This is a genomic window from Pseudovibrio sp. FO-BEG1 (genome assembly GCF_000236645.1).
GTDB lineage: Bacteria > Pseudomonadota > Alphaproteobacteria > Rhizobiales > Stappiaceae > Pseudovibrio.
Genome location: NC_016646.1, coordinates 229,534 through 344,876, shown reverse-complemented (window position 1 = coordinate 344,876; position 115,343 = coordinate 229,534). Strand labels below are relative to the sequence as shown.

The 115,343-nt window shown below is 51.3% G+C and carries 92 protein-coding genes (2 of these 92 only partly in view); 40 read left to right on the top strand and 52 right to left on the bottom strand.

Annotation, left to right across the window (positions count from 1 at the left end):
• The 3 genes from PSE_RS26140 to PSE_RS26130 all read right to left on the bottom strand — a co-directional run.
• On the bottom strand, nucleotides 1–285 hold the 5' portion of the coding sequence (locus PSE_RS26140) for a pentapeptide repeat-containing protein (RefSeq protein WP_014290413.1). 504 nt of this gene lie to the left of the window's left edge; the window shows 285 of its 789 coding nt (coding positions 1–285); the start codon lies at nucleotides 283–285; its stop codon lies beyond the left edge, outside the window.
• 483 nt (nucleotides 286–768) lie between these two features.
• Complete coding sequence (locus PSE_RS26135; protein ID WP_014290412.1) at nucleotides 769–1,914, bottom strand: helix-turn-helix transcriptional regulator; 1,146 nt, start codon at nucleotides 1,912–1,914, stop codon at nucleotides 769–771.
• A 251-nt stretch (nucleotides 1,915–2,165) separates the two neighbouring features.
• Nucleotides 2,166–3,413, bottom strand: coding sequence for an NnrS family protein (locus PSE_RS26130; RefSeq protein ID WP_014290411.1), 1,248 nt, complete (start codon nucleotides 3,411–3,413; stop codon nucleotides 2,166–2,168).
• 296 nt (nucleotides 3,414–3,709) lie between these two features.
• On the opposite strand from PSE_RS26130, the gene PSE_RS26125 reads away from it, so the two are divergent.
• On the top strand, nucleotides 3,710–4,417 hold the full coding sequence (locus PSE_RS26125) for a DUF930 domain-containing protein (protein ID WP_014290410.1): 708 nt from the start codon (nucleotides 3,710–3,712) through the stop codon (nucleotides 4,415–4,417).
• 2 nt (nucleotides 4,418–4,419) lie between these two features.
• On the opposite strand, the gene PSE_RS26120 is transcribed toward PSE_RS26125, so the two are convergent.
• Nucleotides 4,420–4,947: a DUF1566 domain-containing protein gene (locus PSE_RS26120; RefSeq protein ID WP_014290409.1), complete on the bottom strand. Its 528-nt coding sequence runs from the start codon at nucleotides 4,945–4,947 to the stop codon at nucleotides 4,420–4,422.
• Between the two features lie 491 nt (nucleotides 4,948–5,438).
• Nucleotides 5,439–5,963 carry a DUF1566 domain-containing protein gene (locus PSE_RS26115; protein WP_014290408.1) on the bottom strand — a complete coding sequence of 175 codons (525 nt, stop codon included), beginning with the start codon at nucleotides 5,961–5,963 and terminating at the stop codon, nucleotides 5,439–5,441.
• Between the two features lie 292 nt (nucleotides 5,964–6,255).
• Here PSE_RS26115 and PSE_RS26110 point away from each other — a divergent pair, with 292 nt between their 5' ends.
• The gene (locus PSE_RS26110) at nucleotides 6,256–6,984 is read left to right on the top strand and encodes a bifunctional 2-polyprenyl-6-hydroxyphenol methylase/3-demethylubiquinol 3-O-methyltransferase UbiG (RefSeq protein WP_041769247.1); all 729 of its coding nucleotides are present in this window, start codon (nucleotides 6,256–6,258) and stop codon (nucleotides 6,982–6,984) included.
• A gap of 53 nt (nucleotides 6,985–7,037) precedes the next feature.
• On the opposite strand, the gene PSE_RS26105 is transcribed toward PSE_RS26110, so the two are convergent.
• From PSE_RS26105 to PSE_RS26085, 5 genes are all read right to left on the bottom strand, one after another.
• A complete protein-coding gene (locus PSE_RS26105) occupies nucleotides 7,038–7,739 on the bottom strand; it encodes a glutathione S-transferase family protein (RefSeq protein WP_014290406.1) in 702 nt (233 codons plus the stop codon).
• Between the two features lie 63 nt (nucleotides 7,740–7,802).
• Complete coding sequence (sigZ, locus tag PSE_RS26100; protein WP_014290405.1) at nucleotides 7,803–8,351, bottom strand: RNA polymerase sigma factor SigZ; 549 nt, start codon at nucleotides 8,349–8,351, stop codon at nucleotides 7,803–7,805.
• A 306-nt stretch (nucleotides 8,352–8,657) separates the two neighbouring features.
• Nucleotides 8,658–9,122 (bottom strand): hypothetical protein, encoded by a 465-nt coding sequence (locus tag PSE_RS26095; protein WP_148266301.1) that lies wholly within the window; start codon nucleotides 9,120–9,122, stop codon nucleotides 8,658–8,660.
• A gap of 300 nt (nucleotides 9,123–9,422) precedes the next feature.
• Nucleotides 9,423–10,451, bottom strand: a complete 1,029-nt coding sequence (locus PSE_RS26090; protein WP_014290402.1) for a 2-oxoacid:ferredoxin oxidoreductase subunit beta — start codon at nucleotides 10,449–10,451, stop codon at nucleotides 9,423–9,425.
• A 2-nt stretch (nucleotides 10,452–10,453) separates the two neighbouring features.
• Nucleotides 10,454–12,343 carry a 2-oxoacid:acceptor oxidoreductase subunit alpha gene (locus PSE_RS26085; RefSeq protein ID WP_041769245.1) on the bottom strand — a complete coding sequence of 630 codons (1,890 nt, stop codon included), beginning with the start codon at nucleotides 12,341–12,343 and terminating at the stop codon, nucleotides 10,454–10,456.
• Between the two features lie 359 nt (nucleotides 12,344–12,702).
• On the opposite strand from PSE_RS26085, the gene PSE_RS26080 reads away from it, so the two are divergent.
• The gene (locus PSE_RS26080) at nucleotides 12,703–13,515 is read left to right on the top strand and encodes an SDR family oxidoreductase (RefSeq protein ID WP_014290399.1); all 813 of its coding nucleotides are present in this window, start codon (nucleotides 12,703–12,705) and stop codon (nucleotides 13,513–13,515) included.
• 186 nt (nucleotides 13,516–13,701) lie between these two features.
• Nucleotides 13,702–16,602 carry a DUF2339 domain-containing protein gene (locus PSE_RS26075; RefSeq protein ID WP_041769243.1) on the top strand — a complete coding sequence of 967 codons (2,901 nt, stop codon included), beginning with the start codon at nucleotides 13,702–13,704 and terminating at the stop codon, nucleotides 16,600–16,602.
• A gap of 45 nt (nucleotides 16,603–16,647) precedes the next feature.
• Here the strand turns inward: PSE_RS26075 and PSE_RS26070 are convergent, their stop codons facing one another.
• Complete coding sequence (locus PSE_RS26070; RefSeq protein ID WP_014290397.1) at nucleotides 16,648–17,640, bottom strand: threonine dehydratase; 993 nt, start codon at nucleotides 17,638–17,640, stop codon at nucleotides 16,648–16,650.
• A gap of 190 nt (nucleotides 17,641–17,830) precedes the next feature.
• On the opposite strand from PSE_RS26070, the gene PSE_RS26065 reads away from it, so the two are divergent.
• On the top strand, nucleotides 17,831–18,613 hold the full coding sequence (locus PSE_RS26065; protein ID WP_014290396.1) for a helix-turn-helix domain-containing protein: 783 nt from the start codon (nucleotides 17,831–17,833) through the stop codon (nucleotides 18,611–18,613).
• Here the strand turns inward: PSE_RS26065 and PSE_RS26060 are convergent.
• The 3 genes from PSE_RS26060 to PSE_RS26050 form a co-directional block, all read right to left on the bottom strand.
• Nucleotides 18,606–19,082 (bottom strand): GNAT family N-acetyltransferase, encoded by a 477-nt coding sequence (locus tag PSE_RS26060; protein ID WP_014290395.1) that lies wholly within the window; start codon nucleotides 19,080–19,082, stop codon nucleotides 18,606–18,608. The two genes, PSE_RS26065 and PSE_RS26060, sit on opposite strands and share 8 nt — an antisense overlap.
• Before the next feature lie 20 nt (nucleotides 19,083–19,102).
• Nucleotides 19,103–19,879, bottom strand: a complete 777-nt coding sequence (locus tag PSE_RS26055) for an SDR family NAD(P)-dependent oxidoreductase (RefSeq protein WP_014290394.1) — start codon at nucleotides 19,877–19,879, stop codon at nucleotides 19,103–19,105.
• Between the two features lie 181 nt (nucleotides 19,880–20,060).
• On the bottom strand, nucleotides 20,061–21,401 hold the full coding sequence (locus PSE_RS26050) for a YheC/YheD family protein (RefSeq protein WP_014290393.1): 1,341 nt from the start codon (nucleotides 21,399–21,401) through the stop codon (nucleotides 20,061–20,063).
• 533 nt (nucleotides 21,402–21,934) lie between these two features.
• Here PSE_RS26050 and repA point away from each other — a divergent pair.
• The 6 genes from repA to PSE_RS26020 all read left to right on the top strand — a co-directional run bounded on the left by repA (nucleotide 21,935) and on the right by PSE_RS26020 (nucleotide 28,413).
• On the top strand, nucleotides 21,935–23,143 hold the full coding sequence (repA, locus tag PSE_RS26045; protein WP_008550990.1) for a plasmid partitioning protein RepA: 1,209 nt from the start codon (nucleotides 21,935–21,937) through the stop codon (nucleotides 23,141–23,143).
• Nucleotides 23,140–24,186 (top strand): plasmid partitioning protein RepB, encoded by a 1,047-nt coding sequence (gene repB / locus PSE_RS26040; RefSeq protein ID WP_014290392.1) that lies wholly within the window; start codon nucleotides 23,140–23,142, stop codon nucleotides 24,184–24,186. Before repA ends, repB begins: the two co-directional genes overlap by 4 nt.
• 282 nt (nucleotides 24,187–24,468) lie before the next feature.
• Entirely contained in the window at nucleotides 24,469–25,836 is a 1,368-nt protein-coding gene (repC, locus tag PSE_RS26035) for a plasmid replication protein RepC (RefSeq protein WP_041769239.1), read from the top strand.
• A gap of 58 nt (nucleotides 25,837–25,894) precedes the next feature.
• Complete coding sequence (locus PSE_RS26030; RefSeq protein WP_148266300.1) at nucleotides 25,895–26,422, top strand: GNAT family N-acetyltransferase; 528 nt, start codon at nucleotides 25,895–25,897, stop codon at nucleotides 26,420–26,422.
• 163 nt (nucleotides 26,423–26,585) lie between these two features.
• Entirely contained in the window at nucleotides 26,586–27,665 is a 1,080-nt protein-coding gene (locus tag PSE_RS26025; RefSeq protein ID WP_014290389.1) for a bifunctional transcriptional activator/DNA repair enzyme AdaA, read from the top strand.
• Nucleotides 27,652–28,413 (top strand): isocitrate lyase/phosphoenolpyruvate mutase family protein, encoded by a 762-nt coding sequence (locus tag PSE_RS26020; RefSeq protein ID WP_014290388.1) that lies wholly within the window; start codon nucleotides 27,652–27,654, stop codon nucleotides 28,411–28,413. Before PSE_RS26025 ends, PSE_RS26020 begins: the two co-directional genes overlap by 14 nt.
• A 48-nt stretch (nucleotides 28,414–28,461) precedes the next feature.
• Here the strand turns inward: PSE_RS26020 and PSE_RS26015 are convergent, their stop codons facing one another.
• The 7 genes from PSE_RS26015 to PSE_RS25985 form a co-directional block, all read right to left on the bottom strand.
• Nucleotides 28,462–28,845 (bottom strand): hypothetical protein, encoded by a 384-nt coding sequence (locus tag PSE_RS26015; protein ID WP_014290387.1) that lies wholly within the window; start codon nucleotides 28,843–28,845, stop codon nucleotides 28,462–28,464.
• Between the two features lie 253 nt (nucleotides 28,846–29,098).
• Nucleotides 29,099–29,464, bottom strand: coding sequence for a hypothetical protein (locus PSE_RS26010; RefSeq protein WP_008550851.1), 366 nt, complete (start codon nucleotides 29,462–29,464; stop codon nucleotides 29,099–29,101).
• Nucleotides 29,465–29,798: 334 nt separating this feature from the next.
• Entirely contained in the window at nucleotides 29,799–30,812 is a 1,014-nt protein-coding gene (locus tag PSE_RS26005; RefSeq protein ID WP_041769236.1) for a glutathione S-transferase N-terminal domain-containing protein, read from the bottom strand.
• A 61-nt stretch (nucleotides 30,813–30,873) separates the two neighbouring features.
• A complete protein-coding gene (locus PSE_RS26000) occupies nucleotides 30,874–31,788 on the bottom strand; it encodes an alpha/beta fold hydrolase (protein ID WP_014290385.1) in 915 nt (304 codons plus the stop codon).
• Nucleotides 31,789–31,920: 132 nt separating this feature from the next.
• A complete protein-coding gene (locus PSE_RS25995) occupies nucleotides 31,921–36,444 on the bottom strand; it encodes a DUF5801 repeats-in-toxin domain-containing protein (protein ID WP_244421404.1) in 4,524 nt (1,507 codons plus the stop codon).
• Nucleotides 36,445–36,692: 248 nt separating this feature from the next.
• A complete protein-coding gene (locus tag PSE_RS25990) occupies nucleotides 36,693–37,538 on the bottom strand; it encodes a hypothetical protein (RefSeq protein WP_014290383.1) in 846 nt (281 codons plus the stop codon).
• Nucleotides 37,539–37,831: 293 nt separating this feature from the next.
• Nucleotides 37,832–39,088: an Hsp70 family protein gene (locus PSE_RS25985; RefSeq protein WP_014290382.1), complete on the bottom strand. Its 1,257-nt coding sequence runs from the start codon at nucleotides 39,086–39,088 to the stop codon at nucleotides 37,832–37,834.
• 319 nt (nucleotides 39,089–39,407) lie between these two features.
• On the opposite strand from PSE_RS25985, the gene gmd reads away from it, so the two are divergent.
• The 3 genes from gmd to PSE_RS25970 all read left to right on the top strand — a co-directional run bounded on the left by gmd (nucleotide 39,408) and on the right by PSE_RS25970 (nucleotide 41,921).
• Nucleotides 39,408–40,469 (top strand): GDP-mannose 4,6-dehydratase, encoded by a 1,062-nt coding sequence (gene gmd, locus PSE_RS25980; RefSeq protein WP_041769285.1) that lies wholly within the window; start codon nucleotides 39,408–39,410, stop codon nucleotides 40,467–40,469.
• Nucleotides 40,462–41,430 (top strand): GDP-L-fucose synthase, encoded by a 969-nt coding sequence (locus PSE_RS25975; RefSeq protein ID WP_014290380.1) that lies wholly within the window; start codon nucleotides 40,462–40,464, stop codon nucleotides 41,428–41,430. Before gmd ends, PSE_RS25975 begins: the two co-directional genes overlap by 8 nt.
• A 146-nt stretch (nucleotides 41,431–41,576) precedes the next feature.
• The gene (locus PSE_RS25970; RefSeq protein ID WP_014290379.1) at nucleotides 41,577–41,921 is read left to right on the top strand and encodes a RidA family protein; all 345 of its coding nucleotides are present in this window, start codon (nucleotides 41,577–41,579) and stop codon (nucleotides 41,919–41,921) included.
• Nucleotides 41,922–42,020: 99 nt separating this feature from the next.
• On the opposite strand, the gene PSE_RS25965 is transcribed toward PSE_RS25970, so the two are convergent.
• Entirely contained in the window at nucleotides 42,021–43,544 is a 1,524-nt protein-coding gene (locus PSE_RS25965) for an acyl CoA:acetate/3-ketoacid CoA transferase (protein ID WP_014290378.1), read from the bottom strand.
• Between the two features lie 209 nt (nucleotides 43,545–43,753).
• Between PSE_RS25965 and PSE_RS25960 the strand changes: the two genes are divergently transcribed.
• The 8 genes from PSE_RS25960 (at nucleotide 43,754) to PSE_RS25925 (ending at nucleotide 53,613) form a co-directional block, all read left to right on the top strand.
• A complete protein-coding gene (locus tag PSE_RS25960) occupies nucleotides 43,754–44,434 on the top strand; it encodes a YrbL family protein (protein ID WP_014290377.1) in 681 nt (226 codons plus the stop codon).
• Nucleotides 44,435–44,631: 197 nt separating this feature from the next.
• Nucleotides 44,632–45,918: an MFS transporter gene (locus PSE_RS25955; RefSeq protein WP_014290376.1), complete on the top strand. Its 1,287-nt coding sequence runs from the start codon at nucleotides 44,632–44,634 to the stop codon at nucleotides 45,916–45,918.
• Nucleotides 45,919–46,030: 112 nt separating this feature from the next.
• Nucleotides 46,031–47,188 carry an iron-containing alcohol dehydrogenase gene (locus tag PSE_RS25950; RefSeq protein ID WP_014290375.1) on the top strand — a complete coding sequence of 386 codons (1,158 nt, stop codon included), beginning with the start codon at nucleotides 46,031–46,033 and terminating at the stop codon, nucleotides 47,186–47,188.
• A gap of 18 nt (nucleotides 47,189–47,206) precedes the next feature.
• A complete protein-coding gene (locus PSE_RS25945; protein WP_014290374.1) occupies nucleotides 47,207–47,665 on the top strand; it encodes a thioesterase family protein in 459 nt (152 codons plus the stop codon).
• A 186-nt stretch (nucleotides 47,666–47,851) separates the two neighbouring features.
• On the top strand, nucleotides 47,852–50,290 hold the full coding sequence (locus PSE_RS25940) for a methyl-accepting chemotaxis protein (RefSeq protein WP_244421403.1): 2,439 nt from the start codon (nucleotides 47,852–47,854) through the stop codon (nucleotides 50,288–50,290).
• A 366-nt stretch (nucleotides 50,291–50,656) separates the two neighbouring features.
• Nucleotides 50,657–51,181, top strand: a complete 525-nt coding sequence (locus PSE_RS25935) for a PAS domain-containing protein (protein WP_014290372.1) — start codon at nucleotides 50,657–50,659, stop codon at nucleotides 51,179–51,181.
• On the top strand, nucleotides 51,156–52,484 hold the full coding sequence (locus PSE_RS25930) for a methyl-accepting chemotaxis protein (protein ID WP_244421402.1): 1,329 nt from the start codon (nucleotides 51,156–51,158) through the stop codon (nucleotides 52,482–52,484). The genes PSE_RS25935 and PSE_RS25930 overlap by 26 nt, the downstream gene beginning before the upstream one ends.
• 109 nt (nucleotides 52,485–52,593) lie before the next feature.
• Nucleotides 52,594–53,613: an alpha/beta fold hydrolase gene (locus PSE_RS25925; RefSeq protein ID WP_041769235.1), complete on the top strand. Its 1,020-nt coding sequence runs from the start codon at nucleotides 52,594–52,596 to the stop codon at nucleotides 53,611–53,613.
• Nucleotides 53,614–53,646: 33 nt separating this feature from the next.
• Here PSE_RS25925 and PSE_RS25920 read toward each other — a convergent pair whose 3' ends face one another.
• Nucleotides 53,647–55,266 (bottom strand): alkaline phosphatase family protein, encoded by a 1,620-nt coding sequence (locus tag PSE_RS25920; protein WP_041769233.1) that lies wholly within the window; start codon nucleotides 55,264–55,266, stop codon nucleotides 53,647–53,649.
• A 302-nt stretch (nucleotides 55,267–55,568) separates the two neighbouring features.
• Between PSE_RS25920 and PSE_RS25915 the strand changes: the two genes are divergently transcribed.
• Both PSE_RS25915 and PSE_RS25910 read left to right on the top strand, forming a co-directional pair.
• Nucleotides 55,569–56,345, top strand: a complete 777-nt coding sequence (locus PSE_RS25915) for a S9 family peptidase (RefSeq protein WP_244421401.1) — start codon at nucleotides 55,569–55,571, stop codon at nucleotides 56,343–56,345.
• Between the two features lie 123 nt (nucleotides 56,346–56,468).
• Complete coding sequence (locus tag PSE_RS25910; RefSeq protein ID WP_014290367.1) at nucleotides 56,469–57,302, top strand: alpha/beta hydrolase; 834 nt, start codon at nucleotides 56,469–56,471, stop codon at nucleotides 57,300–57,302.
• A 16-nt stretch (nucleotides 57,303–57,318) separates the two neighbouring features.
• Here PSE_RS25910 and PSE_RS25905 read toward each other — a convergent pair whose 3' ends face one another.
• The 8 genes from PSE_RS25905 to PSE_RS25875 form a co-directional block, all read right to left on the bottom strand.
• Complete coding sequence (locus PSE_RS25905) at nucleotides 57,319–57,930, bottom strand: glycosyltransferase family 29 protein (protein ID WP_041769230.1); 612 nt, start codon at nucleotides 57,928–57,930, stop codon at nucleotides 57,319–57,321.
• Nucleotides 57,927–58,619, bottom strand: a complete 693-nt coding sequence (locus PSE_RS25900) for a hypothetical protein (protein ID WP_014290365.1) — start codon at nucleotides 58,617–58,619, stop codon at nucleotides 57,927–57,929. The genes PSE_RS25905 and PSE_RS25900 overlap by 4 nt, the downstream gene beginning before the upstream one ends.
• A gap of 81 nt (nucleotides 58,620–58,700) precedes the next feature.
• Nucleotides 58,701–59,519, bottom strand: a complete 819-nt coding sequence (locus tag PSE_RS27140) for a polysaccharide pyruvyl transferase family protein (protein WP_244421400.1) — start codon at nucleotides 59,517–59,519, stop codon at nucleotides 58,701–58,703.
• Nucleotides 59,520–59,668: 149 nt separating this feature from the next.
• Nucleotides 59,669–60,697, bottom strand: coding sequence for an ELM1/GtrOC1 family putative glycosyltransferase (locus tag PSE_RS25895; RefSeq protein WP_014290363.1), 1,029 nt, complete (start codon nucleotides 60,695–60,697; stop codon nucleotides 59,669–59,671).
• Between the two features lie 36 nt (nucleotides 60,698–60,733).
• Nucleotides 60,734–61,660 carry a glycosyltransferase family 2 protein gene (locus tag PSE_RS25890; protein WP_014290362.1) on the bottom strand — a complete coding sequence of 309 codons (927 nt, stop codon included), beginning with the start codon at nucleotides 61,658–61,660 and terminating at the stop codon, nucleotides 60,734–60,736.
• A gap of 35 nt (nucleotides 61,661–61,695) precedes the next feature.
• Nucleotides 61,696–62,484, bottom strand: a complete 789-nt coding sequence (locus tag PSE_RS25885) for a glycosyltransferase family 2 protein (RefSeq protein ID WP_014290361.1) — start codon at nucleotides 62,482–62,484, stop codon at nucleotides 61,696–61,698.
• A 465-nt stretch (nucleotides 62,485–62,949) separates the two neighbouring features.
• Nucleotides 62,950–63,411, bottom strand: a complete 462-nt coding sequence (locus PSE_RS25880) for an SRPBCC domain-containing protein (RefSeq protein ID WP_244421399.1) — start codon at nucleotides 63,409–63,411, stop codon at nucleotides 62,950–62,952.
• Nucleotides 63,395–63,745 carry a helix-turn-helix transcriptional regulator gene (locus PSE_RS25875; protein WP_014290357.1) on the bottom strand — a complete coding sequence of 117 codons (351 nt, stop codon included), beginning with the start codon at nucleotides 63,743–63,745 and terminating at the stop codon, nucleotides 63,395–63,397. The genes PSE_RS25880 and PSE_RS25875 overlap by 17 nt, the downstream gene beginning before the upstream one ends.
• A gap of 416 nt (nucleotides 63,746–64,161) precedes the next feature.
• Here PSE_RS25875 and PSE_RS25870 point away from each other — a divergent pair, with 416 nt between their 5' ends.
• Entirely contained in the window at nucleotides 64,162–65,052 is an 891-nt protein-coding gene (locus PSE_RS25870) for a DMT family transporter (RefSeq protein ID WP_014290356.1), read from the top strand.
• Nucleotides 65,053–65,135: 83 nt separating this feature from the next.
• Entirely contained in the window at nucleotides 65,136–65,870 is a 735-nt protein-coding gene (locus tag PSE_RS25865; RefSeq protein WP_014290355.1) for an MBL fold metallo-hydrolase, read from the top strand.
• Here the strand turns inward: PSE_RS25865 and PSE_RS25860 are convergent.
• From PSE_RS25860 to PSE_RS25840, 5 genes are all read right to left on the bottom strand, one after another.
• Complete coding sequence (locus PSE_RS25860; protein ID WP_014290354.1) at nucleotides 65,867–67,555, bottom strand: bifunctional diguanylate cyclase/phosphodiesterase; 1,689 nt, start codon at nucleotides 67,553–67,555, stop codon at nucleotides 65,867–65,869. The two genes, PSE_RS25865 and PSE_RS25860, sit on opposite strands and share 4 nt — an antisense overlap.
• A gap of 433 nt (nucleotides 67,556–67,988) precedes the next feature.
• Nucleotides 67,989–69,059: a Gfo/Idh/MocA family protein gene (locus tag PSE_RS25855; protein WP_014290353.1), complete on the bottom strand. Its 1,071-nt coding sequence runs from the start codon at nucleotides 69,057–69,059 to the stop codon at nucleotides 67,989–67,991.
• The gene (locus PSE_RS25850) at nucleotides 69,059–69,841 is read right to left on the bottom strand and encodes a ThuA domain-containing protein (RefSeq protein ID WP_014290352.1); all 783 of its coding nucleotides are present in this window, start codon (nucleotides 69,839–69,841) and stop codon (nucleotides 69,059–69,061) included. The genes PSE_RS25855 and PSE_RS25850 overlap by 1 nt, the downstream gene beginning before the upstream one ends.
• Before the next feature lie 327 nt (nucleotides 69,842–70,168).
• Entirely contained in the window at nucleotides 70,169–72,676 is a 2,508-nt protein-coding gene (locus PSE_RS25845; protein ID WP_041769227.1) for a glycoside hydrolase N-terminal domain-containing protein, read from the bottom strand.
• A gap of 10 nt (nucleotides 72,677–72,686) precedes the next feature.
• On the bottom strand, nucleotides 72,687–73,715 hold the full coding sequence (locus PSE_RS25840) for a LacI family DNA-binding transcriptional regulator (protein WP_083841649.1): 1,029 nt from the start codon (nucleotides 73,713–73,715) through the stop codon (nucleotides 72,687–72,689).
• Nucleotides 73,716–74,108: 393 nt separating this feature from the next.
• On the opposite strand from PSE_RS25840, the gene PSE_RS25835 reads away from it, so the two are divergent.
• From PSE_RS25835 to PSE_RS25810, 6 genes are all read left to right on the top strand, one after another.
• Nucleotides 74,109–76,064, top strand: a complete 1,956-nt coding sequence (locus PSE_RS25835) for an ABC transporter substrate-binding protein (RefSeq protein WP_014290349.1) — start codon at nucleotides 74,109–74,111, stop codon at nucleotides 76,062–76,064.
• A gap of 72 nt (nucleotides 76,065–76,136) precedes the next feature.
• Nucleotides 76,137–77,141 carry an ABC transporter permease gene (locus PSE_RS25830; RefSeq protein WP_041769226.1) on the top strand — a complete coding sequence of 335 codons (1,005 nt, stop codon included), beginning with the start codon at nucleotides 76,137–76,139 and terminating at the stop codon, nucleotides 77,139–77,141.
• Entirely contained in the window at nucleotides 77,141–78,265 is a 1,125-nt protein-coding gene (locus PSE_RS25825; protein WP_008550797.1) for an ABC transporter permease, read from the top strand. The genes PSE_RS25830 and PSE_RS25825 overlap by 1 nt, the downstream gene beginning before the upstream one ends.
• 11 nt (nucleotides 78,266–78,276) lie before the next feature.
• Entirely contained in the window at nucleotides 78,277–80,379 is a 2,103-nt protein-coding gene (locus PSE_RS25820) for an ABC transporter ATP-binding protein (RefSeq protein ID WP_014290347.1), read from the top strand.
• 5 nt (nucleotides 80,380–80,384) lie between these two features.
• Nucleotides 80,385–81,446, top strand: a complete 1,062-nt coding sequence (locus PSE_RS25815; protein WP_014290346.1) for a LacI family DNA-binding transcriptional regulator — start codon at nucleotides 80,385–80,387, stop codon at nucleotides 81,444–81,446.
• Between the two features lie 43 nt (nucleotides 81,447–81,489).
• Nucleotides 81,490–82,719, top strand: coding sequence for an HAD family hydrolase (locus PSE_RS25810; RefSeq protein ID WP_014290345.1), 1,230 nt, complete (start codon nucleotides 81,490–81,492; stop codon nucleotides 82,717–82,719).
• 85 nt (nucleotides 82,720–82,804) lie between these two features.
• Here the strand turns inward: PSE_RS25810 and PSE_RS25805 are convergent, their stop codons facing one another.
• Nucleotides 82,805–84,187 carry an FAD-dependent oxidoreductase gene (locus PSE_RS25805; RefSeq protein WP_041769284.1) on the bottom strand — a complete coding sequence of 461 codons (1,383 nt, stop codon included), beginning with the start codon at nucleotides 84,185–84,187 and terminating at the stop codon, nucleotides 82,805–82,807.
• A gap of 312 nt (nucleotides 84,188–84,499) precedes the next feature.
• Here PSE_RS25805 and PSE_RS25800 point away from each other — a divergent pair, with 312 nt between their 5' ends.
• A complete protein-coding gene (locus tag PSE_RS25800; protein ID WP_014290343.1) occupies nucleotides 84,500–85,117 on the top strand; it encodes a GNAT family N-acetyltransferase in 618 nt (205 codons plus the stop codon).
• A 26-nt stretch (nucleotides 85,118–85,143) separates the two neighbouring features.
• On the opposite strand, the gene PSE_RS25795 is transcribed toward PSE_RS25800, so the two are convergent.
• The 3 genes from PSE_RS25795 to PSE_RS25785 all read right to left on the bottom strand — a co-directional run bounded on the left by PSE_RS25795 (nucleotide 85,144) and on the right by PSE_RS25785 (nucleotide 88,160).
• Entirely contained in the window at nucleotides 85,144–86,103 is a 960-nt protein-coding gene (locus PSE_RS25795; protein ID WP_014290342.1) for an ADP-ribosylglycohydrolase family protein, read from the bottom strand.
• 104 nt (nucleotides 86,104–86,207) lie between these two features.
• Entirely contained in the window at nucleotides 86,208–86,720 is a 513-nt protein-coding gene (locus tag PSE_RS25790) for a GNAT family N-acetyltransferase (protein WP_014290341.1), read from the bottom strand.
• Between the two features lie 75 nt (nucleotides 86,721–86,795).
• Entirely contained in the window at nucleotides 86,796–88,160 is a 1,365-nt protein-coding gene (locus tag PSE_RS25785; protein ID WP_014290340.1) for a cytochrome P450, read from the bottom strand.
• Nucleotides 88,161–88,418: 258 nt separating this feature from the next.
• Here PSE_RS25785 and PSE_RS25780 point away from each other — a divergent pair, with 258 nt between their 5' ends.
• Nucleotides 88,419–88,688, top strand: a complete 270-nt coding sequence (locus tag PSE_RS25780) for a DUF2798 domain-containing protein (protein WP_014290339.1) — start codon at nucleotides 88,419–88,421, stop codon at nucleotides 88,686–88,688.
• 11 nt (nucleotides 88,689–88,699) lie between these two features.
• On the opposite strand, the gene PSE_RS25775 is transcribed toward PSE_RS25780, so the two are convergent.
• Entirely contained in the window at nucleotides 88,700–89,128 is a 429-nt protein-coding gene (locus PSE_RS25775; RefSeq protein ID WP_083841648.1) for a hypothetical protein, read from the bottom strand.
• A 281-nt stretch (nucleotides 89,129–89,409) separates the two neighbouring features.
• Here PSE_RS25775 and PSE_RS25770 point away from each other — a divergent pair, with 281 nt between their 5' ends.
• Complete coding sequence (locus PSE_RS25770) at nucleotides 89,410–90,342, top strand: DMT family transporter (RefSeq protein ID WP_014290336.1); 933 nt, start codon at nucleotides 89,410–89,412, stop codon at nucleotides 90,340–90,342.
• Nucleotides 90,343–90,383: 41 nt separating this feature from the next.
• On the opposite strand, the gene PSE_RS25765 is transcribed toward PSE_RS25770, so the two are convergent.
• From PSE_RS25765 to PSE_RS25735, 7 genes are all read right to left on the bottom strand, one after another.
• Nucleotides 90,384–91,130 (bottom strand): formyltransferase family protein, encoded by a 747-nt coding sequence (locus PSE_RS25765; protein ID WP_014290335.1) that lies wholly within the window; start codon nucleotides 91,128–91,130, stop codon nucleotides 90,384–90,386.
• A gap of 14 nt (nucleotides 91,131–91,144) precedes the next feature.
• A complete protein-coding gene (locus PSE_RS25760) occupies nucleotides 91,145–92,443 on the bottom strand; it encodes a capsular biosynthesis protein (protein ID WP_014290334.1) in 1,299 nt (432 codons plus the stop codon).
• Nucleotides 92,440–93,744, bottom strand: a complete 1,305-nt coding sequence (locus PSE_RS25755) for a capsule biosynthesis protein (RefSeq protein ID WP_244421398.1) — start codon at nucleotides 93,742–93,744, stop codon at nucleotides 92,440–92,442. The genes PSE_RS25760 and PSE_RS25755 overlap by 4 nt, the downstream gene beginning before the upstream one ends.
• Before the next feature lie 14 nt (nucleotides 93,745–93,758).
• Nucleotides 93,759–94,415 (bottom strand): ABC transporter ATP-binding protein, encoded by a 657-nt coding sequence (locus tag PSE_RS25750; protein ID WP_041769223.1) that lies wholly within the window; start codon nucleotides 94,413–94,415, stop codon nucleotides 93,759–93,761.
• On the bottom strand, nucleotides 94,415–95,182 hold the full coding sequence (locus tag PSE_RS25745) for an ABC transporter permease (RefSeq protein ID WP_041769221.1): 768 nt from the start codon (nucleotides 95,180–95,182) through the stop codon (nucleotides 94,415–94,417). Before PSE_RS25745 ends, PSE_RS25750 begins: the two co-directional genes overlap by 1 nt.
• Nucleotides 95,183–95,192: 10 nt before the next feature.
• Nucleotides 95,193–96,572 (bottom strand): LPS biosynthesis protein, encoded by a 1,380-nt coding sequence (locus PSE_RS25740; RefSeq protein ID WP_014290331.1) that lies wholly within the window; start codon nucleotides 96,570–96,572, stop codon nucleotides 95,193–95,195.
• A gap of 164 nt (nucleotides 96,573–96,736) precedes the next feature.
• A complete protein-coding gene (locus tag PSE_RS25735; RefSeq protein WP_014290330.1) occupies nucleotides 96,737–97,918 on the bottom strand; it encodes a polysaccharide biosynthesis/export family protein in 1,182 nt (393 codons plus the stop codon).
• A 245-nt stretch (nucleotides 97,919–98,163) separates the two neighbouring features.
• On the opposite strand from PSE_RS25735, the gene PSE_RS25730 reads away from it, so the two are divergent.
• Nucleotides 98,164–98,931 carry an SDR family oxidoreductase gene (locus PSE_RS25730; RefSeq protein ID WP_014290329.1) on the top strand — a complete coding sequence of 256 codons (768 nt, stop codon included), beginning with the start codon at nucleotides 98,164–98,166 and terminating at the stop codon, nucleotides 98,929–98,931.
• 19 nt (nucleotides 98,932–98,950) lie between these two features.
• Here the strand turns inward: PSE_RS25730 and PSE_RS25725 are convergent, their stop codons facing one another.
• The 4 genes from PSE_RS25725 to hmgA form a co-directional block, all read right to left on the bottom strand.
• Nucleotides 98,951–100,312 (bottom strand): aminotransferase class I/II-fold pyridoxal phosphate-dependent enzyme, encoded by a 1,362-nt coding sequence (locus PSE_RS25725; RefSeq protein ID WP_014290328.1) that lies wholly within the window; start codon nucleotides 100,310–100,312, stop codon nucleotides 98,951–98,953.
• Entirely contained in the window at nucleotides 100,312–107,907 is a 7,596-nt protein-coding gene (locus PSE_RS25720) for a type I polyketide synthase (RefSeq protein ID WP_244421412.1), read from the bottom strand. Before PSE_RS25720 ends, PSE_RS25725 begins: the two co-directional genes overlap by 1 nt.
• A 312-nt stretch (nucleotides 107,908–108,219) precedes the next feature.
• Complete coding sequence (locus PSE_RS25715) at nucleotides 108,220–109,746, bottom strand: Fic family protein (RefSeq protein ID WP_014290326.1); 1,527 nt, start codon at nucleotides 109,744–109,746, stop codon at nucleotides 108,220–108,222.
• 113 nt (nucleotides 109,747–109,859) lie between these two features.
• Nucleotides 109,860–111,224, bottom strand: a complete 1,365-nt coding sequence (gene hmgA, locus PSE_RS25710; RefSeq protein WP_014290325.1) for a homogentisate 1,2-dioxygenase — start codon at nucleotides 111,222–111,224, stop codon at nucleotides 109,860–109,862.
• 940 nt (nucleotides 111,225–112,164) lie between these two features.
• On the opposite strand from hmgA, the gene PSE_RS25705 reads away from it, so the two are divergent.
• The 4 genes in view from PSE_RS25705 to PSE_RS25690 are tightly spaced (at most 3 nt apart) and all read left to right on the top strand, a layout consistent with a single transcriptional unit that may run on beyond the window.
• Complete coding sequence (locus tag PSE_RS25705; RefSeq protein WP_014290323.1) at nucleotides 112,165–113,436, top strand: ABC transporter substrate-binding protein; 1,272 nt, start codon at nucleotides 112,165–112,167, stop codon at nucleotides 113,434–113,436.
• Nucleotides 113,433–114,386 carry a carbohydrate ABC transporter permease gene (locus PSE_RS25700; RefSeq protein WP_008550843.1) on the top strand — a complete coding sequence of 318 codons (954 nt, stop codon included), beginning with the start codon at nucleotides 113,433–113,435 and terminating at the stop codon, nucleotides 114,384–114,386. The genes PSE_RS25705 and PSE_RS25700 overlap by 4 nt, the downstream gene beginning before the upstream one ends.
• On the top strand, nucleotides 114,383–115,204 hold the full coding sequence (locus PSE_RS25695) for a carbohydrate ABC transporter permease (RefSeq protein ID WP_008551094.1): 822 nt from the start codon (nucleotides 114,383–114,385) through the stop codon (nucleotides 115,202–115,204). The genes PSE_RS25700 and PSE_RS25695 overlap by 4 nt, the downstream gene beginning before the upstream one ends.
• A 3-nt stretch (nucleotides 115,205–115,207) precedes the next feature.
• Nucleotides 115,208–115,343: the beginning of an alpha-amylase family protein gene (locus PSE_RS25690; protein ID WP_014290322.1), read on the top strand. It continues 1,961 nt past the right edge of the window; 136 of the gene's 2,097 nt are visible here — the first part of the coding sequence; the start codon lies at nucleotides 115,208–115,210; the stop codon falls past the right edge of the window.

Below are 115,343 nucleotides of genomic sequence, written 5' to 3'. Positions count from 1 at the left end.
GTCGGCGTAGTAAAAGCCGCAGTTCTCAAACTTGGCTTCCCGCAGATCGCAGCTTTTGAAGGTGCCTGCCGGAAACTGCGTGTCCTTCCAGATGCTCTCGCGCATGTCGATGCCGTTGAACTCACTGCCCGGCTCAAAACTGCAGTTGCGAAACACCACTTCACGCAGGTCCTTCCCCTCCAGCCATGAGGCTTCCAGCTCTGCATTTTCAATTGGTTTACCAGACTGCAAAAGCGCAGAGAATGTTTTGAACGTCAGAGCGTCGGAAATATCTGAGGAGGTCATAGGAGCACCGTGATGAACGAGGAGAAGATCACTCTGCCATGGGCGATGACAGCGTTCAATCCAGCGACTTCAATTTAGCAAGAAAAGACCGGCGTCGCCTTTTGAAATATGGAAGGCTAAGCCGGTTAGGCAATAATTTGTAACAATATGAGTGGTTCATTTCCCAAGCAAACAAACCACCAAGCAGCAAACTTAAGGACCGAATTGCGGCTGAAGGTGTGCCTTCTGTGCCAAGGCTGCCCCCGAAAACCTGTGCTCCCGACGCCTCTTGTTTGCTGAGTTAAATTTACTCAGAATTTTCCGAGGCGACTTGATGCAATTGCACTAATTTTCTGCAGAAAAACATAAAACTCTAAAATTCAAGGGTAACGCTCTGATATATCTAAAGAAAATATCAGATTATTTTTCTCTTCAATATGTCAGATGCATGAAAATGAGAGAGTGCGTTTAAGGCACTGAGGGAAATCCCTGAATGAGAATGGATCAGGCCTGCCAGGGGTAGCGGGAGAGCGTCGTCATCACCAGCCGGACGATCTCTGTTTGTGAGCCAACATCCAGTCGTCTTGAAACGTTTGCAATATGGTTCCGTGCCGTATTGTAAGAAATGCCGAGCAGATCAGCAGCGTCTCTCGTGGACGCGCCGTTGGTCAGCGCCTTCACAACCTCGGTTTCTTTTGGCGTCAGATTCAGCAGATGGCTGATCATCTTATCGGGCACATCGGCAAAATCGGTCGGATCAAATACCATGAGAAGACAGAATTTTGGTCTAGCCAAAAACTGCGAAAGATAGTCAGGCGCGTCCTTCTGGGTCTCGATGGGCTGAATAAACACCAGCGTGTTCGGACCAAACTCATTGCGGATGATCACCGGTGACGGCAGCGTGTTGGTGTAGATGCTCTGCTTGATGGCACTTTCCAGCGCCGTTGCTTCATCCAGCGCCTTGGCGGAAACGCGCATATAGCGGCCAAGCTGCAGGTTGGTGTGCTTGCCCAGCAGCCGTTCTGCCCGTCCGTTCATCACCTGCACGCAGCAGTGTTCATCCACCACCAGCGCGCTGAATGGCATCTGCTCCAGCCAGAACTTGCCCAGATCCTTGGTCGGCGCCACCGCTTCGCGCATGCGGCGCTGCAGGGCCAGTTGAAAAGCGTTGCGGAAGTAAGGCTGCAGGAACTTCACTTCCTCATAGAGTTGATCTTCGTCCTTCTCACTCACCCCATCCGGAAGGCAAATGTTAACATAAGAACACAGGCCATCCTGCCGATCGATCATCAGCGTGATGGCGCGGTCGATGTTGTTATTGGCTTCAATGAAGGTACCAACGTAATCCGGATGCACATCTTCCTTGCGGAAATGACGGTGCGGGCGCACCGGGCCCTCAATATCCACACTGCGGAACACGGCTGGTAGCGGATTGAAGTGCGCCACCGGGTCAAACGTGGAATGGAACGTGTGGTCCACATTGAGCACCTTGCGGTAGTCGTAGTGACTGTCCACCAGGCTCTGCACGTTGATGGCAAAGGGAAATTCTGAGTACTTTGTCTGCAGTTGCTTCAACGCGTTTTCAAGCGGCTCTTCATTCATGAAGGTCCGGAAAATATCGCTGATAATCTGATCCAGAAGCGGTGTCATATCTGGTTGTCTGCAATTGGGCTCGATGTGAAAGGGTCAAATCGGCAATCAAAGATCTCTAATAAAGAAACCGCTTAAGTATTGAGCTGGCTGATTGGTTAAATCAAGTAAGTTGACTGTTTGATCAAAAAAGAAATTGACGTTGCGATATATCAGCAACAGTGCATAAGTATATATTAGGGGATGCTGATAGTCTGATTGCATATGAAATGAAAAAGGCCCGGACAATGCCGGGCCTTCGTGAGAAGCGATTAAAAGCGGGGACGCGTGACAATGCCCCAATACCTGCCGGTGAACAGGCCAAAGGCACCTACCCAGCACAGGGCGGAAACACCAAGCACCACGAAATACCCTTCCGGATAAAGCAGGATGCCGAACACCCGCACCGCAGCGCTGGCCACGATGAGATAGTAGATGGTGATCTCCACCCATGTTGGTACCAGAGGCCGACCGGAGTGACCCAGCGCACTACGGGTCATCATGGCCAGCATCATGCCAGCCATGGAGCCAACGGTGATCGCGTGCACGGCCAGCACCTGATCCCACGGCATATCCAGCAGAGCCCCTGCCCGCAGAAGCAAAGCGATTGGTAACCAAGCGTAAGACACAGGCAGGATCCAGAGGATCGGCTTGCCCCAGGTGATCTGCGGCTGCCACAGTCCCATCTTGAAGAAGTGCAGACCGGCGAGAACCAGAAGGCCAACAGCCCGAATAGTCGCCGCTTCATAGGTCAGGCCGTAATAGATATCGCTGACCAGCAGCAGCACCATGCCAAGGCCGATGACATCTTCCAGACGCTGACTGCGCACAGCACGTCTAACGCCCAGAGCGTTGTTGGTGAACAGCGGAATGATGCGGCCACCGATCACCGTGATGAAGATCGCAAAGACATCCACGGCCCACAGGAACACATCCGCCCCGTCATAGCTGACCATATCCAACGCAATGGCGTGAAATAGCCCGTTGCCGACAGCGAGCACCAGCAGCAGGGCGACGGTAAAGTAGTTGCGCGTGTTTTTCGCCTGGTACAGCGGAATGGCTATGCCGAGCGCGGCAAGCGGCAGGAAGAGAAGGTCGATGATCTGACCGAGAGAGCCGAGCGGGCCACTGCCGACAAACAGCAAAATACGTGCTGCCAGCCACATCCCAAGCAATCCACCCAGCACAAGGCCGTTGGGCGTTTTTCGCCCCGTCCAGTTTTGCACGGCGGTGTAAAGGAAGCCGATGAGAATGGCGACTGCAAAGCCGAAGATCAGCTCGTGGGAATGCCAAAGCACACCGTCCAGCGGGCCGTTGATGTCTACAAAACCGATAATGGAGGCCACCCACAGCGGAACGCTGATGGCTGCATAGGCCGCACCGGCAATATAAAACGGACGAAAGCCGAGGGATAAAAAGGCTTCCCAGGAAAAGGCCGTTTTGGCGCCGGGAAGGTTCGGCATGGTATGAGTTTGCTGCATGTCTTCGGTCTCGGTCGGCGAAGGCTTGGCCCCGCTCATTTTTATCTTCGTACAGAAGGCACATTCGACCGCTGTGATGGAGTGAGGTCGAACTTCCCCAATTAACACCCCTTATAAACATGAATGTAATATTCATATTTGTGCAATGTCAAATAATTCTAAAATAGCTTGTCAGAGGCGCGATACCTGCCATGCGCTGTACGCAGATTTCATACACTGGCAACAATCTCTAATCAGTTGCGGGTAAAGTGAAATGTGAGGGATGACTGCCGGATTTTCGCCGTGTTCTGCCACAACTCTGGGTGCAATCAGGGGTAGGATGCAGGTGTGATTCCGTGCAGGTGCTGCAAGCAGAACGAACAGACTATGTATTTGTAGGATCTAACAAGGCCTACACGATGCTTTTCACCTTCTCGCTGCTGGCGCATCTGTTTGCCTTCTGGCTGCTCGCCATGTCCAACCTGCCCCGTGGGTTTCGTGCCCGGCCCGTCAAAAGCATTGGTGTTGAACTCATCGGCACGGCCCAGTTTGAAAAGCTGTTCGCCCCGCCCGTTGTTGAGGAACCGCCCACGGCCTCCCTCTCCCCTGCCCCAATCGTAGAGGACAAACCGCAGGAGCTGCCGCCCCCAGTGGTGCGGGAGGAGCCAGTTAAAGGCCCTCAGCCGGTGATTGCAGACAACTTCCAGCTTGGCCGCCTGTTGGAAGCACCGGAGAACAAGGAGCTGAAAGAGTCTCTGGTTTTGTTTGACCCATCAGATCAGCGTGAACAACTGTGTAATCTGGAAGTGATGGAGCAGATCCATCTCTGGAATGAGAGCTTCAACCCGGAACGCGTGGTCGCCTTCGCCTACAAAGACCCGGTGGTCTTCGGCGACACCGTCACCGCAGAAGGTGCCGCCTTTCGCAGCAAGGGCGAGTGGTACCACCTCACCTATAAATGCACCTGGAACCCCACCACAAACCTCGTCACCGCCCTGGAATTCCTAAGGGGCGACCTGATCCCCCACAGCGAATGGGAAGACCACTTCCTGTTTGCTCAGTAGGATTAGTTGGTGTCGCGGACGGCGCGGACGGCGAGGGAGTAGCCCTGGCTGTGGAAGTCGAGGGCGTAGCTTTTGAAGTCCAGATAGTAGTACATGCGCGTCAGGTCTTCATCTTGCGTTGTTGACCAGAAGTGCGCGGATTCCCTGAAGATTGGTAATCTTAGATCTGGGAACAGTGTGCGCAGTTCTTTTTTGTTGGCGCAAGTTGAGTAGAGCAGGCTGAAGAGTTCCTGAATGGTTGGCAGGCGCCAGCCGTTTTTGTTGTCCTCAAAGCGCAGCACCGCTTGATCCTGTGAGATCAGCAGCGGCTCGCCATAACAGCGGCGCTTCTTTGAATCCCAGCGGGTGCCCTCTGCACAACGCTTCCATTCCAATGGTTGGTCCAGCTGCGTCACAAAAGGGCCACTTACAGAGAACCTGTCTCGGATATGAGGTTTGTTGCTGCAATCGACTTCGGCAAGTGTTGGGGCTGGCAAACTAAGAGCAAAAAGGGTGGCAAACCCGGCCAGTGAAAATGGTCGTTTCGTCATTATTATTGGTCGCAAAGTGCTTTAAAGAAATCCGCCTAATATTTCTCAGAATGGGTCCTGAGTGTTAAGCGTTTAATCTACAAGAATCCTGCGCGCTATTAGTCTTGTTTTTCTTTGATCTTCAACCCCCTTGCTTACACTTTTCTGTGTATGTGACGGGGATGAAAGAAGCCTTTGAGCCACTTGTTTTTTACTGAAGCTGCAAGTGTTTGTTTTGTATGACTATTACATCTTTAAATTGCAAATCTTGATGCTGCAAAATTTATTAGATTGAGAAAGAAAAATCGGAAAAACACCTATCCGAAAGATTTCGAAAGCCGTTTTTAGCCGAGTCAAAATCCCAAAAATGACAGTACTACCCCTCAATGCGAGGGAATCCCTTGGTAAGGTCATCAGGGAAATGAAGGTCTCGCAGACCTAAAAGTGCGCTGTGAAGCTCTGAGCGAAACCTGCGGGCAGAACACTACACAGTGCGCCTTTAGGGAGAGGGCTTATTTGCTATCGCGCACGGCGCGGACGGCGAGTGAGTAGCCCTGGCTGTGAAAGTCGAGGGCGTAAGTGATGAAGTCCAGATAGTAGTACATGCCGTCCAGCTTTCGATCACCCGTGGCGGACCAGAAGTCGGCATAGTCGATGAAAGCTGGTGTTGCGAGATCTGGAAAGATGGCGTGAAGCTCTTCTTTTTCAGCGCATGTGGAATCCAGAAGACCGTAAAGTTCGCGGATAGTCGGGAGGCGCCAACCCTCCTTGTTCTTCGCAAAGTGGGAAGCGGCCACATCCTGAGTGAGTTCCAGTGGCTCGCCGCTACAGGTTTGCGTCTCGCTTTCCCATGCCATGCCCTCAGCACATCGCTTCCATTCCAGAGCGTATCCGGTCTGCTTGACCAAAGCGCTGTTGACGGTGAAGCGCTCTTGCAACGGTGGTTTGTTGGCGCAGTCCAGTTGGGCATGGGCTGGAAGAGCTGTGAGGCTGCCGAGTAAAGTGGCGGCGATGAGAGAAAGGCCTGTCTTTTTCATTCTGTAATGTCGCAAAGTGTTTTCTGAAAAAATGGAATCGTTGTTTGAATGACGAAGTAGGCTTCTCTGACGAGAAATAATGTTGTGTTTGTGGCGTGGCAGGATCTTTGATGATTAAACTGTGCATGCTGCAAGGAATGGACGGCCGTCTTTCTCTGGTTGGAGAAATGGATTGGGCTCACACCACATCTGAAGCCTGCCGAATTCTGTTTTATGGATTTACATGCCGGGATGACCAATCCATGCCTCTATGGCACAGGTCATCGGCGCAAGAGATTGTGTGAGATTGTTTATGAGCTACGAAGATCACTATGAGACCCTGTTGGCTGAACATTATACATGGATGTTCCGCATGCCTTTTGACGAGAAGGTTGCCGAGCAGCGGGCGCTGCTGGAACGGGCTGGTCTCAGCCAAGGGCAAACCGCGGTTGATCTTGGTGCTGGCTCTGGCTTTCAATCCATGGCGCTGGTGCAAATGGGGTTTGAGCAGGTGACCGCTGTTGATACCTCACCTCACCTGCTGAAGGAGCTGCAACAGCGGGACCATGGGGGCCGGATCACCTGTCTGCGTGAAGATATCCGCGATGCTTCAGCGATCATCTCAACGCCTGTCGATGCGGCGCTTTGTATGGGGGACACGCTCACCCATTTGGGCAGTCTGAAGGAAGTGGAAGAGCTGATTGCTGTTTTGGCCGGTGGCCTGAAACCCGGTGGCAAGCTGGTGTTCTCCTGGCGTGATCTGAGCAATGTGCCAAAAGGTGTAGATCGGTTCATTCCGGTCAACAGTGATGAAGACCGCATCATGATGTGCTTTCTGGAGGATCAGGAGCAGCACGTGATGGTGCATGATCTCATCCATGTGCGGACCAACGACGGCTGGCAGCTGAAACGCAGCGCCTATCCGAAGATCAAACTCTCTGCGGAAGATGTGCGGCGAACCTTCGCGGCGCACGGGCTTGAGGTGGTCAGCGAGTTTGTGGAGCGAGGTATGATCGTGATGACGGCGCAAAAAGCGCTGTAACAACCACACTGCCAAGAAGAGCGGATTGGGGCCGCTCTTCTTGTTTCTCCGTCTTAACAGCAAGCGCCTGTTTTACAGACATCTTCCTTTGGAGAGGCGCAGCACTTTCCGGAACCCAGATAAGTCTGGTCGGAGAGGTAGAAGTTGACGAACAGCTCTTCAAAGTCTTCTGAAACGGACTTTTCTGCCAGACCTGTTGCCAGCAGACGTTTTTGCCAAGCTTTCACAGAGGGGAAGTTCTTCACGAAATCATAGCCTGCATGGCGCTGGATGATGTCCGCTCGGTGAAGCAACGGCAGCCATGCCATATCCACGTTGCCGGGCTGAGGGCCGAAGAAGAACCCCTCCCCTGAGATCTGCTTTTCGGCTTTGGCAAACAGGGCATTCAGCTTTTCAGCGCGTTCTTCCAGTGTAGCCCTGTCATGACTGCGGATGGTGCTGCACTGAACCAGATAGTTCTTGGCGGCTTGATAGCTCCACGCCCGCTCAATCGCCTTTTGCTCTGGTGAAAGCGCAGGATGCAGCGGCGGTGCGATTTCGTCGATGTACTCGACAATGGCATCTGACTCAAAGAGCGCTGTACCGTTTTCGGTGATCAGCACAGGCACTTGTCCATTGGGGGAGATTTCCAGGAACCAGTCGGGCTTGTCTTTCAGGCTGATGTAGTCGATTTGATAGGGCATCTGCTTGGCTTCCAGCATGGCAGTGACGCGCTGGACAAACGGGCAGATTTTATAGCTGATGATCTTGAGCATCTTTGTATCCTCGTTGTGTTTCGCCTGTTAGACGGACGAGGACGAGAAAAGACGAAAGAAAATCTAGCAATTCTTACAGCTATCTGATTTTTCTTGATAATCTGCGACGCGGCCTTCGGTGTCCAACGTCATCTTGCAGCAATCCTCATAGAGTTTACGCATCTGACCGCGGCTCTTTTGCACCCGGGACTTCAGCGTGGAGTAGCTGATGCCCATCTCTGCGGCCAGATCCTTCTGCGAGATTCCCTCCAGATCAATACGGGTCAGCAGCTCGGCACTGTCATAAGGCAATGAGGCGATGAACGGGCGGATGCACACAGCCAGATCCTGCTCGATGCTGGCCGCGTCCTGCTTGTGCCAATCCTCAGCGGCGGAGGTGTCACTGCGGGTGGCGTTCTTGCGGTAGTGGTCGATGATGGCATTGTTGGCCACCTGAAACAGCCAGGACTTGAGCGCGGTCTGGTCTTTCAGTTCACCACGCTTCTCGAATGTCTTGATGAGAATGTCCTGCAAAAGATCGTCAACATCCGCCGGGTTGCTCAGCTTGGAATGCAAAAACGCTTTGAGCGCCGCGCGATACTCTTGCCAGATCTGTTCAAGCGTCATGTCCATTCCCCGCATCTGTTCTGGTCGCAGACGTGGGAGGTGAAACACACTCTGTCAAGACAAGAGGCCGCAAGTGGTTGTGTTTGCAGGCCTTTTCCGGTTTTGAATGTGAAAGACGCGTTAAGCAGCAGGTTCCCAAAGCTCAATGGGATTGCCTTCCGGATCATGGATTCTGGCAAAAGTTGTCAGTACGGTGTTTCTCGACCAGTTTGACTATGAAATTGAGGGTGGCTTCTAGGTATTTCCGCGTGGGGATTAGAGGGGCTACAAGCAACTCTTAATTCATTGGATGCACCACACCATCACAATCTGTTAAAGGGAGACCTTCTGCCGAATAGCTAAGCTGCCAACACCACATAGTTTCACATAAGCAAACTCGTGTTGGCTCAAGATATGGTTGGCCAAGGGACCGTGGCGCTCAGGGCCTGACGTCTTAACGCGGAATGGAGTAGACCAAAACCCGGTTCCCAAAATCACTTCAAAAGTTACAGCAGTTTTTTTCGATCCAGTTGGGTACTTGTAACTAGCGGTTATGATGTCGTCTTCATCATTAAAAGAAAGTTGTGAGAGTTGCAGCTTGTTAGTATTTGCCGGACTTCTCTCCCAGCATCTAAAAGCAGTTTTATACGCGCCTACAACCTCAGGTACTTTTTTGTTAAGTACACCACCCGAGTAATGAATCATTGTCTGCCGATAGTCACCAATATCTTTTGTATTAGATACACAGCCAGCGATTGAAAGTGTCGCTGCACATATTACTAAGCTACGCCTTAACATACTTATTCCCTATTTTTGTTTTTAATTATAGGAGTTTGTTAAAAAATCAACGTATCTAAAGAGTATAGTATTGTTACTCTTTCTACCTGTAGTTTACTTCATAATTAAAACAGTTGTTCTTGTAATTTGCTATCTGCACTCCCCTCAATTGAAGTCATTGAGCCCATACTTATCAATTGCCTTGAGCTTCGCAAAGCATATGCGTTCTGAGCTGTTGGGGGAATTGAGATCTGTGTTGGTTTCAGCGGAGCCAGAAGGAAAAACCATCAGGCTCCGCTGAGTTCATTAGGTGCTTTAAGCCTAAGCTGCGTCTTCTCCCACATCCCACGTTTCTGCAGCGCGTAGGGTTGCGGAGAGGTGGGTGAGTTTCTCATTCATGCTCAGCGGCTTTTCTGGCAGGCCAACGCGGCTGGCCGCGCCAAACTCGGTGGCAGGCTCGCGGAACAGGATGCCAAGAACGGTTGGTTCACCGTCCTTTTCTCCCAGCTCTGCCAGAGCAACAGCCAGCGCGTGGTTGGTCTCATCATGCACCAGCAGGTCAGCTTCAGTACAGCCGCCCTCTTCCAGTGAAACGACGTCCAGTCCAAAACCACCTGCTTTTGCGCGGATGCCTTTGTCTTTATTGACGCCAAACACCATGGGCTGACCATGTTCCACCACGATGGTGTGGTCTGGCCCCTGCTTCTTGTCCTTCAGGTGATCAAACACACCGTCGTTGAAGATCACGCAGTTCTGCAGCACTTCCACAAAGGCGGTGCCGTCAAAAGCTCGGGCCGCTTCCAGAATAGGGCCAAGCACTTTGGCCTGCGTATCAATGCTGCGGGCGATGAACTTGGACCCTGCCCCAATGGCAAAACGGGCCGGATTGAGCGGCATTTCCACCGTGCCGCCCGGAGAACTCGGCGTGCGCACGCCCTTTTGCGAGGTTGGCGAATACTGGCCCTTGGTCAGCCCGTAGATCTGGTTGTTGAACAGAACGATCTGCATATCCAGATTCCGACGCAGAGCATGGAGCAGATGGTTGCCGCCGATAGATAGGCCGTCTCCGTCACCGGTAAACACCCAAACATCCAGTTCCGGATTGGCCAGCTTTGCGCCTGAAGCGATGGCAGGCGCGCGGCCATGGATCGTATGGAAGCCATAGGTTGCCATGTAATACGGCAAGCGGGAGGAACAGCCGATGCCGGAGACACACAGTGTGTCCTCCAGCTTTGCGCCTGTATCTGCCAGCATCTTGTGCAGGCTTTTCAAAACAGCGTAGTCACCGCAGCCGGGGCACCAGCGAACATCGAGGGAGCTGGCGAAATCTTTTGGTTTCAGATCAGTCATGATTAAGCTCCCAGCGCGTCGTCGATGATTTTTGCAATTTCGCGAACGAGGAACGGACGTCCCTTCACGCAGGAAACGCTTTCAACCGGAATATCCATCTGGCTGCGCAGCACCGTTGCCAGCTGCCCATTGTTCATTTCCGGAATGATCACCCGATCAAAGCCGGAAAGCAGCTCTTCCAGATTAGGCGGAAGCGGCCAGAGATGGCGCAGGTGAATATGGGAAACAGATTTGCCTTCCAGCTCTGCACGGCGGGCCGCCACGCGGATTGGACCCCAGCTGGAGCCCCACCCCAGCAAAGCCAGCTTGCCGGTGGTCTTACCGGATTCCACATGCTGCGGCGGAATACTCTTGGCAATCGCATCCAGCTTCTGCGCGCGGATCTGGGTCATGAGCTGGTGGTTCTCACCGTCATAAGAGATGTTACCACTGCCTGCCTGCTTCTCCAGCCCGCCAATGCGGTGCATCAGCTCAGCCGTGCCAGGCACCGCCCATGGGCGGGCCATGGTTTCTGGGTCATGGTCATACGGCAGGAACCCGTTCGGGTCCTTAACCTGCTCAACGGGGAACGGTTCATAGGCCGGATCGCTGAAGTCCGGCAGTTTCCACGGGGCACTGGCGTTGGCGATGTAGCCATCAGTCAGCACCATAAGTGGGGTCATATGTTTGGTGGCAAGCTTGGCTGCTTCCACGCCCATGTCAAAACACTCCCCCGGATGGGCGGGCGCAATAACGGGCAGCGGTGCATCACCGTTGCGGCCCCAGATGGCCTGAAACAGATCGGATTGTTCCGTCTTGGTTGGCAGACCGGTGGAAGGCCCGCCGCGTTGCACATTCACGATCACCAATGGCAGCTCAGTCATAATGGCAAGACCGATCGCCTCGGTTTTCAGCGCGATGCCGGGACCGGAAGATCCGGTCACACCCAGATGACCGGCATAAGACGCACCGATAGCGGCGCAGATGGCGGCAATCTCGTCTTCTGCCTGAAACGAGATCGCACCCAGCTCTTTCAGTTTTGCCACGGTGTGCAGCAATGGGGACGCTGGGGTGATTGGATAGGAGCCATAAAACAGCTCAAGATTGGCTAGGGTGGCACCGGCATAAAGACCATAGGCCATGCCCTCGTTGCCATTGATGGAGCGGTACTCCCCTTCCATCAGCGGTGCTGGCTGAATGCGGTAGCGAGAGACATCCGGCGGCAGATCAGCAACCTCGCCGTAAAGGTGGCCCGCCTGCAGCGCCATGATGTTCGCTTTGGCCACCTCAGGCTTTTTGTGGAACTTCTGCTCAATCCAATGCTCAACGTCTGCCGTGGAGCGTTCAAACAGCCAAAGCACGAGACCAAGGGTCCACATGTTCTTACAGCGGCGGGCGTCCTTGGCAGAAAGCCCGGTTTCCTTCAGGGCCTTTTCTGTATTGCTGGTAATCTCCAGCGGCAGTACGCGGAAGCTGGTGAGAGAGCCATCTTCTAGCGGGTTGCCGGAAAAACCAGCCTTGGCAATGGCCCGCTCGGTGAACGCATCCATATCGATGATGAGCAGGCCGTTCTGCTTCACGCCTTCCAGATATTTGCGCAGGGCAGCCGGGTTCAGCGCCACAAGGGCATCGGTCTCATCGCCGAAGGTATCAACTTCCGTGTGGCCGATGTTGAGGGAGTAAGCTGAAACGCCATAGATCGTGCCGCTTGGGGCGCGGATGTCTGCTGGAAAATCAGGAAAGGTTGCAATGTCATTGCCAAATCTGGCAGCGCTTTCGGCCAGCCGCGTGCCCGTCATCTGAATGCCGTCGCCCGAGTCTCCTGCAAAGCGGACGCGCACATAGTCGACCTCCGGCTGCTGGGAGACGGGAAGCTCGTGCATTGCAGTGCTGTGTTCCAGTCCGTTTTGCATAATCAGCTCCAAAATACTGGCAGCTGCGGCGGCAGGAATCTTTATTGTTCTTGTTGTCCTTCGGGACTTTGCCAATCAGCTGAGCCAGAATACCCACTTCTCTGTGGCTTTTTGTAGCCTGTAATAGCAGGAATGCAGTTGCGACCCGTTAACGCAGCCCGCCAGTAATTGGTCGAACAGCCCTCTGTAACTGTACCAAGTGCAGCAAGGAGGAAGACTAAAAATTGGCGCCATTTGCGAGTCATTTGGCGCGATATGGCTTTGTGTAACTCCTGGCCGGTCCCTAATTTGAAAGGGACCAAGAACAACAAATGAAGTCTTAGGCAAAGAGGCTTCACACAGGGTTTCAGGAGTTTCTCATGTCCAACACAATCCTTATCACTGGCGCATCCTCCGGTATCGGCAAATCCACGGCAAAGTACTTCCACGACAAAGGCTGGAACATCATAGCCACAATGCGCCAGCCGGAAAAAGAAGAAGAGCTGACCAAACTCGACAACACTCTCGTCACCCGTCTGGATGTGACCGATGAAGCGTCCATTGAAGCTGCTGTTGCAGAGGGTATCGCGCGCTTCGGCAAGATTGACGTGCTGCTCAACAATGCCGGGTATGGTGCCTATGGCCCACTGGAAGCGTTTTCCATGGACAAGATCCGCCGTCAGTTTGAAACCAACGTGATTGGCCTGATCGCAGTGACCAAAGGCGTTCTGCCACACCTGCGCGCCAATAAGTCCGGCACCATCGTCAACATCTCGTCCATCGGCGGTCAGATGACCTTCCCACTCGGCGCGCTCTACCACGGCACCAAGTTCGCTGTTGAAGGGATCTCTGAAGCGCTGCACTACGAGCTGGAAGCTGCTGGTATCAAAATGAAGATCGTAGAGCCGGGCATGATCCGGACCGACTTCGCGGGCCGTTCCTTCGACTTCACTAATGATGAAAGCCTGACGGAATACCAGGGCGTAGTGCAGGCCTTTTTCGGTGCAATGAGCGGCGACATGCCGTCCTCTGACCCGATCGTGGTCGCAGAAGTCATCTACACCGCCGTCACCGATGGCACCGACACCCTGCGCTACCGCGCCGGCCCCGACGCCGTCCAGTTCCTCGATAACCGCAAAGCCCTAGACGACGCCACCTTCATAAACGGCTTGAAGGAGCAGCTGGGGCTGTAGGCACAACAAAGTTCTAAGTTCAATGAGATCGGAAGGCAGGAGATGGAGATACATCTTCTGCTTTTTTTGATGAAGTTCTTGAGGATCAGCAGGTCAGCCACGCGAAAGATAGTCGTGGCTCTTAACGGGCAATGGGTGTAGGTTTGCTTCACTGCTTTTCTTTATTACTTGCTTCCTCAGGTTTCCATGGAACTCATTGTTATTGTCGTTACTGGCATTTTTCTGGCCGTCGCCTTTGCGTTTTATAACCGCCTGTCAGATATCACGGTCAAGCTCACCTTTCTGAACACGCAGATGAAAGAGCTCCACAAAAGCATGGAGCAGCTGCAGGCACAAACCAGCGCTAAGCCGGAATACCCGCCCCAACCTGCAATGCAGGAGAATGCGGCAAGTACGCAAGCCCCTTCAACGGAGGCAGCGCCGCAGAGCAAACCTCAGGAAACGCCAAAACCAGAAGCCAAGCCTGTTAGGTCGATTACTCCAGATACGATTGCCTTCAAAAAAGAAGCAACAGATGATGATAAGCTTGATGCTGAAAAGCGGGCCGAATTAGCTAGTGAATGGGCGGCAGCGGCCCCTAATGAAGAACCTGAAGAGAAAGCCCAGCCTGCAGAAACCGGTCAACTCGCGAAGAAAAATGTTGAGCTGGAAACGCGAGAAAGTAAGCCGAAAACATCCTCTGAAAAGCCTAGTTTCTCACCAAGGCCACCGGAACCTACTCCAATTGAAGAGTGGGTTTCGGGCATTGCTCGCAGTGTCTATGACAATTTCCGTAAGAACTGGGTTGTCTGGTTAGGCGCCCTGTCTCTGGCGTTCGGTGGCATTTTCTTTGTTCAGTATGGGATTGAAAATGGGGTTCTATCACCTGCTATGCGTATCAGTTGTGCGCTGGCGTTTGGTGTGTTGCTCATTGCAGGTGCAGAGTTTTTCCGTCTTCGCCAGAAAGATAAAAGCGTTGATCCGTTTGGGCCGCTTGTTGCGGCTGCCAGTGGTGGCCTTGCATCCTTGTTTGGGGCGACGATTGGCGCTTACTCACTGTATGGACTGATTGGACCAACCACGACCTTCATCGGTTTGGCAATTGTATCCTGGATCGCCATTGGTGGCGGCCTGCTTTATGGGCCTGTTCTAGCAACCATCGGCATTCTGGGGGCTTACTATTCGCCTCTTCTGGTTGGCGGGACTGACCCATCGCCGCTGCTTTATCTCTATTTCGCCATGGTACTCGGGGTGAGTTATACGGTTGAGCGTTTGCAGCGTTGGATCTGGCTGTCGTCTCTTAGCGTCCTCTCTGCCTTCTTCTGGGTTTTTGTCCTGCAAGTCTCTATGGGCGAGCATTTGCTATCTCCTGTTATGCTGGCCACCATCCTTGCTCTGACCGTAACAGTGCCTGCCTTCGGCTTCCCGCCAAAGTCTTCCCTTGCTTGCTGGCCGTTGGATAAGGAATTCTTGGACTACAAGAAAACCTATCCAGCTCTTCTCAGCTACGTAGTGACTGGCCTTGTAATCCTCTTCGGGCTCTTCTTTGCCGGTGAAGATTTGGCTCTGGTTGAGCCGACATTGTTGATGTTTGCCGGGCTTCTTGTGGCGCATGTATTCTTCTTGAGCAAAGCTGAAGTGCTGGATCTGGTTGGACCTGCGCTTTTGGCGGCATTCGCACTGGTCATGTGGCTGCCGGACACGCCGCATTGGGTGAGCGAACCGGGCAATGTTTCCTATCATCTGGCAGTGTTGGTGGTGACTATTAGTACGGTAACAGGCGGAAGTTTGTTGCGCAGCCAAGCGTCAACGCGGGCATGGTTCTGGAATTGGGGAGCTGTCGCCCTGCCGGGTGTTGGTGCGCTAATCTACTTTGTCTATACGGTTCTTAGTGCGCCAGAGCTACAAAGCACAACAGGTGCCTTTGGGTATTTGCTGGCATTAGTCCTGTCGGTCTGTGTGACTGTTTACTTCCGGAAATCTGCGTGGAAGTTCGAGTTGGGAACTGAGGGAAGTGCAGGTGTCGCCTTCCTCTTGTTCTTGCCATTTGCCTACTTCTTCTTTGGAGACGTCACTCTTCCAATTGCTTTGATGGTAGGCGCAGTCGCGGTGCTTGAGTTAGCAGACCTCTTCTCGCTCAAGCTGGCGCGCAAAGCCTTCTATGTGTACCTGAGCGGTGTCATCTACTTTACAACGAAGCGTTACATCGATGGGTTCGTTGATGCCGGGTATGGAGAAATTGCAGTGCTGTTCCTACCTGTTCTTGTACTGGCAGGTATTGGCTGGTGGCGCGGAAAACAACGCGGTGATGCAAGTGAAGCGGTTGTCTTTGAGACGACCGTTTGGGCTGCATTATCCCTAGCGTTTTGCGCGTTGTTGCAGGTGTTCTATCGTGATCAGGGTGATATGCCGGCCTATGTGATGCACGGCTCCTACGCGCTCGTGTTTGCAATACAATTCTCCGTTCAACTCAAGCGCATGAGTGTGGCAAACAGCTTTGCGAACCTCAGAGCAGGTTTGTTTCAGGGGTACTGGGCGCTGGCTGTTCTCAACTGCATCGTTGTTATCATCTCAAATCCTTTGAGGCAGGACTATGTCTTTGGCTATTTCCCGATTGATAGCCTTTCCATCGCCTATCTCTACCCAGCCCTTGCATTGCTGCTTGCCACAGAACGCTTTTGGATATCTGAGCCGAAGCTACATAACGTGACCCGAAGCTTGGCTGGGATTCTGCTGATCATGTACGTGGGACTGGAAATCCGTGCCTTCTGGCAAGGCCCGGTTCTGACTGGGTCAGGGGTCGTTCTTGAAGAGCTTTACAGCTACACCGTTGCGATGCTGATCTTCTCGGTCGGGCTGATTGCGTTTGCCTCTGTTAAACAGCGCAAACGTGTCGGTCAACTTGGGCTCGCCTTTATTATCATTACGTGCCTCAAGGTGTTCTTCATCGATATGTCAGGCCTTTATGGTCTCGCTCGAGCAACCTCATTCATCGGCCTTGGATTGACGCTGGTTGGCATTGCTTGGGCGAACAAGCGGTTCTTATCGTTTGATACGTCTGACACAAGGGAAGAACCTGAGCTCAAGCCTCAACAGGATCAGGCTTAAACTCAGCAATGTTGGAGAGGGTTGTCCCCTCTCCTTGTTGTCTTATCAGGCTGATGCCAGTTCGCCGGTTTCCTGCGTGTGAGTGTTCATCACACTCAGGAAGGTGGTAAGGTCGATGTTGCCGCCGGTGAGGATGGTGGCGACGCGTTTGCCTTGCAGGTTGGTGCGGTTGGCCATCAGGGCTGCCAGTGGTGCAGCGCCCGCCCCTTCAGCGAGGTTATGGGTGTCTTTGTAATAGGCCATCATCGCTTCTGCGATCTGGGCTTCACTGACGCTAACCACATCCTCTGCCCCCTTCAAGATAATCTCTAGCGGCTGTGCTTGCGGATCACGGCAGGCCATGCCGTCGGCGAAGGTGTTGGCTGTTTCTGTCGGCACTGCCTTTCCTGCGGCAAAAGACAAAGCAAAGGCATTGGCGTTTTGAGCGGTCACGCCGATAATCTTCGTCTTCAGTCCCAGCAAATCGCGAACTGTGATCAGACTGCAAATGCCGGAGCCCATGCCGATAGGAACGTAAACCACATCCAGATCCGCAATGGCGCGATAGAGCTCCAGCGCATAGGTGGAAACGCCTTTGACCAGGTTCTCATGGAATGGCGGTACCATGTGATAGCCATGCTCATCCTTCAGCTGCTGAGCAACCACGCGGCTCTCGTCAAAATCCTTGCCTGCGATGATCACGTTGGCTCCAAAGGCACGCATGGCCGCGTTCTTTTCCTGCGAGTTGCCTTCAGGCACGACGATGTATGAGGGAATGCCATTGCGGGTGGCTCCAAGCGCAACGGACTGGCCGTGGTTGCCGCGGGTGGCTGTGACCAAGCCATTCGGCTTTTCGCCAGACTTCATCAGCGCATCAACATAGGTGAACCCACCACGCGCTTTGAACGAGCCGGTCGGCGTATGGTTCTCATGCTTCACATAGATATCAACGCCGGTCCGCTCCTTGAGCAGAGGCCAGGCGTAAACAGGTGTTTCGGGGACAAACTGACGAACGGTGGTGCGAGCAGCTTCCAGATCTTGCAAAGAAAACAACGGCATTCAAAATCCTCATGACAAACCAAAATGCTTTGCCGTGATGGTAGAGCCAGCCAGATCCGCTGGCTTTCAAAATACTGACCTAAACATCCTTCTACGGATGTCACCTTGTCATACTTCTACAGTTCAGCTTATAGATAAGGGCGTCTGCGTGTGAGGCAGATGGTGAGAACCTATTGAAATACATGAGACTATGAGTTTAAGGCGGGACATTATCAGCAAGTGGAAGGTGCAGCTGTTGCCGAGCAATGCCTATGCTGTGTCTTATACTGCCGCTCAGGCCTCTGTCGGGTTTGCGTTTGAAAGCCAGCGCGGGGTTCATTCGTTCAACAGCGACCGCCGGGTTGATTTCTGGACCCGTCCCAACAGCCTCGCCTTTGTACCTGAGGGCTGTGCGGTGACCTCGGAAAGCGAACGGGGTGGTGAGTATCTGACATTCACGGTTCCTGAAGAGCATCTTCGCACGGATGAAAATGCCTTACGATTCAATCACGCCATCTCAAGAGAAGCAATCGCAGCAGCCTATGAGTTGCGCAAGGCGTTGCTGGCTGGTGAGCATTCTGACGCGCTGGAACTTGAAACGCAGCTTTTTGCTCTGCTGGATGTGGTGGATCAAGTGCAAGCAGGCTCGTTGTATGAGCCTCTCGTTTCCGCCTCTATGACTGAAGCGCGCCTTAAACGCGTTGAAGAGCTGGTTGAAGCCCAGCTTTCTGAGCAGATTTCCATTTCAGATCTGGCAAGCTGCGTAGATCTATCATCTGGCTTCTTCAATCGCGCTTTCAAAGCGGCAACGGGCAAAACGCCCCATGACTATGTAGTGGAGCGGCGCGTGGCGCGGGCGCGCAGGCTTCTGGCCAAGTCGCAGAAAAATCTCAGCGATGTGGCTTATGCCTGCGGGTTTTCCTCCCACGCGCATATGAGCTCTACTTTCAAGAAACGTCTTGGGGTAACACCCAGCCAGCTGATGATCAGTTAGGTTTGTCCAGTGCCAGCACGTTCAACTGCTTGACGTGGTACTCCAGAACTTTCCATCCCATCTTCTCGTAAAAGGGCGTGTTATCGTCTGACGCGCACAGATAGGCCCGTGAGAACCCGCTCTCGAACGCCAGTTGTGCCATGCGTTTGACCAGAGCAGTACCAATGCCTTCACGGCGGTGAACTTCTTCGGTCCAGACGGCAGCGACCCAAGGGGTGAGATGCGGGCGCGCGGCAAAATCGCTTTCGATCAGGAGTGCACTGCCCAGATAGGTGTCGCCGCGATGGGCCACGTAGGCGGTGGGCACAGCTTCAGGACAAAGAGCTGCGCGGAGTTTGGTTTCAATTTCGTTTTGCAAAACTCCTTTATCCTGCCACCACGCCTGCCAGATGCGATGGGCGATGGTTGGAATGAAAGCGGGAGTCTTGCTCATTTCAGAAAGGGTAAAAGTACGCTCTAAACTGTCCATTGGACCGGTGACCTGTAAAATTAAATCGGTGTGCCTCCTCCGGAAACGCTAATGACTTGTCCTGTTATTTTAGCGGAGCCCGGACCGGCGAGAAAACAGATCGCTTCGGCTACTTCGTCGGGCATGATCACGCCTAAATGGGCATTTTGCTCGACTTTTGAAATGAGGGTGGCAGCAAAAGGATCTCTCTCAAGCTTATCATAAAGAGGGGTTCCACGTACAACACTGGGACTGACACAATTGACCCGGATGCAATGCTGTTTGGCTTCTACCGCTAGGGAACGGCAGAACATGGAAATACCGGCCATACCCGCCCCCACAATGGTGCTGCCGTAGGTCGGGATTATGGAAACATCCGAGGTTAAACAAATAATTGCTCCGCAGCGCTGTTTTGCCATAACCGGATAAACAGCGTGGATCGGGTGTAGGATACTGTTCATCAAGGAGGTGATTGTGGGCATCAACTCATGCACTTTCACTTCCTGCAATGGCTTGGGGATGATGCCTCCACCACCGGTGCTGACCAGCACATCGATTCGCCCCATGGCCAATTCTGCATGGGTAATTGCAGTTTCGGTGCGGGCTGGATCGGATGCATCACACTGCACAAAATGCAGGTAAGCGCCAGGAAACTCGGCAGCCAGCTTGCTCAAGGCATTGCGCCCCTTGGTGACATCACGGGCGCAGATGGTGAGCTTTTGAAGACCTGATCTGAGAAGAGATTTGGCTGTGGCAAAACCGATACCAGAAGTGCCTCCGACAATGACTGCTGAGGATTCATTCAATTTCCGCGCCACGGTGACCTCCAGATGCGACTGAAATCTCTCGAGTGATCTTGCTCGCGTTGGTGCTCAAAGAGTTGTTCTAGACCGGATGCCGTATGTTTTTGCTCAACAGAGGCGAAGCTGACAGGCCAAACAATAAACAAAGTAACCGGAGCGCTAAGAGCTTCCCGACATCTATATGTTTCGCCGCGGCTCATTCAGGATCTTCTCCAAAACCGGAAAGGAAAGCACCGTAATCAATGCTGGCTTCCAGCGTGGAGACACGTGCTTCTGCGTGGCGGGGATCTAGGAAGATCATGCGGCCCGGTTTGGCGTTGATTTCCAGAAGCTTTGGATGGCCGGATTTATCGATGCCAACATCCAGTCCCAACTCACCAATGGGGGATGTGTGGTACTCGTCCATCCGGTGGGCAATCGCAAAGCCGCATTCCTCGACGGCTGCCTTTACCGTATCAGCCTTCTTGCCAAAGGCATTGATGAAGTAGTCGTCGGTCCCGACAATGTCAGCTCCTTGACTGAAGTGAGAGGAAATGCAGCCGTGCGCACAGACCCGCGGGCCGATCATCAAACACCGCCATGTGCCGCTGATGTCCTTGTGCATCTGCACGCGGCAATCTACGGAGCGTCCATCAAATGACGAAAAGTCGAGGCTTTGCTGAACCAGATACTGATCCAGCGAGGTGTGGCAGAAAGCGAACTCAAATGCATCTTCCAGCTGGACGAAGTTTGCATGAGGACAGGACAGGTCCGTCAGCCATTGAAGGCGGTAGCCCTTTTCTCGTTTGGTCAGTCGCATCAACATCTTGCCACCGCGTCCATCGACTGGCTTCAGATAAGCAGAGTGATGGCGGCCAAGGATCTTTTTGAGCAGCGCTGGCGTGGGTGCACGATGCGTCTCTGGCAGATACTTGCGCAGCTTTTGGCCATGCATCAGATGCTCATGCACCTCCCACTTATCGAAAAAGCCGGGATTGTAGATGTGGGAGCCAAGCGCCCGCATTCGGTTCTTGATGGCTTCGACGCGCAGCTTGTGTTCCTCATCGCGGGTATGGATGCGGTTATAGATAGCCGTTGGCAGTGGCAATCCGGGCTGACGATGGCCGGGCATGGTCTCACCGGTGATTGTGTTGGTGGCCCAGTTGTAGTCTTCAGGCGAAAACAGAAAGGCGATGTAGCCCTGTGTCTGGGCGTAGTTCAGCATGTCTTGCTGGTGGCGCCGCTCCGGATCAAACTTACCGGCCCCCATGATACCGATGGTCGGGCCAATATGGATGGTGTCCCCTTCCCGCTTCACATGCAGGCCATCGATGAGGGCAAGACCAAGTTCGTCAAACACATCTGATGGCAACCCCAGTGCTGCCCGGCGGTCAGTGGAGACAGCGGCTTTTGCGGAAAAGCGGTGGCAGGCGCCGATCTTAAAGGAAAGATGCTCGCCGGGAGCGGCACCAAGTTTTTGAAGAGCGCCTTTAGAAAACACCACTTCATTGTTTGAGTTGGACACGCGGAAGAGATGGAGTTTGACAGCGAAAACCACAGGCCCCCCAAAGATCAACTAGTAGCCAGGACAGAGTGACAAAACCGGTTCGGTGGGACTGTACAAGACAGGTTCTCGCCAAAGCCTTGCGGAACTTGGGAAAGCTCTAATGGTTTAGGTTTTTGCGTGTGTTAGGTGGGGTTGCGACTCAGTGCGAATCTATGACTGATTCACGTTTGGAACGGCTCAGGTGACGTTGCTTGCTTCTGTCAAATCGGTATTTCGTCGATTTTTGCACAAAAACCGTCATGTCTAAGTTCTTTTGTTGGCTTGGCAAAAATGACGTTTCTTAATAAGATTGTTTTGCTGCATTATGGAAATATTGCTGCAAAAACCGGCTCTTACGCAATATATAGTAATTTCGCGTCACAATCAGAAAGCCGCCGCTAAAAGTTCGTTAACAGACTCTTAATATTGGTTAATGAGCGTTAACTATAAAGAGATTGACGCGTCCTTTGAATCGGAGAAGGATGCGCTGTGACGGATTATTATCGCTCTGCACTTCAAAACCGTCATAAAGGGTAAGAGGCAATATGCTGCTCGCTGCTGAACATGATGAGACTTCTGCTGAGAAGATTGCACGCCATTCTGACTTGTTGTCACGGCAACTGCAATCCTTAAGGGAGAAGATGTATCCGCCTGAGGCTCAAAAGAAGCTGAAGACGTTCTCTTCGCGCGAGGTTGCGGGGCTGCTCGGTGTTGCCGAATCCAGTTTGCGTCAGCTTTCCCTCAATGGCGAAGCAGTTATCCCCGAAAGGCTGGAAAACGGCAGACGCATTTATACCCTTCCGCAGATCAACGAATTACGTCGCTATCTGGCAGAAAAACGCCCTGCTGATGCGCTTCGTCTGGACCCGCGCCGCCGTCATGGTGAGAAGATGCAGGTTCTGGCGGTTGCGAACTTCAAAGGCGGCTCTGCAAAGACCACGACAACCGTCCATTTAGCGCACTATTTAGCGCTTCAGGGCCTGCGCGTGCTCGCGATTGACCTCGATCCGCAGGCATCACTCTCTGCCATGTTTGGGTACCAGCCAGAGTTCGACGTTGACGAGAACCAGACGCTCTATGCCGCCATCCGTTATGACGATGAAGAGCGCGTTCCACTCAGCCATGTTATCCGCAAAACGTACTTTGATGGGCTCGATCTTGTCCCCGGTAACCTGGAACTGATGGAATATGAGCACGAAACCCCGCAAGCAATTGCTCAGGGGCTTTCGCGCGGCGATGGCATGTTCTTCCGCCGCATGGCGACCGTCCTGAAGGAGGTGGAAGATGACTATGATGTTGTGCTTATCGATGCGCCGCCACAACTGGGTTACCTCACCCTTGGCGCGCTCTATGCGGCAACCGGTATTGTCATCACCGTGCATCCGGCCATGCTGGATGTATCGTCCATGAACCAGTTCCTCTCCATGACCTCTGAACTGCTGGCGGTGATTGAAGAGGCTGGCGGCAGCCTGAGCCACGATTTCGTGCGCTACCTGCTTACACGCCATACACCGCACGATGTGCCGCAGGTGAACGTTGCAGCGCTTTTGAGAGGTCTTTTTGGTGAGGATGTGCTGGCAGCTTCCATCGTGGAGACCACAGCAATTGCCAATGCTGGACTTGAAAAGAAGAGCCTTTACGAGGTTGAGCGCGGAAACATGACCCGCGATACCCTTAATCGTGCTCTGGAGTCCGTTGATGCGGCAAATACGGAAGTGTTCCAACTGATCAAACAGGTATGGGGTCGTCCATGAACAAGGCTACTGATCGTTCCAAGAAGATGCGGGCCATGTTCGGCGGGGTAGACCCGGCTGAACTGGCAAAATCCCCCAACCCTGCCCCGTCTATGACGGCAACAACCAAGCAGCGGGTGTCTTCTGGCGCGATCAAGTCCATGCGCAATACCTTCTCCGACGTGGAGAAGGAGAACGAAAAGCTGCGCCAGATGATCGAGGACGGCAGCGTTGCTCATGAGTTGAGCACGGACGACCTTGACCCGTCTTTCGTGGCCGATCGCATGGTCGTGGCCAATGATGAGGACTTTGAGAAACTCAAGGCGTCCATCTCTGCCAGCGGCCAGCAGGTTCCAATTCTGGTGCGTCCGCATCCGGAAGCTCCGGGCCGTTATCAGATCGCTTTCGGTCACCGTCGTTGGCGTGCCTGTAAAGACCTTGGTCTGCCTGTTCGGGGCATCATCAAAGAGCTTTCCGATGAAGCCCTTCTGATTGCTCAGGGTCAGGAAAACCATGAGCGTAAGAACCTGTCTTTCATCGAAACCGCTTTGTTTGCCTCCCGTTTGGCCAAAAGCTTCCCGCAGACTGTAATTTCAAAGGCGATTGGTAAGGATGCGACCACCGTATCCAAGCTGCTAAAGCTGATGAATGCGCTGCCGGAAGAGTTCGTCCGCGAGATCGGGCCTGCGCCTAAGATCGGGCGTCCACGCTGGGAAGAGCTGGCGGGACATTTCCTCAATGGCAAACTGCCTGAACCGTTCAAGGCGCGGGTAGATGCTGTGATGATCAGCGCAGACTTTGAGCTCTCTGCGAGTGATGAGCGTTTCAGCGCTATTCTTTCTGCCTGTAAGTCTGCTGAGACAAACGCAGCGACCACAGGTTCCATTGCCACAGCTGCAAAGAGCTGGATTGGCAACAAACAGATCCTGATGAAGGACGGCCCAAATGCGCTAAGCTTTCAGGTAGATGCGAAGAAGCAACCTGAACTGGCCGCGTTTTTGAAGCGCCGCCTGCCGGATCTGATGGATGAGTTTGAACAAGAAGTTCTGAAGGAGGATGCATGACGGTTTAATCACGTCTCTTCCAAAGAAAAACGGTCCTGCTGACGGCAATCAACAAGACCGAAATTCCTTGGGTACAAACAAACGATAGCGCTCGATGTAACCATATTTTGCACCTTCAAATTACTTCGAGACGCGGTACGAATCAACCCTTGAGCAAGGAGTTGAAGCGTCTTTCTGCATGCTAATCGCCAGTTTGTCCCGTTTATCCTCAGTTTGGGGAGGATGTTTTGCGTCCTGACCCTTGAGAACACCTACTAGACTTAGTGGGTGAACGGTGTAGCTATGCAATCTGTTGGTTCAGTGGCGTCGTTCAGAAAACTGACGCCGGCAATGGTTGCCAGTCAAAAGCTGGCAATGGCCAATGACATTGTAAAGACGACAAAATCAGAAGTTGCGATGGCTTTGAAAAAGGCTGCCCCTGCCTTGGGAATTGATGGCACCACCTATCATATTCTCGACATTCTGATTGGCCTGACAGCCGCAGAGGACTGGTCGCAGGACCGCCGCCCACTGGTCGCGATCTCTAATGAAAAACTGGCCGAATACGTCAGCCGCTCTTCTCGCACAGTGGTTCGTTCCCTGCGTAGATTGGTGGAAGCTGGCGTTCTTGCCTACAAAGACAGCCCAACAGGTCGCCGCTATATCTATCGCGCGGGAGAAGACCGTCAGATTGAGCGTGGTTATGGACTGGACTTTTCTCCAGCACGGCAACGTCTGGACGAGTTGAAGCAGATTGGCGCTGAGTTTGCAGCCCGCCTTGCCCAGGAAAAAGAAGCAAAGCGTACAGTCAGCCGTCTCTCCAGAGCGATGACCGATCTGTTTCGCCTGGCTGCTCATGAAGAACTCGATGTTTCTGAGATCGCCCGTGCCTTCAATGAGCTGTTGGATCAACCGATGGGGATCGTTGAACGAGCTGAAGCACTGACAATGCTTCACGAGCTTCTTGTTGCGCGATTTGAAACTACAGAAGATACCTCAGAAAAGGGTGGTGCTGAACGGCAAGAAAGTGCTGTTTTTTTTGAAGAAAAATCAGAAATGTCATGCACACAAGACAATGATGTCACCCCTTATAATAATACAACCTCTCAAGACTCTTGGATTAAAAGTAAACAGCAGCATGCATCTAACGATGCATCCATAAATAACCACAAATCCGGTTACACCGAATTTGAAATGGCTCTTGAAAAGGATCCAAAAAGCGAAACTCGTGCCATATCTCAAACTTCAGGTAAAACTGAAAGTCTGAATTGGTCAGAACATGCTGATCCTCACGAGAGTGATCAATTCTCCCCTCTCCTGTCAGAGGTTTCTCTTGGCTTGCTCGGCTCAGCAACTCAGGAAACGCAAGGTGCGTTGGGGCTTGATCTTTCCAGTTGGAGCAGTCTGATCGACAGTTCCGATGATATGCGCCTGTTGATTGGCCTCTCTCAAAAAGGCTGGTTTGATGCGAGAAACAGGGTTGGCGACTATACGGCCGCGGCGGTCCTGATCACCACGGTTGAAAAGGCCTTGCGCGATCCGGAAAGCATTGCTCGCCCGGCCGGATATTTCCGCGCCTGTATCGATCGTGCGGTTGATGGCAAACTGGCTCTGCATCGCACATTGTTTGGCCTTGCAGCTTCCGGTGGATCAGCGGCCGCCGAAAACTAGCCGACCTTTCAGACTAAGCTCCTGAAGGGTCAATCAACCAGAACTGGACGCAATGGATATGTCTCAAAATGCAGCTGCTATTGAAAATGCCCAAGTGGTTCTATTTGAGGAAAGCGACAAGCAATCCTTGCGGAATTTTCTGGCAGTTGCCTGGACTGAGGCGCATCTGACGGAACTGGGCGACGACCTGACAAAGCGACTGGTTGCGCGGCTTGAGACGGATGACTTGGGCGGCGTGGTTCCTGGGCCGGATGGCCAGCTTCACCTGGCAAAAATTGGCGAGAAGATTGTTGGCTCTCTCGCCTGTGCTGTCCGTGGTGAAGTGGTTTACATCTGGGCCTGCTATCTCGACAGCGCCTATCAGGGCAAAGGATTGGCGCGGCAATTGATGAAGCAAGCGATGGCGGAGTACTCGCCTGATCAGGTTGCCGGAATCTATGTCCTGAAAGAAGCTGAAGATGCAAAGCGTTTCTACCAGAAAATTGGCTTTATTGACTGCGGTCCTTCTGAGTTGGAAGTGGTTCCGGACACATACACGCCAGCGCACATCATGCAAGCGCGGATCGGGAACCTGAAACTGGACTAGTGCAGTGAGCCTGACCGGTACCTCATAATTTTACTTGCCGGTGCTGTGCAATTGAATGCTATCAATTAGCCTTACACATTGCGGAAGACACCAAAAATCAGATGTCCTGAATAAACGCCCGAAAACCGTGCGCTGAAAATGACTCCTGACACTACAAGAAATCATGCTTTTTGAACTACCAGATACCAAAGTGCTCTATCAGGCACTTCTTGATCGCGATCCGGACTATGATGGCCGGGCTTATGTTGGCGTGCGCTCAACCGGTGTGTTTTGCCGCCTCACCTGCCCTGCTCGCAAGCCGAAGTATGAGAACTGCTGCTTCTTCGAGACGATCGCAGAATGTTTTGAAGCCGGATTTCGCCCTTGCAAGCGCTGCCATCCGGTGGGAACGTCCGCGGATAATGATGAAGTGGTGACACGTTTGCTCTGTGAGTTTGAAGCAAAACCGCACCATAAATGGTCAGAAGCGGACATCGTTCGTCTTGGACTGGATCCATCTACCGTGCGCAGAAGCTTCAAACGTCAGTACGGAATTACATTTCTGGAAATGGCACGCCTCTCCCGTTTGCGTGACGGATTTGAAACACTTTCCGATGGTGGCAAGGTGATTGATGCGCAGCTTGCCTCCGGCTTTTCATCTCCAGACGCATTCCGTCAGGCTTTTGCGCGATTGCTTGGCTGTAAGCCGGCTGAACTAAAGGGCAATGGTCTTCTCAAAGCGGATTGGTTTGACACTCCGCTTGGCGCAATGATCGCCGTAAGTGATGATCGCGCACTGCACTTGCTGGAGTTTGCAGACCGTAAAGCCCTCCCCGCTGAACTCTCCCGTTTGCGCAAGCAAGTGAAGGGAGGTCTGGGCCTTGGCCGCACGGCACCAACGGATCAGATCGCAAGTGAACTTGGTGAGTTCTTTGAAGGCAAGCGTCTGGATTTCGACGTGCCGCTGGTGATGCATGGCACTGAGTTTACCAAGGATGTTTGGCGCGAGCTGCGCCGCATTCCGATTGGTGCCACTAAAAGCTACAGCCAATTGGCGAAACAGATCGGGAAGCCGAACTCAACCCGCGCTGTTGCTCGCGCCAATGGGGCGAACCAGATTGCCATCGTTATTCCATGCCACAGGGTTGTTGGAATGGATGGACGCTTGACCGGGTATGGTGGTGGTTTGTGGCGAAAGCAGAAATTGATTGATGTGGAACTGAAAATAGCAAGATCGAAAGGCCTTATTGATGTCTCAGGCTGACAAAGCAAAACAATTTGCCGCTCTCCATGTTAAAGGCGAGCCAATCACCATCTACAACATTTGGGATGCTGGCACTGCCCAGGCCGTGGCAAAGGCAGGTGCCAAGGCCGTTGCAACGGGAAGTGCCTCTGTTGCTGCAGCCCATGGCTATGAAGATGGCGAGAAAATCCCTCTTTCACTGGTCGAAATCATCGCAAGCCGCATTGCTGAGAGCGTGGAAGTTCCCTTCTCTCTCGATTTCGAAGGTGCATACGCTGATAGCCCTGCTGATGTAAAGGAAAATGCGGCTCGGATCATCAAAACAGGCGCTGTTGGCGTCAATTTTGAAGATCAGAAGGTCAACGGCAGTGGTCTTTACAGCGTTGATGAGCAATGCGCGCGGATTTCTGCTTTCCGAGAAGCTGCGGATGAGGCAGGCATCCCGTTCTTCATCAACGCCCGCACTGATATGTTCCTGAATGAACCGGATGCGAGCAAACATGCGGGATTGGTTGAAGAAGCAACTGAACGCGGGAAGCGATATGCGGAAGCAGGTGCCAGCGGTTTTTTCATCCCAGCCCTTTCGGACACAGATCAGATCGCCAAAATTTGCGAAAATGTACCTCTACCGGTCAATGCCTACATGATGAAAGGTATGCCGGAGATTGCTGAACTTGGAAAACTGGGTGTTTCTCGTGTGAGCTTCGGTCCTGGTCCTTATCGCGAGGCGATGGTGGACCTGAAACGAAAAGCTGAAAGTATTCTCTAAACTAGATAAGAGGAGCATTGGCTCCCCTACTCTGTTTTCAAGTGAGGCCTATTTGCCTTCTCTGAATTTCTTTCTCATTTTGTCACGCATTTCCTGCTGCATCTCGCGGAAGGTCGCCATTTGCTCCGTGCTCAAGACCTGAGCCATTTGCTGATCGAGTTTCTCGCGAGATTCTTGCATTGGGCCACGAACTTCTCGAAGTTGAGCGATGGTTGGCTTCTTACCGCGCTCAATACCAGCCCCTTTCAGGATGGCGCGACGTTCTTCCATCGCCTGCTGCATAATAGGGCTCACTTTTTCCTTCTGCGCATCAGTTAGCTGAAGCCTTTCCGCCATCATCTCCATGCGTTGCTGTCCTTTACCAGGATCAGCATAGGCAACGAGTGGCGTTGCAAAGAGGACGGACAGGGAGAGGGCAATTGCCTTGAACATGGGGACTCCTGTTTTTCTGCTGTTGCTTTTGGAAACTCTGAAGGTACGCAGCGGTAAGTGCAAACCAAATAGTGTAAGAGAACGTCTTCGTTCCGGGCATTGTGACAGGTCGTTACACTTTCACTAACCCATTAAAAATATTGGGAAATATTCCAATCAGATTGCTTAGTTTTTTCATAAAGATGTGCCCGCCCCGGGTAGGAGGCGGGCACAGTTGCCAGCATTGGGGGTCAAGGCAACTTAAAGATGAAGCTTAGTCAAAAAGATCCTGACGAGCTTCGGTTCTGCGAATGACACGACGCGCGGTAGCTCTGTCCTGACGACGGTCCCATGCATTGGGGGCAACTGCGACCGGTGCAGGTGTAACAACAGTGGTTGTTGGAGCCGGTGTGACAATTGTTGTAGCGGGGGCTGGCACAACAACGGCCTTAGGCGCAGTGTTCAATCGACAGATTTGGAGTGGGTTGCGACCGGAGTCATAAATAGCAACACAACCCGTTAATGAGTTTGTCTGGATAATCGTTTTGGTGCCGTTGCCGTCATAAAAGGTTAAAGCATCGGCGAAAGCTGCGCCTGAAAGAGTAACAAGAGCGGCGCCTGCAATAGCAATTCTTTTCATTTTGATCTCCGGTTCAGTCGTCCAATAAGTCAGCTCGGCGTGGCGATGGAATATGATCGCCGGGCTGCGGTGATTGCGTTGAAGGGACTATCGGAGATCGATCGAATTGAAGCAATTTGAGTTTTGTAATCGCCTGTCGTGATGCTCTGAGGCTGACAAACTCAGTTACAAATTGGGCGGATAAACACGGTTTGCGATACAGTTTGATGCAAAATACCTAAGGTTTTCCGCCAGTTTTGGGGAAAAGCGTTGTTGTAGAGTGTGGGCTAAGGAGAATTTGGCAGCCCAGAATTGGACTTGGCAGCTGCCAATAATTGCTGCCAAGTCATTTCAATCAGGTTGCGGGCTGGGCCAGTGAGCAATCGAGGATCTCGGTGCCGCCCATCAGATACTCGCTCAATGTTTCCCGGTGTGCCGGTGTAAGTTTCGTCCACTCATCCCGTAACCGATCAAGGCACTTTTTCTGATACTTGAAGATCTCCTGCGTGAAGAACCCTTCCGGTAAGTCGGCGGTAAAGGTGGTTTCCCCCTTATCGATGGCTCTGGCGTTCGCCGACAAGAATGGAAGGTAAGTATCTCCAGCCATTTTGAGAAGATCTTTGAGAGCTGGTGTCAGTTCAGAAACCCACTCCCCTTCAAAGCCTGAGGCGTCGTCGATGTGATCGAGCCATCGGAACACAAATGGGAACTCTTTCTGCAACATGGCAGAGGGAGTGGGATCGTCTTTGAGTTGGTAGAGTTGACCGAAGATTGCCACGTCTGCCAAGGAAGCTATATCGCCGAACAGGAAGTGCTGCTTGGAGACGACTGCCTTTTCAAGAATGGCGAGCATGCGTTTGGTTGAGGTTTCGATGATCGGCGCCGTTTCGGGAGTACACCCTACCTTCGGCATGCGGCTGATCTGTCGAGCCCCAAATTGCTGACCCATGGCTTTGATCGTGTTTTCGTCCAATCCCAGACAAGCATCATACAACAGCCAGCTTGGTACAACCTTTCGATCTTCCTCATAAAACCAGCGGTAATGGAACATCGCTTTGACGAGCCATTCATCCGCCATGTCCTCAATCAAGTAACACGCAAAACGGAGCAGCGGATCGTCAGGCAGGAGTGACCTCCCCTCCCCCTTTGTTTCCAGATGAAGCAGCAGCGGGGTGGAATCGTTCATCCAAGTCTCATCCGGAAACTTGACGACAGGGATAACTGGAACTTTAACGTGTTTGACCGGGCTGTTTGGCCCCATCGGCGCACAGAGTTTCCATGCGTGTGGAATGCGTTTAGCTCTGAATGCGGCTCGCACTTTCATGGAGTACGGTGAGCCCAATGCTCCGTGTATTTCAAAACTTCCCATAGTCCCCTCCCCTCACTTGGCAGGTTTGGTTTTACAATATGATCCCTGCCAAACGTGTTGGTTACATGTCTTTCAAGATTGCTCCATTACCCTGCCAGCGGATTTCCTCTCCCCTCTCCATCTGAACCATCATGTTCAAAACGGCATCAGGATTTTCCATTGGCAGAAAATGGGTGTGATCTGGAACGTAGATGTCTTTTGCATTCGGCATGTTCTCTGCCAGAAGTTCCCAGGTCGGAGATGGCGAGAAGTCATGCAGTGGTTCCTCCGGCTTTCTGCGGCGTGCGCGTACTACTGTGGTTGGTACAGTGACGGAATCTAACAATGGATAGATGTGATCCCCATAACAGGTACGGTAGACTTCAGCTTCTGCATCTGGCGGGCACGCAAGTTGGTAACCCTCGCCCTGTTCTGTTTCTATCAGGCCATGCTGACAATAGTCCTGCAGGATCTCGGGGAGCCAGCTGTTGTAGGGTTTGCGATCCTTGAACCGCTCGTACATTTCACCAACATTGCTCCATTGGTTCCGACGGCGTGCCACTGGGTGGTCTTGATCAGCGATGTTTTTGAAGATCGGAAGCAGTGGCTTCGGAAAGACGACCGGGTCGAGCAAAAGAATGTTTTGGTAGAGTTCTGGAAACTTGGCAGCTGCCAAGATTGTCAAATGACCACCGCAAGAGTGCCCCACCCCATAGACTTGCTTCAAGCCGAGTTCCCTGACCACGGCAAAAAGATCTTCTCCCAAGTCGTTCCAGAGTTTCGGCAGAGCTGCGTTCTCACTCATTCCGTGACTGCGCATATCCCAGGCGATCACGTGTCTGCCTGGAAAGTGCTTGATGATGTAATCCCAGACGCGACCATGAAATCCAGTCGCGTGAAGCAGCAGAAATGTTGGTCCTTCACCAGCCCACTCGTGAAGACAGATCTGATGATCTCCAGCTGAAACGAACTTCTGAATGGGGGTATCTGAACGCATGAAAGATCCTCTGAAGCAATAACAGAGAAAGTTTAGCCATACCGTATACGAGAGCAAGCTCTACCAAAGCAGAATAGTAATTTTATTTGCGATAAACGACTTGGCAGCTGCCAAGTTTCTTGGCTTGCGTGATCAGGTTACAGGAAATGCGTTTTCGATTGGTATCTCAAATTCGGGTGCTACAGAGAATACATCAATGCTGACCGAACCTCCTGGAACATCTGCGTTTTGAATCTCCAGTGTGGTCAATGTTTCCCAACTATGGTCATTATCATACGCATCTAGATCAACCTGTAAGGCGTATTGCTCATTTTGATCTTTCACCAAGCGCACATATTGCTCAGTGAAGTAGCGATACTGACTAAGTCCACCTTCGCCGTAGTCGCTAAGGAGCTTCGATACGTCAATGATATCGCGATCAGTGCCGTTAAGTGAGTTTGCTTGATAGTCCGCGATATGATCTGCTGCTCCATCCAGTTGCTCAAAGAAGTAGATATCTGAGCCTTCGCCGCCCGTCAGAGTATCTTGTCCTTCACCAGCATAGAGATGATCGTTGCCCTCAAATCCGTTGATTGCATCGTCACCTTCAGTGCCTCGCAGTGTGTCATCTGCCGAGCTTCCATTAACTGGGTTCTTGTCGCTTCCGGTCTCTCCATCAACGGTGGGAAGCATATGAATTGTCGAAATGGACGGTGATGAACTACCACTCTCTGTATGAAGGACCACGGAAAGACTTCTTGCTTCAAGACTATCTGAGTTGGTTGAGAACGTAAGCGAGTTGATCAAGTTTTGATAATTTGAAGCATTGAGGTTGCCTGAGAAATTCAATGTGAATACGCCGTTGTTGTTATCTTGCAGCTCACCCGTGAGACCATCGATTGCTGTATAGTTCAGGACATCGCCGTTTTGAGCATTGAAGAGTTTTAGTGTTAGTCCAGTTAATGGTTCCTGTAATCCGTCAATCTTGGCAGACTTGGCAACTGCCAAGTCCTCTCCACCAATTTGGTAACTGGCATCTATGTGCCGTTCCTCCAGAGGATCAGGTTGCTCAACTGAGACCGTGAGATTGCTGATCCTGAGAGTGTCTGCAGACGAGAGTTCACCTGGAGCAACCAACCTTATCGTCGTGGCCGAAGAGATATGGTTGCTGAGGTCGAAGCTTATAGTTTTCGACTGCGAATGATCTTCAGTGCTGCTGATCTCTGCAATCCTCTGAACGGAGCCATCGGCCATCATGACTTCAATATAGAAGAGTTTACTTGTCTCTGATGAACTGAAGTTAGCGGAATAGCTAAGCGAAAGCTGCGCTAACTGCGCACCCGTTAGATCAAAAGTTTTGCTGAGGCTTGCAAGATTATCGTCGCCATTTGCGGAAGCGCTAGACTGATCAGTCAGAACGAGTTCGCCCGTTGCGTTATCAATGTAAATGTCGGAGGAACCATCATTTGAGGTGGTAGCTAAGCCGTCATCTCCAGACTCTTTCCACGCGTCGGACCGAATATCATCGGAGATATTGCTGGTGTAGTTATCAGAGTCGAAGTCCCAACTGACTTGGTAGCTGCCAGCTTCGCGTGTGTGAAGGTAAACTGTTGGAGGCGGGGTTGGCGTATCACCCCCTTCGGTGACCTGGATCTGATAGGCCTGCGAAGCTTCTGCGCCTGATGGATCTCTGGCGATGATCGTCACGTCATAGATATTGTCGCCATCTTGATCTCTCGGAACATCATAAGAGATTTCGTCCTTCCAGCTGACTTTGCCTGTTTGTGCGTCGATATTGAAATGGGCCGCATCAGGCCCTTGGAGAAAAAAATGGAGGCTGTCTCCATCAGCGTCTGATGCGTTCGCAGTGAAGACATCCTGTGGTCCATTGTCTTCGACGGTCAAATGAAGAGGCGTGTCTTGTCCGACACCTGAAAAGATCGGCGCATCATTCTCTGGACTGAGCTCGATGGAGACAGTCACGGTCTCACTGCGTTCACCGTCAGCATCCTGAATATAGTAGCTAAAGCTATCAGACCCATTGGCGTTGGGATGTCCGGTATAGTTGAATGTGTTGTCCGCGTTCTGTGCCAGATGACCCTTGGCAGGTGCCAAGACGATATGAACGGAGTAACCTTCACTGTTCAGAATGTCGTTTCCCAGTAGATCTAAAACGAGCGGTGTGTCTTCCTTGCCTGTGAACTGGTCAGCAATGGCGACAGACTTTCCATCAGTAATGTCGAAAGAGAATGAGAGCGGAAGAGTATCTTCATCTCCGTCAGTGGCGATGATGTCGAACGCCATCGACATTTCGGATAGCGCCGCATGATCAATCGGAGTGAGGCACTCGACTGTATAGGAACCTGTATTGCCTGGGTCCAATGTGACTTTGAAGACTAGCGTACCATCTTGAGTCTTCGCGACGAGTTCGTTTCCGATACCTGATATGGAATAGAAGACCTGCGCTCCATTAACGGTAAATGGGGCAGGCGTGCCGCTCATGCCGGATGAGAATGAGAGTGCTTTTGTTGACCCGACATCTGCTCCCCACTGAATGTTGAGCGTGCCGGACTGGGAAATAGATGCATCTCCGTTCATACGCGCTTCAAAGAGGTCTGTTTCGGAAAGGCCTATAATCTCAGGCGCAGAACTTGCGACAGGTACGCTATCTGAGATTGAAATCTGCAGTGTCCCAGTTGCTGCATCTCCATCAAAGTCGGTCGCTATGTACTGCAGTTGAAACTGGTCAACGCTCTGAGAATGATTGAGGGGAGCATGCTGTGTAACAGAATACGCTCCACTGGCGGAATTCAGCGTCGCGCTGAAAATTGCCGTCGTACCTTGCAGAAGCGTTATCTTGTCGCCTGAAAGATCCCAGCTGAAGCCTGTTGGAAGAGGAGCTTCTGTCCATGAGACCTGTATTCCATCTACACCAGCGGAGACTGGGAGTACACCTGTCAGACCAAGACTATCCTCAGCCGATGCGTTGCTTTGATCTATTTGCGTAAACGCATCGTCGCTCAGCGTGAGTTCGATCGGCGCTCCAACAGTGGGACTATCGTCTTTGATTGAAACGTTGAAGTGCCCTTGGTCTGTGTCGCCATCTCCATCGGTGATCACGTAGTGGAGTTTGATTTCTTCCTGATCTAGCCCATTGGTGTGTTGAAGCGGGTTATGTTGCTTGACTGTGTAGGCTCCCTTGCCATCCGTAAACTGTGCCGTCAGGATCAGCGTATTGCCCTGTTTTACGCTGAGCAGCTGCCCTTCGATGATGTAAAGCAGACCGTCTGGATCTTCCGGCAATTGCCAACTGATGTTTGCAGTATCTGCTCCAGCGTTATGAGGCAGGTAATCTGATGAGAAACTCAGTTCAGCTTCGTCGCTCAACTGGCTTTCATCAAAAACGATCTGGTTGAGTGGGAACGCCTTGGGTGTATCGTCCAGCGACGTGACGATAAGAGTGCCAATTGCATTTTGGCCTTGGGTGTTTGTCGCTGAGAAGTTCAGGTTGAATACCGCGTCACCGTTCCCTGCGTTTATGATTGTGTTGTGTTGCGTCACACTGTAGGTGCCAGTCGATGCATTCAGAGATACAGATAAAACGATTTGCCCACCTTGTAGGATAAGAAGTGTTTGCCCTTCTTGAGCAAAGCTGAAGCCCGATGTTGGAGTAGGATCATCCCATGTCAGTGTGACTGGGCCTTGTTGTGAGCCCATAGGCAGAATGCCTGATGTTGAGGCGCTGTTCGGATCTCCATCTGACCCTCCCGCTAAGCCTGCCTCAGATACGGTTGCTGTTAGGTTCCATTCCGAAGGCATAGGATCGTCGGTTACGCGGAGATCCAGATAAGAGATCAGACTGTCTCCATCTGCATCTTTTGCAATGAATCGAAAACTAAGTAGAAGATCTGAATTGCTAACTGGGTGATCTAACTGCGTAAACTGCTGATAAGTATAGGTGCCGTTGGTTGATGTGGGATCCAACGTTACTTTGAAAACGAGCGTACCATCGCCTTTTAGGCCTTTCAGAATATGTTGACCTTGTGGGCCAAATTCTGACTGAAAAAGAACCCGCGCACCGCCGGAGGTAATATCGAGCGGATCACCTGAGCGGCCGAGTGGGCGTCCAGCTGCATCAAGTGTAAATAGCAGTGCGCGGGAGTTGGTACCATCCACGCCAAAATCAATAGCGAGGCTATCGCTGACTGAAATATCGGTGGATGTGCGAAGGGATGCTTCCTCTACTTTGAGTATCGGAAGATCGTTTGCTCGGGAAACTGTCGAGTTTGGTTGAACATACAAGTCTACGGGAGAAAACTGAGGAACTGCAATACTCTCAGGATTACTTATTTTTGAAAGAGCAAAAGGAGCGCCTTCCAAGTTGGAGTTCTTGTTTTCCGCAAAGTGACTGTGGCTGGTGGCAGAACTTAACTCTGCCAATCTAGGTGTTTGATGCAAAGTTGGAAAACTAGCCGTATCCGAAGACTGATGAGATTCTTCGGCAGGTTTGTTTGTTCTGCTTTGGGCAGGGGAGGGGACATCTTCCTGAAAGCTGCCAAGTTCCAACGCAGCATCGATTTGCACTGCTGCCAAGAACTGACTTTGTGTTGTGAGCGGGCCGGATGGCATCAAAATAAAGAACTCGTTGGCCGGCCCACCAAAGAAGCCTTCAATCACGATAATCTGTCCATCAGCTTGCCGAATGTGCAACTGGGAACCATCTCGGGCAAGTTGAGCTGTCCCGATCGTTTTGGAAAGATCAACCAGCTGTCCGTTTTCCCGCTTGAGTAGGATTGCGCCACGCGAAGGTGGCAGAGGTTCAGCTAACAGAATTGGAGGAGGGGACTGCAAAGCAGGTGTGTTCGTAGGCGCTGAGTTGATGTGAGCCATGACTGCATTCCTCCTCTTTTCAGATTGTTGATGCGTTAATTGATCCGTTGGTTCGCCAGTCGCCGCAGTTCTCGTTTCCGGTTTTTCTCAAGCAATCGCTCAGAAAGACCGAGGTGCAGTAAAAGCGTCGAACGCTGAGCTTTGTCTGCAAAATGAAGGCGAGTGAGTTCTGCTTCAGCCGAGATCAGCTGAAGTTCTGTTTTCTGAAGTTCGGTTAAAACGGTGAGGTATGCAGGAACATGCTCAGGACCTACCTTGGTCTGAGCAAGTGCGGCCTCATAATTTCGCCTCTGGCGCGTTACTCCGAACTGAAGCTGCCTATAGGTTTTGATTGCTTTGGAAAGTGCTTCACTTTCCTCGCGTACATCTGTAGGCGATCCTGAACCATTCAACAGAGATGAAGTGATCACTGACTGAAGGTTGAAACTGCGGCTACCCGTGTACTGTGTGAAGGTCGTTTGCGCAAAAAGGAGTGCGTTCTGCTGCAGTTCCATTAGAGTATCACTGATTGAGCTGCGCTGCGCTTCCAACGCTTCAATGTGCTCCAAAATTTGAGTTGTTTTGCTTTCAGAGTGTCTCTCTAAAACTGCGGTTATCTCGTCTAAATCCCTTAGGGAGCTCAGATAAACGTGCGAATGTTGCGTTGCTAAGTAGAGTGCAGCATATGCAGCAACTGCTCCACTCAGAACCTCACTTTTCTGTTGTTTTGATGCCGTCTTCCAGCTTGTTAGATTTAGCGTTTGGTTAAAACGCAAGGTGTCTTCTAGCGCTTCACGTAGAGTTGTTGCCTCAGCGGAAGATCCGGCTGATCCTAATGCGACTGCGCCTATCATCGGATAGAGCCAGCAGTGTTTGAAACACTTATTATGCCGCTGCAACATCCCGATCCCCAACCCGGCACACAGCTAAAACAGCGCGCGCCGCCCTCTTAAGACTTCATTAACAATTGCAACTAGGGAACCTGAATTGGTTGAATGTGACAATTCTGAAATCAGAGGAATGAGAAAGCGAGGGTGAAAAAAAGGGGTATCGCTTTATGGAACCAAGACGGGTGCTAAAGGCAAAAAATCTCTGCGTTTACGCCTGAGCGGGTGACAGATGAATGGGATAGCTTCCTCAGGTCTGTCACGCCGGATTACAAGAAAAAGAAAAGACTTTTTGTGAGGGCTTAGCCTTAGCCGAACTTTCGTTTTGCGTCTGCTGCAAGGCCAAGGCCTACGGCGCCAAAAACGTCGCCTTCCACGATAGAAGCGTTTGGCATCAGGGACTTGAAGTGATCTCGAAGCATCGGGATACGCGTGGTGCCGCCGGTCAGGAACATACTGTTGATCTGATCTGCTGTCACGCCTGCCTTGTTGAGGGCTTCCTGAATGGTGGTATCGATTTTCCCGACAGAAGTTGCGATTGCTGCGTGGAAATCGGCATTGGATGCATCCACCTGAACGTCTTCTTCCTCCAGCTCAATCTTGAGGCTGGCAATCTCTGAAGAAGACAGGTCAATCTTGGTTTGCTCAACACGTGTAGCAAGCATGTGGCCATCTTTTGCGCGGATAACTTCACGTAGGCGCTCTACCAGATGAGGCTGCGCTGCTTCGCGTCTGACTTCGCCGAGCTCGCGCAAAATGCTTGGAGAATACAGCTGGTTGATGAACTGCCAGGTAGCCAGATCGAAGTAGTATTTGGAGGGCAGCGCGCGTTTGCCGTCTTTGGTGAGAGTTTTATAGCCCAGATGCGGCATTACCTGCGCAAGCGACAGCAGACGGTCGAAATCTGTACCACCGATGTGAACACCTGTGTTGGCAAGAATATCGCCAGTGCGGTCAGCCGCATTCCGCCGTTCAGGAGAAACGCGAATAACGGAAAAGTCAGCTGTACCACCACCGATATCCAACACCAGAATAAGCTCTTCACGGGTAACAGACTGCTCATAGGCCAACGCAGCTGCAATTGGCTCATACTGGAATGCAATATGCTCAAAGCCTTCCTGGCGAGCGATACCTTCCAGCGTGTTTTGCGCTGCGCGGTCAGCGACTTCATCACCGTCGATGAAATGTACCGGACGACCCAGAACCACCTTGGTGACATCTTCCTGCATGTGTGCATCAAGCTTGCGTTTCAACTGGCGCAGGTACAGTGCAATGATGTCACGAAACGCCATACGACCGCCCATGACAGCCGTTTTTTCCTGAATGAGAGATGTACCCAGAACACTCTTGAGAGCCTGCATAAGGCGGCCCTCATCGCCTCTGATGTACTCTTCTTTCGCCTGCCGCCCATAAACGATCTGCTCGTCCTCAAAATTGAAGAAAATGGCAGACGGCATTTCCGTATGGCCTTCTTCCAGCATCACCAGTTCTGGTGTTTCGCCTGAGTAGATGCCCACTGTGGAGTTGGAGGTGCCAAAATCGATGCCTGCGAATGCGCTGTTCATTTTTAGACCTCTCATCATGCCTTTTGTCAGGCAAAGCTATGCAGTTGCCTGAGTAACGGCTGCGTTTGGATATTCAGGTTCGGGATACCTCCCCAAGGCGTTTGGGAGGGCGAGCTTGATACACGGTGAGCTGTGGGATTGCCAGTTAATTTTGAGGGAACTTGGATATCCTTGTGGGCGAAGCTGAAACCTTGTTTAAAAACATTGCACTGCAAAGTGACCTAGAGAATGAGGGGGCATGTTTTCAGAATTGCGACAATAACCAGTTTCCTCCTAGGTTCATGCTCTGTTTCCTTAAGATTTTGGGCGTGTGATGACCCTGCAAAAGACAGCATTGATAACGGGTGTGACTGGACAAGATGGCGCTTATCTGAGCCGTTTTCTGCTTGATAAGGGCTACATAGTGCATGGTGTCAAGCGCCGCTCCTCCAGTTTCAATACCGGGCGGATTGAAGGAATTTACCAAGACCCACATGAAGAAGATGCACGTTTTATTCTTCACTACGGAGATCTGACGGATGCGACCAACCTGATCCGGATTATGCAGGAGGTGCAACCGGATGAGGTCTATAACCTTGGTGCTCAGTCACACGTTAAGGTGAGTTTTGAAACCCCGGAATACACGGCCAACAGCGATGCTCTTGGTGCTCTGCGGTTGTTGGAAGCAATCCGCATTCTTGAATTGGAAAAGAAAACAAGGTTTTATCAGGCGTCAACATCAGAGCTCTATGGCCTGGTTCAGGAAGTTCCGCAAAAAGAAAGCACGCCTTTTTATCCGAGGTCTCCATATGCTGCAGCAAAACTCTATGCCTATTGGATCGCTGTAAACTACCGCGAAGCCTACGGAATCCATGCGTCAAACGGCATCCTCTTTAACCATGAGAGTCCGCTGCGTGGTGAGACGTTCGTAACGCGAAAAATCACACGCGCTGCTGCGGCAATCAGCCTGGGCCAGCAAGAGAAGCTCTACTTAGGCAACATTGATGCTCAACGAGACTGGGGGCACGCACGCGATTTCATTGAAGGCATGTGGATGATGCTGCAACAGGAACAGCCGGACGACTATGTTTTGGCGACCGGAACGATGACGTCCGTTCGGCGCTTTGTAGAAATGGCCTTCGCTCATTGTGGCACTGACATTGAATGGCAGGGAGAGGGCGTTGAGGAGCGGGGCCTTTGCGCGCGAACCGGTCGTTCACTGATCGAAATTGATCCGAGGTATTTCCGTCCCTCTGAGGTGAATGAACTGTTAGGCGATGCAAGAAAGGCGCGGCAGAAGTTGGGATGGGAGCCCAAAACCTCTCTAGAGGTGTTGGTGCAAGAGATGGTGCAGGCCGATTTGAAGGAACTTCAACAGTATCGGGTACTAGAAGATGCCTGATTTATCGGAGACCAAATTTGACCTTGTGGGAAAAACGGTTTTTGTAACTGGGCACAAAGGCATGGTTGGCGGCGCGTTGATGCGCCGTTTGGAACGAGAGGATTGCTCGCTTTTAACGGCTGACCGCAAACAAGTGGATCTTACTGCTCAAAGTGAAACACTAATGTTTTTGCAGGATACGAAGCCGGATGCGGTGATTGTTGCGGCGGCCAAAGTAGGGGGGATATGGGCGAACAATGAGTATCCTGCTGATTTTCTTTATGAAAACCTTGCGATAGAAACCAACCTCATCCGTGGAGCCTATGCAGCCAACGTGCAAAAGCTGCTGTTTCTGGGCTCATCCTGTATTTATCCAAAACATGCGCCACAACCGATTTCGGAGGAAGCGTTGCTCTCCGGACCTCTGGAGCCAACCAATGAGTGGTATGCCATTGCCAAGATTGCCGGAATAAAGCTTTGTCAGGCTTTTCGAAAACAGCATGGATGTGATTTCATCTCCGCAATGCCAACCAACCTTTATGGACCGGGCGATAACTTTGATCTGACAACCAGTCATGTACTGCCGGCACTCATGCGTAAAGTGCACGAAGCAAAGGCGAGTGGTGCGTCTTCCTTTGAGATTTGGGGAACAGGAGCGCCACGGCGAGAGTTTCTCCATTGTGATGACTGCGCAGACGCACTGGTGTACTTGCTGAAGAATTACTCAGCTGATGAGCACATCAATGTCGGTTTCGGCACGGACATCTCTATTCTGGGACTTGCTGAGAAAATAGCGAGTATTCTGGGGTTTGAAGGCTCTATTGAGACGGACACCACTAAGCCGGACGGAACTCCGAGAAAACTTATGAGCTCGGAGCGACTAGTCCAGTTGGGTTGGAAGCCATCCATCTCTCTGGATGAGGGGATTGCGGAGACTTACAACTGGTTTCTTCAGCATCACCTTGAAAAAGCAACGGCATAAGTACCCGCAATCAGAAAAGCTTGGACACTCGCAAATGTCACAGTGCACTTGCCAGTGCTTTCAGTCATGTTGTCTTGCTGAAATTGGAGATATGAAACCTCGTAGTTTTTCGGGTTCATGCCTCCCGATCTTAAAGGGGTAACAAAATGATTGAACGCATGCACACCAAGCAGCGTATGAGCAAAATCGTCAAGCACAATGGTACAGTTTATCTGTGCGGGCAGGTTGGTAATCGCGGCGATAGCATCAAGGAACAGACCGCAGAATGTCTGCGCCGCGTTGATGAACTGCTGATTGAAGCTGGTTCCGGCCGCGAAAAAATCTTGCAGGCTATCGTTTGGCTTTCAGACATGCGCGATTTCGCAGAAATGAATGAAGTCTGGGATGCCTGGGTTCCGGAAGGACATGCGCCAGCACGGGCATGCGGTGAAGCGCGCCTTGCTTCCCAGGAACTACTTGTGGAAGTCATCATTACAGCAGCTTGCGACTAAGCCTTCTAAAGAAACCTACACTTCCCGGAAGACGCTTAATATTCCGGGAAGTGATCGCTCTAAAATCAATGAGTTCTAATTGTTGGCGCCGTTTGCGCCTCAGAGTGCGTTGAAGATGTGCTCTGGCATCTTGCGTTGCACGTCTACTTTGCAGGCAAAGCCCATGTGGGCCAGCACGTTGCGTTTAGGTTTGATCCCTGGCGCAACTTCGGTCAGCACAAGCCCATTCGGCCCAAGTTGGAACACAGCACGCTCCGTTACATAGAGCACTTCTTGACCATTGTTGCGGGCATTGATCGCGTTGAACGTGATGTGGTCTGTTTGCTCGACAAACTTTGTATGTCCTCCGTTTTTGGTAATCTTTAGCTTATCTTTGCGATACTCCACGCGCGTATCGACGCCAGTGAGAAGGCCGCAGAACACTAGTTTTCGTGCATTCTGTGAGATATCGATAAAACTGCCCGGACCAACAATTTTTCCGCCTATTTGGGAGAGATTTACGTTGCCGTGTCTGTCTACTTCGCTCATGCCTAAAAAGGCGATGTCCAGCCCGCCACCATTGTAAAAATCAAACTGATCCAATGAAGACAGAAGAGCTTCAGACCCTTGCGCTGCGCCATAAAGCGTATCACCGAGAAATTGACCGTTATGATGGCCATGTTCGCAAGAAAGCCAGATCTGCTCAGCTAACTTCTTGCGTTGATCTGTAAAGCGAACGCCTGCAGGCACACCAAACCCTATGTTGACGGATGCATTTTCAATCAACTCCTCTGCAGCCCGCCTCGCGATCACCTTGCGCGCCACTTCGCTGGGTTCATTTTGAACGCGCCGGTGAGACGGCTTGATGTCACCGCTAAGTGCGGGACTATATGGAGTATCGTAGGCAATGGTTTGGCTGGGCGTTTCTACCAAAGCATCCAAAAATACACCGGGAATAGCAACAGAACGGGCAGGTAGACTACCGGATTCTACGATGTTCCTGACTTGCGCAAAGCAGTGGCCTCCGCTGTTATGAGCGGCCATTGCCAGGCTCAGACAGTCCAAAGTGACAGCCTCTTCATCAAGGCTGAGATTGCCTTTCGTGTCAGCAGCTGAGCCACAAATCAACGCGAGATTGATTTTGAAAGGGCGATAGCGGAGATACTCTTGACCATGCAGGTGCAGCAATTCAACCAGATCATGTTTACAGGACTTGCTGCACTTACCACCACCGTGTCTGGGATCGACAAATGTGCCAAGTCCCGTTCGGGTGAGAAGACCGGGGCGACCCGCTCCAATTTCACGAATCAATTGCTGAATTACACCAGCTGGCAGACAATAGGCCTCCAGGTTGTCCTGAGAGATGAGTTTTTGCAGCGATGGCGTCAATGCAAAGTGAGAGGAGATAATGCCTCGCAACATCCCCTTATGCGAAAAGCGGTTCAGCCCGCGCTTGTCACCATCTCCGATCGAAAGAGAGTTGATGATGAAGAGGTTCTTGGGATGACCGGTCGAGAGGAACCGTTGTTCGATGGCTTCCAGCAGTGCTTCAGGTGTGGCAAGGCCCCATCCGCAACCGCCAATCACAATGGTATCGCCATCTTGCACAAAGGCCGCAATTTCACGCGCACTGCAGATCTGCATCCTGCTGGTTCCCGGAGTTTGTGTCCGTGTTGTTTTGAGAAGATTATCCCGCAAACACTAAAAAGTCCGGTTAAGGTACAATCGATCTCTTGAAAGCCGTTTGAAAACAATAGCTTGATCATGTGTGGCAAGATTGGTGCTTTTCAAACTATTATAATTTGTTATGTAAGTGGCTCAAATTTACGAAAAAGACTGGCTCAAAATTGACTGTGTTGCAGGAAAATCAAGTTTATCAGGTTGGTGATTTTGTCCGTGGTGGCGGATTTCGCGACACTTATGAATGCGCTTCTGATCCTACCAAGCTTCTGAAGTTTGATCGTTACGAATCTGGAGAACGTAAAGTAAAAAAACGGGGTTTGCTGAAGGATGTTTTCCGATCAGTACGTGCAAAGCTCGGATACAAAAAGCAGCGACTGAGCGGTAATCAGGACGAGTTGTTAGGGTGGTCACATATTCAAGATGTGGGGCTCGCAGATCATAGAGCGTTTACGCGCATCTATGGGGTTGTTCAGACAAATCAAGGCCCAGCCTTAATGATCGAGAAAATTGATAATTTTGTCGATCCAGATATTCGAAGTGTTCGTGATTACATTCGGCACCACGGGCGAATAAAAGACCAAGAACTTATTCGTGCTCTAATTGACTATTTTAAGATTTTGCGTAGCCATCATGTCTCGTGCTTTGCAGATCGTCCTGAAAATATGGGAATTGTTATCGATGCAAATGGGCAGACGTACATTAAGTGCTTTGATGTGAAGAATTACTTAGATCATCAGTTTATTCCTATAAATAAGATTGAATACTTCCGAAAAAAAAGGATTGAGCGGCGCCTAGATCGTCATTTCAATATGTTAAGCAGTGACAACGTAAATGAAGGCCACAAGATCTGAGCTGGATAAGCTCAGATGAATTTCAATGATCGGGGCAATTGCGTGCCAACTTAGCCGTAGTTATCTTCACCTATATACGCCTTGCATCTGGAAAGGGCTTGGTTAAGCTAACGGGATTGCTCTTTCCGTTGGCGTGGCATTCTGTGCGCTGATTTTTCTGGCTTTTTTGAAGAAATGAATTTGAGGCGAGCTTTGTTATGCAGGATGAAGCAGTAAATACTTCCGTTTTGGCATTGTTTAAGCTGAGCGCGTTTCGTCGGTTTATTGGTGTTCTTGTTCCTGCGGCCTTTGCGGACTGGATTGACTTTATCGCGATCATGGTGCTGGTGAACTACACATGGGGCATGGGCGCTACCGAGGTTGCCAGTGTGATCATGGCCGCCACATTACCACGCGTTCTATTTGGGTTGCCTGCGGGTATTCTGGTGGATCGTATAGGAGCTGGGCCCGTGCTGATGGCTGGCCTTGTTATTCGGGCCGCTGTTATGGTTGGTATGTTCTTCTTTGCCAATACTCTCGCACTTCTCATCGCCTTTGTTTTTTTGAAGTCGACAATCTCCGCAGCGTTTATGCCAGCGCAGCAATTGGCGCTGAAAAAGATTGTGCCCTCCAATATGCTGACACAGGCTGTCAGTATTGATCATTTTGTCATTCAATCTACGAAGACCTTTGCGCCGGTTCTTGGCGGTGCTTTGCTTGCCATCTGGAGCCCGCACAATGTCTTTTTGCTTGGCGGGCTCTGTTTTACAGTTGGTGCGCTGTTCTGTGTCACGCTGCTTGGCGTGCTGAAGAAAGACCAAGCAAGCGATGAGACTGACCAAGAGAGCAACGGCAGTGTGCTGCGCGATGCAAAGGTTGGCCTTGCTTACATCTGGAAGACACCACGCCTACTCTTAGGTATCGCTCTTATCTGCCTTTTTATATTCAGTGTCTTCCTGTATGAAGCCGTACTGTTGCTTCTGATTAAGGAGACGGGGCAACCGGGAGCTTCTGCTGGACCAATCATTGGCGCTATTGGTGTGGGCGGGCTTGTCGGCACTTATCTTACAGCGAAGATTGGTGATCGAGTAAACCTGCATCTGATGATGGTTATCGGCTCGTTTTTTGGTGGAGCCTTGACCATTGTAGCAGGATGGCTTCCTTTCAGCCCTGAACCATTCTCTCTCAATGAGCAGATGGCACTTTGGTTTGTTGCTGGTGTCTTTTCCAGCCTGATAACCGTGCCTTACGGAGCTATCATCGTAAAGCAGACACCAGAAGAATTGCTGGGGCGTGTTTCTTCAGTTGGTGAGATGCTGCAATCGGGCCTGACACTTGTTTCAATACCAATCGGGGCTTTTCTGGCAGAGCAGTGGTTTGTTTCCATGCCCTTCTTTGCCGGAGGCGTGACCATGTCCGTGGGTGCAGTTATCGGGTTTATTGCAGTTCTAAGCCTTGGTAAGACGCCTGATCCGGAACCGGTGATCTCGGAAGAAGTCGTATAACCCGCCAGTCTAGGTTCGACTTTAATTGCGCTCGACCTTCCTGAGGACCTGAGGCATTCTCTTCGGATTGCTCAAACCTGCCACCTGCAGGGAGCAGTGAGGGGAGGATTCCATGACAGGCTTTGTCTTCAACACATCAGCAAGCATTATTTGCGAACCCGGTGCGGTTCAACAGCTGGATCAACTGACACTGAACACCATAGGCAAACGTGTTTTGTTGGTGAGTGATAAGGGGCTCATGCAAGCAGGCCTCGTTGAACCTGTGATCTCGCGGCTTGAAGCTGCCGGAATTGACGTTACGCTCTTTGAGGATGTGGTGGCTGATCCACCCGAAGCTATCGTGTTGCAAGCAGCTGAACTGGCAAAGACTGCACAAGTAGACGGTGTGATCGGGCTTGGCGGTGGTTCATCGCTTGATGTTGCAAAGCTTGTTGCCCTGCTTGTTGGGGGAGGGGAGCAGCTCGCGGATATCTATGGTGTCGGCATGGCCAAAGGAAAGCGGCTTCCGCTGATCCTCATTCCAACAACAGCGGGTACTGGCTCTGAAGTTACGCCGATCTCTATCATCACAACAGGAGAGGCTGAGAAGAAGGGCGTGGTGTCACCTCAGTTGCTGCCGGATGTGGCGGTGCTGGATGCTGATCTTACTCTTGGGCTGCCTGCACATGTGACCGCTGCAACAGGCATTGATGCCATGGTGCACGCAATTGAAGCCTACACGTCTACCTCCGAAAACAACAATCCGGTTTCAAAGGTTCTGGCCAAGGAAGCTCTGCGATTGCTTGGGGCGAACATTGAGAAGGCCGTGAACACGCCTCAGGATAAAGAAGCCCGCTCTAACATGCTGTTGGGCTCCATGTTGGCCGGGCAGGCATTTGCTAACTCACCAGTAGCTGCGGTGCATGCGCTGGCTTATCCAATCGGAGGCATCTTTCATGTGCCGCATGGTGTTTCCAACGCGCTCGTTCTGCCGCATGTGATGCGGTTCAACATGCCTTCCTGTGCTGACGCCTATGCTGATCTCGCTCCACTGGTGTTCCCGGAACTGATCGAAGTACCTTCTGATACCCGGGGCAGTGTGTTTGCGGATCGGTTGGCTGAGCTTGCCAAAGTGCTTGGCGTTGAAACAACACTTCGAGAGGTTGGCATTGAAGAACAGCATATGGCCAAACTTGCCAGTGAAGCGATGAAGCAGACACGTTTGCTCGTCAATAATCCGCGGGAGGTGGATGAAGACGCCGCGCTACAAATTTATATGCAAGCCCTTTAAGTGCACGGAGTTATTCAGATGAGCAAACCTAAGAAGCCGACTCCGGAAACACGGGATCAATATAAGTTCTTCAGTGAGGTCCAAACCCGTTGGGAAGACAATGACATTTACGGCCACATCAATAATGCGGTCTATTACAGCTACTTTGACAGCGCAGTGAATGCTTACCTCATAGCAAACGATGCACTTAACATTCACGAAGGGGACGAGATTGGTTTGGTGGTTGAATCTGGCTGCCAGTACTTTTCAGAGATCGCTTATCCGCAAAAGATCGATATCGGTTTGCGTGTCGGTCATCTGGGAAACAGCTCTGTGCGTTATGAGTTAGCTCTGTTTGCGCCAGGTGCGGAGACTGCCGCGGCACAGGGATTTTTTACGCATGTGTACGTAGATCGCACCAGTCGTCGACCTCAAGCGCTCTCTCTCAATCTGCGCAGTGCACTTGAAGCTCTTCTACTAGAGGTTGCTGATTCTTGATCGTTAAAAATCTAATGATTATTTGCACTTATAATAAATCTATGTTGGACGCATAAACAGATAAAACTTTCAGAAATTACTCAATTAATGCCGTAAATACCTACGGGTTAACTACTGGTTGAGATTTACAAGCTTAGGATGCCGCCAAGTCATGGGCAACGACTTTTATTCGGGAGAAATAAGGTCATGAGGCGGGTCCTCCAGCTTTTTACTAATTTGCGACTGTCGACGAAAATCGGCGGTGGCTTCATCATCGTTCTCTTGCTTTCTGCTGCAGCTGGTGGGATCGGAATCTTTTCTATCTCTCAGCTCACCAAGCAAACCGACATGACGAATGCAACCATGCGTTTAATGCAGGGCCTGCATGATACGACCTCAGCACGCGAAACTTATCTGCGCAGCCTGAGCAAGTATGATGCAACTGCAGCTGCTGATGAGCTGAATCTGCTGGGTGCAGATCTTGAAGCTTTGCATGAGCAGGTTGTTGCTGACGGCAAGGATGGCACCGCCTTTGAAGAGACTCACGAAAACGTGCGGGCTCTGAAAGGTTTGTTCAGCCGTGTTCGCATGGCAACTGACATTCAGGAATCCCAGATCGCGAAAATGATGTCTGCGGTTGCCAATCTTCAGGCGATTGGCAAAAAAGTGCAGGCAGACATTTCCAAGATTGCAACTTCAGCAGCGGAACAGGATACGCTGGCGAAGGAGCAGTTGAAGGAAGCAGACAAGGCAGGGCGCCTCGTAGCAACCATTCAGAGTCAGGCACTGAATATGCGCTACTTCTTTGTGAAGGCGACCACCAGTTCTGAAGAAGGCGCTCTGCGCAAAACCTTGCTCAGCGCTGCAAAGGCACGTCGTGAGATCAAGAAGCTTCAGAAAATCGAGCTGTCCCATCTGGATCCAAAGGTTCTTCAGAGCCTGGCAGATGTGTCCGATACGCTGGTTGAGAAGCTGAAGGCACTGCGTGACTCCACTGATTTCTCTGAGATGTATTCTCTGCGTCAGGACATCACAGCAAGCATCGATGTGCTTGGTGAAACTGCGCAGTTGGTGATTGGCTTCACATATCGCTCCATTGATGATGCGAACAAGAAGCAGGCCGAAGCGGTTGACCGCAAGCAGCAGGTTGATGCTGCATTGGCATCTGTTTCCAACATTACACGTCAGACACTGGCAGTCAGCTCCTCTTCTCTGTCCTTCCTGCGTGCAGGTTCTGGAGTGAAGGCTGAGGAAGTCTCCAAGGAGATTGATCAGCTTGGTGCGGCTGGCCGTGAGTTCAAAGCAGGTGTGAAAGACATCGAAGGTGGTGTCAAAGCCTCCAAAGATGCGATGAAGGAAATCGCAGCGATCCGTTCTGGCTTCGGTTCCATGGCCAACGGCAAGAAAGAGCTGGCAAGTCTGGTGTCCAAGCTGACGGAACAGTCAGAAACTGTTCAGGGTCAGATCATCGACATTGCTGCGTCTGAAGCAGAAAATGCAAGCTCTGCTGGTGAACTGGCAACCAACCTGATTGCGACCACTGTTGCTGTCTGTCTTGCTTTTGGTGCATTGATCGCTCTGGGTCTGTCCCTGGCCATCACTCGTCCAACCAAGCGCCTGACCGGTATCATGGAGCGCCTGGCAAACGGTGACACCAACGTTGAAATCGCTGGCGTAAAGCGCAGAGACGAGATTGGCGACATGAGCCGCACGGTTCAGGTCTTCCGTGACAATGCTCTGGAACGTGCGCGTCTTCGTGAAGAGCAGGCTCATGTTGCGGAAAAGGACGCTGAGAAGCAGCGTGAAGTTGAGCAGCTGATCACCGACTTCAGAAACACCGCAACCAACTTGCTCACTTCTGTGAATGACAGTATGGGTGAGATGGGTGAGACTGCCAGCGTGATGGCTGACCTTGCTCGTGGAACCTCTGATCAGACTGAACGTGCAGCAGCTTCTTCTACGGATGCAGCAAACAACGTTCAAATGGTGTCAGCGGCAGCTGAAGAGTTGAGCAGTTCCATTGAAGAGATTGCCCGTCAGGTGAGTGCGACAACGTCTGTTGTAGCGAAAGCGACAGAAAGTGCGCATGTTTCCAACGATCGCATCAATGAACTGGCGGATGCCACTGTGAAGATTGGTGAAGTCGTTGGTCTCATCCAGGCAATTGCAGAACAGACCAACCTGTTGGCTCTGAATGCGACCATCGAAGCGGCACGCGCCGGTGAGGCTGGCAAAGGCTTTGCAGTTGTTGCGGCTGAGGTGAAGGAACTGGCGAACCAGACGTCCAAGGCAACTGAGGAAATCAGCTCCCAGATCTCCGCAATTCAGAACTCTACAACTGATGCCGTATCTTCTATCGAGGGTATTTCCAATACGATGGATGAGGTCACTGCGTTCACCTCTGCGATTGCCACAGCTGTTGAACAACAGGGTGCGGCGACCACGGAGATCAGTCGCAACGTTCAGGAAGCAGCGGTTGGTACATCCAGCGTGAACGAGAATATGTCTCTCGTGTCTGAAGCGGTGAGTGAAACCAACACGGCGTCCTCACGTGTGCTGACGGCGTCTACGGAGGTGACAGAAAGTACGCGGGCTCTTGGCCGTGAAGTAGACGACTTCCTGACAGCGGTTGCAAAAGTCGGCTAAATCACACGCAAGACTTGAGTATCGAAGGCAGCTTAGTTTTTCTAAGCTGCCTTTTATTTTGTCTGAAATCAGAAAATCCATTTCAGTTATTTGTTCAGCCAGAGAACAGAGTTTCTGAGTTGTAATAATTCGAATTTGCGGATTTAACCGTAAGTAATTTGTCTTTGTTGTTGCGCAAAGAGAAATATAAATTGGTGATATATATGTATATAATAACATATGCATGCAGAATATACTATGAATTGACTTTGTGAATTACTTAGAATCGTTTTTTATCTTAACTACCCGTCAATTTATTCAGGACATGTTCTGTCTGCTTGAATTTAATTCATTCAAGTTACCAAGTAGAAAAACATAGAGGCAGCTATGTCGTCGGGTGCACATCTGTCCGATACTGAAAAAACATTCAGTGAGGCAGACATCATTGTCAGTAAGACCGACTTAAAGGGCAAAATAACGTATTGTAATGAGATCTTCTGTGAGATTGCTGGATACTCCTATAAGGAGCTAATCGGACAGCCACACAGTATTATCCGTCATCCGGATATGCCCCGTTGCGTTTTTGAGCTTTTGTGGAAGCGCATCGCAGAAGGGAAAGAGGTCTTCGCGTATGTAAAAAACCTTTGTAAGGGCGGAGAGTATTATTGGGTGTTTGCGCATGTCACGCCCACCTTTGATAATACCGGAAAGATCATCGGATATCATTCAACACGCAGAGTGCCAGAGCGCAAGATTCTCAGCGAAGCGATTATTCCGTTTTACCAGCAGCTGCTGGAGATTGAGCAGGCTCCTAAGAGCCGCAAAGACGGACAGCACAACAGCTCTGAGTTTCTCGCTAACTACCTCTCCGATAATCGGGTGACCTATGATGAATTTATCCTCACTCTCTAAGGGTGTCCTTCTAAGTTGCCTGACGGCGGTACTGTGCGTTGTTGTTGCGCTGATGAATATGGGCAAGGAGAGTGGTTTGCTCTCACTTTTGTCTGCGTTGGCTGCGTTAACAGCTGTATCTGCACTGTTCTTCATGTTGAAAGTGCGCCGTGTATTGAAGCACATCACTGAGACCGCAGCTTTGCAGGCGAGCGGTGATCTGGAAGCGCGCACTCTGGTTGGGATGGATCATGGGGAGCTGAAGGATCTCCTCGCCAGCGTGAACTACTCAACCGATAAAATGGACTCCTTTATTCGCGAGATGGTGGCGTCCACGCATGCACTTTCCGCGAACAAGTATTATCGACGTGTTGTGACACGCGGTTTGCAGGGCTCGTTTTTGGTCTACGCAAAACAGGTCAATCACGCGATCTCTAAAGTTCAGGATCGCATTTGCGACTTTTCCGGCCAGACTGATGCTTTTGAGATGCTGACAAAAACGGCAACCGATACGCTTTCCAGCGCTGGCCACAATATGAGCCAGAATGCGCAACAGATGGAGCAGTCTGCTGATCTGACGCTTCAGCGCGCATCTGCTGTGACCGTGGCTTCTGAAGAAACCTCTGCCAATGTGCAGACCGTATCTGCCGCCGTTGAAGAGCTTTCCGCATCTGCTGCCGAGATCGGCAATCAGGTGAAGTTCACCGCCGATGTCACCAAAACCGCAGTTCAGGAAGTGGAAGCGGGTGAAACCAAGATCAGTAGTCTAAGTGCAGCTGCTGAAACCATCGGTGAAGTGGTCGAACTGATCAGCTCCATTGCCGAGCAAACCCATTTGCTGGCGCTGAACGCGACCATTGAAGCTGCGCGCGCGGGTGAAACAGGCAAAGGCTTCGCTGTTGTTGCTGGTGAGGTAAAAGAGCTTGCCTCTCAAACATCCGATGCGATTGGCCAGATTTCCGGTCAGATTGAGGCTATCCAGTCAGCCACTGCAGAAACGGTTGTCTCATTCAAACAAGTTGCAGAATCTATTTCTAAAATCGAGAGCGTCACGGATTCAATTTCGCTCTCTGCCAAGCAGCAGGCGGAAGCGACGACCGAGATTGCCCAAAACATTGCAGAGGCCTATTCCGGCACCCGCCTTGTTGCCAGCAACGTGGCGGATGTGTCGACTTATGCCAATGAAACTGAAAATGCCGCTGAGAGCGTGATTGGCTCTGCTGTTGAAATGAACCAGCAGATTGCATCACTGTCCTCGGCGGTGAACGAATACATCAGCGAGCTGCGAAATGGCCCGTTGAGCAACAGCGAAATGCGCACCTGATCTGGTTGCCGTCCTGAATCGCGATATGGGAGACCTACTTCGTGTTTCAGGACGCTCTAAGGCGTTCATCCACCTAACAAGATGCTATCTCAATGCAAAGGATAGCATCATGAAATCCATCATTCTCAGCAGTATCTTCGCTCTCACCTGCACAGCCGCCTGGGCGGAGATGCCATACGCGGGCTATGATCGTCTCACTGTCTCAGCCGCCCATCGAACATCAGCAGTTGCCGCCTCCATCTGGTATCCTGCTAAGACTGCGACCTATCGTGGTCTGGTGGGTGATAATGCGGTATTCAAAGGCACTTCGGCCTATGTTGGTGCTGCAGTTCAAGACGGTAAGCATCCACTCGTATTGCTGTCGCACGGCTCTGGTGGAAACATGGACACGATATCGTGGCTCTCCTCAGGTTTGGCATTGAAAGGGGCCATGGTGCTTGCGGTTAATCATCAGGGCAGCACGTCTGGCGACTCTTCCCCAAGACGCTCGACGCGTTTGGATGAGCGGGCTCAGGATCTGACCGCGGCTCTGGATGAACTGCTCTCAGACCCTTATCTCGCGGAGCACGTCGATAAGAACCGTATCACATCCCTCGGCTTCTCGTTGGGTGGAGCAACTGCACTTAATCTTGCAGGTCTGCGCTTTGATGGTGATCGGTACAACGAGTACTGCCAGGGTATTGGCAAGTCTCAGGCTGACTGCGTGTTTCTCTCCAAAGGTGGTGTCGACTTCTCCCGTATGCCTGCGGGATTTTCAAAGGGTGTTGAAGACCCACGCGTTTCCGCTGTTGTTGCTATCGATCCGGGCTTTACTTACGCAGTTGATGAGCAAAGCCTTATAAAGGTTCAACAACCGGTTCTTTTGATCAACATCGGTCAGGAGCACCTTTGGAAGGCGGCTGATGTTGGATCAGACGGCAGCAACCTTGTTGGGAAGCTTGAGGATGCGACTTACGCAGTCGTGAAACCCGGTTACCACTTCACGTTTCTGGCAGAATGTAAACCGGAAGGGCCTGCAGTCTTAGCAGCTGAAAAAGATGATCCGGTCTGTGACGATCCGGAAGGGACTGACCGCGCGCAAATCCACACGGATATTCTTGCAGAGATTGCCCGTTTTCTGAAGCTGTGAGGTGAGGGAGCTGATGCTCCCCCTCGTCGCTCCTCAAAGGAGGCCTTGCTCCCGCTTGGCCTCTTCCAACTCTTCCTCATCAGTGTAGCCGATGAGAATACCAGCCTGCAGTTCTTTGCCAGCGTTCGCTGCGATCTGTTCATCCGTCATGGTGATGCGGGTATGGTGCTTCCGGTACCAAGCAAACAAAGCTTCGCTCATCCGCTCCCGCTCAGCTGCGTAGGCAGGGTCTGCGCCAAGGTCTTGAAGTTCCTGTGGGTCTTCCTGCAAATCAAAAAGCATAGGGCGGAAACCTTCCGCATGAATGAACTTCCAGCGCTTATCCATAATCATAGCCAGGCGACAATCAGATACCGGTAGCCCAAGATCCATTCGCGCGTTCCGCATGGAGTAGTCATACTCGCTGATCGTGAACTCACGCCACGCGACCTGCTCTGCACTTTCCAGCAATGGCAGAAGAGAGCGACCTTCCAGAACGTTCGGCTTGGGTGTGCCTCCGCAGAACTCCACAAAGGTCGGCGCAAGATCAATGGCTTCCACCAGATCATCACTAGTGGTTCCGCGTGTGCTGTCCGCTTCTGGGCGCGGGTCGACTACGATCAACGGGATTTTGACAGAAGGTTCGTGGAAGAGTTCCTTCTCACCCATCCAGTGGTCACCTAAATAGTCACCGTGATCGGAGGTGAACACGATCATGGTGTTATCGGTTAGACCCTTTTCATCGAGAAACTTCATGAGCTTACCGATTTCATCATCAATCTGTTTGATCAGCCCCATATAGGCAGGGATGACCTTGGCGCGGGTCTCATCATTGGAAAATGCTTTAGAAACACGCTCTCCCATGAACGCCTTAAACACGGGATGCGGATCTTGCCTCTCGTCTTCGGAACGGACAACAGGCAACACATCTTCAGCGCTGTACATGTCATGATAAGGCGCTGGCACAATGTAGGGCCAGTGCGGCTTGATGAGGGAAAGGTGCACACACCACGGTTGGTCTCCAGCAACAGCGACAAAGTCTTTAAACCGCTGGATCATATAGGGAGTTTCAGCGTGCTCAGCTTCCACGCGAGCTGGCTTATCGGAATGACCAAGCAACCAGCCGGAGAGGATTTCTCCATCATTGCCTTCTGCTGAGTTCGCCCATCGCTCCCACTGGTTAGGCCCATCATAGCCTTTGGCTTTGAGATAGCTATCATATTCTGGGTTAGGTGAGTAAGGCCCGTCTGGGTGGAGGCCATCGTCGCGTTCGAATACTTCAAACCCGCATTCGGCAACGCGAGCGCCGATGAAGCTTTCAGGTGAGATTCCCAGGCGTGCCATGCCTTCGGTGTCAGCACGCATATGCGTTTTGCCGACCAGTACGTTGCGTACACCGATCTCTTGCAGATGATCGCCAAGCGTTGGCTCTCCCACCCGAAGCGGAATGCCGTTCCAGGTGCTACCGTGGGAGCGAACGTATCGGCCTGTATAGAAGCTCATGCGAGACGGGCCACAAATGGGGGACTGCACATACGCACGGTTAAACCGAACGCCGCGTTCCGCCAGCCTATCGATGTTTGGGGTGTGTAAATGCGGGTGGCCATAACAGCTCAGGTAATCAAATCGTAGCTGATCACACATGATCCAAAGCACATTGCGGCCATTCGCCATCTCAAACACCTCCCCAGATTGATGGGGTATATTCCCTTATTTGTCACAGGATTAGCAAGGGGAGGGCAGTGTTTAACTTGACCTCATAGGCTCTGGCTTTTTCAATCATTGATGAGCAAATCTGGCTGATTATACTATTGCGTGTTTTTAGAATGAGAGTTTTGGGGGAAATTGTTGAGATGTGTTTATCTAAGAAATTAATTGCGCTGAGCTTTGGTGTAGCCAGTCTTGTGAGTTTTTCTTTGGTCCAAAGCGCCACTGCTGAAGAGAGGATTGTTTCCATACCAGTTGGTGATCAAAACATGGTCGCAACGCTTGAAACGGCCTCACAAGAAAACGCACCTATCGCCATACTACTGCATGGTTTTACGGGAACGCGGGATGAACTGCCGGTGAAGGAAACGGATGAAGGCGTTTTCTCTCGCATGGCCCGCCTTTTGGCTGAACAGGGCGTTTCATCTTTGCGGATCGACTTCCGCGGATCTGGCGAAAGTGACGGTAAATGGGAGGACACGACCTTCTCCAGCCAGATCAAAGATGCCGTAACCGCGATTGCGTGGATTCGTGCGCAAGATGCGTTTAAAGGGGGTAAACTTGCGTTGATCGGTTGGAGTCAGGGTGGTTTGGTTGCGAGCCATGCTGCAGCTGCGAGATCAGATGTCGACAGTGTTGTGTTGATGGCCCCAGCAACTAATCCCCTCGTAACCTTCACTGGCCTCTTCGGTAAAGAGCTTGTCGAGAAGGCCATGTCTTCTGATCCGGAAACTCCAATCACGGCCAGTCTGCCGTGGGGCGTGGATACGACGCTGAAGGCTCGCTTCTATCAGGAGCTGCCGATAACAAGCCCGCTTGCAGCAGCTGCGCAGTATGATGGGCCGCTGATGGTGATTATGGCTCAGAAAGATGCGCTGATTACACCGCAGCCCGCCATCGGTGAAGCTTGGATGAGGTACCACAATGGTGAAGAGAAACTGCTAGTGCTCGATACGGATCATGTCTGGAGTGCGTTTGAAGGACCAAAGATGATAGATGAGCAGGTCGTGCCTGCTATTCTTGAATGGTTCGAGGAACAGCTCTAGCCTTTTGCTGTTGGAGCAGTCGGTCGATTGAGGGCGGCTGCTCCTGAAGAACTTTCAGTATTTTTGTGCCAGCTTTCGACTTAGCTTTACAGCTTCACGTTAGGGGAGTTGAGGGCAAGCAAAGTGCTGGATGTAAAGCAAAAAGAGCAAGTGGTCGCTATTCCGGTTGGGGACCAGAAGATTATCGGAACACTTGCAGGCTCTACCAGTGTTGGCGCGCCCCTTCTGATCCTCCTTCACGGCTTTCATGGAAGCCGCGATGAGCTTGAGATCGTTGGGACCAGTGAAGGCCTCTTCTCTCGCATGGCCCGCGTTCTTGCTGAAGTTGGCTACGCCACTTTACGGATAGACTTTCGCGGGTCAGGAGACAGCGACGGCGCTTGGGAAGACAACACTTTTGAAAGCCAGACTGAGGATGCAATCGCCGTTGTTGATTGGGTCAGAGCTCAAAGAAACCTATCGTTCTCCAAACTCATTCTGGTTGGCTGGAGTCAGGGCGGATATATCGCTGGATGTGCTGCGATAAAGCGGTCTGATCTTGATGGCATTGCTCTGCTCGCGCCAACTGTCCACCCTCGAAAAACCTTTCGCCATCTGGTTGGAGAGAAGGTCCGCACCTGTGCCGCGCTTGTGGACCCGGATCATTTGGTTTCCGCAGAATTTCCCTGGGGTACCAAAATTCAGATCAAGGCCCGCTTCTTTCAGGATCTGCCTGAAGTTCCTCCGGTATTGGAACGATCAGGGTTTGTGAGCCCCATGCTGGTCGTGGCTGCCCGGCATGACCGGGTCATCTTCCCTCAACCAACCTCCAGCGAGATCTGGCTTCGCCGACATCTGGGGGCAAAGCAACTGACCGTCCTTGATACGGACCATGTCTTCGGAGTTCTGGAAGGGCCGGATGAGTTTGATCATCAGTTGATGCCAGCACTGTTGAATTGGTTGGTGAGTAGCTTTTAAAATAATGATATAAAAGCTATGTTATCCTGAAGAAGTTTTTTATTTTTAATAAGTAATTATTGAATTTTGTATTACCTTTGTACTCTTTCGAGCATTCTTTTATAACCCAATTCTTTTTCAAAGAAATATCTTGAATTAATTGTTTTTCTTTCAAGAAGTTGTGGGATCCAGTATTGTTTTTCTTCTCGTAAAAACTCTTAGTAGCTTTGAAGTCGAACCCATAAAATGTGACTGTTCTTGGTTCACATTGTAGAAGCAAGTATGACACCATTGCACCTACTGATGGTCTGGCACTTAGTTGCATATTTAAGTTCTTCCATAATGTCATGGGAAAGAACAAATTCTCGGGACCTTTTTTGAAGAGCTTTCTCTCTTTAGGGGACATGTAAACACGAATATCGCATTTGCAGAGAGGATATATTTCTTTTACGAGCTTGTAGGTGCTGTAGCACCAGATATCTGTCCGTGCCCCAAAACAGTGCGTGTCAGGTATTAAAATGCCACGGTTCATTCTTATGACAATGTCATGCTCATCAATTTCACGGCCGTAAGAGTAACTCATTAGATTATTTGAGTTGCCGATAACTGCGACGGATTTGCCAGAAATATACTTTTTCAGTTGCATCATGCGTATTGATTATGTTGGTGCAGTGTTGCGTGAATTTCATTCTCGAGCTCACTGCTTAACTCACAAATATCTTTGTCTGCATTTGTCGGCATTACTCCAATAACAGAGTTCAAGTCACTTACGTAGCCGTGTATTTGCTGCCGAATACAGCTATTGATACGATCAGGTATCACTCCTGCACGTTCCAAGTCTTGAAGCGTAGATTGAGCCTTTCTTGGGTATTTATAGAGATTTTCAATAATGAGGCCGCAAGTCCATGTTGGATTGCTATTGTAAAACGCATTGAAGGTGCGGATAAAGGCAACATCCAATACTTTGGGTCCTATGCCGGCATTTTGTAACCTAACTGCGCTCACAAAATTCTCTGCGGTTCGACGAGCGACTGTTTTTTTGTAAACGTTCTGCCAGTCTTTAACTGTGTAACGGTCAGTGCTTAGAACGTTGCGCCCATTGAGTATATCAGTACGAGAAGGGGCGCCTTTGGAGATGCAATGGCAATGTCCGTCAAATGAGTGCAGGAGCTTTAGTTGTAATTCTGGTATGTAAAATGACCACGAAGCGACATTGGCCTTGTATCGGATACCATCTACGCTGAGCTGTCGTTTGAAGAAACGGCTAGGTTTCGGTAACGAGATTTCATCAAATATAACGATTGTGCTTCTCCAGATTGGTTCGCCAAGTTCAAACATTGGCATTTGGTCTTGGGAACTCTAAGCGGAAAATTTGCTTTTAGCAGAACTTTCGAGATGCATTAGATGCCATCAAAATAATTAGCAAGCACAAATTTCATCAAACATTTTAGTTGCTCGAGACCTTGCGTTCTCGAGGTTTTCTTTAAGACTTTCCTGTTCATCCGGACTCCAGCACCACTGTTCTGGAGATGCTGTCAAAAGGTGTTTGGTGTCAGTAAATACACGCGCGGGATTTAACCCCATGTCATTCAAAAGAAATGTGATTTTTTTTGTATTTGATGCAACTGCAACAAAAGGTGTGCCAGCGCACAAAGCCAAGCATGCACCATGGAAACGTCCGGTAATGTACAAATTTCGTTGGGCTAAGAACCGTGCCAGTTCTTCATCATCATTGAAGCAACTATAATTTTTCCACCAGCATGTAAGACTGTAGCGCAAATCTTTTAATGGATATGATGTTAAAGGAGAACGATAAGTTGGACGTACGCTTGCAAAGTAGTTTTCTCCTCTCGATGATCTAAATCCTTTATACAAATCTCGTGTGACATTTCTTTTGAGGGCATCACCCCATGCGACTCCACTGCGTGGATTTAAAGTGGAAATGGGTTTAGAACTGATAAGACTTAAGTCAGGACAATAATGAGCTTGGACGCCATGTTCGGTCAGTTTTTTTTGACTGTTGGTATCTCTTAAAGAGATGTAGGATGCGTTCGAGATAATATCGACCCAAGAGGTAGGGTTGTCTTGCCAAATACTATTAATTAGTGCGATGCGATTGCTTGAGGTTTTCTCTTGAAATATGCGCATGCATTTTTCTGCTTCCGAGCTTCCGCTATGAAATGTGCCTTCGCCATTAATAAGTATTAGGTCTGCTTGCTTCGCGTGCTCAACAAACACAGAATCCTCCCACCAAGAAGCGCCTACTCGAGAGGTCGCAGACAAACTAAACCCTCTGTGCTCCATTTCTTTCCGAATTACGCGTGATACTGCTCGACATCCATGATGCCACGTGTCGAAAGTGTCATTCATCAAAACATATTTGAACATCAGGCAGCTTCTTCTATTTTTTTCTTATTTAGTTTGTAATGTACTGCGGAGAGAAATGAACGTTTCCATGAAATACTGGGAGTTTCCATAGTCTGCACATCAATTCTGTTTGAGGAGCATACGTCCACTAGCGATATTTGATTACTATCAGATTGATCTTTCAAAAACCGAGAGATACGTAGTTCTCTTGGTAAGGAGTGTTCATATACTGCGACCGTTTTAGTAAATGATGCCAAGGCCTCCGAGACCATAGAGACGCTTTCCGCACTAACGATTGCACAAGCGGCATCATTTAATAAAGACTGCATACTCGGGCTATCGCCTTCACTGTAAAGGATTAGCTGGTTAACTTTTATGTTGCTTTCGTGAATGTAGTTTTTAATTTTTGTCTCATTTTGAGTTCCTGTGCGATGTGACGTTGTCACGGATAACTCAAGACTTTCTTTTTTCGCGATTGAAGCAGCTAAATGAAGTACCCGATAATAATACTCCTCAGAGTATTGATGTGATCCAGCGTTGCCACCGAATGCGACGAGAAGTTTACTTCGTTCCGCAGGAGGCAATAGTGCCTTACCGTCGATTTGAGAAGGGGCATAGGGTAATTGATACTCATTTCTTTTAGCGGTATGTCCGGGGTGCGAAATAACCAAGTCGACCATTTCCGGGGGAATCCGTTTGACCTCGCCGAGATGGATAGAGAAGCCTCCGAGACTTTTTGAAAGAAAAGCAGCAGGTAACTCTCCAGACCCTAAAGTTGAGATGACAAATGCATCCTGTACATCTTCTTTAGAAGGAACGTCTCCTATGCAAAACAATGAAGCGATTTGCTCCAAAATGCGCCCAAATTGCTTTTGCTGTATCAGATGGAGAAATAAGGTCTCAAACATCCGGCTGCGAAACCTGATATCAAGAATCTTGATCACCCCGCCAAACTCTTCTTGAAGAGCTTTAGCTAAACCCAGAATGTTATTCTGATCTCCGAGTATGTTGCAGCGGATCACAAATATGTCTTTTGTTTCTTTTTGCATTTTATCGACTTTTTGCGCTAGCAAAGCTTTGGTTAGCTAAGAGGAGGTAATCCGTCGAACTCCTTTACGAGACATCATTTCATCTGCGTAAAACTCGAGCTTCTGTTCGGTTATAGTGGTTTGGGGAGATATCTTATTCATTAGATAGCTTCGAAAAGCCTCAGAGAAGTAAGAGCCAAACCTCCTATTATCTCGTTCTAATTTCCATCTAGAAGATAAAATTTGCTTAGTCAAAAATTGCTTAGCTTTTACGGAGATATTTGGTTTCTCGAGTTGAAAGAATGCTGAAAAGAAACGATCATGATGTTGCTGTGTTGTGTTTACGCTAAGATTGTTGTTGTCCGGTGGACGCAACCAGTAAACGACATCATGGACATATGCTAATCTGTTGGCTTGCTCGCTTAAGCGTAATGGTAAAGATTGATCTTGGATAAATACCCGCTCATCAGCACCTCCTGAGTATTTCCAAAGTTGGGCGTCAACGAGGAAACCCATATGCACTATTTGTTTTCGTGCACAATAAGCGAGCGGGTCGGTTGAGACTGTAATTAAAGAGGTAGGATCAACTCTAGCTTGCGTCCGATATCCACGTTTCGACCTCCCAAATACAAGTGGGGCTCCTTTGTCACCTGCAATGTTTAAGAGAGTTCGAGTGCCGTTCGTTGTAAGGAAATCGTCTGCATCGATAGGGATAAAGTAACTGCCATTAGCATGATTAGCTGCTTGGTTAATACGTCTTGCTGGTCCGTAGTTCTGATGGTTCTCTACAACTTTAATTCTTGCATCATTTGCAGTTTGACTTTTCAGATACTCAACAGAGCGATCTGAAGAGCAATCGTCAACAAAAATCAGTTCGATTTCTGCTCCCTCCAAACCTTGTTGGTTTCTGAGGCACTCGATCGTTTCAGGAAGCTCACGTTCCTTATTGTAGACAGTTATTAGATAACTGATCAGCGGTTTCACGATAGGACCTGCATAATTGATAGCGAAAATAGTCTTTACTTATTAGACCTTTTTGCTTTTTCAATCAATTGATACTGGTAAAATTTAGCTAATCGAATGAAACGAGAGTATGCATAATTGTGGGCATCTACTACCCCCCACAAGCCATAAAGAAAACCTCTACGTAAGATGTAACTCTTCAGAAATGAGATAGGAAATTCAGATAGTAATCTAAACTTAGAAACTTGCCGGCCCCTACTGATCATGTCTCTTACTTGCATATCAGAGTAGCGGTTTAGTTTTTCTACAGCAAACTGGATTGATCGTTGAGAGCGATGGTCAACCTTGCCTTTCAGTTTAGACGTCACTGCACCTTCATTTGGTCTCACTGTGTCATGAACGCTAGAGGTTGAAAAACGTCCCTTTTCGCGATTGTAAAGCCGATATTGCCAATACCCATAGGCCCAAGGCTTAGCCGTCTTTTCATGCGGAAACACATCCACAATATGGACTTTAAAAATGTCGTGTTGAGGTACTGGTTGAAAAAGGTTTTTGATTTCTATAGCTAGCGCAGGAGTTATTTCTTCGTCGGCATCAATGTTCAAGAGCCATGTGTTTTGGCATTGATCCTCGGCAAAGCGTTTTTGCTCCCCATATCCATTCCATTTATTGTAGATGACTTTGGCTCCAGCGTTTTCAGCAACTTCTACTGTTTTATCTGTAGAGCCAGAATCAACCACTATGACTTCATCCACCCAAGACTTAAGACTATTGATCGCTTTTAAAATGCGGTCTTCTTCATTCTGGCTGATGATAAAAGCAGAAATCGGTAGTTTAGTACTCAAGGGACAGTTCTCTGAAGTTCAATGCAGGATTGGTGTTTGCGATACATTGTGTGTTTGAAATTATCAAGCGGTTGCCGGCTTTGAATGGGGCCGTTCGAAATCGTATGCCACAGTTACTGATTTTTTTTTAGATTGTCAGCAGAAACTGATGGATAAAGGTGCACTTAGGTTCAAATTGAGACTTTCTGAGGGCAAAGCCCTCTGAAAGGCAAAATTGCAAAAAGTCAGTTTCTGATGAATTTGCTGACAAGAACGCTTGAATCCCCAAGCCCATAAGCTGTAAAGCGCTTTACTGCATTTGACTGTGCTCGAAACGGACCATGTCTTCGGAGTTCTGGAAGGGCCAGATGAGTTTGATCATCAGTTGATGCCAGCGCTGTTGAACTGGCTGGTGAGCAGTTTTTAGGGAGAGGAGCCCAGCCTGCAAAGCAAGTTTGAAGGCTGGGAGCGGCCGGGGGATGGAGTTTAGGCTTCCACGAAGCGTTGCAGGTCGTTGAAACTGCTGCTCCAGCCTTGATCGTGGTTTTTGGTCTGCTCTGGATCGGCGAAGACTTTCTGGACCATGGTCATGCGCGTTCCACCCTCGATGGCTTCAAAGGTGAGGTCTACGTCGGTTTCATGACCACGAACACCATCATTGATCCAGCCCCACGAGAAACAGAGGCGGTTTGGGCGTTCCAGAACTTTGTAGATGCCGGAGACAGTGTAAGCGCCGCCTTCTTTGGTTGAGGTCATCGTAGTTTTCCAATGGCCGCCTGCGCGCACATCCATTTCACAGTCTGGGGTGGTCATGCCTTCTGGTCCCCACCACTGAACGAGCATTTCAGGATTGGTCCAGGCATCATAGACCTTTTCAGGTGAGGCTTTGAAGTCGCGGGTGATCCGCAGAGTGGTTTCTTCCTGTGTCATGCTATCGGCTGCTGTCATCATCTTCCCCTTGCTGTTTGTCGAGCAGTGCTTCCAGCCGGTCAAAACTGGTGTTCCAGAAAGTGCGGTAGCGCTCGATCCATTGATGCAGGTCTGCAAATCGGTCTTTCTTCAATGCACAAACCCTCCATTGCTTTTCAATGCGTCGTTCGATGAGGCCAGCGTTTTCAAGCAGTTTGATATGCCGGGAGATGGCAGGAGCTGACATTTTAAATGGCTCGGCGAGTTGCCCGACGGGCAAGTCACCTTCCTTCAAAAGTCGCTCAACGATGGCAAACCGTGTCGGGTCTGCTAAGGCTCCAAAAACTTCCGGCAAGTTGGTTTGTGTATTCATTTCACCATCTCATTAATTAATAAAAAAGTTAAATGAAGAATCACAACCGGTCAAGCAGTCCTGCAGACTCATCTCAAGTTGGCTTGTCCTTCCCTTATGGAATGCATGGTCCTGTCGCGTCACCGGAGGAAAAAGTTGCTCACAGGCTGAGTAATTTTCAAATATATCTGCGCGGCATCTTGGCAATAAACAGCAACAAATCATGCGAAAATGATTGAGATGCCAAAGACGAAAATTAATTCTACCTCACGCCATAGAAACGAATAGAAAAACGTAAAAAACTGAGTTAGGTGGCAAGTAATCTTTGGTGCTGAAATACAAGCTTCGGTGCCTTTCCTCAAAACCGAACGGTGTGCCACTCGCGGATTTCAATCCCGCGAGACGAACGGCATGAACCCGGACATTGCAGGCTTGTTATGAGTGAGATGGTTTCCCATGCCCCGGCTCAGGGCAACGTTAAGTATGGCATCCTCTGGATGGTGGCAGCCATGTTTATGTTCGTCATTGTCGACAGTGTGGGCAAGTATCTGTCTCTGTCCTATCCGGTTCTGCAAGTGGTTTGGGGGCGGATGTTCTTCCATCTGCTGTTCATGCTGATCTTTATGGCGCCGCGGGTTAAGACCATGATGGTGCCAAACAATGGTTCGGTTGTTTATCTGCGCGCGGTTCTTGTTTTGGTGATGACTATCGGGTCTGTTGCCGCAGCCCAGTTGATCCCGGTTGCAACGCTGCACGCGATCGCATTGCTTTCTCCCATGATGGTGACGGCTATGTCAGTGCCGGTTCTGGGTGAAAAGGTTGGCCTTCGCCGCTGGACATCCATTCTGGTTGCGTTTGTTGGCGCGCTTTTGATTGTGAAGCCGGGGGCTGATGTGCTTGATCTGGGTGCGCTGATCGCAGTGGCGACCATTGTTGTTTACTCCGCCGGACACATCGTGGCGCGATATGCGAGCAAATTTGATACACCATCAACCGTGCTGTTCCATACTGCGCTGCTGGGAGCGGTGGTCACCACGCTATTCACGCCGTACTTCTGGCAAGCACCGGACATGGAAGGCTGGGCACTGCTGGCTTTGATTGGCGCCGTGTCTGGTCTGGGCCACTATGCCATTGTGAAGGCCTTCTCGTTTGGGGAAGCGTCCACCATTGCGCCGTTCAGCTACAGCAGCCTCATCTGGGCTATGTTGATTGGCCTTATGTTCTTCGGCGAGTTCCCGGATACTCTGACGCTGGCTGGTGCGGCCATCATTTTTGGGTCGGCCATCTACATGTGGCATCGGGAAAAAGTATTGGGAACAGCCGCATAGATTATGCGCTTACAACTACATAATGTTTTGCTTGTTAAATCTCTCTGCTCTAAAACTGGGGGATCACTGTGAGGGGGAACATTATGCATGTAAAAATGCTGGGCTGTGGCGACGCGTATGATGCGCAAAAAACGAATTCATCTCTGCTGATTTCAGAGAGTGATTTCAAACTGCTTATCGATTGCGGCCCAACCGTGCCTCAGGCTCTGTTTGCCTATGGGATGACGGCTGATGATATCAGCTGCATTTACATCTCACATTGTCATCCGGACCATTGCCTTGGTCTGACAACGCTGTTGAACTACATGAAGTCCTTCAAGCGATCCAAACCGCTGACCATCTATCGTCAGGCGTCCCAGCATCAGGCGCTTTATCGTTTGATGGAGTTTGCTTATTGGCCGGAAAAAGATCTAGGCTTTGAGCTTCATTGGAAAGATTCAGAGGAGCTGACTGAAGTTGGCCCATGGCGCGCAGAAACGACGCCAAGCAATCACTCAGTACCCAACCGCAGTCTGCAGCTGAAGAGCGACGGTGAGGTACTGTTCTACTCAGGGGATGGCCTGCTCTCTCCAAAAGGTGAAGAATTGGCGGCGCAGGCGGATCTGGCCTTTATTGAATGCGAGTACATGACTGCTGCCAATGGGCATGGATCATGGGCAGATGTAAAAGGCTTGCAGCGCAAAGCGGGAAGCCGCTGGGTGCTCTATCACATTGATGACGCTTCCAGACCAGCAGTTGCTGCTGCGATCAAAGAGTATCCTGAGTTTTCGTTGGGAGAAGACGGTCGGGAGTTCGAACTCACCGGAGTGAAGGCTTAGGCGACCGCCTGAGCTTTCTCCAGCCAATCAGATGCGAAGATATCTGCTGTGAGCGGCTTGGCGAAGTGATAGCCCTGCGCATAGCAGCATTTGATGTCTCTTAAAATGTCGACCTGCGTCAGGTTCTCGACACCTTCTGCAATAACTTTCAGGTCCAGCAGGCTCGCCATCGCCGTGATCGCCTCAACGATATCACGGGTGGCCTGATCGGATTCCATGCGCTGAACGAAGCTGTGATCGATCTTGAGCTTGTCCAGCTTCTGCGTGCGCAGCTGCCAGAGGGCAGAATGGCCGGTGCCAAAGTCATCAATGGCGATGATCATGCCTGCGTTGGCCAAAGCATCCAGATTTTCCTGCGTATGGCCGGTATCGTTGACGAAAGCAGACTCGCTCAGCTCGATTTCATAGGTTTCCGGTGGAACGCCCAAACTTTCCAGAAGCGCGAGAATCTCTGTCACACGGTTTGGCTTTGCCAGTTCACGCTCAGAGATATTGATGGCAATACGTCCGGTGAACTCAAAGCCTTCTGAAATCCATTTGCGATACTGACAGGCGGTTTCGCGGAAGAGCCAGTCAGAGATATCGTCGATCATGTTCTGACACTCAGCGATCGGAATGAACTCAGATGGTGAGATCGGACCAAGGTCCGGGTCTTCCCAACGCATCAAAGCTTCCACACCAGAAAGCTTGTCGTTCTTCAGCTCAACAATTGGCTGATAGTTCAGTCGCAGATTGCCTTCGTGGATTGCCGTTGTGAGCTTTTCTGAAATCAGTACCTTACGAACAACGGCTTCTTCCATCTGGCAGGTGTAGAAGCTGAAGCCGAGATTGTTGTACTTGGAATGGTACATGGCGATATCAGCCTGCTTCAGCATGGTGCTGCTGGATGCGCTGGCCAACTGGCTTACGGCCACGCCAATGCTGGCGGAAAGGATCGGTGATTGCTCGCCAAGATCAATCGGGGCTACCATCGCTGTCTGCAGCCGATGAACGGTCATCTCCGCTTCTGCGTTGGACGTCTCGCGAAGCAGAATGACAAACTCGTCGCCGCCCAGGCGGGAGAGCAGGCCGTTCTCGTTCAGAACACCTTCAAAGCGCTTGGCGGCTTCAACCAGAAACTCATCACCGGCATCATGGCCCAGGGTGTCGTTGATTTCCTTGAAGCGGTCCAGATCCATATAGATGACAGCGCATTGGCTCTCGTCGCGTTTGGTATCGTCAACGGCCTTATCCAGCTCTTGCAGAAAGTGCGCGCGGTTCGGCAACCCAGTCAGCGCATCTGTGTAGGCAAGTTTGGAGAGCTCGACTTCGCTCTGCTTCTTCTCGGTGATGTCTTTTTTGATGGCCAGATAGTAGTTTTTGTTGGCGCTGCCACCTTCCCATTCAATCGGGGAGATTTTGGAGTGCTCAACGTACTCTGTTCCATCCTGCCGGCGGTTGATGAACTCGCCTTCCCATGGTTCTCCTTTGCCCAAAGTGGACCAGAGATCTTCGAAGGTTTCAGGAGGGGTTTTGCCGGAGCGGAGAAAATCCAGATTGCGGCCAACGGCGTAGTCTGCGGAGTACCCTGTGGTCTTCTCAAACTGAGAGTTTACATAGACAATTGTACCTTCATGATCTGCAACCATGATGGTTTCAGCACACTGTTCTACTGCAACTGACAGAAGCTCAGGAGGTACGAGCACAATATCCTCGGCAAGACTTTAAACTAAATTGCATGCACTGAATAATTAAACTGAAAGATAAGCGCAATGGTTCATCGCAGATAATTAAGGGAAAGATTTAGTTTTAATTGTCTTTAATATTTCATTTAGGAATAATGAAGTCTAAACATCATAGTATATTCAAGTATTATTATGTGACTATATTTTAGATAATTTTGAAATATTAGTACTAAATGGTCTGGTCGGGTTGGTGATTAAGTGTAGGCGGTCGTTTCTTAGAAAATAGAACAAGGGTTCAACATAAGAACGGGCTTTATTTGACCAGCTGGAAAAGAATATTGACCATTACATTTATAAATAGAGGGTAAATTCTGTTTTTTGTCCATGAATTGTCCGGACAATACAAGAGTAGGTTGCATATAAAAAAGGGGAGCCGAGGCTCCCCCTTGGTTTCTTATGCATCCTGCAGTTGCGTGGATAACGGTATATCCTTGCGTCCACCAGCCTTGCTGCTCTCAACAGCAAGGTCCAGCACCTGCTGAAGATTCGCTGCATGGCGGAATGTCGGGTGTCCGTTGACGCCGGATTTCACCGCTTCTGCAAACTTGCGGTAGTTGTTTGGCGTCGGGCTCAGTTCAACCTGCTCCCACTCTGCCTTTTCCAGATTAGGGCCAGAACAAACAAACAGTTCACCCAAATCACCCGTGTTGGTGACTTTGATACCGCCCTTTGTGCCGTGAATCTGAAGATGCAGATCGTTCATGTGGCCAGAGGCAAAGCGGCTGGCGTGAACGACGCCAACAGCACCTGATGCCGTTTCAGCCATCATGGTGAAGCTGTCATTGGCGTCCAGCTTGTACTCACCAATCTGATTGCCCGGTGCTTTGTCGAAGGTTTTCAAGTGACAGGAGACAGACTGGTACGGCGCGCCGATGGCAAAGCCCGCAAAGTCGAGGATGTGAATGCCCACATCACCCAGAACCCCAAGTGAACCGTGGGATTCAGACAAGCGCCACAGCCACTTTTCTTCTTTGTCCCAATGGCCCCACGCAGGCTGGGTCAGCCAGCTTTGCAGGTAAGAAGCCTCGAAGTGACGGATTTCACCAATCTCGCCAGCAGCAATCAGCTCATGGGCTTTCTGAAGCGCAGATACATCGCGGTAGGACAGGTTGACCATGTTGATCAAACCAGCCTGATCTGCTGCAGTTGCCATCTCATTCGCATCAGCGAAGTTGCTTGCCAGCGGCTTTTCGCAGAAGACGTGCTTGCCAGCGGCCAGAAGCGGCATGGTGGTTGGGTGGTGCACGGCATCCGGTGTCACGTTTGCCACGGCATCAAACTCACCCCATGCAAGAGCATCTTCCAGGGAGGTGAAGCGCTTCTCGATGTTATGTTCATCGCAAAACGCAGTCAGGCGCTCTTCGTTGCGGTCTACACCGCCGACGATGTCTACACCTTCAATTTCGCCGAACTTCTTGGCATGGCTGTTTGCCATGCCGCCAGTTCCTACAATGACCAGACGCATTACCGGTAGCCTTCCTCGCCAGCTTTGTGCAGACGTGGGCCACGTTCCTCGATCTTCTCAGGAGCCTGATCGACCGGAACGTTTGGCGCTGCATTCGGATCTGCCACGCGTGGCTGCGGGTTGTAGGCCCACTTCACGCCATTGGCGATAACGCGCTGAACGGTTTCATTGTGATAGGTTGGATAGGTTTCATGCCCTGGGCGGAAGTAGAAGATGTTACCTGCACCGCGCTTGTAGGTCAGACCGGAACGGAACACTTCGCCGCCCTGGAACCAGCTGATGAAGACAGTTTCCAGCGGCTCCGGCACTCCAAATGGCTCGCCGTACATTTCTTCGTTTTCCAGCTCGAAGCTGTCCGGAATGCCCGCAGTGATCGGGTGGTTGCGGGATGTCACCCAAAGACGCTCACGCTCGCCAGCTTCACGCCATGTCAGGTTACAAGGTGCGCCCATCAGGCGTTTGAATGGTTTTGCAAAGTGCGCGGAGTGCAGGAAGATCATGCCCATGCCGGACCAGACGCGCTCGCACACACGCTCAACAATCTCATCAGACACGTCGCCGTGTGCCGCATGGCCCCACCAGATCAAAACGTCTGTGTCTGCAAGGCGCTCTTCGGTAAGGCCGTGTTCCGGGTCCTGAAGAACGGCGGTTGTGGCAGAAATTTCTGGATCATTGTTCAAAGCAGCAGCGATGTGATTGTGCATGCCATCTGGATAGATGTCTGCAACAATTTTGTTCTCTTGCTCGTGGACGTTTTCGCCCCAGACAATGGTCTTAATCATTGGCGTATTCCGATAAATGTGGAGTGTCTTGCCTGAGGACCAGACAAAACGGCCATATGGAAAAGGGCCTTCCTCATTGCGAGAAAGACTGCGGAATTGTTCATTTGTGTAGGTGCGATGCTATCGCGTCTTGGGACCGCAGAACGCGGTTGACTTCAACTCTGCTTCAACCTTGGTATGAAATGCCAATGAAATATCAAGAAATTCACCGAAACATTTGTTGCAGTGCAACCGATTTACTGCGCACTATGGAACCCCTCTAAGTAACCTCAAGTTTTTACGGGGATTCCATAGCTAGTCACCTCATTTTCTAGAAGGTTTTACGGACTAGGAGTTCACCAAAGCTTCATCAAAGGTAAGCGTCAACGTTTCCCCCGCGACAGTATTTTGCGTTGCCACATAAAGTTGCAGGGTTGCGTCGAAGCTGGACCCAGCAAACGGCAGTTTGCAAAGCACCTTTAGTTCGCCGCCATGATGGCTGATAATCTTGGCCTGAGTTGGTTTGCCGCGCTGCCAGTTCAGGTCAACTTCAAACCCACCTCTCGCCCGCAGACCCCGGACTTCACCCTCAGGCCAAGCGCTTGGCAAAGCAGGTAGAAGTTCGATGCCGTTATGGGTGGTGTTCATCAGCATTTCGGCAACACCGCGTGTGTAGCCAAAGTTGCCATCAATCTGGAACGGAGGGTGTGCGATCATGAGGTTGCCATAGAGGCCACCCTCTTCACTCTTTGGCGCTTCATTCTCTACCCGATTGAACATGTTATGGATGATCTTATAGGCATGATCGCCGTCGCCCACACGTGCCCAAAGGCAGATCTTCCAGCCCATACTCCAACCTGTCGCCAGATCACCGCGGATCTCCAGAGACCGAACGGACGCCTTCAGCAGATCAGGCGTGTCTTTGCCGATCTGATCGCACGGGAACAGGCCGTAAAGATGGGAGAGGTGGCGGTGAGTCGGCATGAACTCCTTGAAATCCTGAGACCATTCCTGCACTTGGCCTTGCGCGCCAATCTGATAAGGCAGTAACCGTGCAGCCTTCGCTTCCAGCGTATTTGCCAGTTCAGCATCTAGTCCCAGCAGTTTCGCGGCGGCTGCTGTGTTGGTGAAGGTCTCACGGATGATCGCGCAGTCCATGGTGCTGCCTTGATCGACGGTGATGACATGGCCGTCTTCATCCAGATATCGGTTCTCCGGGCTGGTGCTGACTTTTGGCACCAGATAGCCATCCTTGTTCTCACAAAGCCACCATTCATAAAATTCAGCGGCAGACTTCATCAGCGGATACGCGCGGTTCTTCAGGAACTCCTTGTCGCCTGTATAAAGGAAGTGTTCCCACATATGAGAGAGCAGCCATCCTGCCGCCATTGGCCAGAACGCAGAGGCAGGATCACATGGAGAGGGGACGCTATCGCGCCAGATGGTCGTGTTGTGGAAGGCGCACCAGCCGGGCGCGTTGAACATCTTCTTGGCTGTTCGAGCGCCGGATACTGCCAGTTCTTCGATCAGCATGAAAAGCGGCTCATGCAGGTCTGAAAGACCCGTGATCTCCGCAGGCCAGTAGTTCATCTCCAGATTGATGTTCATGGTGTAGTTGGAGGACCACTGCGGGCGGCGCAAATTGCTCCAGATGCCCTGCAAGTTAGGCGGCTGGCTACCTCCACGTGATGAGGCAATCAGAAGATAGCGACCATATTGAAACTGCAACGCAGCGAGGGCAGGATCACCTTTTTCCTGAAACTGCTCCAGCCGCGTACTGGTTGGCAGATCAGGGATGGCGTTATTGCCCAGTTTGAGCGAGACGCGATCAAACAGTCTCAACACGTCGTCACTGTGCTTTTGCAGAGTATCCTCATAGGAAACAGAACCCGCTGTATCCAATGCACTCTTCACGATTGGAGCCGGATCTTTTCCTTCCCGGCTTGGGCTCTTGTCCGGCCCGTTGAAGCTGGTCGCTATTGCGATACGAAGGGTAACAGCTGTCGCGCCTTCAATATGCAGCTCACCTCGTTCCGGGCGAATGCGTCCGCCTTCCAGTTCAACAGAAAGGCCTGCTTCAAAGTAAGTGCCTTCGCCTAAACCATCCTCGCTGTAGACGATACCGCCGCGATGTCCATCCTGCTCGTTTTCAGCGAAGGGGCGGAGTTTGCCATCTGCGCCAAAGATTTCTGGGTTCCGGCTCTGCTCCTGATCATGCTCGATGCGCTCAATCACACGGCTGCTGGTGAAGGCTGGTGCCTGTCCACGAAGGTGCAGGCGTGTATTCTCCGCTTCGTGCGTGGTGCGGCAGGTCGGGTGTGGGCTGTCGTAGCGCAGGCTGAAGGAGAGGGTGCCGGGCTTATCTGCTGTCAGGCGCACAACAATGACGTTGTCCGGGAAGCTCGCAAAACTGGTGCGCTCGAACGTCGTGCGGTTTTGCTCGTAGCTCTCATGATGCAGGGAGTGACGGATGTCCAGTGCCCGGCGGTAGTTCGAAACGGGACTGTCATCGGCCATGGTGATGAACAGATTGCCAACCGGCTGATACGCCTGCCCCTGCCGCCCTGTCCAGTTTTTGCGCACAAATTCCTGAGCTTCGAACAGCTTGCCGTCTCTTAGCAGAGCTTCCACGTGATCAATCTGATGTGCGATTTCGGGCACCGGATAGATGCGGGTCGGTTCACCTGAATAGAGCGTGTCTTCATTAAGGTGAATGCGTGCACTCAGCGGATTGCCGTAGACCATAGCCCCCAAGCGACCGTTTCCAAGAGGTAAGGCTTCATTCCAATGAGCTGCGGGGGTGTCGTACCAGAGCGTATGTGCCGGATCGGCGTTTGGGAAGAAATCTGTAATCACGATGACTATCCTAAGAAGTTCGGGCAGGTCCGGTGCTGTCCCGAACCTTCAAAATGTTGGAAATGGAAACGGAGCGGGGCGGGATTGCCGGGTCTTCTATGATGGAAAGCAGAAGTTTTCCGGTGGCTTCTCCGAGAGCGGTGATGGGTTGGGAAACAGTGGTCAGGCGAGGGTGCATGGAAGAGGCGACATAGCTGTCGTCATATCCGATGATTGAAAGATCGGTCGGGACTGAAAGGGTCATCTCCTGAGCAGCGTGGAGCGCGCCTGCGGCCAGCAGGTCTGTGGTTCCAAAGATCGCAGTGATTTCAGGAGAGGCCTCCAGCAAAGACCGCGTTGCTTCAAAGCCAAAGGCGACCTGATCCTTTGCGTTGTGCCGCTTGATGTGCAGCTCGACAGGCTCTGGAAACTGAGCAATTGCGCGCTGCACGGCTGCCAGGCGCAGATCATGCGGGCCTTCCGTGTGCCACGGTTCAAACGGCAGCAGCATGCCAATGGAACGGTGGCCCAGTTCCAGAAGATGCTGAATGGCGATGTGCCCACCCTGCACATTGTTGAGGTTGGCATGAAACTGTAGCGGATCAACCGGATAGCTTTCCACCAACACACACGCCACATTTGCCTTTTCCAGACGTTGGATGAGGGACGGGATGTGCGAGGTATCTTTGAATGGACGCAGAAGAATACCGCCGACGCGCATATCGAGCAGAAACTCGATCTGCTCTTCTTCCATCGTCCGCTCGCCGTAGGTGTTGCTCATGATCGTGGTGAAGCCATGATTGAAGAGCGTGTCTTCGGCCGCGTCGGCGAAGATGGAACTGAAATGCGTGCTGTGATCGGTCTGAAGAATGCCGACGATGCGGGTTTCTTTCTGCCGCAGGCTGCTCGCCAGTTTGTTTGGGCGATAATCCAGCTCAATAATTGCTTGCTGCACTTTTTCACGAGTTTTGGCGTTCACAGGGCCAGTGTTGTTGATGACCCGCGACACGGTAGCCGTGGATACACCTGCTACCTCTGCTACACGACGAATATCGGTCATGCCAAAAAAGTCCTCGCGAAAATATATTATTATGCAACACTCATAGAAGTGTGGGAGCGGGTCTCGATGAATCAGAGTTTCATAAAACAGTCATGTAAAAATACGATCAAAAACATGTAAACGTTACACTTTGATATTTCACGGCTGCTATTTATGGGTTTATACTAATTTTCGGGGCGTAACAAGTGAAATTGAAACTCACAACTGTTGCAATTCTGCGAATTATATAGCTCACCTAAGGACGTCGGTATGGGAGGAGACCTGCTGGCAAGCTTCAATATATGACGCCGATTCGTCATATGAGTGTCATGTGTAGAAGCAAAAAAGTGAAAAGGATTACAGCGATTCCAATTGCTGGTAGTCTTTACACAAAGCTTGCGGAGGAATTTTGCAATGAGTTTGAAACGTAGTCGGCAGGTGGTTTTCGCCGGAGCAGTAAGCGCGCTGGCCCTTGTGGCAGCCACAGCTGCAGCTTCTGCCAATCAATGTTCAGCATATAATCAGGCACCGCTTCTGGATCAGATGTCCGGTCTGCCAGCTGTCGCGGATCGTCTGCCGGTTAATCCACTCGTTGTTGAAGGGATTGAGGGCATCGGTACTTACGGCGGTGAGATGACCGACGTTTATGCAGGTTCGCGTATTGGTGATTATCGTCGTTATGGATATGACCCGCTAGTACGCTGGAGCCCGGATGGCTCTGAGGTTCTGCCTAATATTGCTGAGACTTGGGATATCTCAGCGGACGCGACCACATACACATTCAAACTGCGTGAAGGGTTGAAGTGGTCCGACGGGAAGCCGTTCACAGCCAAGGACATCCAGTTCTGGTGGGATCACATTGAAACCAACCGCGAGATCAACCCCAAAGGGCCTCGCAAGATGTTCATCGTTAATGGTGAAGAAGCGAAGGTTGAAGCACTGAACGACACAACAGTGCGCTTCTCCTGGAGTCAGCCAAACGGTGTGTTCCTGCTGGATATGGCGTCTCCATACGGCCAGCGCGTGGTTCAGTTTGCTGAGCACTACGTCAAAGACTTTATGAAAGAGCTGAACCCGGATGGCGTTGCCAAGATGATGTCAGATGCGGGTGAGGCTGACTTCGGTAAATGGTGGCTGGGCCGCATTGGAACCTACGGCAAAAATGCTGAGCACAATGATCCGAACCGCCCAACCATGCTTGCATGGCGTCCGACCGAAGCGGTTCTGGGTAAAGAGCGTTTCACCTTTGAGCGCAACCCATACTACTGGAAGGTCGACAGCTCCTGTAACCAGCTGCCATACATCGACAAACGCACCTGGGTGCTGGCGAAGGATCCGGAAGTAGCGCTGCTGAAGACTGTTCAGGGTGAGATCGACATTTCTCCGCGTAACATCTCCACGCCTCCAAACCGTGCGGTGTTCTTCGACAACAAAGAGCGCGGCAACTACCGTCTGGTGACAGCAAACAGCTGTAACTACAACAACGCGCAGTTCATGTTCGCCATGAACCACCCTGATCCGGTCAAGGCGCAGGTGTTCCAGAGCAAGGACTTCCGCATTGGTCTGTCGTTGGGGATGGACCGTGATCTGATCATTGATGCCGTGTATCTGGGGCAGGGAGAGCCATATCAGGTCAGCCCACGTCCTGAATCTCCTTACTACAACGATCAGCTGGCCCGTCAGTACACCGTGTTTGATCCTGACCTTGCCGCTGAGCATCTGGACAAGATCCTGCCTATGGGACCGGATGGCAAACGCGTTGGCCCTGACGGCAAGCCGTTCAAGTTCATCGTGCACGTCAACGAAGGCTTCCGTCCGGACTGGGTGGATATGATGCAGATCATCGCAAAAGACTGGCAGGAGCTGGGTCTTGATGTGGTGGTGAGCGTGGCCAGTGATGAAATCCACATGGCGACCCTGCAGCGTCAGGATAAAGAGATCACCATCTGGGTGGGTGAAAATGGCTGCGGCCAGTTCCCACTGGTGAACCTTGAGCGCCTGACCAACTTCAAAGAGCACGGCAACTGGGAAGGCTGGGATGCGTGGTACGATCTGAAGAAAGATCCGAACAAGACCATCCGCGAAGGCGTTGTTCCAACTGAGCCACCAGCAGCTGTGAAGCGCATGTACGAGATCGCTGATCTGGTGCCAACCAAGGTGGGTGCTGAGCAGACTGAGCTGATGGAAGAGTTCATGCAGCTTTCTGCAGATAACTTCCTGTCCATGGGCATTGCGTTGCCGGGCGGCGGGTTCCGCTCCATCAGCAACAAGCTGCGCAACGTGCCGGACACACTGTTGGAAGGCTGGCTGTATCCGGGGCCTGCTCCGGTGAACTTCTCCAGCTTCTACATCGATCCTTCCAAGAAGTAATCGATCGCCTGAACCAATCTGCCCCTTCCTGTGGGGAGGGGCAGAGCCTTGCAACTAGGATATCTGCTTTAAATGGGAATGTTTGTTGTCAAACGGGTCCTGCTGATGATCCCAACCTTGCTCGCGATTTCACTCGTCGCGTTTTTGGTGATCACGCTGCCACCCGGAGACTATATCGACCGACTGGTTTTGGAAGCATCAATGGATGGTGACTACATCACCGCTGCTGAAGCCGACGGTTTGCGGAAGATATACGGTTTGGATAAATCCGTTATGGCTCAGTACTTTGACTGGGTCTGGAATATGGTTGTTCATGGAGATTTAGGGCGCTCCTTCAGCTATGAGCTGCCCGTGGAAGAGCTGATCTGGGATCGGTTGGGCATGACCACCTTGCTCTCCATCTGCTCTATGGTTTTCATCTGGACCGTTGCTATTCCAGTTGGCATTTTCTCTGCCGTTCGCAAATATTCCTTCGGCGATTACATCGCCACTTTCCTTGGCTTCATTGGCCTCGCAGTGCCCAACTTCCTGCTGGCGCTCGTGCTGATGTATGTTTCGTTCCGCTATTTCGGGCAGAGCGTGGGGGGCTTGTTCTCACCTGAGTATGTCAACGCGTCGTGGTCGTTCGCCCGTATCGGCGACCTGATGAGTCATATCTGGATCCCGATGATTGTGCTAGGCACCGCTGGTACAGCCAGCGTGATCCGCACAATCCGCGCCAACCTGCTCGATGAGCTGCACCGTCCTTATGTTGTGACGGCCCGCGCAAAAGGCATGCCGGAGCACTGGGTGCTGGCCAAGTACCCGGTTCGCCATGCGCTGAACCCATTTGTTTCCAGCCTCAACGAGTTGTTTGTACAGATCGTGTCTGGCTCCACCATTGTTTCCATCGTGTTGGGCCTGCAAACCACCGGCCCGCTGTTGTTTGATGCGCTGCGCCAGGAAGATATGTATCTGGCAGCTGCTCTCATCATGTTCCTGAGCTTCCTTACAGTTCTTGGAACGTTGTTCTCTGACATTCTACTTGCCTGGCTTGATCCACGTATCCGCCGCCAGTTCAACAACGGGGGGCTGTGATGAGCGCTGTAGACGTGGCCGGAGTTCCGGCAAACTCAAGAGCTTATGAAGGCCAGTGGCGCCTGATGTGGCGCCGTTTCCGCAAACACAAGCTGGGCATGTTGGGTGGCATCATCACACTGCTGATCTATCTGATCGCCGCTTTTGTAGAATTTCTTGCGCCCCATGACCCCAATGACTTTAGCGTGCGCAACACGTATGCGCCGCCGCAGAGCATCAACTGGTTTCTGGAGACAAAAGAAGGCACTGTGTTCCAGCCTCATGTGCTGGGGTATCGCTCCAAGATCGACTATAATTCCGGGCGCCGCACCTTTGTGGAAGATCCGCGCCGAGTTGTGAAGCTAGGCTTCTTCGTCAAAGGCAAACCCTACAAGCTGTTCGGCTTTATTCCCGCAGAACGCCGCCTGTTTGCGCCAGTCAAGAAGCGTGACCGCATGTTCCTGTTGGGGGCAGACCGTCTTGGCCGCGATGTACTGAGCCGCACGATCCATGGGACTCGCGTGTCCATGACCATTGGCCTTGTTGGCGTGGCGCTGAGCCTTGTGCTTGGCGTGCTGATTGGCGGGCTTTCGGGCTACTTCGGCGGCTGGGTGGATACGGTTACGCAGCGTGTTGTCGAGTTCCTGCAATCCCTGCCAAGTATCCCGCTCTGGATTGGTCTGGCCGCTGCTATTCCACCAGATACGCCGCCTCTGCAAACCTATCTGCTGATCACGGTTATCCTGTCGATCATCGGCTGGACGGGGCTGGCCCGTGTGGTGCGCGGCAAATTTATTTCCCTCAAATCGGAGGACTTCGTAAAAGCTGCAAGGTTGGACGGATGTTCGGTGCCGCGCGTTCTGGTACGCCATATGGTGCCGAGTTTCATCAGTCATATCATTGCAGTAGTGACGCTCGCCATTCCGGGCATGATCGTGGCTGAAACCTCTCTGTCTTTCCTTGGCATCGGCCTGCGCCAGCCCGTGGTCAGCTGGGGTGTTCTGCTTCAGGAAGCACAGAACATCCGCTCCATCGCCAACGCTCCGTGGCTGTTCTGGCCGGGTGTGATGGTCGTGATCGCTGTGCTTGCACTCAACTTTTTCGGTGACGGCTTGCGTGATGCTGCCGACCCTTATTCCAAGTGAGGAACGAGACTATGAAACCCTTGATTAACGTCACGGATCTCAGCGTTTCCTTCTCCGGTGATGATGGGAAGGTAACCGCGTTGGACAACATCAGCTTTTCCATTCCCGAAGGAAAAACGGTGTGTTTGGTGGGGGAATCCGGTTGCGGAAAGTCCGTCACCGCAAAGGCGCTGCTGCGTATTCTGGACAATCATGCTGCCATTGAAAGCGGCAGGATAGAATACCAGCGCGCCGATGGAGATCTGTTGGATCTTGCCCAAGGCCCTGCAAAAGCTAAACATATTCGTGCCATTCAGGGCAACGAGATCTCCATGATCTATCAGGAGCCGATGACATCGCTGTCTCCGCTCTACACCATTGGCAACCAGATCGTTGAAGTGTTGCGTTGGCATACGAACCTGAGCTTTGAAGAAGCCAAGTTCCAGGCCATTGAGATGCTGCGACTGGTGGGCATTCCCTCTGCTGCAGATCGGTTTGACAGCTACACTTTCGAGCTTTCCGGCGGTATGCGCCAGCGAGCCATGATTGCGATGGCGCTGATTTGTAACCCGCGCCTGCTGATAGCCGATGAACCGACCACTGCGCTGGATGTGACCACACAAGCGATCATTCTGGACCTGATGCGCGATCTGCAAAAGACGCGCAACATGTCTATGTTGTTCATCACCCATGATCTGGGCGTGGTGGCAGATATCGCTGATGAAGTGGTCATCATGTATCTGGGCAATGTGGTGGAGCAGGGGCCTGTTGAACAGATCCTGACCAATCCTCAACACCCTTATACAAAAGGGCTTTTGGCTTCTCTGCCACATACGGACGGGAAACGACGCGCGCGTTTGAATGCCATTCCGGGTGTGGTGCCAAGCCTTCAGAACAGACCTAAAGGCTGTCCGTTTCAGGACCGTTGTGACCACTTTGTCACCGGCCTTTGTAATGAAAAACTACCGGAGCTTACTGCGATCAGTGGCGTGCAAAGCGTCCGCTGTCACGGGTTTGGGGCACAGGCTGATCTTGTCCCACTACATACGTCGACCTCCCAAGTTGATGACTGCCTGCATGCTCCAAACCCGGTAGACCGCTCACAAGCGCCTATTCTGGAACTGCAAAATGTGAGCAAACACTTCCCGATCCGATCTGGTTTCTTCAACCGCCAGACCGGAACAGTGCGCTCGCTCAACGATGTGTCACTGAAAATTTGGCGTGGGGAAACCCTTGGTCTTGTTGGGGAATCTGGTTGTGGCAAGTCCACTCTGGGGCAGACCATTATCGGCCTACATAAGGCAACGACTGGTAAGGTGATGTTCCGTCCTGAGGAGGAAGTGGTTGAGCTGACCGGCAAAACGGATAGCCAGCTGCGACCTTACTGGGCGGATATCCGCATGGTGTTTCAGGATCCCAACTCCTCGCTCAACCCGCGTATGGCGGTGTACGACATCATTGCCGAAGTGCTGCGTGTCGGGCAGGAGTTGAAGAGCACGAAAGATATTGAAAAGCGCGTGCTTGAAGTGATGGATAAGATCGGATTCTCAAAGGAGTTCTTGAAGCGTTATCCTCATGCCTTCAGTGGCGGCCAGCGTCAGCGCATCGGTATCGCCCGCGCTCTGGCGCCGTATCCAAAAGTGATTATTGCCGATGAAGCGGTGTCTGCACTGGATGTTTCCGTACAGGCGCAGATCCTTAACCTCTTGAAAGATCTGCAGGAAGAGCTGAACCTCACCTACCTGTTCATCAGCCACGACCTGAGTGTGGTGGCGCATATCAGTGACCGTGTTGCGGTTATGTATGCGGGCCGAATTGTGGAGCTGGCGGACACCGAGACGATCTTTAATGCCCCGCGGCACCCCTACACCGAAGCGTTGATGAGTGCCATTTTGGAGCCAGTGCCAAACGCGCATGCGGATGACACGCGCATCCGGCTGGAAGGCAACGTGCCAGACCCGGCAAACTTGCCGAAGGGCTGTCCGTTTGCGCCGAGATGTCGTTATGCCACAAGCATTTGTGAGAGTTCTGATCCATCGCTTGGTGAGATCAGCACGGACCATATGCTTGCTTGCCATCACCCTGATGTGGTGCAAAATACGCCCGCGGACCAATTGGAAGCGATGGCGGGGTAGCACCGATGGCAAGTATCCGTGATGTGGCAGAAAAGGCAGGCGTTTCAACGGCAACCGTTTCCCGGGTGTTGAATAAGGACGAGCGGGTGAAGGAAGAAACCCGCGCCAAGATTCAGGCTGTGATTGATGAGTTGGGGTATCGCCCCAACCGTCTGGCCACCTCTTTGCGCCGGCAGGATTCCAATCTGGTTGCGCTGTTTCTGGAAAACCAGAAATCCCCGTTTGCGACCATGCTCTATGCGTCCATCGAAAAGACGCTGCATGATGAGGGCTTCAAAGTCCTCTCCTGCTGCACACGGGGAGAAGCGGAGCGTGAACGCAAGTACACGCAGACCATGATCGAGATGCAGGTGGCGGGGGCAATCGTACGCCCCTCCAACTCAGCTGCCGAAACGCTGAAGAACGTTAAGCGCTTGCAAGCGAACGATATTCCGACAGTCTATGTCGATATTCTGCCCGGTCGTCGTTCTGAATCCTTTGTGGTTTGCGACAACACGGAAGGTGGGCGCATCGGTATGCGCTACCTGGTGGCGTTGGGGCATAAACATATCGGTGTGCTCGCCACCAAGGCAGACCATGACCCGCGCCGGGAGAGCGTGGGCAACCTGCGCATGCGTGGGCTGCTGGAAGTTGCCCGCGAATACCAGATTGAAAAGTCGGTGCATCTGCCGGAACCCAATGAGCGCAAACGGTATGATTTGGGGTATGCGACAGCCAACGAACTGTTGGATCAGAACCCTGAAATCACAGCGCTTTTTGCGATAACGGATACGGCAGCCATTGGTGCGATGCATGCGTGCTTTGACCGTGGTTTGCGCGTACCGGAGGATGTTTCCATTCTCGGGTACGATGGTATCCCGATCAGCAGCATCACCTCTCCGCAGCTCTCCACCATCCAGCAGCCAATTGCTGAGATGGGCGCGTCTGCGGCCCGCTATATCATTGAAAAGATACGCAATCCTTCCAGCAAGCGCCTGCATGAGACCAAGCCCGTTGAGTTGAAACAACGGCGTTCCGTTTCCCATCCCCGCAAGGGATCCCTTCCTCTTTCTACAAGCGCTGCCTAAAGCGCCAGCCTTCTTCCCGGACAAGAAGAACAAGGAGTTTCAATTGAATATTTCCGCAGCCCCTCTGTCTTTTTCTGAGGCAACATCAGCAGATATCGCAGAGCTGGTGAAGCAGCATGCGCCTGTTATCCGGTTTGATGACAAAGAACCTTTCCTCCCGTCTGCACTGGGATATACGCTTTACGATCAGGACGGTGTTTCCGTCTCAAGTGCCCAGAAAATAAAGCTAAACGGCGCTGCGCTTGCTATTGAGTATGCCATCTGGTGGGACTGGGATATCCAACACCTTTACGAGCTGGAGCACATCTGGGTGTACCTCTCCGAAGCGGGTGAAGTGGTGCGTGTAGAAGGCAGCGCCCATGGCTGTGCGGGGGAATTGAGCTCTTGGAACGGTCAGGTGCCGATGGAAGAAGGGCGTGTAACCCTTTATTCTGAACCAGGAAAACACGCTTTTGCGGCAAGTTCTGAAGCGCTGCGGTCCAACTTTGCGATAACGACCATTTGCTGTGGTGAGCGAGCAGGTTCCGGGACTATTCTAGTGCAGGATATGTTTGCCGCGGAGCTGGCAGATTTGAAGCCTTATGATCATCATGTCGCGCGTAAGTATATGGAATCAAAAGCTTTCAAGCCATCCTATCATTTCGATCAGATCTTCGATCTGCGCTCTGTTGAGATGATGCCTTGGGAAGAGCTGAAGGCTTCTATTCCATCTCGGGTTCGCGCTGTTGTGAAAGAGCTGCGCAGTGAGGCGAAAGGCGTGAAGGCGGTGTTCCTTGATAGCGGGGATACTTTGATTGACGAGAGCTCTCAGATTTTTGTTGAGGGGGAATTAGTGCTCTCGGCAGAGCCAATCCCGGGTGGGGACAAGCTAGTGGACTGGCTCAAGGAGCGCGGCTACATGGTGGCGCTGGTGGCTGATGGTCTGGTTGAGAGCTTTGAGAACGTCCATAAGGCTATGGATTTCTGGCATAAATTCGATGCGCGCTCCATCTCCGAAGCCGTGGGCTGCCATAAGCCCGATCCGCGTATGTTCCTTGAAGCGGTGAAGCTTCTGGGGCTTGAAGAACAGGACTATGCAGGCTGCGTCATGGTGGGGAATAACCTTGAACGTGATGTGGCAGGAGCGAACCGGTTGGGGATGAAATCTGTCTGGATCAACTGGACCCCGCGCTATCCAAAAGAACCTGCCAATCAGGATGAAGTGCCGGATTACACAATCGGCCTTCCGCACCAGCTTCTGGACGTGCTTGAAGAGATTGATGCTAAAGCATAAGGTCTTGCATTAACAGCATAATTTTGAATAACCGAAAGCCGCTGAAGCCATTTTCTGCGGCTTCTTGCATGAAATACCCCAAACGCTACATCATTGTTTTCATTGCAATTTTCGCCGCCTTTTTTCCGCTCAAGTGAGCGCCATGGACGGTACCGTGGTATTGAAAGTTGGTGTGCTCACCGGCCAGTGCCAGGCATTTGCCGACAGGTTCAGATAACACATTGAAATCATAAGGATTACAGCCGACTTTGGCGTAGGAGAAAGCGCCTTTGGTGAAAGGATCCTGCGACCAGCGGGTTGCGATGTAGTGACGGGGATCCGGCGTGTCTGCGCCAAACATAACACGCACCGCTTTCATAGCATCTTCAAGCATATAGTCGTGATCCATGGTCTCGATCATACGGGAATAGTTGCCGAAGCTGAGCGCGGTGAGTACGTTTGCGTCGATAAAGGGCTTATGATTGAGAAAATAATTCCAGCGGCCCTGCGTTTGCGTCATTAAGCCAAAATATTGAGTGTTTTCAGGCCAGTGCAGGTCGTCGAATTTCATTGCGACTTTTGTGACGTCTCCCATACCAACGCGTTCAATTGCGTTCCTATGTGTTTCGGGCAGCGGCGGGATGAACTCAATGTCCTCAGACTTGAGCACCCCGAGCGGTGCCGTGACAATCACAAAATCACTCTCAAAAATCTCCCGGTCGGTCTGTACGAACACGCCCGCGCGATCATGGTACGCGATGCGGCGGACAGGTTTGCGCGTGAGTATCGCGATACCATGGGTGAGCGGTTCCAAAAGCCGGTCGTACCCATCTACCAACACCACATCCTCGCCCTCGAACATGTCATCCTGACTGAAGTACATGGCTGAGAGCTCGTTGACCGGGCTGCCGGTGTCGAATTCGGTATAGGCGGAGGTCATCCACTTGAACACCGGATCGCGGGACATCTTCGGTGCAATATGTTCGAGCGCTTCAGAAAGGGGCATATCTTTCGTCATGCCGTTGCTGATCAGATTCAGCATCTCATAGTGCTCTTCACCCATCTTCGAGATCATCTCGTTGGAAACCGTCTGGCCGCGATGGTCATAGACGGTGAAGTTGGAGTCCTTGGTCACGAAGGTTTTTTGGCCCATCTGATCGGCAAGCTTCATGATGGGGTTATCATCCGGCCCGTGGATCCAACCAGCCCCTTCTTCGATGGGAACGCCAAGCGCGCGGTTGGTGCGGATGCGACCGCCAATTTTGTTGCTAGCCTCCAGCACGAGCACGGTGTAGCCCGCATCCATCAGATCACGGGCGGCGGTCAAACCGGCAATACCAGCGCCAACAATGATGACGCTTTTGCCACTGGAGGACACATTGGGCTTGTTCAGGTTCAGCTCAAATAAGCTGGCAACCACAATAGAAGATGCTGATGTCTTTAGGAAATTCCGGCGGCTAATGCTGCGTTTACGGGGAGGAATGACCATGGGAAACACTTTGGTTTGAAAGAGATGCGCCTGCAACCTTGAGGTGTTTTATCTCCACCCACAAGGGAAACTCAGGGACAGCCCTAACAAACCGAGAAAGCGTCGAGACACTTTCAAACCTCTCAGAAAACCCTACGTTTAATCGCATTCACGCAGCATGCATAAAATAACTGATGCACCTCGGAAATCTCAATCAGAACGACCTTTGCTCGACTGTTTTTCTCAAATGGCTCAGACGTTAAAGCAGCGCTTCATTTCCAAGCAGTCTTCATGCATAGTTTCTGAGTTACTCCATGCTGCAGAGATCGGACCATGTTGCCAAAGGCGCGTCTTATAGACCCTCTTTCCATTTCAGTGCCTGAACAGGTGCAGACAAAGCATTTGCAGATCTTGAAGCCCGCCGAGAACACAGCGGCGCAGCTCGCTGAAGCCCGCGCTGAAAGTTTTGATGAGCTTTTGCCGTGGTTTCACGAAGTGATGGGAGACAGGGAACAGGAAGCCAGCCAGAGTTGGCAGGCAACACAGCTGGGTGAGCAAATACGATTATTTGACCTGAGAGAGCGGCTGCCTTTCAGCATCTTTCATGATGATAAGTTCGTTGGCTTTATTGAGCTTTTGCCGATCTGGCGACGCGGTCAGTTTCGGCTGACTTACTGGATACGTTCTCAGTGGGCTCGGCGTGGGTACGGTTCTGAAGCCGTAAGCGCGATGGTCGTGGTTGCTTTTGATGCATTGTCAGCGCGTCTGGTATCCACCGGGCATGCTGAACCAAACGAAGGTAGCGCACGACTTGCCCGAAAACTGGGGTTCAAGGAATTTGCCCGAACCCCGCTTGCCTGCGAGCTGCCCGATGGTTCTCTCGTTTCTGGAGTGGCCTACGCGCTTCAAAATGCAGACCACCTGAGAGTTCCTGAAGTTCGCTGGAGCTAAAGTAGCTACTCCACCGAGAACTTCCCCTAGCTATGTCCCGTCAGTTCGCAGCATTCTTGCCAGAGGTGGGTGTTATTTTGCACCTTTAGGATCCACGAGAGCGGGATGCCTTTGTCGGCGTCCAGACCGTGGATGGCACCGAGCACTGTGCCGATGAGGATGGAACGTCCGGCGCTGTCGCCGCCTGCCAGAATGTTGGTCTCAATGGCTTCGCGATAAGATGCCGTATTCTTCAGAATGTGGAAGCTGAGTGGGACGCCCATTTCAAGGTGGCAGGCGCGGCCTGTGGTCTCGCCGTAGCTGACGGAGTCCGTTTCTGTTGCCTCCAGCGCGGCTTTCAGTTTGCCCTGAATGTCAGGATGTGAGCTATCAGTCGCTGCTGCCAAAGCGTCCTGCAGCTCTTCGCCATTGACCACGCGGTCCAGAAGGTCTGCAAACACAAAGCCGTAGGCGACAGATTCCTCGTTGTCGTTGGTGGAGCGGATGATGGCCTCCACCTGATCCTGCATCTGATCACTCTGGTCGTAGGCAAACAACACTGCTGGGATTTTGGAGAGGGCCGGGAGCTGATCGTCATCAACACCGGAAGGCGTCAGCTTCTCACTGGCGATGTTTTCCAGCGTGCCACGGGTTGGGCGGTCGATGTAACCGTTGTAGGTGCCGCCAGCACCGAAATGCGCGGCAAAAGCCTGCTGAAACTCTTCCATCTTCAGGTGCTTGTCGTGTGCCAGCAGGTGCTGAAGTGCCAGATGCAGGTTTTCACCGTATTGGGTGAACTGACCATCCTGCCGGTTGGCATGGGCGAAGTAGGCAGGCACGCCCTCAAAGTAGGATGGTGTCAGCGGAACAAAGGCAGCGGAATCGTGTTGCTCCTGCGTGACATGGTGAATGCGCTCAACATCATAAAGCCAGTGCAGCCCAAGTGACGCCGCATCCGCAACAAATGCACCAAGAAGGCTGTGGGCCTTAACCGCATGCTGGCTCATTCAATTCTCCAATCACTACTCAAATTTTGAAGAGATAATAGGCAGAGCTCCCGTCAACGAAAAGCCCCTGTAACCCGTTTGTGATTGATCTTCCTATGACTTTGCTAGTCCGCAGAGCAAAGAGCGCTCTTGCTGGAGAAATGGATGAAGGTCATCTCAGTGCCCTGATAATCGCCCGAGCTGGTATGATGAGAGTCGTTGGTGAGGACAGTGATGGCTTTGGTCCAGAAGCTCTGGGCGCCTGCGTTTTTGGGCAGGACACGCACTTGCCAATCGCCGGGGTGTTGTTGCAGGCAGGCTTTTAACGCGGCTTGTCCCAGTCCTTGCCGTTTAAATTTGCCAAGAATGAAGAACTGGCCCATGTCGATGAGATCGGCGTCATAAGGATAGCGCCGGACCAGCGCGAACCCTGCGATCTCGCCGTTGCTCATGATGAAATAGGGGTGATGATCTGCCTGCCGGAAGTAGGCAAGCACGATGTTCTCGTCAAACTCAAACCGACCTTCCTGGGAGATCGGCCAGTGCATGTATTTTGACATGTCATAGAGGTAGAGCTGAAACAGGTTCATCAGCGCAGACACATCGGCCTGTGTCATCGGTTTCAGTTCAATGGACATCGCTCTTCCCCCCCGGCGCGCAGCACTGCGCTTCCCTAGCATTGATGATGAAGGGACGTCGAGGGGTATTGGAGTTTAAACCGGTGTGACCTTGCAGACGATGGGGCGGGTTGGTTCCAGGAAGAGGACGCCTTCCGGCTCCACCTTGTCGGCGTTGAGGATGTCGATGTCGAACTTGCTGACGATGCGGGCGAGGATGAGGGTGCCTTGCAGAATGGCGGAGCTGGCGCCGGTGCACATGCGCAGGCCACGGCCAAACGGCAGAAAGCTCTTCATAATGATGTGCTGATCCTTGCGCATGTAGCGCTCCGGATCGAACCGATCCGGGTTGAACCAGTACTGTTTGTGCCGGTGCACGATCCATGGAGAAACGGTGATCTGCGTTCCTTCCTGCAAATCCAGCTTGCCCAGCTTGAGCGGCCTGCTGGCGCGGCGGGTCAGGTGTGGGATCGGCGGGTAAAGGCGCAGGATCTCGCGGAACACATTGCGGGTGTATCTAAGGCGGGAGAGCTGCTCAAAGTGAATGTCATCATGCCCGGCGACCTTGCGCACTTCTTCTCTGATCTTCTGCTTAGCCTCAGGGCACTGGGACAGCACAAAGAATGCCCACATCAGCACGGCGGCGGCAAGCTCCTGACTGTTCAGGATGGTGGTGACGTGGTCAATCAACTGCTTGCGGGTGAAGGGAATGTTGGTTTCAGGAGAACGGGCGATGAGGAACTTGTGCAGGAAACTGTGGTGGGAGAAGCTGTTGCTCTGGATGTTGCCATCAATGAGCATGCTCACCAGATAGCGCAGCTGCTGCGCGGCATACATGGCCGTTTGCGGCAGCTTGGGCAGTTGCCAGGCAACGCCTTGCTCAGCCGTTTCGCGGATCAGCTGAGAGATGCGCAGCTCAAAATCGCGGGCGTGGGAGTTGATCTCCTTGAATACGTCTTTGGGCAGCTCGTTGGAGAACAGCATGCGATACGCGATATCTGCATTGAGACGGCGAAGCAGCAAAGACAGGTCGATGACCCGGTTTTCGTTCTGAATTTCTTCGCAGTAATCGCTAAACCGGCCAATGGAATCCTGAATATGCTCAAAGTTGACCTGCTGCGTGCGCATGGTGCCGATGGGGCGGATCATGTCGCGCTGGTCCAGACAGCGGTTGTTGCTGGTTACGATCGGGTGGTCACCCAGCAATGGGCGCAGCAGCTCGATCATGCCTTCCGCTTTGACGAAGATTTCGGGCTTTTCTTCAAAAATAACGGAGATCAGATCAGGGTCGTTGACCAGATAGTTGGTGCGGTCAGAGGTAGAGATATCAACGACATCTGCTTTGTAAAGTTCTTCGGGAAGGTGCTTTAGGAGGTTTGTTTCAACGCCATCAAAATCCCCCGTACCTTCGGTGTAAGGGTGAGGTGCCGGGGGGCGATATAAGCTGTTGTTTGTATCCATAGAGCCTGACTCGATTGCATCATACTGGTCACATCGAGGGTCCTCGCGGGATTGACCCGATGGCGGAGTGTAGCCGCGGCCTTTTTAATAATTCGCTGAAATAAACTTCGGATCATATTGAAAATACAATGCAATTGCTGGTGGTCCTGAAGGGGCGGATGTAACCGTAAAACTGCATATCTGCCATGCAACGGGGTATCTTGACAGTTTGACTTGATTTCATATATTTTGAGTTCAAAATAAATAAGAGATAAGTGTATGAATGTTTCCCCACGAACCTATGGCTACCTGCTGCGGATCAGCATTTCCTTTTTTATGAGCCTGTTGATGTCCTTCGCCATGCTGGTTTTGAACCTCGGGTTCGTCGAAAACTTTATGGCCCTGTGGTTCAAGTCCTTTTCCGTCGCGTTTGCTCTGGCCGTGGTCATCAGCTCACTGGTCTTCCCGTTTGTGACTGTACTGCTGTCCAAAGTCGTGCGTGTATGCGACGAACCTGCTGAGCTGCACGAGGCACCAGAAGGCTGCTGATTGTGCGGCCATCAGTTCGGCAAGATGTACTCATCCTGCGTGGCAATAAATGCATCAAAGGTTTGCGAGTGGTAGACCTGAAAACAACCGTAGCTCTGTGAGACCTCTCCGCTTTTCATGATCCCGATGAACTTCTGTGCTTCCTGAAGCATGAGAACGACCGTTTCATAGTAGGGATCGTGTGTCATTTCTAACGTATACTCATCCTGCATAATCATGTAGTGGCCCTTGCCCGCGAAGGAAAACGCCCGCTTTGACAGCGCCAGATCATTGGCAAGCGAGCTGCCTGGATCGATGGCTATGAGGCAGGAGATCAGGGCAAAGTCTTTCAGAGAACTTCTGGCTACAGCAACGTTTGGATCCAGCTGATCAGCAGAGACAGCGCTGGCTGAGGGCAGAGCGAGGGAGAGAAAAACCAATAGCCGGAAAAGGTGTTTCATTCTCAAATCCTTTGGTTTCAGCCGCTGTTGAGCTATCGCAAACGTAACCAGAACCGGCGCAAAAGCGCTCTCACTTCCGCAAAACTATGCCGCCTAAACGAACTGTGATGCAAAAATAGCTGCTCTGCGTTTTTTGCATTTGCTTTGTGATGCATCAGAGTATACGTGCATTATTAATGTCGGTTGGCATTCAGAATTACTTTTCAGCACATTTCCTCCCTCTTCATTCGCTTTCTGGTTCGTCTCCGTAAGCGGATTTGTGCTGCTAGCAAGGACAAAAAATGGCTCAGTTCCTCAGCAAGCGAAACATGGGTATCGCGCTTACAATCCTGTCTACGCTCATCTTCGCGATGCAGGATGCGATCACCAAGCAGCTGGTGTCAGATCATCCGGTCTGGTTCATCATGATGGTGCGTTTCTGGGTTTTGCTGGCGATTGCTGTTGGTTGGGCCATGATCAGCGAGCAGGGGCTTTACAATGTGGTGCGCACAAAGCGCCCGGGCCTGCAAATCTTCCGCGGCCTCTTACTGTTTGCCGAAATCTGCCTGATTACCTTTGCCTTCAGCATGCTGGGGCTGGCGGATGTGACCGCAATCTTTCAGGCCCATCCGTTGATCGTGACTGGCCTTGCTGCTGTGTTTTTAGGTGAAACCGTTGGCTGGCGCCGCATTACGGCAATGGTGTGCGGCATGGCGGGCCTGCTGATCATGTTGCAGCCGGATGGCAACATTGGTGGATGGGGCGCTGTTGTGGCTTTGGCCGCGTCCGTCAGCTTTGCGCTCTACCAGCTGTTCACCCGCCTTGCGAGCCAGGATGACAGCGCGCTGACTTCTTTCCTTTACGTGGGCATTGTGGGCACGGTGCTTTCCACCATCATCGGCTCCCAGTACATGATGGCGTTTGATGAGGTGGAGTGGCTTCTGCTGCTTGGCATCTGTGCCACGGGAACCTCCGCGCATTTCCTGCTGATGAAGGCCCTTTCGCTGGCACAGGCAAGCGATATCCAGCCGTTCAACTATTTGCAGCTCGTCTGGTCCATCCCCATCGGTTTCATCGTGTTCGCTGATCTGCCGGTTTGGAGTACAATCCTTGGCGCGATCATCGTTGTTGGCGCAGGCCTGTTCTCGCTCTCCCGTCAGCGCATCCGCGATGCTGAAAAGGCAGCAGCTGACGAGCCGGAAGCGGCTGAGAAGGTGGCTGTCAGAGCTGACTAGAATGTGTTTGCAGGTTCTGCGATAGTTCGTGTAATCAGAGCTTAGAGCCTGTGGCCTCGCGCCAGAAAACGCAGAACCTCGCCATTGGTGGGCCAGCTGCGATATCGCGGGGCCCTGTCATCTGGCACAGGCATGCAGTCATTCTTGCCAAGGAAATGCGAGCCGACCAATTGCCCCGCTTTGCTGAAAAGCTCCAGATTGGTACGGAAGAGCGTTCGCCTCACAGGCACCACCGTCGTTTCCGCCAGCACCTTGCCCGCATCAATCCTCTGAATGCTCTCATGCAGGCTCACCGTAAAGGCCTGCTCATTTTCCATGATCGCATGAAAGACCGGATCCGGCCCTTTATAGATCGGCAGTTTGCCCGGGTGGATGTTGTAGGTCTTGCCCGCGAAGCGCTCATAGAATGCTGCATTCAGGATCTGCCCCAGATGTACTGTGAGGGTGATATCCGGCTGGCAGCTCTCTATGAAATCCAAAGTTTGTGGGGCACTTACATCCGTTGTGTGCAGGATAGGGCATTGCAGGCTGTGCGCCCAAACGCTCATGCTCTTCCATTTTGGGACGTGAGGTAGCCGGTAAGCAGGCTTGGTGATTGCACCCAGATAGCCTGCATATAGCGGACCAGAGCGCAGGATCAGATCTTTATAGGCCCGCCAGTCATCCCGTTTGCCAACGACAGAGGTACACTTCACCAATCCTGCGATCTTGATCTCAGGGTGAGCCAGCAATGAATGCAGGGCCGCATCTGTGTAGACACTCGCGTTGGAAATGAGACAGATCTGCACTGCACCCCCTCAAACTACATAAAGTGATCGTAGGTTACGCCCATCTTCCGCGCCTTGGCCATGCGTGGTGGCTCCATGCGCTTCAAACGTTGCTCAGCATAGGCGGTGGAGAGGATCTTCTTTGCCGTTCCCTTCGCAGCCGCTTCCAGCCCCTCAGCATTATAAAGCGTGCCGCGCACCTGAATGGTGGCTTTGAGCGCCTCCACAAACTTACGGAACACATCTGGTTCTGGCGGCGTCGCGGAGCGCCAGAATTCTTCCCAATCGCCCTGATGGGTCAGGCCGTCCATATCGTAAATGGTTGGCAGAATGCAGCAGGTCGGTACGCCGTACTCCAGCGCCTCAATACCCGCTGAACTGTTGATAGTCAGCATGCCAAGGGATGGTTCTGCCAGCTCTTTGATCGTCCGCCCATGAATGAGCTGGGTCCGACCCTCAACCCCATGTTTACGGCTTGCCTCAACGATGGCGCGGGAAAGATCCTTGAAGCGGTACTCCAGCGGATGGCTTTTGAACAGCAGCAGCGTCCCATCCGGCGCATTGCGTGCAAAGGAGGTGATGACTTTCTCAATCGCCTCATAGATGCTGCCAAACGGGGAGTGGTCCCTGATCTGAAAATCACCATTCAGTTGCAACGCGAACAGATAGTAAGGCGTGCCGCTTTGCTTCAGCTGCTCCCAGATCACCTCAGCTTCCTGCTGCCGTGTCTTGGCCTGGATCCGCGCCTTCAGCCAGCCACCATAAACCTGTGTGCGTGGCTCCGTGCGGTGATTGCGGTAATGCGGAAACTTGCGAGCGTGCAACGCGTTGTAGAAGGTGAAACCCAGCTCCTGCAACACAATCTGCTTGTAACTGCCCGGATAAACTACAGCACTGCTGTCCTCTTGCGCAGGCGTTTCCAGTGCCATCAACTCCTGCTTGCTCTGCGGGAAGTGCGAGAGCGCGGAACAGCCGCCAAATTCCACCGTCATCCAGTCAGGGCGCAGATAGCCAAGCTCGGTGGCGATGATGTTCACATCCAACCGCTTGGCAACGCCAATGGCCACCTTGTGATAGTAGCGTCGATCTCCATGCAGCAGAATGTCCGTCACGCCATGCGCAACGATAAGTGCTTCCAGAAACAGCTCCCAGTTCTCTTCCGGCTCCGCAAAGTGAATGGAGTCAGTCTGCTCCCAGTCATGCACATCACTGCCGCAAAAATGCACCTTCAGCGTCTTCGCACCCAGTTGCTCCAGGTGGTGCGCAGTGCGTGCGTAGTATTTGGAAAGAGGCCCTTGCAGCAGCAAAATGCAGCGGTTGTTTTCTGAAGTCATTTGTCACTCCAGTAACAATCATCTGGAATAGGAGTACCCGCAGCCTTGGCCTGCGCCAGACGCGGGGGTGTTTCAACATAAGCGCCATGCCCGTTGACGCCGTCATTCAATATGCGTTTCACAAACTCTTTTGCAGCCAGCTGCCTGCCTTCCGGATTGAAAAAGCTTCCACGCACCTGAATGGTATGTCCCATGAGCTTTTCCAGATCGTGATAAAGGTCAGCATTCGGCTTTAAAGGTTCCTTCCAAAACTCACCCAAAGAGCGCTGATCCGTCAATCCGGCAATATCATAGACGGCGGTGCCCATCGCCTTCACCGGCACGCCGATACTGAGGGATTCCATGCCCACCGTACTGTTCACCAGCACGCAGCCACGGGAGTGCTTGAGTAGCTTTCTCAGGTTTCCGCCATCGATGATGATAGTTCGGTCCTGGCACCCGAACTCAGCTGCTACATCCCGGATAACTTGCGGCCAGTTCTCCACGTTGTTGTCAAACGGATGAAGCTTAAACACCAGCTTGTTGTCAGCAGGCGCACTTTCCGCAAACGTGCTGAAAAGCTCCCGAATAAAGCTGGAAAGGTGCTTGTAAGGCGAGTGGTGCCGGATCTGATAATCCCCCTGCATCTGCATAGGAATCACAAAGTAGTTGGCATGCTCCTCAACAAGCCGCGCAATTGTCTCTTCCGCTTCCACGCCAAGCCGCTTCTGACGCATCAGTCGCGGGATGTAACTGAAGTAATCACGAAACGGATGATAATACCGGTCACGCTGATAAAATGGGTAGAGATAAGGAAAGAACACCGGAATGAGGTTGCAAATCACCTCATTGGTCGCTTCCTGCAAAAAGGCATGCGGAAACCGCCCCGCCGCCCGAAGGCCTGGCAGATTTGCTGCACATTTCTGAATTTGCTCAGGATCGTTGGGGAAGTGAGAATAGACCCCCATCCCGCCACGCTCCAGCGTGATCCAGTCTGGCCGCATATACCCAAATTCATAGGCAAAGGTGTTGATGCCGCGCTTCATGGCAACATCATGCGCAATACGATGATAAGGCCGCCGATCCGCATAATAGAGGATGTCCGTCACCCCCTTCTCATCAATCAGCTTCTCAAGCCTGGCCCGCCACGACTTCAACCGCCCCCAATAATTCTTCGCGCCCAACCCAACACGAAAATACCAGTCACTCAGTGAAAAATTGACAACAGTATAAGCAACGCCCTGCGCCTCAAACTCCTTCACCAACGCCCGACAAAACCCGGATGGATGAGACTGCAAAATAAGAACCGACCGCCCTGACATAGAAACAATGCTCACTACTTAAGTTGATTCTTACGATGTTGTGCCAGTGCTTCTTCTACTGAGTCAAACATAGTCAATTCGCCATTATGTAAGAGGCAAGCACTATCGCAGAGCTTTTTTATTGTTCGTTCTGAATGTGAAATCATGATTATATTTGCGTGTTTGAGTTTAGTTTCGAAAACTTCATCACACTTCCGCTTAAAACGCCTATCGCCAACGGCGGTTACTTCATCTATCAAATAGCATCTGAAATTAATAGCCATACTAACACCAAATGCAAGACGAGCTTTCATCCCACTAGAGTATGTTTGGATGGGTAGTGCCATTGACGGCCCAAGTTCAGAAAAGTCTTCAACAAATTCAACCATCCGTTCTGTGTCCTCGCCATACATGCGAGCAACAAAACGTACATTTTCAATACCAGTCATCTTGCCAGCAAAACCACCGCCAAAACCCAGCGGCCAAGATACTTTTACATTTCGTTTAATTTTGCCGCTGTCAGGAAGCTCTGCTCCTGCGATGAGACGCATCAAAGTAGACTTACCTGCACCATTATGGCCCAATATGCCTATATTTCGGCCTTTGGGAAATCGGGTTGTTAGTCCATTTAGAACTGTTTTAGTGACGCCCTTAAGACGATAAGATTTCCGGACATTATGGAACTCAATCATTAGAAAGACTTCTTTCTATAGAGGCGCTCTCCGAAAAATCCAAGCAGCAGCAAAATGATAACACAAGTTAATAAATAGGACTTACTCAAAACGATACTGTTATAATTACCGTAATATCCTTCTCTAAACCACTCTATTCCATGGAGTACAGGGTTCCACGATAATAATTTCACAATATGTGTTGGAAAGTCACTCGGAACATAAAATATTCCAGAAAGAAAGAAAAGCGGCCTACTTATTATTGATTCCAATTGCTTCCAAGTCGGCCATAGTCTGAATAGTACCGCATTAGTTGTGCCAGCACCTAGGCCAAGTAGCGACAAAACAATGAAAGCTATTGAGCATTCTTCGGCGTAAACTGGAAGTTGGGCCCCATCACCCCAAACAATAAGCGAAAAGAATAAAATAATAATCATTATATATGTAAGGGTGACCAAAATATATTTGGATATCAAAATATCAATCTCATTGACAAGTGGATAACTTAGAAGCCCTTTACTGGTGTTTACAGCCGTCATAAGAGAACCGGCTAGTTTGGAATAGGTTTGGAAAGGCAAGATTCCTGTCGCAAAAAACAGGGCAAAACTAGTTCCAAACGCAGGGGACCTCCCAACGGTGGAAAAAATTAGGACTAACACCAGTGTGCTCAGAGCTGGGTTAACAATCGCCCATAGATAACCGAGTTGAGTGTTACCAAATGCAGTTCTAGTTTCTCTTAAAACAAGTGCTCCGATGACGCGAGCTTGAACGGTCAGTACGTTATCCATAGCAGTTAGATTACTTCAAGTGATCTCTGATCGAATAAGTGATTACTGTACCAAGAGCCCAGATAGCAAGTAAGCCTAGGAATAAAATGAAGGAGTTGATTATACGACGTGGATAGATTGCGTCTTGTGGCTTCGATGGAGGATTGAAGACAGCAAGATATCTTTGTTGGCGATCAGCCTCGGCGCGGGAACGTTCCAAGCCAGCGAGTGCTGCAGTATAAGCCTGTTGCGCGAATTCCTGTTCAACAACTAGTTCTTCATAGTTTGCCAGCAAAGCTGAAAGAGAAGAAAGTCGGTCCGATCCCGCTGTTGTGTCTTGAATTTGGGTTGGACTATTTCCACTAATTTCGTCACGTTTACTAAGTATCTGTTGGATTAAAACTTCTTCTTGTTTACGAAGTTGACGAATCGTTGGAGAGCTTTCATCAATCGTCCCAACAAGAGTTGCCAAACGTGATCTTGTGTCCAAAAGCTGCTTCTCTAGCCCTGCAATAAGTTCAATTTGGACTTCAGCATTTTTAGTTGGATCAATGGAACTCTCTGTACTTCGAAAGTCCTTCATTCTCATACGAATGATTTTTAGGCGTAGTTCTGCACGCCTAACTTCTTCTTCTGCAAATCGAACGGCATCTTTTCTTGCATTCTGAGAAAGTGTATTTACGAGCTCAGCTCCATAAGAAAGGATTTTGTTGGCAATGTTTTCTGCCATATCAGGTGAGAAAGCTTGAACTTCAACCTCTATAATACTCGAGGTGTTGTCGAAGCTAGTTGAGATCATTCCTTGCCAATATGATACAAGCTCTTCAATAGAAATCTCTTGATCCAGACGATAAATGAAATCGACAGAATCTTTGCTAAAGTGGTCTGAAACGCTCAAATCAACATTTAACCGCTCAACAACCTCTCGGCCTTCTAGGTAATCCATCAGGATAAAAGAATCCGTAGTAGTTGTACCAACACTAGCTAAGCCTGTTAGCGCACCAAGAAAATCGCCTCCTGCAGAGGTTCCATCCATTCCTCTAACCGAAAAGCCAATTGTCGAGGAATATCTATCCGATGCAATTATTAGGAAATATGTTGCACCCAGTAAGCTAGGTAGAAGCACCATTAACATAAATGAAATAGCTAAAATTTTTCTTCTTATCTGCTGAGGTCTTAGGGTCCGAAGATTGAATAGACCACTAGCATCTGTGGTCTTTAAAGGGGTTACATTATCAACTGGTAGTGGGACAACTGAAGCCGGCTTTTTTGGGATAGGCTTTTTCTTGGTTGCGGTACTGTTTGCCTTTCCCTTAACCGCCTTTTGAACTTGCTTGGTTTTATTGGCTTCTGCAGCATTGGCTGAGGCAGGACGAATTTCGGCAACCTTTGCGGTAGTCCCTTTTTCCATAGCAAGCTTTTACCTTTTGTTCCTAAAGGATAGCTGAGAGTTTAAGCTAAACCCTCTAGTTGAAGCAGAGGATATATCCCGAATCATAACATGAAGGTTACGATTGAGAATGTAATTTAGGTTTTATAAACTAAAAAAATTAGTTTTTATCATGTCTTCCTGACTTAGAAAGAGTTTACAGCTTTTCCAATCGCAAGAGTTCCACTCAGAATTTTGATAAACTTATTAAGTTCTGCCCCGTAAGCGCTTGAGACGTAAACAACGTCTTTGTCTCTCAAAGTGAACAGCTGGCCTTTGAAGTATGAGCGGGCGTCTCTCATGTTTAAACGGTAGATCACAGGAACCTTGCCTGAGTTTGAGTCACGATACTCCGTTTTAAGTTGTGCAATTACCTGAGAATCTTCATAGCGGAATACGAAGAGTCCTTGAGAGTTTGCTGCATTCTTATCCAAACCACCAATGCGGCCTAATGCTTCAACAAGTGAGACGTTGGATGCCTGTAGTGGGTACTCACCAACTTTTGGCACGGCACCAAATGCTGTAAACGTCTGCGGATCGTGCGTTACAAAAACACGATCGCCGGGACGCATGTAAACATTCTCACCATTGTTGAGGAAAACGTTGCTCAGGAGCTGTTTTGCTTGTCTGCCATTTCGGGAGACTGAGACATAGCTTTCTGTTGCTGGTGACGAATTGCCTCCAGCATTAGCGACAACATCAAGCAGTTTTTTGCCGCCAAGATCTAATGGATATTGGCCCGGCTTACGAACGGCACCATTCACAGTCACGAGGCTGCTGGCGTTTTGCTTCAGAGTAACGATCACTTGTGGATTGGTGGCTTTGCGATCGAGTGCCACCTGGAGCGCTTCCTGAAGCCGCTCAACAGATTTACCTCGTGCATGCACCTTGCCGACGTATGGGATTGTAATCGCGCCACTTTGATTGACCATGAACGGACCAAGCTCTACGCCGCCTGCCTGACCAGTTGGTGTAAACAGGCGATCATTGCCTTGTTCCCAAACGACTACTGAAACAGTATCGCCGATCCCAACAATATGCTTAGGCGCCCATTTCCCGCCAGTAAATACCTTCGCCAGACCGTTCGGTTGGTAAGCTGAAAGGACTGAGGTAACATTGTCATCCAAATCAATCAGATGATAGTCGAAAGGCTCGGCACGCCGATCAGACGAAGCTGCTTGGATTTCAGAGGAAACTGGTCCTGCAGAAGGAAGCGCTGCGCATCCAGCTAATAGAGCGAGAAGAGGTGTAACGACGGCTGCAGATTTAAAGAATCGAGACTTATCTGAGATCTTGTTTGCATTCGCTAAACGACTAGAAAACTTCATAAAACTCTATCCACGTTTCCGTCAAAATCGAATTGAGATTGTAATAAATACTCAGTCCATATATGAGGGCTTTCATACCCCATTTGGAGCAAAAAAACAAATGCGTATGCCCGAGCAGATGCAACTGGCTGTTGTTTTCTATGGAGAATGCGGTCATAGCTGTGCGCAGTTACAAGACCGCGTTGGAAATTAACCATCTGTTTGCCATGAATGGCGAGGTGTGGGTGTCTGGAGGCTGATTCACCATGTTCAAACCCAAGTCGATTCTCATCACTGGTGCTAGTTCGGGTTTAGGGCGGGCTATTGCGCTGGGTTATGCTGGGGCAGGTGTAACGCTTTGTTTGACAGGGCGAAATGAGGAGCGGTTGGGGGAGACTGTGCGGGCTGCGGAAGAACGTGGCTGCCGGGTGCTTTGGAGACCGCTGGACATTTGTAATGCGCAAGCTGTTCACAGTTGGGTCGATGAGCTGGAGCAGGAGATTTCACTGGATCTGGTGATTTCCAATGCGGGCATTACGGGTTCTCATGGCATTGACGGTTCTGTTGAAACTGCTGAGACGGCGCATGCACAGATTGCGACGAATCTTGGTGGAACAGTCAATTTGCTCACGGCCGTAGCTCCTTACATGCAAAAGCGCAAAAACGGGCGTATTGCTTTGATCAGTTCGCTTGCTGGAATGCAACCTATTTCGGATGGCCCTGCTTATGGGGCCTCAAAGGCGGGCATTATTGCTTATGGGGAAGCAATGCGCGATCACTTGCATAAGTGGGGAGTGTTCGTTTCTGTGATTTGCCCCGGTTATATTCTCACACCGATGGCAGATCAGTTTAAGAGCTGGCGCCCCTATGAGTTCACTGCGGAACAGGCGGCGGCAAAGATCAAGAAGGCGATTGCGCGGAAAAGAGCGTTTTATGCGTTTCCGTGGCAGCTTGCTTTGAGCATTCGGATTGGAAAACTGCTGCCATGGCAGTTGCGGCGGCTTGGAAATCAGCGCTTCAATTATCAGCGCTGATTCAAATAGTTAGTGCGAATTAAGCTGACATGACTTGTTGAATAGAGATGGGGTTGCTGTTGTAAGTCGCCATCTCTTCATTCACCAGCTGAATTGCCTGGTCCAGCTGCTCCTCGGTGTGCTCTGATGTAATAAAGAAGCGCAGACGAGCAGATTTTTCCGGCACTGCTGGATAAATGATTGGCAACACGTTTAGGCCGCGATCCAACAGTCGAGCTGCCAGAACGGTTGCCTTCAAGGAATCACCAACCATAATTGGAACCACAGCACAGCCCTGGCTTACACCGGTATCAAGATTTGCCGCTTGTGCTTTTTCCAGGAAGTATTGACCATTGGATTGTGCTGCTTGAACACGTTCTGGCTCTGCTTCCATCAGGCGAATGGCTTCGCATACGGCTGCGGCAATTGGTGGGGCGATGCCAACGCTGAACACAAAGCCGGAAGCGGTGAGCTTCAGATAATCAACCAGATCACTACAGCCGGCGATATAACCACCACATCCGGCCAGTGTCTTGGAGAATGTGCCCATCCAGATGTCGACGTCTTTTGGATCAGTCTGGAAGTGCTCAGCGATCCCGCGACCCGTCTTACCAAGAATGCCGATGGAGTGCGCCTCATCGACCATGAGCCACGCACCATACTTTTTCTTGATCTCGATAAGGCGTGGCAGATCCGGATAATCACCATCCATGGAGTACACGCCTTCCACCACGATCAGAACGCGTGGGTGCTTGTGCGCGCGCAATTCCAGAATATTTTCAAGGGCATCCAGATTGTTGTGCGGGAAGGACTGGCGCACAGCACCGGAGAGTTTGGCGCCGGTTACAATGCTGTTGTGGATGTAGCTGTCGTGGATAATCAGATCATCCGGCTGCATTAGCTGGCCGATACTGGTGACGTTGGTGGCATGACCGCTGACAAATGCAACAGAGCTCTCGACACCATGCATCTTCGCAATGAGTTCTTCCAGCTCTGTGTGGATCACCCGCTCACCAGCTACAACCCGGCTTGCGCTGGCGGAGATGCCATAGTGGTCAACGGCAGTTTTTGCGGCTTGCTGAACCTTCTCGTGGCCGTTCAATCCGAGATAATCGTAGGATGAGAAGTTAAGGTACGTCTCTCCATCAATCTGGGTTGTCGCCCCGGCACGTGCTTCATGGGCGCGGAAAAACGGGTTGTTGATCTGCAACAGATCAGCCGCGGCTTTTTGAAGGCGAATTTCTTTGAAACCCGGCAAGTCAGCAAATTTTGGAGCGATTGCCTGTGTCTGAGCTGGTTTGGTTGCCTTTGGCTTAGGAGCAGACGACTTTGAGCGCCGCACAGCGCTCAAAGCATTTAAACGGTCGTCTTTGCTCAGTTTTTTCTTTTCTGACTTGGCCATTAATTCAAAATTCTTGCGCTCTTGTCTTGATGGGTATCGAGGATCTCGCGCACGCTCGATTTTTGAGCGTCATCGAGATCATCAGAAAGGTGCTGGCTTGCCAGAACGTTGTGCGAGCCATCCTCAGAAGAGGCATCACCACCTTCACGTTTGCGGAGTTTTTGCAGAATCTGAGCTGCAAAATCATCCAAGCATGTCCCGCCAGAGATAGAAACCAGCGGAATCTCCAGATTGAAACGCTTCTGGATACCCATTCGCAGTTCCAGCCCCATCAACGAATCCATACCGAACTCGGCCAGTGGGCGCTGATGAGAGATGTCTTCCGCAGGAAGGCGTAGGATACGACCAATTTCACCGGCAAGAATATGCGCGACAACGTCTTTGGCTTCAGCATCAGACTTGCCTTCAATCAGTGAAAGGATGTCTGTTGCTCCATCACTGTCGCCATCAACGTCAGTGCGGCCCACGATCTCCTGAAAGAGAGGCTTGCTGAGCAGGGACAGAGACTGATGTGCTGCTGCCCACGCGAAGCGGCCGATATGGACAACTGCACCTGGTGCAGATCCGTCATCCTGTTCCATCGCCAGCTTCAGAATATCCAAGCCTTCACGTGCTTTGATGGTTGCTTCACCAAGGTGGCGGGAAAGTTTGTCAGAAACATCTGCGTTTCTGGCAAGGAAGCCTACATCGCCGATCGCACCCCAGCCAACGGCTGTAGCAGGTTTGCCCACTTTACGGCGCGCTCTTGCGAGGCCTTCCAGATAACCGTTGGCCGCCACATAATGAGACTGACCCGGGTTACCAATCAGCGTTGTCGCTGAGGAGAACAGAATGAACTGATCAAGCTCATCGCCGCGTGTCAGCTCATCAAGCAGACTTGCACCCTGAACTTTTGGCTCCAGAACCTTGCGGAAGCGCTTTTCATCAAGTTGCTGAATGATACCGTCATCAAGCACCATCGCTGCATGGGTAACGCTCTTGATTGGCGCAGACTGGCGCAGCTCGGTCAACAGAGTGTTGATCGCAGCCCGGTCAGTTACATCACAGCTGACTGCAGAGACAGTAACGCCCTTGTTGGCAAGTGTCTCAAACAGCGTCTCATGCGCTTCACTGACGTTTGCAGAGCGGCTTGTCAGAGTGATACGGCGTGCGCCATTGTCCGCCATCCAGCGGCAGATCTCGAGACCGAAACCACCCAGGCCACCAATGACAACATGATGCCCATCAGCGGAGAACTCCAGAGGCTTGCGTTCCTGAGGGACGCGGACCTCTTCTGGCTGAGGAGGTGTAATCAGGATCTTCCCGATGTGGCCGGAGCGCTGCATCAATCGGAAGGCATCCTGCACGTTGCGACCTTCGAACACGCGATATGGCAATGGAGTGAAGGTGCCATCTTTGATCAGCTCAAAAACATCTTCAATCAGCTTACGGGCCAGATCACTGTCATGCAGAAGGATCTGATCCAGATCGATGCCGAAGTAAGACACATTGCGACGGAATGGGCGCAGGCCGATTTTGGTATTTGCGTAGTAATCGCGCTTACCAAGCTCAAGGAAGCGGCCAAATGGGCGAACAATGTTGATACTCGCTTCCATCGCTTCGCCAGCGAGGGAGTTCAGAACAGCATGAACGCCTTTCCCATCTGTGATTTCCATGACCTTGTCAGGGAACTCGAGACTGCGGGAATCGAGAATGTGGTCTGCTCCAAGCAGGCGCAGAATCTCACGTTTCTCTTCAGAACCCGCAGTTGCGATAATTTTTGCACCAACGTGCTTTGCGATCTGCAATGCAGCAAGGCCAACGCCACCGGCACCACCATGAATGAGAACCCATTGATCTTCTTTGAGTTCTCCAAGGTGAATGAGAGAGTAGTAAGCTGTCAGGAAGGCAACTGGATAGGTTGCAGCTGATACCAGCTCCTGGCTCTGATCAAGCTTTGCGACCGCGAACTTAGGACATGTTACATAAGAGGAGTAACCACCAGAAGTGAAGGCGACCACTTTGTCTCCAATTGAGACATCGCTCACATTCTCACCAACACGGGTAACCGTACCGGAGATCTCCAATCCCAGATTTGGACCGCCATATCCATCTTCAAGAGCTTCTTCAGGCAGCATCCCCAGAGTCCACATCACATCACGGAAGTTAAGGCCGGTTGCTGCAACCTTGATCTCAACCTGATCCTGTGTAGGCTCAATACGCTCCTGTCCACGCCAGTCCAGGTGGTTTAGGGAACCCGCTTCAGAGAAGTTAAGTTCAACGTTTTCTGCTGGTACCCAGGACGATTGGCCAAAACCAGATTTGACGCGTGAAACCACTTGATTTTCATGCGGTAGAAGAAGTTCGTTCTCCTGATTTTGTGAGAACACAGCTTCCAGAACATCTGAGGTAATGTCCTCTATGGACTTATCAAGCGCCACATCCAGTGTGAGTGGTGTAAGCTCTGGTGCTTCGTTTCCAAGCACACGTGCAAACGTCCATGCAGCACTTTGTACTGGCGCTTCCTGTTTTGAACTGTGACCACTGCCGCCAGGAGCAACGAATGTGAGCTGCCCAGCAAGCCCTGGATACGCTTTGACAAGACCGACGCAGGTTGCGCAGCGCTTCATCACCTGGTCGACAGGATTATCGCCAGTTTCAGCCAAACCATAAAGGTGGATGATCGTTTTCTGATCAGCATCGAGGAAAGCAGAGCCCGCCAGAGCAGTCTTCCATCCGCTCGCTTCATTCAGATCAAACTGATCGCTGTCAGCATCCAGAATGGTGACATTGCAAGAGGTGAGGCGTTCATCTGCTTTGATTGCCTTGGCGATCTCCTGTTCTTGCTTAGCATTGCCGGTAAGAACAAGGAGAGCATCACTATCTATCAGATCAAGAGGTGCATTTTGCTGCTGCTCAGCTTTAGAAGCGTTAGACGTTGCTTTTAGCAGAACAACGGAAGCCCCATCTTTCAGTGCTTCAATTGCAATTGGCGCCTCAAAAGACGTGTTACTGAACTGATCCAGCCAGTCATTGCTTGACTTGAGTGGGCCTACTGGGAACTCATCGGACAAAGAACCCACAAACCAGTCTTGAGACAAGCCAAAGGCAACGTCATGGAAGACATCGGTCAGAGGTTCAATCGCAAGGAACTGGCCACCTTCTGAGAGTGACTGCCCCAACTTATCGAAGAGCTGAGGCTCGCTCTGACATGCTGTGTGCAGCAGGCCAGAAGAGACGATAATGTCGAATGGCCCTTGTTCCAGGGCTGCTTCCCAAGTGTGACCGGCATCCAGATTGCTAGTGTCGAAAACAGTAATGTTCGGCTCGTCCAGAACACTGGCGGTCAAGCGCGCTGCACTTTTGTGAATGCTGTCCGCGATGGAAATGCGCGTGATCCGATTTGGAAGAAGCTGCTGAACATCCTTTGCCAGGTTCAGGCCAGAGCCGCTCAGGTCCAAAACGTGTAGTGGCGTGTTCAGATCCCAATCAGCAAGCGCAGTTTTCAACCATTGCGACACGCTTTTGCTGCGTGTTTGTGCTTCTGGTGAAGAGTACCAATACTGTTCCAACATCGCGCTGGAATGCTCGAGGTTTTCCTCATCAACAGCACCGCGTTGAAGGCTTTCAAGAACATGTTTGCGGGTGGTCGCAAGGATTGTGGCCGCAGCGATATCTTTTGGACTTTCCTCAAGCACACTTTCAACCAGCAAATCGAACTCTGGAAGTTCAAAATCGCTGTTCAAATCAAATCGACCTGCACCACAGTCAGTCGCCGCACCGGCTTCTTCCAGAATACTCAGAAGATTGATGAAATAGCGTCGGTGATTGAAAGGCAGGCTTTCGATAGTAACGGTCTGATCATCATCGGCGAATTTTGAGATGATATCGAAAGCCGTCCGCTGTGCCGCTGCGTTGAGCAGCAAGTAAGCTTCACGCTCTGCTTCGTCTTCAACGGTCCGGAACTTTTCAGCAACGTAATCCTCAATCGCAGGGAAGACGTGAGCCAGCTTGTTTGCTTGAGCTGATGGGCGACGCTGCAGAGCAGACTCTACGCGATAAATCAGATCAGAAGGATTGTCTTTTCTGCCGAGCTCGGTTGCTCTGAAACGCCCGCCTTTGATTGCGATGATGACGTTGTCATCTTCATCAAAGATCTGGAAATCTGCCAGAATTGAGAGATCAGATGCACGTTTTACCTGAATGCGTACATAAGCAGGGGATGAGCCTGATTTATACTGACGAACTTTATCAAAGAAGATCGGCACGTAAGCCTTAGGACGGCTGTTTTGTGTCGTTGTTTCTCTGAACAAGGACAGCAACCCATGGAAACACCCATCTAGCTCAGCGGGATGGATACCGAAGGCGGAGACCTGATCAACTTCGTCCAGAGCAGACAGATGGACGATAAAGGTACCTTGATCTAGCTGAGAAACGTTTTGAGTGCGCTGGAAGCGTGGCCCAAATTCCAAGCCGTAGGTTAGAGCAGCTTTATAAATCTCCTCGCCACTGTTGATGAGGCTGGCAGCTTCAAAATCCAGCTGAATGTCAGGAGCTGTTGTCTCCAGCTTCCCAACGCGGCCAACGGCATGCAGTGTCCAGTCATCACCACTCAGGCGCATGCGACTAGATATTTTAACTGTGCCTGTTTCCTCAGAGATTTCAGTTTGAACTTCCGTCAGATACTCGTCACTTAAGACAAGCGCCTGCAAGATATCCATGGAGCGAAGTTCAACAGCCTCAGAGCCATACAAAGAAGCGCCTGCTGCCAGAGCCATCTCAACATAACCAGCACCCGGGAAGATCATCTGGCCGTTAATGACGTGATCTTCCAGGAATGGAACGGTGAAGCGGTCCAGATGGGTCGTCCAGAGATTGTAATTGTTGTTTGGGCGCCATCCAAGCAGAGGGTGTTCTCCCCCCCGGAAGATGCCCATGTTGGCTTCATGACTGTTTTCAAAGCGGAAGCTTTTGTTTTGCCAAGGCAGAGGTGGCAGATTGACTGGCTCCTCTGGATTTTTGCCGAATAGCTTGTCTGTATCGACTTTAATGCCTGCAACAAAAGCGCGTGCCACCAGATTAATGACAGGATCTGCACCATTCAGCTGCTCATTGGATAAGCTGGAAAGGACGGAACCTTTTCCGCCTTTGTCAGCTGCAACCTGGCGGAGATAACTCTGCAGAATTGGTTTTGGACCAATCTCGATGATGGTTTCAGCACCAAGATCCAAAGCAGTTGCAACAGCTTTGGAAAAGAGCACTGGTTTGCGAAGGTTTCGCCACCAGTAATCAGCATTCAAATCCTCACCATCAGCGACAGCACCTGTGACAGTGGAGATGAATGGGATGTGACTTGATGTAGATTCAACCGTTCCAACTGCGTTGCGGAATGGCCGCTCAACAGGTTCAATAAGTTGACTGTGGAATGGATAGTTCAGCGCAACTTTTCTGAAGGCAACATGGTTGGCACGGGCAAACTTAGCAAAGCCGTCCATGTCTTCTTTGGTGCCAGACAAACTGACCGACTTTGGACTGTTTTCAGCTGCAACTTCAATAGAGTCAAAACCGCTTTTAGCAACAAGGCGGCGCGCTTCATCGGCAGGGAGCACAAGTGCTGCCATGGTGCCGTGACCAGCAACCACTTCTTGCTCCGCAGATCGATGGAAAACTAGATTTACAGCAGCTTCCAGAGTGAGCGCGCCTGCAATGTGAGCGGCTGCGACTTCACCGATGCTGTGGCCTAGCACCATGTCTGGTTTTAGTGCGTAATCTTCCAGAGCCTTGCACAGGGCAACCTGAACAGCAAACAGAAGCGGCTGTGCGATACTGGTCTTTTTTAGATCTTCTTCAAGCGTTTCATTGAAAAGTTCAGTCTTCAATGACCAACCAGACAAACCTGTGAAGATCGTATCTACATTGTCAAAGACCTGCTTAAACGATCCGTTTGCAGCGTAAGCATCACGGCCCATGCCTGCCCACTGAGCACCATTCCCTGAAAATGCAAACGCACACTTTCCAGTGCTTGCAGCTTTGTTAGAATAGATGACATTCGTGTTTTTCTGGTCATTCGCAAAGTCGGAAAGCGCCGTCTTCAATAAGGTTAGATCTGCGCCTGTAAAGACGGCTTTTTCCTGAAAAGCCCGCTTCCGATGGAATGTCGCTGCACAAATTTTTTGACTGTCTCTTTCAGTTAAAAGATTTTCTTGCGTATACTTTTGTGCGAGTTCAACAAGTGCTTCTTTGGTTGGCGCGCTAAGAAGCAAAGCTCTCTGATTTTGCTGAGTATTGAGCTGAGTTACATTTTCAGCTGGCGTATCCGGATCACTGATGATGACGTGGGCGTTGGTGCCCCCAAAACCAAATGAGTTCACGCCAGCAAAACGCGGAGCACCTGCACGAGGAAGTTCAACGCCTTCACCTGCGACTTTAATGTTTAAGCCATCAAAATCGATATCTGGGTTTGGATCTTTAAAGTGCAGACTGGCTGGGAAGTAATCATTCTGCAGAGCCAGGATTGATTTTGCTAGTCCAACTAAACCAGATGCCGGCTCCAAGTGACCAACATTGGTTTTCACCGAGCCAATAGGCAGGGGTGCGCGTCGTTTTTGTGCAAGAGTTCGACCAATGGAGCCAGCTTCAGCCGGATCACCCACACGTGTACCTGTCCCGTGAGCTTCAACAAATGCGAGCTGGTTTGGGTCAATTCCATGCGTCTTGTATACGCGCTCGAGCAGATTGGCTTGTTCCACATCAGATGGGAGTGACATACCGACAGTGCGACCATCAGAGTTGACGTCAACAGCTACGATATCAGCGTGTGAGCGCTGGCCTTTCCAGCGTGGAGCGTCCTTCCGTTTGAGTACGAGTACAACACCACCTTCAGAGCGTACATACCCATTACCATTGGCATCGAAAGCTTTACACTGACCATCTGGAGACAACATGGTTGCCTGCGCAAAACCGACAAAGGGGAACGGACTGGCCAGTACGTTAACACCTGCCACAATTGCACAATCAATACGCCCGGAGCTGAGGGCACGGTATGCTTCGTGGAGCGCAACCAAAGAAGATGAGCATGCAGTATCAACTGTAAAGCTCGGGCCTTTCAAATCAAAGATATAAGAAAGACGATTTGAAATAATGGAAAGCGTGTTACCAGTCATGAAGTGACCAGTCGCAACATTTGGATCGAAAAGGCTTTCATTGGCATAATCAAGGGCTGACGCGCCTACATAAACACCAACATGATCGCCTGCGAGAGTTTCCTGCGAAATACCAGCGTCTTCAATTGCTTCCCAGGTAAGCTGCAAAAGGATGCGTTGCTGCGGATCCATCTGCTCTGCCTCTCTAGGTGAGATGCCAAATGCAGTTGGATCAAAATCCCAGAGATCTTCTACAATCCCTGCCTTGAAAGTATATGCCTTTCCTGGCTCTGACACTCGAGGGTGTAAGTAGCGGAAATGAGACCAGCGATCTGTAGGGATTTCAGTTATGCTATTCCGTTCTTCCCTTAGTAACTGCCACAGTTCTTCCTTGCATGAAGCACCGGGTACTCGAACGGATAGGCCAACAATTTCCAACACGCAGTAAAACTCACTCAAATCTGGGGTCAGCATCATCTAGGGTTGTGATGCCTGTAACTAAACTTAAAGTTCCATATATAACCTAAACGGGAATGTACTTTTAAAAAAGCAAGCATCAACAGAAAACTTGCTTGATAGTAAGTGCCTCAGTCAGTTTTTTGATCATTTCTTGATTATAAGAAAAAGTAATGGGTGGTTGTCGAAACTTATCATTTGCTGAAAACTGTGCCTTAGAAAAGCAATAAATGATTAGATTAATTAAGCTTTGATGGCAGGGCTGGAAATTACTTTGCATCGTAAGTCGAATTTTAATAAATAAAATTTTTCTTGATTATGCTGAGATTTTTACTCAAAATACCGCTCGTAAATCTCCTCAATACGCTTCGTTTCTTCTTCGGTCAGTGCTTCGAATTCTTTTGATTTCGCGCGGTGGGAGAGTTTTCCGTTATTTTGATTCAGGAATCGGAAGAGGAGATCGGACAGGCGGGCGGGCATGTCGATGAGTTGGGAGAGCTCGCGTTGGAAGCGGTCGTGGTTTTGCAAGAAGCGGGCTTCCTCGGGTAAATCATGTTCAACCGTACGTTTTACACAGGCGTAGAGGAATTCTGCGTGGGCGGTGGCGTCAAAGAATCGGTAAAAATCTGCTGTTTCGTTGGTCACGGTGAGGTTGCCGTGGGATGTGGGTTGCCAGTCAACCTTACCGAGGAGGCGTGCTGAGTAGTCTTCCAGCACTTGTCTGTAAGTATCGATTCGCTCCAGAATCACCGAGGAGACCGGGAACACCACACCGGGTGGGTTGAAGCCGCGCTGTGCCAGTGCGTGGTGGATCAGATAGCGGTGGAGCCTTCCATTGCCATCCTCAAACGGATGCACATAAACGAAGCCGAAGGCGAGAATGGCCGCCGCCAGAACAGGGTCCAGATGTTTGGCATGGTCATGTGCAAAATCGATCATGCCTTTCATCAGGCTTCGCAGATCTTCGGGTTTTGCGCTGATGTGATCTGGCACGGGCATACGAGTTTCGCGGTCGTGCATGCCGACGAAGCCGCCTTCTTCACGCAGGCCCAGATGAACGAAGCGGTCATCGCCAATCACGATGCGTTGGAGGCGAAGGAACTCGTCGATGCTCAGCGGTGTTTTGCCAGCCTCTGCGATGGCGCGACCCCAGCGTTGGATGCGGTCATGTGCGGGGCGCTCTCCCTCAATGGCGAAGCTGGACTTGCTATCTTTAAGGAGCAGAAATGCCGCTGTGCGAGCGAGTAGGTCTTTGGGAACGGATGCGGCTGCATCCATTGCTTTTTCTTGTAGTTTGGCCTGCTGGAAGGCCTCCAGATCCTTATTGCGGAAGATGAGAGGGCAGAACTGAGGTGTCCCGGGCAGGTTGTTGCGCACGCGGTGACGGGGTGAGGAGATAGAGCTGCCACCGAATTGCTTGGTAGTATTCAGGGCATCCACATAAGCTCCTGACTCAACATCGGGCAGGTCCAGTTGCTCGCTAAGCAACCATTCATAGAGAAACCAGATACGCCGTGTGTAGCGGCCTGTTGGGCGAGATCTTACCAGTTCTTCAATGGGTTCCGGGCCGCAGGCAAGGAACAGGCGCTTGAGCAGTGCAAGGTCCAGCCCTTCGTTTTTCAGCGCAAAAGTAAGGTGGCCCAACAGTGTGGCTTCCGGGGCGTGGCGAGGTGTGAAAATACGCCAGCCGTCTTGATCGATGATCTTGTGGCGATCTCCAATGGCGCATAATCTGTGCGGAAGTGGTACTCTTAAGTCATAGGCATCAATAAGCGCTGAGTAGCCTGCCGGGGTTGCAGGTACGGGAAGCCAGCTTTCGTGAAAAACTGTTACGGCCTGTGAAAAAGGCTTACTCATACGCTGCTCCCGTGAAAAACCGTTACGAAAGATAGCGCAATGGGGAGCTTATGTGAATACCTGCCATTTTTCAGAGTGAACTCCGAATAACCGTCAGCTCCCATGAAAAAGCGTTATTTCAAGCCGGGAGTGCCATCAAACTTGCGTTCTAGGCCAGACCAGCAGTCCACATAATCATCCTGCAAAGGAGCTTCTTTTCCCGCAAATTCAGTCAATTGCTGCGGAAAGCGGGTTTCGAACATGAAGCTCATGGTGTCTTTCAGCTTCACCGGATCCCAGCTGCTGTGAGAGGCTTTTTCAAAAGCTTCCTGATCCGGGCCATGGGGCAGCATGCAGTTGTGTAGACTGATGCCACCGGGGACGAAACCGTGCGGTTTGGCATCATACTGCCCATAAATATTACCCATCAGTTCAGACATGATGTTCTTATGGTACCAAGGTGGCCGGAAGGTATCTTCCTGCGGCAGCCAGCGGGGTGGGAAGATCACGAAGTCGATGTTGGCCGTACCTTCCTCTGAGGTTGGGGCTGTAAGAACAGTGAAGATTGAAGGGTCTGGGTGGTCGAAGCTGATTGCGCCCACGGGTGAGAAGTGGCGAAGGTCATATTTATAAGGGGCATAGTTGCCGTGCCATGCCACAACGTCCAGCGGTGAGTGATCGATGGTCGTCCGGTGAAATTCCCCGCACCATTTGACCGTCACATGGCAAGGGCGCTCGATGTCTTCAAATTGCGCAACTGGCGTTTTGAAGTCTCTTGGGTTTGCAAGGCAATTGGCACCGATGGGACCGCGGTTAGGTAGCGTGAACTTGGCGCCGTAATTCTCGCAGATGAAGCCTCTGGCCTTGCCGTCAAGAAGGCTTACTTTGAACACCATACCACGCGGCAAAATGCAGATTTCCAGCGGTTCCAAGTCAATCACGCCGAATTCGGTTGCGATCTTCAGGCGGCCGATCTGGGGCACCACCAGCAACTCCGCATCGGCATTATAAAAGTACTCGTCCTCCATATCCGCGTTGGCCAGATACACATGAGCCGCCATGCCCATCTGTATGCCGACGTCGCCGGCTGTGGTCATGGTGCGGATACCATCGATGAACGTGAGCTTTTGGTCTTCAGGAAACGGAACGGGATCCCAACGATACTGGCCAAGTGAGACAACATCAGGGATCTTGTTGGGAGCGGTTTTCCAGTAGGGATGCGTGATTTTCTGCAAGCGGCTCAGATGCTTAACAGAGGGCCTGATGCGATAAAGCCAGGAACGCTCCAGTGTTCTGTGGGGTGCGGTGAAAGGAGAGCCGGAGAGCTGTTCGGCATATAGGCCGTACTCAACCCGTTGCGGTGAGTTTCGTCCTTGTGGCAGAGCCCCCTTGAGGGCCTCGCTCTCAAAATCATTGCCAAATCCGGCCATGTATCCCGGTGTGGTTCCATAGCGGCTGTCATGGGTGCTCTCTGGGTTTTGATCAGTTGGTTTTTCCATGGTCCACTCCGGGCATCGCCAGCGATTTTGGGTCGGGTAGAGAAGGCAGTTCAATCCTCAGGCTTGAACGAGCAAAGGCATCTGAGCACAGAACCAGATGCACGCAATCAACGCGATCTGGTGGAGGTAATCCATCTCCCGAAAACTATGGGAAGAAAATGGCGGGGCCATGAGCCTTTACTGAATTACCTGCCAACAATCCTGACCCTTCAAACTGCGGCACCCATGATCCGTGGATTGGCTAATTCTTCAATAACAGTAGGGTGATAGCCAGCAACTGAGCAGCTTGTCTGAAAGAGTAAGTGAGAGAGCGACATTCGCCACCGCTGCATGGAGGCGCGCCTTCCATTTTGGGCTGGTGGGTGAATAGATCATCTCGCAAGTCACTTGCTCTTTTTTGGAGGTCAGGGCTTCTCAGTTGTCCTGGATGATGGGGGACTTCTCCGTTTAGGTCCGTTTTCAGGTTGAGATGGGCGCGTAAAAGCGAAGGCGAGTGGGGGCTTGTCTTCGTGGTTGTCATCCTGAAAGCGGACCTTGCATCCGTCACGCTCCTTGATGAGCGCCAACTTTTCCAATTTGTTTGGCCGTGTTCGCTATCCTTCGTTTGAGACAACAGCTCTTTGCGTCATGCTTTAAAGGGCTTGCCTCTCGAACATGCATCCTTCTTGATGAGAAACTTGAAACCTTTCTAATTAAGTTGGTAATCTGATGCGGTTTAGGGCTGCCTTTAAACCAGATTCTCTCAAAACAGTTCTCAGAATCGTATTTCTCCAATATTTATACATGAGAAAATTCAATCGAATTCTTATCAGAAAAGCCGCAGAATTTTGCTAATTCGACGTAGCAGGTCGCATTCGCTCATCAAAAATACGTAAATTTTTCTAGACAGCGCTCCGAAAATCTATCTAAGTTGATAACGTTTCATATTTGGGAGCTTGTTATGAAAATATTGAATTCGGCATCTGCGCTCGCAATTGCCGCTATGACATTTGCGGGGGGGACCGCATATGCAGCTGACAAAGAGCTTGTGATCTTCAACTGGCTGGGTGGCTCAGAACGTGATCTGATCATCGCGCTGGAAGAGGGCTTTACCGCCAAATATCCAGACTATGAGATCAAGGACATCAATCCGGCAGCGGGTGGGGATGACCCGCGTTCCGGCATTCGTTCTGCAATGCTTTCTGGCGAACAGTTTGATCTCCTGCTCAACACCTGGCCATCCTTTGAGAAAGAGCTGGTGGATGCTGATCTGATCCGTTCGATTGATGCTGCATGGGAGCAGTATGGCTGGTCATCTGCGTTGAATGACAGTTGGCGCAATCTGGCAACCTATCATGGCAAAACCTATGGGGCATACTTCATCGCGGGCAACCGTTCCGGTGTTTGGTATCGTCCGGATACATTGGCGAAAGCTGGTATCGCGGGGGAGCCAACCCAGTGGAAGGACTTCCTGAGCTCTTTCAGTGCCTTGAAAGAAATCGGAATGCTACCTGTTTCCATCGGTGCGCGGAGCTGGGCGCAGACCGAATGGTTTGAAAACGCACTGCTGCGCACTGCTGGTCCAGCCTTTGCCAAGGAACTTTCTGAGCACAAAGTGGCGTGGACGGACGACCGCGTGAAGGAAACCTTCCGCAATCTGCGTGATATGCTGGAAGCGGACTGCTGCGCAGAGCCGGGTGCGATGCTCAGTTCTCACTGGACAGATGCTGCGGATGCCGTGCTGAAAAACAAAAAGGCCGGGTTCATGCTGATTGGCTCCTGGGCAAACCAGCGCGCCAAGAATGAGTACTCCCTGACTCCGGTGAAAGACTACTCCTTCATGCAGTTCCCGGTGATCAAGCCGGAATACGGCAACGCGATGAGTGTTGATGGAAAGAACTTCCTTGTGATGAAGCAAGCGAAGAACCCGGAAGGTGCAGAACTGTTTATTGATTTCGTTCTGAGCAAGGAAGGCGCTGCAATCATTGCAGAGCAGAACCTTGCAACACCGAGCGCGCACGTGGATCCCTCGTCCTACGATCCAATCGTGCGTAAATACGCTCAGATTCTGCCGCTCGTAGACGTTTTCTTTGTTCTTGATGATCTTCTGCCAGCTGAATTGAGCGGTGAGTTCCGCGTTGGCTTGCAGAAATTCCTTCGCGACCCAAGCGATGCGAACATTGATGCTGTCACTGCAGCGCTCGAAGCTAAAGCGAGTGAGCTTTATCAATGAGTGTACAACATGGGTCTATCTTAACCTCCCAGACCCAGGCGGGGCCTTTTGCGGGCCTCGCCACCCGGCTCTTCGGAGGTAACCTGCGCCGCGCCGACTGGATTGCATTTGCACTGCTGGCGCCGACACTGATCTTCTTCAGCATTGGTGTGCTGTATCCGCTCTTTGAGACGATCCGTGTGAGTTTTCTTGACTGGACCGGATTGAGCCAACCGAAACCTGCAGGTTTCTCTAACTATATCAAGCTGTTCAATGACGCGAACTTCTGGAACGCGCTGCGGGTGACGCTGACCTGGACACTGGCTTGTACCGGTATTTCCGTCTTTATTGGTTGGAGCGTTGCGCTGATTTCCGGTCTGGCTCCCAAGCAGACTGCACCGTTCCGCGTGGCCATCTTTGCAGCCTACGGCATCTCTGAAACCGCTAGTGGTTTGATGTGGCTGGGCATTTTGCAGCCGGATTTTGGTCTTCTCAACGGCGTGCTGCGCATTATCGGGCTGGAAGGCTGGGCCTCTCCATGGCTGGGGGAACCGTCCACCGCGATCTGGGGTGTTGTTGCGGCCTATGTCTGGACGCAGGCAGGTCTGCCTCTGCTCACCTGCTATGCAGCCATTCAGGCGATCCCGAAAAGTCAGATTGAAGCGGCGCATATGGATGGGGCAACCCATTTCCAGATCCTGCGCTACATCATGGCACCTCTCAGCCTTCCCGGTGTGCGCATTGCGATCTTCATCAACTTGCTGAACAGCCTCAAAGCGTTTGACATGATCCACATCCTGACAGCTGGTGGACCAATTCGTTCAACAGAAACAGTTGGTTACTTTATGTACCAGGAGTCCGTTGTCTACTTCAAGCAGGGCTATGGGGCTGCAAGTACGGTGGTGCTTCTGCTCGCGGTTATCGTCTGTTCCATCCCACTCATTCTGGACAAGGCATCGGAGAGCAAATGATCAATCAAACTCCAAAATGGCCTGTTTTTGTGCTGGGGTCTGTTGCAGTTATCTGGATTGTGCCGCTGGTGGGTATCATCGCCATGTCGATCCGTCCGGAAGGCGAGATTGTCAATGGCTGGTGGACGATTGAGCCTTTCACGTTCACGCTGGAAGCCTGGCGTGAGGTCTGGGTCAACTACCCGATTGGCCGCGCGTTTCTGAACTCTCTGGCCGTAGCCAGTTTCGCGACTATCCTCCCGGTTCTGTTTGCACCAGCAGCGGCCTATGCGTTCCACTATCTCAAGTTCCCGTTCCGCCGGATCTTGCTGCTCATTCTCGTGAACGCATTTGTTGTGCCAAATCAGGTGGTTATCATTCCCCTCTTCAAGCTGTGGCGCGAGATGGGGCTGATCGACACCTACTGGTCTGTGGTTATTCCGTTCGTGGGTCTGTCCTTCGCCTGGTCGGTTCTGCTGGTCAAAAACTTCCTTTCCAACTTCCCGCGCTCGCTGATTGATGCGGCGCAGGTGGATGGGTGTGGGCATTTGCGGACCTACTTTTTTATCGTGCTACCAAACACGCTGACGGCGATGGCTGCGGTTGGCATTCTGCAGTTTATGTGGACGTGGAACTCGCTTCTGCTGCCGATGTTGTTCCTGCGGGAAAATGCGACGCTGCCGGTGATGCTCTCCACGATCTCCGGAACCTATGAACCCAACTGGGATCAGCGTGCGGTTGCGACCATCATCACCTCCATCTTACCACTCATTATCTTCTTGTTCTTCCAGAAGTATTTCTCCGCTGACGGCAAAAATAACAGCGGCTCCAAGGGCTAAATCATGTGCCAGAAAAAAGAAGTAAAAGACTTCCGATACCGCCAGATTCATCTGGATTTTCATACCTCTGAACATATTGGAGGGATCGGGTCCAAGTTTGATCCGACGCAGTTTGTTGAGACGCTGAAGCATGGCGAGG

Excerpts from the sequence above, each read along its gene's own strand:
- PSE_RS25815 (WP_014290346.1), top strand. The coding sequence starts at position 80,385 with ATGGCAAGTATCCGTGATGTGGCAGAAAAGGCAGGCGTTTCAACGGCA.
- PSE_RS26075 (WP_041769243.1), top strand. The coding sequence starts at position 13,702 with ATGGAACTCATTGTTATTGTCGTTACTGGCATTTTTCTGGCCGTCGCC.
- sigZ (WP_014290405.1), bottom strand. The coding sequence starts at position 8,351 with ATGGACATGACGCTTGAACAGATCTGGCAAGAGTATCGCGCGGCGCTC.
- PSE_RS25955 (WP_014290376.1), top strand. The coding sequence starts at position 44,632 with ATGCAGGATGAAGCAGTAAATACTTCCGTTTTGGCATTGTTTAAGCTG.
- hmgA (WP_014290325.1), bottom strand. The coding sequence starts at position 111,224 with ATGGAAAAACCAACTGATCAAAACCCAGAGAGCACCCATGACAGCCGC.
- PSE_RS25985 (WP_014290382.1), bottom strand. The coding sequence starts at position 39,088 with ATGAACAGCGCATTCGCAGGCATCGATTTTGGCACCTCCAACTCCACA.
- PSE_RS25830 (WP_041769226.1), top strand. The coding sequence starts at position 76,137 with ATGGGAATGTTTGTTGTCAAACGGGTCCTGCTGATGATCCCAACCTTG.
- PSE_RS25770 (WP_014290336.1), top strand. The coding sequence starts at position 89,410 with ATGGCTCAGTTCCTCAGCAAGCGAAACATGGGTATCGCGCTTACAATC.
- PSE_RS25720 (WP_244421412.1), bottom strand. The coding sequence starts at position 107,907 with ATGCTGACCCCAGATTTGAGTGAGTTTTACTGCGTGTTGGAAATTGTT.
- repA (WP_008550990.1), top strand. The coding sequence starts at position 21,935 with ATGCTGCTCGCTGCTGAACATGATGAGACTTCTGCTGAGAAGATTGCA.
- PSE_RS25915 (WP_244421401.1), top strand. The coding sequence starts at position 55,569 with ATGGTCGCAACGCTTGAAACGGCCTCACAAGAAAACGCACCTATCGCC.
- PSE_RS25865 (WP_014290355.1), top strand. The coding sequence starts at position 65,136 with ATGCATGTAAAAATGCTGGGCTGTGGCGACGCGTATGATGCGCAAAAA.
- PSE_RS25925 (WP_041769235.1), top strand. The coding sequence starts at position 52,594 with ATGAAATCCATCATTCTCAGCAGTATCTTCGCTCTCACCTGCACAGCC.
- PSE_RS25825 (WP_008550797.1), top strand. The coding sequence starts at position 77,141 with ATGAGCGCTGTAGACGTGGCCGGAGTTCCGGCAAACTCAAGAGCTTAT.
- PSE_RS25695 (WP_008551094.1), top strand. The coding sequence starts at position 114,383 with ATGATCAATCAAACTCCAAAATGGCCTGTTTTTGTGCTGGGGTCTGTT.
- PSE_RS25800 (WP_014290343.1), top strand. The coding sequence starts at position 84,500 with ATGTTGCCAAAGGCGCGTCTTATAGACCCTCTTTCCATTTCAGTGCCT.
- PSE_RS25895 (WP_014290363.1), bottom strand. The coding sequence starts at position 60,697 with ATGCAAAAAGAAACAAAAGACATATTTGTGATCCGCTGCAACATACTC.
- PSE_RS26015 (WP_014290387.1), bottom strand. The coding sequence starts at position 28,845 with ATGTTCAAGGCAATTGCCCTCTCCCTGTCCGTCCTCTTTGCAACGCCA.
- PSE_RS26005 (WP_041769236.1), bottom strand. The coding sequence starts at position 30,812 with ATGGGAAGTTTTGAAATACACGGAGCATTGGGCTCACCGTACTCCATG.
- PSE_RS25805 (WP_041769284.1), bottom strand. The coding sequence starts at position 84,187 with ATGGTCATTCCTCCCCGTAAACGCAGCATTAGCCGCCGGAATTTCCTA.
- PSE_RS26095 (WP_148266301.1), bottom strand. The coding sequence starts at position 9,122 with ATGTTAAGGCGTAGCTTAGTAATATGTGCAGCGACACTTTCAATCGCT.
- PSE_RS26135 (WP_014290412.1), bottom strand. The coding sequence starts at position 1,914 with ATGACACCGCTTCTGGATCAGATTATCAGCGATATTTTCCGGACCTTC.
- PSE_RS25725 (WP_014290328.1), bottom strand. The coding sequence starts at position 100,312 with ATGGCCAAGTCAGAAAAGAAAAAACTGAGCAAAGACGACCGTTTAAAT.
- PSE_RS25715 (WP_014290326.1), bottom strand. The coding sequence starts at position 109,746 with ATGAGTAAGCCTTTTTCACAGGCCGTAACAGTTTTTCACGAAAGCTGG.
- PSE_RS25700 (WP_008550843.1), top strand. The coding sequence starts at position 113,433 with ATGAGTGTACAACATGGGTCTATCTTAACCTCCCAGACCCAGGCGGGG.
- PSE_RS25970 (WP_014290379.1), top strand. The coding sequence starts at position 41,577 with ATGATTGAACGCATGCACACCAAGCAGCGTATGAGCAAAATCGTCAAG.
- PSE_RS25950 (WP_014290375.1), top strand. The coding sequence starts at position 46,031 with ATGACAGGCTTTGTCTTCAACACATCAGCAAGCATTATTTGCGAACCC.
- PSE_RS25755 (WP_244421398.1), bottom strand. The coding sequence starts at position 93,744 with ATGTCAGGGCGGTCGGTTCTTATTTTGCAGTCTCATCCATCCGGGTTT.
- PSE_RS25780 (WP_014290339.1), top strand. The coding sequence starts at position 88,419 with ATGAATGTTTCCCCACGAACCTATGGCTACCTGCTGCGGATCAGCATT.
- PSE_RS25920 (WP_041769233.1), bottom strand. The coding sequence starts at position 55,266 with ATGGCGAATGGCCGCAATGTGCTTTGGATCATGTGTGATCAGCTACGA.
- PSE_RS25760 (WP_014290334.1), bottom strand. The coding sequence starts at position 92,443 with ATGACTTCAGAAAACAACCGCTGCATTTTGCTGCTGCAAGGGCCTCTT.
- PSE_RS26110 (WP_041769247.1), top strand. The coding sequence starts at position 6,256 with ATGAGCTACGAAGATCACTATGAGACCCTGTTGGCTGAACATTATACA.
- PSE_RS25735 (WP_014290330.1), bottom strand. The coding sequence starts at position 97,918 with ATGAAGTTTTCTAGTCGTTTAGCGAATGCAAACAAGATCTCAGATAAG.
- PSE_RS25850 (WP_014290352.1), bottom strand. The coding sequence starts at position 69,841 with ATGATTAAGACCATTGTCTGGGGCGAAAACGTCCACGAGCAAGAGAAC.
- PSE_RS25775 (WP_083841648.1), bottom strand. The coding sequence starts at position 89,128 with ATGAAACACCTTTTCCGGCTATTGGTTTTTCTCTCCCTCGCTCTGCCC.
- PSE_RS26090 (WP_014290402.1), bottom strand. The coding sequence starts at position 10,451 with ATGACTGATCTGAAACCAAAAGATTTCGCCAGCTCCCTCGATGTTCGC.
- repC (WP_041769239.1), top strand. The coding sequence starts at position 24,469 with ATGCAATCTGTTGGTTCAGTGGCGTCGTTCAGAAAACTGACGCCGGCA.
- PSE_RS25870 (WP_014290356.1), top strand. The coding sequence starts at position 64,162 with ATGAGTGAGATGGTTTCCCATGCCCCGGCTCAGGGCAACGTTAAGTAT.
- PSE_RS25705 (WP_014290323.1), top strand. The coding sequence starts at position 112,165 with ATGAAAATATTGAATTCGGCATCTGCGCTCGCAATTGCCGCTATGACA.
- PSE_RS25750 (WP_041769223.1), bottom strand. The coding sequence starts at position 94,415 with ATGATTGAGTTCCATAATGTCCGGAAATCTTATCGTCTTAAGGGCGTC.
- PSE_RS25900 (WP_014290365.1), bottom strand. The coding sequence starts at position 58,619 with ATGTTTGAACTTGGCGAACCAATCTGGAGAAGCACAATCGTTATATTT.
- PSE_RS25945 (WP_014290374.1), top strand. The coding sequence starts at position 47,207 with ATGAGCAAACCTAAGAAGCCGACTCCGGAAACACGGGATCAATATAAG.
- PSE_RS26065 (WP_014290396.1), top strand. The coding sequence starts at position 17,831 with ATGAGTTTAAGGCGGGACATTATCAGCAAGTGGAAGGTGCAGCTGTTG.
- PSE_RS25855 (WP_014290353.1), bottom strand. The coding sequence starts at position 69,059 with ATGCGTCTGGTCATTGTAGGAACTGGCGGCATGGCAAACAGCCATGCC.
- PSE_RS26020 (WP_014290388.1), top strand. The coding sequence starts at position 27,652 with ATGTCTCAGGCTGACAAAGCAAAACAATTTGCCGCTCTCCATGTTAAA.
- PSE_RS26025 (WP_014290389.1), top strand. The coding sequence starts at position 26,586 with ATGCTTTTTGAACTACCAGATACCAAAGTGCTCTATCAGGCACTTCTT.
- PSE_RS25905 (WP_041769230.1), bottom strand. The coding sequence starts at position 57,930 with ATGATGCAACTGAAAAAGTATATTTCTGGCAAATCCGTCGCAGTTATC.
- PSE_RS26080 (WP_014290399.1), top strand. The coding sequence starts at position 12,703 with ATGTCCAACACAATCCTTATCACTGGCGCATCCTCCGGTATCGGCAAA.
- PSE_RS25730 (WP_014290329.1), top strand. The coding sequence starts at position 98,164 with ATGTTCAAACCCAAGTCGATTCTCATCACTGGTGCTAGTTCGGGTTTA.
- PSE_RS25930 (WP_244421402.1), top strand. The coding sequence starts at position 51,156 with ATGATGAATTTATCCTCACTCTCTAAGGGTGTCCTTCTAAGTTGCCTG.
- PSE_RS26000 (WP_014290385.1), bottom strand. The coding sequence starts at position 31,788 with ATGCGTTCAGATACCCCCATTCAGAAGTTCGTTTCAGCTGGAGATCAT.
- PSE_RS25875 (WP_014290357.1), bottom strand. The coding sequence starts at position 63,745 with ATGAATACACAAACCAACTTGCCGGAAGTTTTTGGAGCCTTAGCAGAC.
- PSE_RS25740 (WP_014290331.1), bottom strand. The coding sequence starts at position 96,572 with ATGGAAAAAGGGACTACCGCAAAGGTTGCCGAAATTCGTCCTGCCTCA.
- PSE_RS26120 (WP_014290409.1), bottom strand. The coding sequence starts at position 4,947 with ATGACGAAACGACCATTTTCACTGGCCGGGTTTGCCACCCTTTTTGCT.
- PSE_RS26115 (WP_014290408.1), bottom strand. The coding sequence starts at position 5,963 with ATGAAAAAGACAGGCCTTTCTCTCATCGCCGCCACTTTACTCGGCAGC.
- PSE_RS25790 (WP_014290341.1), bottom strand. The coding sequence starts at position 86,720 with ATGTCCATTGAACTGAAACCGATGACACAGGCCGATGTGTCTGCGCTG.
- PSE_RS25745 (WP_041769221.1), bottom strand. The coding sequence starts at position 95,182 with ATGGATAACGTACTGACCGTTCAAGCTCGCGTCATCGGAGCACTTGTT.
- PSE_RS25835 (WP_014290349.1), top strand. The coding sequence starts at position 74,109 with ATGAGTTTGAAACGTAGTCGGCAGGTGGTTTTCGCCGGAGCAGTAAGC.
- PSE_RS25935 (WP_014290372.1), top strand. The coding sequence starts at position 50,657 with ATGTCGTCGGGTGCACATCTGTCCGATACTGAAAAAACATTCAGTGAG.
- PSE_RS25795 (WP_014290342.1), bottom strand. The coding sequence starts at position 86,103 with ATGAGCCAGCATGCGGTTAAGGCCCACAGCCTTCTTGGTGCATTTGTT.
- PSE_RS26010 (WP_008550851.1), bottom strand. The coding sequence starts at position 29,464 with ATGAAAAGAATTGCTATTGCAGGCGCCGCTCTTGTTACTCTTTCAGGC.
- PSE_RS25880 (WP_244421399.1), bottom strand. The coding sequence starts at position 63,411 with ATGACAGCAGCCGATAGCATGACACAGGAAGAAACCACTCTGCGGATC.
- PSE_RS26030 (WP_148266300.1), top strand. The coding sequence starts at position 25,895 with ATGTCTCAAAATGCAGCTGCTATTGAAAATGCCCAAGTGGTTCTATTT.
- PSE_RS25785 (WP_014290340.1), bottom strand. The coding sequence starts at position 88,160 with ATGGATACAAACAACAGCTTATATCGCCCCCCGGCACCTCACCCTTAC.
- PSE_RS26085 (WP_041769245.1), bottom strand. The coding sequence starts at position 12,343 with ATGCAAAACGGACTGGAACACAGCACTGCAATGCACGAGCTTCCCGTC.
- PSE_RS25975 (WP_014290380.1), top strand. The coding sequence starts at position 40,462 with ATGCCTGATTTATCGGAGACCAAATTTGACCTTGTGGGAAAAACGGTT.
- PSE_RS25965 (WP_014290378.1), bottom strand. The coding sequence starts at position 43,544 with ATGCAGATCTGCAGTGCGCGTGAAATTGCGGCCTTTGTGCAAGATGGC.
- PSE_RS26060 (WP_014290395.1), bottom strand. The coding sequence starts at position 19,082 with ATGGACAGTTTAGAGCGTACTTTTACCCTTTCTGAAATGAGCAAGACT.
- PSE_RS25820 (WP_014290347.1), top strand. The coding sequence starts at position 78,277 with ATGAAACCCTTGATTAACGTCACGGATCTCAGCGTTTCCTTCTCCGGT.
- PSE_RS25990 (WP_014290383.1), bottom strand. The coding sequence starts at position 37,538 with ATGTTGCAGCGGCATAATAAGTGTTTCAAACACTGCTGGCTCTATCCG.
- repB (WP_014290392.1), top strand. The coding sequence starts at position 23,140 with ATGAACAAGGCTACTGATCGTTCCAAGAAGATGCGGGCCATGTTCGGC.
- PSE_RS26105 (WP_014290406.1), bottom strand. The coding sequence starts at position 7,739 with ATGCTCAAGATCATCAGCTATAAAATCTGCCCGTTTGTCCAGCGCGTC.
- PSE_RS25940 (WP_244421403.1), top strand. The coding sequence starts at position 47,852 with ATGAGGCGGGTCCTCCAGCTTTTTACTAATTTGCGACTGTCGACGAAA.
- PSE_RS25840 (WP_083841649.1), bottom strand. The coding sequence starts at position 73,715 with ATGACCGATATTCGTCGTGTAGCAGAGGTAGCAGGTGTATCCACGGCT.
- PSE_RS26070 (WP_014290397.1), bottom strand. The coding sequence starts at position 17,640 with ATGCCGTTGTTTTCTTTGCAAGATCTGGAAGCTGCTCGCACCACCGTT.
- PSE_RS26130 (WP_014290411.1), bottom strand. The coding sequence starts at position 3,413 with ATGAGCGGGGCCAAGCCTTCGCCGACCGAGACCGAAGACATGCAGCAA.